Source organism: Pantoea phosphatilytica, assembly GCF_051025615.1.
Taxonomy (GTDB): Bacteria; Pseudomonadota; Gammaproteobacteria; order Enterobacterales; family Enterobacteriaceae; genus Pantoea.
In genome coordinates this window covers 166,471-273,520 of sequence record NZ_JBPFDF010000001.1, presented here as the reverse complement: position 1 = coordinate 273,520, position 107,050 = coordinate 166,471, and the positions used below count along the sequence as shown (strand labels likewise).

Sequence of the window (107,050 nt, the reverse complement as noted above, 5' to 3'; positions counted from 1 at the left end):
CATCAGATCGGGCTGCTTCGCCAGCACGCTCTCCAGGTTAACCTGCCCCTGATCGTTAAAGCCCATATCCACAATCGACGTCGCCTGTGGCCAGCGCTGCTTCAGCAGATCCCAGGTCTGGGTGTCCTGCTTTTTCGGCAGGTTGTTCCAGGCCACGACCCGCTGAAACGGGTTCTGCCGATCCAGCAACGCCAGCGCCATTACGTCGCGGCCATCCTGCAAAATCACATGCTGCGGCTCTTTCTGCAGCGTAATTTTCTGACCATCCATGTCGGTCACCGTGACCGGATAGGTGGTCGCGGCACAGGCGGCAGAGAGTAAAAGTGTGGTGGCAGCAACAATCCTGAGTTTCATGTTTCTCCTGTCCTTTAAAGAAATAATAACTATTCGCGTTTACTCTACCATGTGAACCGGTAACAGATGTAACTATTGCTAACCAGATGCGTCTGAAAGGCGTGCACGGCCAGTGATAATGGTCGTGAAGGGACAGATTGCAGGCAGGAAAAGGGAGAAAGGCAGCAGGCACACCTCCGCGCGGTGGGATGTGCCTGTTTTCGGGTTACTTCACCAGTGAATAGAAGATGGCGGAGATGGCTATCAGCCCAACCAGCACGACAAACAGGTTGCTGATTCTGCCGCTGTACTGCCGCATCGCCGGGACTTTCTGGATGGCGTACATCGGCATCAGGAACAGGATCATGGCGATAACCGGGCCGCCAAGCGTCTCAATCATGCCGAGAATATTCGGGTCCAGCGTCGCTACCAGCCAGGTGCTCAGCAGCATAAACAGAGAGGTCAGGCGATTCAGCCGGGCGGGCGCAAGGCTTTTGCCCCGGCTGCGCAGCGCCTTACTTACTATGCCGTTAAACCCTTCGCGCGCGCCCAGATAGTGACCCAGGAACGATTTGGTGATCGCCACGATAGCAATCAGCGGCCCAAGCCAGGCGATCATCGGCACCTGAAAATGGTTAGCCAGATAGGAGAGGATGGTGATGTTCTGCGCCTTGGCGGCATGCAGATCTTCCGGCGACAGGCTCAGCACGCAGCTGAAGACAAAGAACATCACCGTAACCACCATCATCAGGTGTGAGCAGGCCAGGATGCGCGAACATTTTTTCTCAGCGGCGTCGCCATACTCTTCGCGCTTTGCCAGCGCAAAAGAGGAGATGATTGGCGAATGGTTGAATGAAAAGACCATCACCGGGATCGCCAGCCACAGCGTCATCCACAGGCTGCTGCCAGCAGGCTGAACGCTCAGCGTGGAGAACGCAGCGCCGTGCCAGTGCGGGATCAGATAGCAGGCCATCAGCATCAGCACCGCCACGAAGGGATAAACCAGCACGCTCATCGCTTTGACGATCATCTTTTCGCCGAAGCGCACAATGGTCATCAGTCCGACAATCAGCAGCAGCGACAGCAGCGCGCGGGGCGGTGGCACCAGGCCGAGCTGATTGACCATCAGGCTCTCCACCGTGTTGGTAATCGCCACGCTGTACATCAGCAGGATCGGATAGATAGCAAAGAAGTAGAGCAGCGTAATGACTTTGCCCGCGCCGACGCCAAAATGCTCCTCGACCACCTCCGTGATATCGCCAGCGGGGTTTTTACCGGAGAGCACAAACCGTGTCAGGGCGCGATGCGCGTAAAAGGTCAGCGGAAAGGCCAGTATCGCCATGATAATCAACGGGATCAGCCCGCCGACGCCAGCATTGATGGGCAGGAACAGCACACCCGCGCCTATCGCGGTGCCATAGAGGCCCAGCATCCACATGGTGTCGGTTTTACGCCATCCTGTATCGACGTTCCTCTCAAGCGCGCCAAGCGTGCCAGTTTGCGTGGTTTTCATCAGATATTCCGTGTTAAAAGCCGCCAGTAACCTGAGCCGCCGGGCCGGTCCTCTCCCCTGCCCTGCGCCTCAGCTGCCGCAGGAGGGATCAGCGATTCTGCTGACCCGCCCCGTGGACAGGTAATCGTTTGCGTGCGCCACCTTTTACACTACCTGACGATAAAAGTTCAAGCCATGCCGACAAACACGCATAGATTGCTGAAAAAACCGTCAGGTTGTGCAACGCCATTGCGCGGCGATCATGCCATCTTTGCTGACGAATTACCGCCCTGAAAGGTGATCCCTGTAACGGATTAGCGCAACGGTCTACGCTTTAAGTGGCGGTATCGCGATAACGCTTACCGGTACTCAGGAGAAGAGAATGAAAATTGCCTGCCTTGGATGGGGATCGCTAATCTGGAAAGCTGGCGCACTGCCGGTAGCCAGCCAGTGGCACCATGATGGTCCTGCTGTACCGATTGAATTTGTGCGCATCGCAGACGGCGGCGAACTCTCAACAGCCATCTGCCTCAATGCCCGTCCGGTGCCGGTGCTCTGGGCGTGGCTGAATACCGCCTCGCTGGAGAGCGCCTGCCGCGCCCTGCGCATTCGCGAGGCGATTCCGGACCGCCGCGTCGACGGCATTGGCATGATGACCGTGACCGATAGCGACGCTGGGCCGCTGGCGGTGTGGGCTCAGGCAAAGGGCATTGAAGGTCTGATCTGGACCGGCCTGCCCGCCCGTGTGGGTAGCGTGGAAGGCCAGATCCCGTCGCTGGAGGAGGCCCGCCGCTATCTGCAGCAGCTCACGGGAGAGACACGGGCGCACGCGTATCACTATATCGAACAGGTTCCGGCTCAGATCGATACGGACTACCGTCGGGCGCTGGCCGACCTGATCCGCTGGCAGCCTGATGCCCGCACCGTGACGGCGACCTCCACCCGGCTGCATCCGCCCTGCCAGCCCGGCTGAAACCGCCCGGTCTGCTCTGCCGCTCTGCTTACTCCTCAAAGGGTTACTACACTTCAGGCAGGTTTCGATTTCAGGTTCCCTGAGTCTTCCCCGCCGGTTGTCAGCCTCTCCGGTCTGGCCGCCATTCCCCTATCAGCAGGAGATGAACAGATGAAAGCATTAACCTATCACGGTCCGCATAAAGTCAGCGTGGACAACGTGCCGGACCCGGGGCTGGAAGCCGCAGATGACATCATTCTGCGTGTGACGGCCACCGCGATTTGCGGCTCCGATCTGCACCTCTACCGTGGCAAGATCCCCGGAACCGGGCATGGCGATATCTTTGGTCATGAGTTTATGGGGGAAGTGGTCGAGACCGGCAGCGCCGTGACCGCCGTCGCCAAAGGCGATCGGGTGGTGATCCCGTTCGTTATCGCCTGTGGCGACTGCTTTTTCTGTCTGCTGAGCCAGTACGCTGCCTGTGAAAATACCAACAGCGGCCGGGGCGCTATCCTGAACCGTAAAAACATCACGCCCCCTGCGGCGCTGTTTGGCTTCAGTAAGCTTTATGGCGGCGTGCCCGGCGGCCAGGCGGAGTATGTGCGGGTGCCGAAGGCCAACACCGGCCCGTTTAAGGTGCCCTCGGTGCTGTCAGATGAGAAGGTACTGTTCCTGTCCGACATTCTGCCCACGGCCTGGCAGGCTGTGAAGAATGCCGAAGTAAAACCGGGCTCCAGCCTGGCGATTTTCGGGGCCGGGCCGGTGGGGCTGCTGAGTGCCGCTTGCGCCCGTCAGCAGGGCGCCGAGCAGATCTTCATGATTGACCACAATAACTATCGTCTGAACTTTGCCCGCGAACGCTACGGCGTCATCCCGATTAACTTCGACGATATCGACGATCCGGCTGGCTGGATTATCGAACACAGCACCGGGAACCGGGGTGTGGATGCGGTGATCGACGCCGTCGGCTTCGAGGCGAAAGGCAGCATGACGGAGACGGTGCTCACCAATCTCAAACTGGAGGGCAGCAGCGGTAAAGCGTTGCGTCAGTGTATTGCCGCGGTCCGTCGTGGCGGTATCGTCAGCGTGCCGGGCGTCTACGCCGGATTTATTCACGGCTTCCTGTTTGGTGATGCCTTCGACAAAGGGCTGACCTTTAAAATGGGACAGACGCATGTTCACGCCTATCTGCCTGATCTGCTGAAGCTGATCGAAGAGGGGCATCTGACGCCGGAAGAGATTGTCACCCACCATCTGCCGCTGGAAGATGCCGCACGCGGCTATGACATCTTCGCCAGACGCGAAGAGGAGTGCCGTAAGATCATTCTGGTTCCCGGCATGACAGCCACGCAGGCGACGATATAAATGTCACCGGCCCGGAGGGATTAACGCCGCCCCTGCGTTCCCGGCAGAGCTCTCTGCCGGGAACCGGGGTCAGGACGGCCTGCGTTGCAGGCTGCTCCGCCACTCCCGCCTTTCCAGCAGATGTTCATCCGGCGAATCCGCCGTATCCACCTGACTCCCCTGCTCCAGCCATCGCGCGCTGCGCGAGTGCGGATGACTTTCACCAATCACCTGTTGTGCAAACGCGCCACAGGAGAGAAATAAAAACAGTAATGCACTGGCCAGCCTGGCTTTCATAAGCACACCTCAGCAGAAACGGTGCGGTTATGCTGCCCGAAAGGTTTTCGTTTTCTGTCAGTAACAGGCAAAGTTATGTGGGGAGCAGCAACAGACTGCGACCGGTTTAGCGGCGATGAACCGGTCAGTGACGGGTCCTTAATGCAGACGGCGCACGGTGAGTGCCGCAGACCAGCGCTGCCGCTGACAGCGTGGACAGACGGCCTGCTGCTGCGCCTCAATCATCCGGGTCTGACCGCAATGGGTGCAGGCGTAGAGCGCACTGACTGGCACGCGGCTGTAATCCTGCCGGTGCGCAGGAGGCAGCACACTTAACCCGGCGCGCATCTCATCGTCGTCATAGAAATAGAGGCTGAGCTGACCATCGACCTCCACCAGCGCCAGCCGGATCTGACCCAGATGCTCAACGCCGCTCTGACGCAATTCCATATAAAACTCATCTTCAGAAATATTGAGCCGATCCAGACTCTCCAGCACATAGACCCCTTCCTGAATCAGAGTGATGACGTCGCCCTGAATAAGCCGGGAAAAGCGCGGGCTGTGTGCCGTCAGCCAGGTAGTCAGCCGATAGAGCGCCAGCAGCACCACAAACACCATGATGACCGGCAACACCGGCACATCGTCGTAAAACGTCACGTCACCGGATGCCGAACCCAGCGTCAGAATCACGACCAGTTCAAACAGCGACAGCTGACGCACACCGCGACGGCCTGACACTTTCAGAAAGGTAAAAACGACCAGATAAGCGATCAGGACCCGTGCCATCACCTCAAATAAAAAGGTGGCCGGTTGATCATTCAGTAAAAATCGGTGCCAGTCGAATGAGAACATAGTCTGCTAAACATCCTGTAGTAAGCGCCTCTTCACAGGCTTGCTGATAATCCGGCGATTCAGGCCAGTAATAAATCAATTCTGGCGTCAGCCGTGCAAAAGGCAAGCGAAGCAGCAGAGCGAAAGCCGGTAAGTCTGACCTGACCGCATGTAGAGGAAAAGGTTAACAAAGCTGAAAATAGCCGCCGGCCGGTTCACGCTGCGTTTATTTCGCTTTTTGGGAAAAAAGAAGCTGGATATAACTACATCCTGCTGGAATTCTTTTGCCGCTTCGCTTTTTTTCTTTTCTCTTCAACACCTTGCCATATATTCCTGCCAACCTATACTTTCCGGCAAGCGTTCCAGAAAACCGATTAACAGCCCGGAAATCCGCTTTTTCCTGCCGATAGCGCGACCCGTTAACACCTGCTATCTCACTCATGCATTTTCCACAGAACAGACTGTGGCTTATGGCAAGGATCGCCCGTCCGTTCAGAGCGGCTGCTCTGCTTTGCATACTCAACTCCCTGACCCGTTCAGCAACGGCTCGTCAGCGGGGATCGTGTTGGCTTTTTTCGGGAGATGTCATGACGCCCTTTTCCAGTTTCTGGCAGGCCGGTTACGAAGGTGCCGATCATATCAATCCGTCAGGCGTTGCGCTGTCGATGAACGATCTGAACCAGCACCAGGCGCGTGCAGCAGAGGATTATGCCGCCCTGGCCCCCTTCTCTTTTCGCACCGTGCGCGAAAGCGTGGGCTGGCGGTTGTGTGAGCGCGACGGCCACTACGATTTCTCCTCCGTCGCCGCCCGGATGCAGGCAGCCGAACAACAGGGCATCCAGCTGAGCTGGACGATCTGTCACTATGGCTGGCCCGCGGGCGTCACGCTGTTTGATCACGATTTTGTCAGTCGTTTCGCCACGTTCTGCGGTGCACTGGCCCGCTTTCTGGCTCCCTTATATCAGCAGCCTCCGGTCTATTCACCGATGAATGAGATCTCGTTTGTCAGCTGGGGGATCTCGGTCGGGCTGTTCGCCTGTGACGCCAGGCCGGGGCCGGATCCGGCGGATGCGGCCAAACAGCAGCTGGTACGCGCGACCCTTGCCGCCTGCGAAGCGATCTGGCAGGCCGATCCGCGCGCGCGTCTGCTGCACTGCGATCCCCTGATCCACATCGTGGCCGATCCCGCCGATCCTGCGGGCTCAGACGTGGCACGCGCGATGTGCGACACCCAGTTTCAGGCGTGGGATATGCTGAGCGGCCGACGCAATCCGGAACTGGGCGGTGCCCCGCGCTATCTCGATCTGGTGGGCGTCAACTATTACCACGACAACCAGTGGGAGCAGGGCTCAGGCCAGCGACTCCACTGGCATCTGGGCGACCGTCGCCGCCAGCCGCTGCATCGGATGCTGCAGCAGGTCTGGCAGCGTTACCAGCGCCCGCTGCTGCTGGCAGAAACCAGCCACGTCGGCAGCGGACGCGGGGCCTGGATCCAGGAGATCACCGCGCAGGTTGCGCAGGCCCAGCTGGCAGGCGTTGAGCTACTCGGCATCTGCCTCTATCCGATCCTTGATCGCCCCTTATGGGAGGAGACCACCTTCTGGACCCGCAGCGGATTATGGGATCTCGATCGGCTGGGGCCCGATCCTTACGCCCGCCAGTTGCAGCAGCCCTATGCCCAGGCACTCCGCCAGTCACAGCACTTTTTGCAGCACCTTCACGCCCAACAACATCAACGCCAGGAGCACACCATGAAGCCACCTGTTCTGCTTGTATTCAGCCATCTGCGCTGGGGATTTGTTTTCCAGCGTCCGCAGCAGCTACTGACACGTCTGGCGCAGCACTATCGCGTGGTGTTTGTCGAAGAGCCGGTCTGGCAGGCGGGACCGCCGGGCCTGCACCAGAGTTCGCCTGCCGCCAATATCACGGTGATCCAGCCGCATACGGACAGCGATGCACCCGGTTTTCACGACAGCCAGATCGCCCCGCTGCTGCCGTTGCTGACCCCGCTGCTGGAAGAGGATGAGCAGCCGCTGATCTGGTTCTACACGCCGATGGCGCTGCCGCTGCTGACGCCGTTTGATCCGGCGCTGGTGATATATGATTGCATGGATGAGCTTTCCGCCTTCCGGAATGCGCCGCGCCAGCTCCAGCAGCGTGAATCGGCACTGATGACCCGCGCCGATCTGGTCTTCACCGGCGGCACCAGCCTCTATGAAGCCAGACGCGACAAACATCCGCATGTCTGCTGCTTCCCCAGCAGCGTCGATGCGGTCCATTTTGAGCAGGCGCGCGATCGCAGCAATCGTCATCCGCTGCAGGATGCGATCCCGCCGCGGCGCCTGGGCTATTACGGCGTGCTGGATGAGCGCATCGACCTGCCCCTGATTGCGGCGCTGGCGGACACTCATCCTGACTGGCAGATTGTGATGGTCGGGCCGGTCGTAAAAATCGATCCCGCCAGCCTGCCACAGCGTGCCAATATCCACTGGATGGGTCAGCAGCCCTATCAGGCGCTGCCACAGTTTCTGGCGGGCTGGGATGTCTGCCTGATGCCGTTTGCGATTAATGCCTCAACCCGCTACATCTCACCCACCAAGGTGCTGGAGTATATGGCGGCGCAGCTGCCGATTGTCAGTACCGCCATTGTCGATGTGGCGCGCCACTACGCAGAGGAGGTGGCGGTAGCGGAGAACCACGCTGACTTTATCACCGCCTGTGAACAGGCAATGACGATGAGTGCCGCAGACCGGCTGGCCCTGACGGGACGGATGCAGGATAAAGTGGATGCCACCTCATGGGATCGCACGGCGGAGCAGATACATACGCTAATCCAGCAGGCGCTGACGCAGCGTCAGCCCGCAGCAGAGCCGGCAGATCGGGTCAGTGCTCAGGCGAACGTCATGCCCTTAACGCCCGCGATGCTGGAAAGTAAAGCGGTGCCCTGTCTGATCATCGGCGCAGGCCCGACCGGGCTGAGTGCCGGTTATCACTATGGCGAAGATGCAGTGGTGCTGAAGAAAAATAGCACACCCGGCGGCTGGTGCCGCTCCATCGACGATCGGGGTTTTACCTTCGATTATGCCGGGCACATCATGTTCTCGCAGGACCCGTATGTCCTGGCGCTTTATGAGATGCTGCTGGGCGACAATCTGCACTGGCAGGCCCGTGAAGCCTGGGTCTACAGCAACGGCGTCTATACCCGCTATCCTTTCCAGTCCGCGCTGCATGGCTTGCCGGTCGGAATAGTTAAAGAGTGTGTGCTGGGGGCGATTGAGGCGCGTTACGGCGAAACCACCCCTGTCGCCACACCGCTGGATCGGGCGCGGACGCGGCGGGACTGCTGTGCGGATGGTGCGATTCCCGATGAGGGCAGCAGCATGGGTGACGTGGCTGGCGATGAGGATTTCCAGCACTTCATTATGCGGACCTGGGGTAAAGGCATCGCGCGTCATTTTGCCCTGCCCTACAACCAGAAACTGTGGAAAGTGCCGCTGACCGACATGGAAACCTCATGGCTGGGTGGACGGGTTCCCCTGCCTGACCTGGCACAGATCATTGATGGGGCGCTGCAACCGCTGGCGAAACCTGTGGGTCCGAACGCGCGTTTTGGCTATCCGCTTCGCGGTGGCTTCCAGGCGCTGATGTCCGGCTTTTTACCCCATCTGAAATGTACTCTGGAAACAGACACCACCCTGACCCGCCTCTATCCCCAGGCGCACGTCGCGCTGCTGGCGGATGGCCGCCACTACCGCTATGAGCAGTTGATCAGCACCATGCCGCTGCCGGAGCTGATTAAACTGATGGGCGACGAGGTGCCGGAGAGTGTGCAACGGGCGGCAAAACAGCTTCAGTTTGTCTCCGTGCGCTGCGTGAATCTGGGGATTGGTCGTGCTGACCTGACGGAAAAGCACTGGATCTACTATCCCGGCGATACGCTGTTTCATCGCATTTTTGTGCAGGGCAACGCCAGCCCGCACTGCAATCCGCCGGGCGGTTTTGGCTTAACCTGCGAAATCACCTATAACGCTGCCCATCCGCTGCCGCTGACAGGCGATGCCCTGATCGAGCGCTGCCGCCAGGATTGCATCCGCGTCGGCATGATTACCGCAGAGGATCCCCTGCTCTGCGCCTCAGAGGTCGATATGCCTTACGCATACGTGGTCTACGACCATGCGCGCAGCGATAACGTCGCACTGATACGTCAGTGGCTCCTGACGCAGGATATTCATCTGTCGGGCCGCTACAGTGAGTGGGAGTACTACAATTCAGATCACGCCTTCCTGGCCGGCAAACGCGCGGCGGAGAGCGTCCGGCAGCAGCATCTCAGCGAACAGATGCCTGGCTGATCTGATGCAGTCTGCTATGAAAGCCGCTGGCTGCATTTCGCGGCTTTCAGCGACTGCAGCTGGTTCAGCCGCCGCTCCGCCTTCTGGCTGGCACTGTATTTCGCGATACCATTGCCCAGCCCGAAATCACCGACAAAACCGAGCACGGTCAGCGCATCAAACTGGCCGGTCTGCTCAATATCACTCTGCACGCTGTGCGCTTTAGCCAGCTCCTGATCCAGTGCGCTGCAATTCAGCATCGCTGACTCTTCCGGCGTGACCGCCGCCGCCTGCGGATAGTGCTTGGTGGCGCAGCCGGTGACGACCAGCGCCAGCAGCAGGATGATCCGTGGTGTGTTCATTTTTTGTTGCCTGTTTTTTGTCCGATTAACCGGGTTATCGGCAGCACCTGCAGAGATCATGAGGCGCTGAACTACCAATAATGGTCGAAACCGCTACGCTAATGTAGGATTCTGCGCTCGGCAGCCTGCCGCAGCCTGTTATCAGCCAAAAGTCACGCAGCGAACGCGCACGCCCCGTTCACGCTTTCTGCCTGAACTTTCAACCTGTTAGTCAGCACGACGCTGCAACCGGCAGCGTTTTTAGCGCTAAGCCTGAGCGATAAGCAATAAGATGGCAGCGGCGTAAGCCCGCTCAGACATCGATCATTCGCGCGTCAGGTTTATCAGAGCATGTTACAGATGAGGTTTTTCAATGCGTTTTAAAGGATTGAACATCGGGTTTTTCCTTTTGATTCTGGCGATCGCCACCATCGCTTTTTTTGATGTGCTTTCGCCCTATTTCTCGCCGATCCTGTGGGCGGCGATTCTGGCGGTCATTTTCCACCCGCTGAAAACGTACCTGCGGAACCGCATGGGCGACCGCAATGGCCTGGCCGCGCTGCTCACCCTGCTCTGTATCTGCCTGATTGTGTTCACGCCGCTGGCGATTATCGCCTCATCACTGGTCGTCGAAACCAATGCGGTCTATCACAAGCTGCAGACCAACTCGGCGCAGTTCCCGGCGGTCTTCGCCGAACTGTTGCAGCATCTGCCGCGCTGGGCGAAACATTATCTGGCCGATAACAATCTGGATAGCGCCGCAGAGATTCAGCAGAAGCTCTCCTCGTTTGCGCTGAAGGGCGGTCAGTATGTGGCGGGCAGCGCCTTTGTCATCGGTAAAGGGACCTTCAGCTTCACCATCGGCTTTGGTGTGATGCTCTATCTGCTGTTTTTCCTGCTGAAAGATGGCTCCTATCTGGTGCATCTGATCCTGGAAGCCCTGCCGCTTTCGACCTACGTGAAGCATCATCTGCTGGTGAAGTTTGCGGCTGTAGCGCGGGCAACGGTGAAAGGTACAGTGGTGGTCGGTATCGTTCAGGGTATTCTCGGCGGGCTGGCCTTCTGGTTCACCGGCATTGATGGCAGCCTGCTGTGGGGAGCCCTGATGGCGTTCCTCTCACTGATTCCGGCGGTCGGCTCTGCCATCATCTGGGTGCCGGCGGCGATCTTCTTCTTCGCCACCGGCGCACTCTGGAAGGGGCTCTTCCTGGTCGGTTTCTTCGTGGTGATTGTGGGGCTGGTGGATAACATTCTGCGTCCGCTGCTGGTGGGCAAAGACACCAAGATGCCTGACTATATGATCCTGATCGCCACGCTGGGCGGCATGGAGATCTACGGCATCAACGGCTTTGTGATTGGTCCGGTCATAGCGGCGCTGTTTATCGCCTGCTGGAATCTGCTCTCCGGCCGCGATAACCGCGAAAATATCGAAGTCATCGACGAAGAAGTGATCGAAGAGGGCAAGAAGCAGTCTGAAACCGCAGCGGAAGCGGCGGCTGAAGCGGCTTCCGCTGCGGCAGAAGCCGCTGCTGAAGCAGAAATCAAAGTCTCCGCGCTCGCGGCGGCAGAAAGAGAAGCCACAGAAAGAAAGGCAGCGGAAAACAAAGCCTGATCCGCTTCAGCCATAAAAAAACCCACCGTACGGTGGGTTTTTTCTCCTGAAAACAATCGCGAATCAGTTGGTCGCTTTGTTTTTCAGATCTTCTGCACCCTGCTTGGTTTTATCCCAGCCTTTCTCGGTGCCTTCTTTGGTTTTGTTCCAGCCTTTCTGCGCACCTTCGGTGATCTTGCTTCCGGTGGTGTGGCTTTTGCCTTCGGCAGCGTGCTCAGATTTCAGCTTCATCTCTTCGCCTTCATGCTGCGCCTTGTGCAGTTTTTCTTTTGCGGTATCGGCGCCTTTGTGCGCTTCCGCAACGGTGTTGTCTGTGGTGGTAGCAGCAAAAACTGGCGAAGCCAGTAAAATAGCAGACAGTGCAATAATTGATTTCTTCATAATTCCCTCTGTATTCATCGTTGCCGTGTAGGTTTTAATCCTGGCATAGCATTTCCAGGAAAGATTTAAGAATAAACCAGGAATGAAAAAGGGCCAGTTTTCACCAGAAAAAGCCGCTGGCCGTAGCGTTTTTGTCGATTACCACAGGGCGAGCTGCGGATCGTCGTCCGGTTTCGGTTTCCTGCGGCTGACGCGAGCGGGGGGTGCCGGTAGCTGCATCTGCTGATGGATCCACTGCAGCAACACCGCGACCACATAGGCCTGCTGCTCCGCGCTGAGCGGCTGATGCTGATCGATATGGTGCCATTTGCTCAGACAGCCGCGACAGCAGGTCGCCGTGGCGTGCTGCGCAATAAACACCGGATGGCCACGCATCGGCGTCTGCCTGCCATCCTTTTCCGGCTCGGCGGGAGCCAGGCGCTGTGCCACAAATTCGCTGGCGTGCTGGCGTAAAACCGACTCGCCTCTGCCGGACGCATACTCATATTCGGCGCGTCCCAGACGAAAACGCTGGCGAAACGGCGAGCGCGCCAGCCGGGTAAAAAGGTCGTCATACTCTGTCATGCTGAAAGCCAGTTACTCATATTTGCGCCCTGCCAGATAGCGAACCCCCCGGGGGCCGAACACCTCACGATGCAGCTCGTTCGGCTGCAGGTGAAAGGTGTCGCCTGCGTGATAGGTGGTTTCGCCCTGTTCAGTGCTGATGGTGATATCGCCATCCAGAATCAGTGCCAGCGCCTCAAAGGGGTGAACGTGATTGTCCAGCTCGGTTGCGGCTGCGCGCTCCACCAGCAGTGGCTGGTCAAAACCCTGTTCAGCTAACCATTTTCTGAAGTCGTGTTCTGTCATCGCTTCTCCTTAACATGGATCGCTCTTTTAGCAGTGTAGACGATCGGGTTAGCTGTTCGGGGAAGACAACAGGAGGGCTGACCGCCTGCATCACTGCTCCCTGCCCTCTGTTAACCGATTTTGACATCATGATGGCGCAAAAATTTGCTTTACCGGCCCGGAAGGATGTGGCTCTGGATCGGCAGGCTTTACCCGGCACCCCGCCTGCGGCAACCTGGTAGGGTCAAGCGTGCCATGATCAGGATCGGTCACAACGGCACGCTTAACGCTGCCGCACCGGAAGAGATGCAGGACAGACGATCACACGCCGATCAGATAACGGACGCCTCGCCACGCCGTCACTGCTTCGTGACGTTACTGGCTGCCTTTTCCGCACTGGCGATCTGTTCAGAGAGATGGCTGACCAGCGATTTGGCCATTTCGATCGTCAGGCCAAAAAAGCGCGTTTCCTGCATCGCCTGGTCATCCGGTGCATCCGGATCGACATAGCCGAGCTTCAGTACCAGCGCCTGATGATCGCTTAATGGCCCGATGTGCCAGCCGGTGACGGGATAGAAGGTAAAACGGTTGAATTCATTCACATAAACCTGACTATGAAGCATAACGCTGATTGAGTGTCAGGCCAGCTCAGATAATAATGCGTGGGTGAAGTGTTAAGCATGGCGCAATTCTGCAGAATTACAAGGAACAGGATGACAGCCGCGAGGTGATGGCCGCAGAGAGCCATCCGGAACGTGACTACGCCTCCGTGCGGGGAATAATCGAGATATGACCGTTGACCTCCAGCACGGCATATTTAATCTGGTCGAACCGCTCCAGTCCCGGACCGGAGCGCGCCGCTTCCAGTACATCGTCAGGACTGATGCCGCTCATCTTCATGCGATCGGTCAGCAGATTGCCATGATCCACCAGAATCACCGGGCCGCCATCAATAATCTGCTCTACCACCGGAAAACGGTTTTTCACTTTACCCAGCACGATATCGATGGTTACCAGCGTTATGATGGTCAGTGCTGCGCCGGTTACTGAAAAATCATCCCCCAGCAGTGCCTGCTGGGTCGCTTCGCTGATAATGAGCAGCAGAATCAGATCAAATGATGTCATCTGCAGCAGTGTGCGTCTGCCAGCAATTTTGAACACAACCATCAGCACCAGATAGATGGCCGCAGCCCGTAATACCGTTTCCATAACGCGCCTCTGTCAGGGATAGATCCATTGTGTAAAACGAATCGGCGATGCATCATCGCCGTAGATTGCAACGTGAATGCGGCCCGCACGGCGTGGCTGCAATCCGATCCAGACCGCATGATCGGGTCCGGTATCCGCAACAGCAAAGGTCAGCCGCAGATCGCTGCCGATTGCCTCCGCCTCGCGTGGCTGAGGCTGCAGCGTCTGGATCTCCAGACTATCCAGTGCCCCGCTGCCGATAGTGAGAGTAAAACGATCGCCTGCAGGAGCACGATAGCCTATCCGCATAGCCATATTGCTTTCGATCCGGCCAAACCGCTCATACGCCACCTCAAGGTTGCCATCCGGTGAGCGGACCCGGCTGTCACTCAGCCAACCTTTGGAGAAGAGTCCGCACGCCCCCAGCAGCACCAGCACAATTAACAGGTACTCTCCGGCACGCTGTATCCGCCATTCGCGACGTACCCACAGGATATTCTCTTTTACCGGGTAATCCCGATTCTCTGTGCGATCTTTTTTCATGTATTGATGATCTCTGATCGGGTCGCCTGACGCGACAAGCTGGTGGATTATTTTGCCCGGCGCTCAACCCAGAATGACCAGCTGTGGTAGAGCAACGTCAGCGGCATGGCAATCACGGCTCCCGTCAGGACAAAGCCCTGCGTCACGGGTGATGAGGCGCTGTTACTGAGCGTGAACTGATAGGGCACAAGCCAGGGATAAAGACCACAGAGCAATCCGGTAAATACTGCGCCGATCAGCAGTAAAGTCAGGATAAGCTGGCACAACGGCCGGGCCCGCCATAAAGCCAGTGGCAGGGCAATCCAGAGCAGCAGAATTGCCCCGATTGCGACCTTACCCAGGGGCCGCAGCCAGCTTTGCCGCCAGATATCTGCGTTGAAATAACACTCAGCAAGAAAAATTGTCAGCGCCAGCAGCCACCATAGCCCGCTCTGAGCCGCCGCCAGCGGCTGTACCCTGTCACCGATGCGCCAGCCGATCCAGCAACAGGCCAGCAGTGAATTGATCACCATCAGGCCCATACCGCTGATCAGCGGTATCAGGCTCAGCCCATCCGGCAGACCCGTATGCGGCTGTGCGCCGATTACCATCCCGGCGCACCAGCCCTGTATAAAGGTCGCCATTGCCGAACAGCCAGCCATGACGCGATCCAGCCAGGGACGCAGTCGCGTGGAGCTCTGGGCGCGATATTCCAGTGCCATCGCCCGCATCAGCAGCGCCAGCAGCATAACGAACAGCGGCACACTCAGCTCGCTCAGCAGAAGTGCATAGACCGGGGGAAACAGCGCCAGTAATCCGCCAGCCATCAGGACCAGCCAGGTCTCATTCGCATCCCAGACCGGCAGGATGCTGTGCGTCATCAACTCACGCTGTTCATCATCGTGAAACCAGCAGAACAGCATCCCCACCCCCAGATCCGTGCCATCCAGAAGCAAATAGAGCAGCAGAGAAAGACAGATAACGAATGCAGAGAGATCGGTCATTGCAGGCTCCTAATTCGGGGTTTTGAGCACTATCACCACCGGTTCTCCCGATGGCAGTGCGCCCTTAACCCGGCGCAGCAGATAGCGTAAGCCGAGAGCAAAAACCAGCCCATAGATCAGCAGCACCGCCACAAAGAGACTCAGCGTAGCCCCGAGCGACAGCGGAGAGACGCTCTGTGCGGTGCGAAGCAGACCATAGACCGTCCAGGGTTGTCGTCCGACTTCAGTAACGACCCAGCCGGACAGGAGCGCGATAAAGCCCGCAGGGGATAGCCAGACCAGCCCGTTCAGTAAGCGTCCTGACCTCATCAGTCGCCCACGCCAGCGCTGAACATTCGCGGCAATCGTGGTGAGTAATATGAGTACTCCCAGCCCCACCATCAGCCGAAAAGCGAAAAAGACCGGTAGCACCGGAGGGATGGCATCTGCCGGAAAGTCGCTGAGACTGTTGATATGCCCGGAGAGATTGTGCCGCAGATAGAGCGAGCCCAGATCGGGCAGGCTAAGCTCCAGATGGTTACGCTGCGCCTGCTGATCCGGTATGGCAAACAGGCGAAGCGGTTCCCCCTCGCCCTGCGCTGGTCGATGCCAGCTCCCTTCCATCGCAGCCAGCTTAGCGGGCTGATAATCGCGGGTATTTTCACCCTGCAGATCGCCAAGTACGATCTGCAGTGGCATGGCAACCAGCAGAAAGGTCAGTGCGCTGTTAAGCATCAACCGCGAAGCGGGCTCTCCGCTGAAACGGCGGAGTCGCCAGGCGGCTACGCCCATGATCAGCACCGCTACCGCAATCAGCGACCCCACAACCATGTGGCTGAAGCGCCAGGGAAAAGAGGGTGCCAGAAGAATCGATCGCCAGCTTTCGGCCAGGAAAACCCCCTGCGGATTGCGACTGAAACCCACCGGCGTCTGCATCCATGAATTGGCAGCCAGTATCCAGAACGCGCTGAATAACGCACCGATCGCGACCAGACAGGTCACCGCAAAATGGACGCCGGGCCGGATCTTATTAAAGCCAAACAGCATCACCCCTGTCAGGGCCGACTCAAGAAAGAAGGCGATCAGCACTTCATAAAACATCAAAGGGCCAATCACCCCGCCAACCTGATGTGAAAAGGGAGCCCAGTGCGTGCCAAACTGAAACTCCATCACCACCCCCGAGGCTGCACCAATCGCCACGGTCAGAGAAAAAAGTATCAGCCAGAAGTGAAGGGCATCGCGTGCAGCCTGCTGCTTTCCCCATAGCCAGCGCGCTTCAAACCAGACCAGAAACGGTGCCAGTCCCAGCGTCAGCGCCGCCAGCGTAATATGCATACCCATAGTCACGGCAAACTGGGCACGGGCGAGCATTAAAACCCAGTCACTGTCATTCATAGGTAATTTTCCCGGCAACACAGCGTGGACCGGGGCCATGCCTGCCCTGAACCGCTACGCAACCCTCAGCCATCTGGAGATCGCCGGTTAAAGAGAGGCTATGCCGGAGAGTCAGGTCTTTTTTCAGCATTCCGATTATTTCGTCAGGCAATAGCCTTTCAACAAGGTAATAGGATTATCGTAGTGAAAGAATAATCAGTCAGCCAGCAATCCGAAAAGAATAATAAGGCCGCAGCCGGAAATGCAGTTAATCAAAAAAAGGAAAGTGAGGGATAAAGAATGATTAACGCCAGCTTTATCCGCTGCGCTTAAATAAGGATAAATAAAATTAAGCGAGGCGCGAAATTAATTTCCTCCTCGCATTGAAAATATACGGGTTCGCTTACAGCCAGCCGGCGCGACGCAGCCTGGCCCAGAGTCCGCCACAGGCCACCAGCGTCAGTCCCACCGCCAGCGGATAGCCATACAGGGACTTCAGCTCCGGCATATGCTCGAAGTTCATGCCGTACATGCTGAACACCACCGTCGGGATCACCAGGATAGCGCCCCAGCCCGCCAGCTTTTTCACCACCTCATTCTGCTGCACCGTCACCAGCGCCAGATTGACCTGCATGGCGCTGGTCAGCATTTCGCGCATATCCTCGGCGTCCGTCACCACATGCCGGGCGTGATCCTGCACGTCGCGGATATAGGCGCGCAGCGGACGCGGGATCAGATCTTCATGCAGGTGGATCAGCTGATTACAGATCTCCTCCAGCGGCAGCGCGGCATTGCGCAGCGTCAGCAGATGGCGCCGCATGGTGTAGACCTGCTGCACCGACTGGCGGTCAAATTCGCTGGTAAAGAGTTCATTCTCCATCTGTCCGACCCGCTCATTCAGCGAGGTGGACAGCTCGGCATAGCGATCAACAATAAAATCGAGCAGACAGTAAAGCGGCCAGGCGGGGCCATATTTCAGCAGCGACGGATTTTCAGATGCCTGCTTTCGCACCGGCGTATAGCTTTCAGAGGCGCCGTGACGGATGCTGATCAGAAAGTTTTTTCCGACAAAGAAATGGGTTTCGCCCATTTCACAGTTGTTATCCTTAACACATACGGTCTTGACCACGATAAACAGCGACTCGCCATAATGTTCGATTTTCGGTCGCTGATGGGCATTCAGCGCGTCTTCAACCGCCAGTTCGTGCAGGCCGAACTCCTCTTTAATCTTCGCCATAAACTCCGCGTCGGGCTGCCATAGTCCAAGCCAGATAAACGCCTCCGGCTCTTTAATCACTTCGCTGATATCGTCAACCCCGACCTCTTCGCCCGCGCATCCCGGACGGTACACCCTGCTGCTTACGATCATCATCTGCATTCCCGTTTTATGACTACATGGAGCTTAGCCAATAGCGGGCCGGTAACCGGAGAAAAACCGTAAGGATTTGCTGCCGCGCTGTGCGATCAGCGGGTTACCATTTCAGCCCTAAGCCGGTGGAGAAGATGCCCTCGTTCAGGGTGTCCGGTATGCCACTGACCAGGTTGCGGTGATAGACCAGATGCAGAGTGGACCAGGAGGTGAGGCTGTAGCGCAGGCCGACTTCCGCATCCAGCATAAAGACGCCATCGTCATCCAGCGAATGCCCCACATCGCCGTTGCTGTAGAGCGTGACCGACTTGCCCAGCAGATAGCGCTGGTAGTTCCAGCGCAGCGAGCCGCCAAAGTGCCGCTCATCCCTGTCTTCGCTGTAGCCATATTCAAACGCACCGGCCAGCACGGAGAGCGAGAACGCACTAAGTTCGGTATCCCACAGCTGATAACCGGGCCCGGTGCCGATTAACGCCTGGCGCGAGAGATTTTCTACCCAGTCGCGCTTGTAGGTGGCGCGCGCCTGCCAGAAAAACTGCTCCCTGAAGAGATAGTCAACGGCGTAGCGCAGGCTATAGTTGTCCGTGTTGACGCTCTCATTTTCCTGCTCCCGATTGTAGGTCGCGCCGATATCCTGCCGCCATTTTCCCTGATTCAGTTTGGTGTTAAGCGCAAAACTGTAGTCGTCGGTTTTGGTCGAGGCTTTTTTGACTTTCACACCGGCATCCACGTTGCCGCTCCAGGCGAGCCGATCGCTGCGCACTCTGGCCTTCATAAACTCATCAATACGCTTGATCGAAACCTGCTGCTCCTGCTCATTACGCTCCACCCAGACATAGCCGGGGTCAGATGAGGAGAGCCGGACCTGATAGTGCTCGCCGGTCTGTTTGTTTTCGACATTCACCGGATTATCGCTGGCAAGTGTACTGACCGCTTTCCAGTCGAGCGTGACCGTGCCCGCATAGGCTGTCTCTATCGCCAGCCGGCCATCGCTGAGGTAACGGATAGTGCCCGACAGGCGGTCGCCATTATTCAGCCAGACGGTATCGGCTGCGGCCTGCTGCACTCCGGCAAAGCAACCGACCACCAGCAGCGAGGTAAACGAGGTAACAGAACGCATAGCTTTCCCTGTAAAAGCGCCGCCCGATGCGGGCAACGCAGCACGGCAGATTCGAAGCTGACAATTAAGCGGATTACGGGAGGATATGCAATCTGGCCGATGCTAGGAGAGGTCGTGCAGCGCTTTGCCCAGCGGCGGGCTCAGCCTGAAGTCGCTGAAGTGGATCGCCAGTCCCTCGCGCTCAGGTGAACAGCCCATCACGCCGACAAAACGTCGCCCCTGACCAGGCCATGAGCAGAGCCGTAACAGCGGCCAGGTCACGCCATCGGTGGAGTACTGAATTCTTAATGCAGAATCAATCAGCGTTGCGCGCAGCCAGAACTGGCGCGTATCGCCGGGAAACACCCCGGTTGACCAGTCGGAAAATTCACGCGTAACAACACAGCCGATGGCTGGCTGCTCATCGTTAAACTCAATACCCGCTTTTACCCAGTGTGTCTCGTTATCCTGAATAAACAGGCCCGCCTGATCGTAAAGCTGGCTGAAGTCCGCCCTCACCTGCACCTGAACGGTAAAATCACCCTCGACCTGGAAACCAAAGGCGTGGCCGCTGTGTCGTTCGAAGCCGTACCAGGTGCGCTGCCAGAAATCGCTGTTCTGGGCCGTTTCAAACTGCAGGACATCGCCCTCCAGACGGTAAACGGATGGCTGATTAATCCAGACACCGCCTTCAGACATGATTGAACTGACCATTGTTATCCACACTCCTTTAAGTGAACCAGGTCCTGCGCGTTCAGACAGCTCTGCCGCGAAGCGACCGATCTGATGATCATAGCGTTGATTGTGCAGAAAGCGTCAGACAACCGCGCTGACGCGGGTGAGCCGGGCAGATCAGCGCCCTGCCCCGCCGGGACATCAGAGGGGGAAATCGCTGTTTCAGGCGTTGCTGACTTTGCGTTGATCTTTCTGTCAGAAATAAATCTTTGCCGATCAGATCCGGCACACTCAGATATTTCATTTTGTTAATCGTCTGGCGGAAACTCCGTTTAACAACCAGGCTTGTTCTGTCTGAGAAATACAGCACTCACTAAATATAAGGATTAAGCCACCATGGTAGATAAATCAGAGATTTTAGATCACGCACAGGTTGTTGATGTGAATGGCGAACATGTCGGGATTGTTGACCATTTTGAAGGCGACGACAAAATTAAGCTGGCGAAAAGCGATCCTGAAGCGGGCGGTAAACACCACATTATTCCATTCAGCTGGGTGAAAGAAGTGGACGACAATAAAGTCATCCTTTCTAAAGCGAAAGCGGATGTTGAAAGCGAGTGGCAGTCTGCCTGATGTGAAAGCCGTGGCGCCTGCCACGGCTTATTTTTATCTGAAATCCCTACCCCGCATTAATCTGCCTGAGTTCACTGACGTTATTTTAAATAGCGCTCGCTCAACGTATCCCGGCGACCATTTATTGCAATTGGTCCTTTTCAGGCGCCGATATTTTCCGCCTGTGCAGAAGAATAGCAGTCAAAGACACCGTCAATCACTGGATAGTGTTCTGCGCCGGGCAGTTCAAAATGCCACCATTCGGTTGAGATGCTGGTAAAGCCGCCCCCCAGCATAATGGCATTCAGCATCAGACGGTTGCGCTGAGCTTTGAGGGCCACAGCAGGATGATAAGGATGAGAGTGCTCACTCATCTCATCGAAGCCGGTGCCCATATCCACAATCGCGCCATGCTCGTCGATCAGCGTAACGTCAATCGCCGTGCCACGACTGTGATTTGATCCGCGCGACAGCGGGACAACATAGTCCGGGTTCGGGCAGACCTCCCAGAGAACGGCCTGGGCGGACGGTGGCCGGTATGCGTCCAGGACCAGTAAGGTATAGCCAGCTACCCTGGCAATGCTGATACTTTTCGCCAGCGCATCAGCCGCTTCAGTGTGCAACAGACAACGCGCGTCGCGGTAGATCGGCCGGCCCGCAATGTTGTCGGCGGTGGCATATTTCAGATCGATGACCAGCTGCGGAAAGGCTTCCGCAATATCAACCAGATGTTTACTTTCCATGCGTCATGACGTCCTGTTTATAAGCTCCGGGGCGGGTTGGCCGGAGCGCGATGATGACAGAACCGCTATCATGGCATTGCGGCGAGAGGAAAAAAAGGTGTGACGATTTTCTGAGCCGGGAGGGTGTGGAATTTTGTTTATCCGGAATGATTGATCACAGTATTTATGCCTTCAGGGAGTGTGTGTCTGCGGTTAAGTGGCGCAGAGGAGAAAGGATGTCGCTTCTGATTGGGGAGCGGCAAATTAGATGATTTAATATTGCGGGTACCGGTGAACGGTGACTGCAGGATACGGGGTGTGGCAATATAAACGCAGCCAGACCGCTTTTCGAATCAGGGGTCGCAAGGGACATTTAAGCCGCCCGCCAGAAACAGCATAAATTGGCTGAGAATTGACAACGGGAGCATTTACAATGCAAATATGCATGATGGATTATGGCCGACTTTCCAGTGACGGAAAACGTGTAAAGCTAAACTGCTATGGTGTGGGCTCGTTCGATGTTTTGTCTGGCATTGAAAGATATATCAATAATCCAGATTGTTCGGACATTGAGAAGGCCGCAATTCCGCCAGGAACATACTGGATTGTAGACAGACCAGAAGGGAGCCTGCTGAACCGCGCCCGGGCAGAGTTGATAGATATGGCCCATATGTACCGAAATCATCACTCAGAGTAGTTTGGTTTATACAGTGCTAAAACCATGAGTGATTACGTTTTTGTTAATGGTGTAAAGCGCGGCAGCTTCAGGCTTCACCCACTTAATACCGACGGTTCTGGCGTATCATGGGGTTGCATCACTTTTTATCGCTCATCTGAATTCCAGACTTTACGCAATTCATTATTGCGGCGGAAAAAAGTCGTCGTACCGGGCAGTCATGGTTTATTAGCATATGGCCGCATTGATGTTCGTGGCATTCCTGATTTCACAAAGTGTGTTGCACGATGAAAATACTGATATTTATTATAATTCTATCCGCTTCCTGGATTTTTATTCCTGAAGGATTCATCAAATCGCTGGTCGAAGGCCATATCAGTGGTGATGGAGAAAGCGCTATGGATAGTTTCGAATTGACCGTGATTCTCCTCAAGGCAGTTTTTTCTCTACTGCTGGCCTTTATTGGTGTCTGGCTTTATCGCAAAGCTAATCAGAGATAACTAAGAGACATTAAAGCAGCTCATCACCGACAGGCATTCAGAGGTACCTTCCGGGTCTGAACCCGCGGTGCCTATGGTGCCGGTTGTCGCTAACTATAAGGTATTGGTGTTGGTCATTGAGCAGAAGACTCGTCTGGCTTGTGCTTTTCAAATGAGTGATAAGCAAGCGACAACGGCAAGCGTCGTCGATCTTAATACCGCGTGGTGCGCAGCACTAAAACGGCCAGGCATAGCGGATTTACGTTCTATCACCGTCGGCACATCTGGACGCTCTGGTTAGTTCAGATGGGCCATTCCACTGTGAGCGCTGCAGGAGACGGGCGTTCTCCTTCTGCCGCTTTATCTCAGAGAGTTCCACGCCGCCAGACTTCTTGCGCCCGGTGTAGAAAGTAACGGCTGAAATACCATGCTTACGGCAGAATTACCGGGCAGAAACCCCGACTGCGGCTACCCAGGAATCGCTTACTTAACGCATTCACAAGTTGCTGAAGTGTCTCTTCCTGATATTTATCCTTCTGCACAATGCTTTTTAGCTTGCGTATATCTTTCTGAGAAAAACCGCTGGCCAGAAGCTTTTCCTCAAAATCTGTCATCAGAGCATCCATCCATTAACATCAAAGCGCTTACCTGATAACGACATAATATCTTCAGTTAAAAGGAAAAACGCAAAACCGATAATCACGCATAATTCTCCGGACGGACAACCTGGCTAATATAAAACCAGATAAACCCGTAACAGGGAGAGATAATAATTAATGAAATTTTTAATATTATCAGCGTCCACTTTCTCGTGTAAACCTGAAGGCTTTCCAGGCAAGATTCATGGGTATCACGAAATAGACGATAACAGCGCCCATTATCAGGACAATAGCATAGGATATCAGGCTTTCAGTATGTCCCTTCGCCAGACCATAAATGAAAACAGCGCTTAAAAGTATCAGGCAAATGATGCCCGCCCAGAAACGTTTACTGAGTTCCTGAACAAGAGATTGCAGAGTATCGGATTGATTTTCATCTCTGGTAAGAATCGCTTTTAATTTCCCAACGTCTTTAGCTGAGAAACCAATCCTGAGAAGCCTTTGCTCATAATCGTTCATCTGATTCATCCTGAATGACGTTGCGACACGAGCGGAATATAGCACAGTGTAAGAGTCCCGTGCTAACCCGTCGCCGGACAGGCGAAAACGGATATAAACGGCCATTTTACAGCAGATAATTCATCTCAACAGCAAACCAGAATTTTACAGCGGGCGTCATCCCTCGCCTGATATGAACACCCGGATGTCGGTTAATCAGACGTTAATCTGACCGGGCCTCAGAAAAGTGCCTGAACAGCCGGATGGTTGAGTTGTCACATTATCTGGACGCGAAAATTCGTTGACACGTTCAGCAGAGAGGTCAGTCAGATCGTAATACGACAGAAAGTGAAAAATTCAGGGATGAAGAACAGAGAGAAGAGAATCTGGCACGCCCTACAGGATTCGAACCTGTGACCTACGGCTTAGAAGTTCCTAGAATGACCTTTTAACACAGTAACTTACCGCATCCTGCCGCGCTCACACGTCCCATGATGCGAAAACATGCAAAGGCCTGAAAAGAGCTTCAAACCTTTGTGTGTCTCAAATCTGTCCCATCAGATTGTCGGCCGGTAGGGCTCGTACAAAGCCAGAACCTCGGCCGTCACCTTCCCCAGCACGATGATCCCTTCCAGCCAGCCGCCGTCTTTTATCTCTCACTTTTAAAGCCGGGCGATCAAAACACCACCGGCAGATCAGAGAATCTTGTGGTATAAGCCGGTGAAAGCATTTCCCGCTTCATCGCCCAGGTGTTCTGAACACCCTGACCTGCGAACCACAAATTACCCTTCCCGCTCAGGTTTATGCCGTCCATCACGCGCATCAGCGCCTCGCTATTAGCCTGTGGTTTGTTCTCATCAAAAAGGTTCAGTTGTGATACACCCTGGCTGTAGAAGTCACCCAGCATTACGCCTGCCTTCATATAGCGGTGTCCGTCTACCCAGATACGGTCAAGCGCCTCTATAGCCACCCGGATAATATCGCGGGTGTCATTGGTCGGCGTCATCACCTTGCCGGTGGACTGGTTACCGTAAAATACTTCACCCACCGCGTGCGGGCTGGTCCTTACGAATACCGCTATCTGAGTGCAATACTGACGCTCTCCGCGCAGCTTACCTGCCGCCCGAGCGGCAAACGTGCACACAGCTTCGCGCATGTCGTCGTACTGCGTGATTCTGGAACCGAATGAGCGGGAGCAGACGATCTGCTGTTTGGTGGGCGCGAACTCTTCCAGCTGCAGGCACGGCTCACCGCGTAACTCCCTGACGGTTCGTTCCAGCACAACATTAAAGTGTTTGCGTATGGTGTAGGTGCTTTGCTCTGACAGGTCTTTGGCGGTCAGAATCCCCATCGCGTTGAGCTTCTTGCTGATGCGCCGACCAACGCCCCAGACATCCTCAACCGGCACCAGTGCCATGAGCTTACGCTGACGTTCAACATTCGAAAGGTCAACGACTCCTCCTGTCTGCTTCCATTTTTTTGCAGCATAGTTAGCCAGTTTGGCGAGCGTCTTGGTCTGGGCTATCCCCACGCCAACGGTCAGATGCGTATTACGCTTAACCGTTTCCCGCACCTCCCTGCCGAAGTTTTCAAGAACCATGCAATTGCGAACACCGCTCAGGTCCAGAAACGCCTCATCAATCGAGTAGACTTCCACGCTGGGTGCCATCTGCTCCAGCGTCGTCATTACCCGGTTACTCATATCGGCATAAAGCGCATAGTTACTGCTGAAAACCTGAACCCTGTGCCGGCGAAACTCGTTCTTCAGCTTGAAGTACGGTGCGCCCATAGGGATGCCAAGCGTTTTAGCCTCTGCTGAACGGGCAATGACGCATCCGTCATTGTTGCTAAGCACTACGACCGGTTTTCCCCGCAAATCGGGCCTGAATACTGTTTCGCAACTTGCATAAAACGAATTAACATCGACCAGGGCAAACATCACACAACACCATTCGGGTTGTACAACTGAAACAGGCGCTCTTCGCCGTCAGTGGTTGAGATGTCGCGGAATGCTGTGGTGTGCATCTCGATCCATTTGTTGGCCGCCTTTAGCGTGTAATGCCAGTTAATGCGGTCAAGCTCTCTGATGAAATCCAGTGTGCTGATGGTGTAGCGACCGGCAGTATCGCGCTTTATAGCCTGCCGGAAAGCGATCATGATTTCGTAGTCACGCGGCATGATAAATCCCATCCTGATAAATACTGTATGGATAAACAGTAATATCGATCGGTGGATCTGATCAAGTTGCGTGGCACTGAATTTTGTAAACCGCAATGCTGAGCAGTTAGTCACTAAATGTTTTTCAGAAAGGGACGATACTTAACGTGAGAGCCTATGAATACAAAAAAAAGGTACTCATTACCCAAACTTTGACCCGCGTTTAGCGGGCTTTTTTTATGGGAAATTTCCAAAAAAACCTGCCGCTTACGCTTGTTATCTGCTCGTCACTCTCTAACCTCAATGTGTTGTGAATGGCCTACGCTCCTACCGCAGGTCAAGGAGACGCCAGGCCGGCTCGCCTGACGCCTCGTCACAACATGAGATGCCTCGTAAGAGTGTCACTGGCTCCACCACAACTTATGCCTGCTACCCGCCTCGGGAGCAGGTGTTTTTTTCAGCGCTAAACTTTCTTCCCGCTGCTTACGACCCGTTGAGTCATTTCTTGCACAGGCATCACAACTACAATCAAAATCCGCTCTAAGCTTTTTCTGTCAGCTTTAGCTGATGATATGGATTTCCTGGTTGGCCTTACTTTATGCCCGTGTAACGCGGGCTTTTTTGTGCCTGCCGATTGGTTACCTCGCATGAAAAGATATAACCTGATGACACCCACCCTGTAGCCTGCTCAGAGAGGCGCGGTTGAGTCATTGCCCGGTCGCCGGGCTTTTTTATGACTACCCGCTGAAGAGATTGGTTGGTACTATCTTGCGCGAATCTAAATTTCTGGACTACACATGTTAAAAAGCATTCACTACACAAGAGGATTTGCGGCGCTACTGGTCGTGATGTTTCACTATTCTTTTATGTATATTGGTAAGGTAGAGCCTTTTAACAGAATTTTTCTGAACGGAGGATTCGGTGTTGATTTATTCTTTCTAATTAGCGGCTTTATTATAACTTACGTCACCGCTAAGAGCGGGCGGGTATCCAGTTTCTTCGTGAAAAGGTTTTTCAGGATATACCCGCTATTCCTTTTCATACTGATAATTTCTTCAATATTCCTGATCCGATACAGCGTCCATCCATTATGGTCAATGATTAAATCAGGCCTGTTTATCCTCCAGGATTATAACAGGCCAGCCCCAGCTTTCGATTATAATTTTATTGGCCCTGCGTGGACGCTTTCTTACGAGATATGGTTTTACTTCGTTTTCGGCATAGCGATGATACTCAATCATAAGCACAGGGTGCTCATAGCCTCATTCATTTTGTTAGCTCAGGTTTTTATGCTTCAGTTCACCATCACTGGCTCTGTATCGCTCAACTCTGGCTACGTAGCCTCTCTTGGAGATAGCTCATATACCGATCACGCTTTGAAATTCTTAAGCACATCCCTTCACCTAGAGTTCCTGCTTGGCATGTGGCTCTGTGAAGCTTTTATAAGAGGATGGATGAAGGTTAAGTATACCATCTCAGGCCCCATGATTATGCTATTATCCATGCTATCAGGATGGCTTTACTTTTCAAATGTATTTTATGGCTATGGATTTACTGAGTTCAACCTCATCGCTCTGCCATTATTCTTTGCAATAATTATGTATGAATCCAACTTCAAAATACCAAACTTGAGAATCCTGTCCTTTTTTGGCGACATCTCCTTTTCGATATATATCACGCATTTTTTCATCATGTATCTTCTTCTTGAGCACCCTCCTTATTTTTGGAGCGAAACTGCTAACCTAACTAAACTTGTGATATCAACATCTATAGCGATTACATTTGCATATTTAATGCACAAAGTGGTCGAATTACCATTTATTAAGATTGGAAGAAAGCTACACTACGATGATGTTAATTAAATTAACCTCAATATTAATTCAATTGGATTGATATGTGTTAAAGGCAGAGCACATGCCTCTGCGGCTTTTAAAATTATACAGCCACTGCGGTGACTTACCCATCCCAATAGTCTCTTGCATGCGCTATTCGTTGACCACCTCACCATCCAAAGCGGCAGCCCACAACTGAACTATTTTTCCAAAATGCAGATAGTCGCCGGGATTTTAACTATCGAGACAGTCTATTGCCTTCATTCTGGCCTTCAACTCTTCCAGTTCAGTCGCCTGGGTCTCAATAAAAGTCTGCTGCTCCTGAATGGCACCATAGGCATCTGCCAGCAACCCGATTATCTCGAGACCATACTGACCTTCCTCTGATCCATTCATAAGCATCGGGTCAACCTTCCCAACGCGCTGAGCAATGAATCCTCTCAACCGGTTTGAGCCACGCATTTTCTTATCAATCCACTCGTACTCCACCACTTCCTGAGATTTTACCCTGTCCACAAATCCAGATGCAGCAGGCTGAATTTTTGTTTTTAATCGCTCATCAGAGGTGATGAATTGCACCTGGCCCATATCTGTACTGTCAATGAATATGTGAGTGCCGCCACCAGATGTCCAGTCGATTGTGAAGACGGATGTGCGTGATGCAGAGTTTGCGCCGCCATGGCAAATCAGGCCAGCTGGAACATCCCACCTGAATGAGTTCGATACAACAATATTTTTGGGTGATTGCGTGACGGTGAAGTTAACAAATCTTGCGTCATTGCCGGCAGCAACCGTATTGGCCGCCGAGCCAACGCTTTTGGTTGCCGCATCTCCTAGTCCAAGGTTTGAGCGAGCTGTTGGCTTGTCGGCCACATCGTTAAGGTTCTGGCTTTTGTCCATCTTCCCGGAAACTGTAGATGAAATGCCATTCCAGGCTGGCCCAGTCCAGGAAGTTCCGTCTGACAGATTCACAGTTACATTGCCCGACCCGGTGAATATCTGCTGCCAATTAGCCTTATCGAGTATCATTCCTCGAAGAACTTTACTCATATCATTCAGAGATTGCTGTGTTACGGCAACCATCAGAGAAGCCGGAACCGCGTACCATGCCAGCCCGGATGTAGTTGGTCCATTAAATGGTACGCCTAACGCGAGCTGTGTGTTAGATGCGATTGAAGAGACCACGAGTGTGTACGGCGCCCCCCCAACAATTACTCCTACAAAATCTCCTACTTTAAGCTCCGTGGTAAAGCTGGTTCCAGTTCCTGTCACCGCGGCTGAATTGTTAGTTAGTGCGATAGTGCCTGCTGGCATAGCTTTCTCCGGGCAATAAAAAACCCGGCACGGTGGCCGGGTTGATTGATTTGAGTTATTTACTATTTCGGACAGGTGCTTTCAGTGAAGTTTGACTTTGATACCCACTTCCATCCAAAGGGATTGCCTGCGAAATATTTAGTCTGGTTCGCCTCAGTTTTTACATCGTAGATTGGCACATTGACATCCTGCCCGCCAATTCTGGCGATTGCGAAGCATTTTACAGGAGGGAGAGCCTGACATCCGGCCAGTGAGGTAAGAACCATCACCAATAAAATCTTTTTCATTTAATCATCCTTGTTTAGTTTGGTGTTTTATACCTTTAAAGGATGTATACATCAAACTTATTTATCAATCATCCTGATCGATAATCTCAATAACGCTGGACGTTAATGGCTGTAAGTCTGTTTCTGTAATTCGAAAGCGTCCCGGTAGCCCCACCTGAAGGTGAGTTGCCTATATATCCACTGGTTATTTGCGTAGTGCTGCCATTGAACCTTGCGCTGCTTGCGTATTGAGCAACAACAGGCATGGGTTGCCCCGCCTGATTGACCGTGCCAGCGAAATAACCCGTGTAAGCTGGTGCAACGGCCCACTCCCCCGAGAGAGAGAAGTTGGCGTTTAGCCCTGATCCTGAATCCGAACCCTCATCTCCTAGCTTCTGAACATCACGCAATACTTTGGTTTCGTTTGTCAGAATGCATCGACCCTGAGAGTCATTGATTTGAATCCCCCAGGCAGGAACAGGCTGAAACTGGTAGCCAAAAATATAAACATTTACTATTCTTGCCGCGCCAGCACAGCGTAAGCGCCATACTCCTCCGGATAACTCTAGGGCTTCACACGTGCCTGTTCCATTCCCCTGAGCGCCATTACTGTTAACAAATACAAACCTGACAATGCCGTCATTATTAAACAGATTTATGACGGTGCCACTTCCGGACACATCTGGCACACTAAGCACACGTTTTTCGATAAGTGTTAATGGCATTGTATCGCCAATGTAAAATGGTACCCCTGCTGAGTCTGTCAGCATTGCTCCATAGGACATATCACCTCACGAAAACTAAAATATTGCCCGGCACATTAGGGAAAGTACCCGCCGAGTAGTCTGAACCTGATACCTGACTAACGATCATGTTTGCGCCGCTCGTATAAATCTTCTTTCTGCCAGTGCCATTTCTGTCACCACTGGGCTGAAAGAGATAATCGAGGGAATAACCTGACGGCAATGAAAATGCCTGGTTGTAATTACTTGTGGCATCGATGGACAAAACTCCGAGCGCATTGACTTTTACAAGCCCGGTGTTGTTATCGACGCCATTAGCATCCCAAGTACCAAAACCATATGCCATCAGCTTAATTTCCCCATTTTCACGCGTAGTACGCCATTTCCGTCATAAACGCTAATCTGGTTGTTTGTCTGAACCATGCGTCCATTGCCAGGCTCATAACCATTGTTTTCAAAATTGCCACCTTTATCCAACCGCCATCCAGTTGTACCGGACACGTAATTATTCGATTGTATAAATGCACCGATTTTACCGTTGGTTATTGTTCCATCCTGAATGAATGCATCACTGATGAAAACCTGTCCGTTATAGACCGCAAAAGGTGAGTAAGGCGAGCCGTTCTGACCACTCATAATGACGAACTGATTTGCGTTGATGGCTACCCGCGTGTCGACCTGGTTACCATTAATGGTTACAGCAACTGACAGACCTGCATCATAGTTAATTCCGCCGTATTTCACACCAGTCTTAAGCGTGTAGATGGCCGAACCACCATTTGCGTCAGCGTAAGCTGTCATTTTTTCCTGAATGGCGGCTTCCTGCTGGGCAAAGCTGGCTACAACGTCGGTTTCAAGCTGCGCAACTGATCTCTCGGCATCTGCTGCCACCCTTTGCGCTTGCAGTACACCTGCCCGGTTTTCTCCATAATTGGCCCACTGTTGATTAACACTATCGTAAGAGGCGAGCATGCTTTGCAGCAGCGCTTCCGGGTTGGTCTGAACCTGAGCAATGAGAGCTTTACCATCTTCAGCTGTCAGGAACTGGTCAGCTATGTCGCCCAGATAATCATCAGCATTGTCGTTCGAATAGCCCCTTACCCATTCTGTCCATCCTGACTCGTTGCCCGTTTTATCGACCAGCTGCGCGCGGTAGAAAAATTCCTGCCCGGCCCGCAGCCCCATCTGAGTATATTCATGCTGCGGATATGCTACGTCAGTCAGTAGCATAGGGTTATCGCCCGCGGCCGTGGTGCTGTACTGCAGGACTGTTTTTAGAGAATCCTCTGCGCCCTCAGGAAAGCCCCATTTAATGACTATGCCCCAGTTAATGCCGGTAGCCGTAAGCCCGATAGGTTTTGGTGGGTTGCCAACTTTACCTGTAAGTGTCACCTCCTGAGAGTACCCCCAGTTGCTCGATATCTCTGCCGCGTTGATTGCTCTTACCCTCACCAGATAGCGCCCCGCATAGATGCCGGGAATTTCAAATGAGGTTGTTGAGCTACGCGGAACGTTTACCCAGTTGCCTTCGTTGCGGCGCCATTGCGCCTCATAGGAGATGGCATTGGCTGCAGCATCCCATGATGATCGAAGCGTCTGAATACTGATGCCCTGATTAATCATTGAGTAAGATTCAATGATGATGTTTGCAGGAGCAAGCTGGTTGCCAGGCGGGATAACACTGATTGGCCGCTCATCAATGATGGCGCCAGTATCAATGCGATCGTACTTGTCCGGGTCATGGTAAGCGGCGGAGATAGTGAAAGTATTGTCATTGTTATCCGCCACACTCAGCACCCGGTATTGCTGCGCGTAAAGCTCATCGGACTCAACAATCCACACGCTTTCCGCCTGCGGTGTTTCACCATAAGCCAGACTCACCGTTACCACTTTTCCAGACACCGACTGAATGGTGCGGCTCTGTGATGCGCCTGATGGAAGATTAAGGATTAGCCTGTCACCGGACACTGCATCCGGCACACGATCGAGCGTAATTGACCGGCCGCTTACCGCACTGATGCGCCCGCCTGTTACTTTGCCAGACAACATTTCATCCGCCACTGAGATGATAAATCCGGGCTGGGGAATCATGCCGTCTAGGCCGACATTGAAATTAATCACGCGGTCTTTGTTGTTGGTCAGAATTCCCCAGCGACCTTTCCTGTTCGCCTCCGACTGCCGTGTGCATCCGATTGCTGTCAGCTCCAGCTGATTAAAACCAAAGCGAGTCACCAAATCCTGCTCAAATACTGGCTCCATTGCGTCGGCATACGCATTCGCCGGATCAGACCATGATACAAGCGACGTGGTGTAACGGGTTTTTGTGGTGCTGCTGGAGTATGTGAAAAGTCCGTCAATAACATTAGCGCGGGTGTAGGAGTAATCGATATCCCGCGGCATGTCAGCCAGGGCAACAATCTTATTGCCACCCCAGTAGGTCATGCCCCGGAATATCGCCGCGAAGTCGCGCATAACTGTATAGGCATCGTTGCGGCTCTGTACGTATACATCGCATTTATACCGAGGCTCCGTACCGCTTCCGCCTTTTCCGTCAGGGACCAGTTGATCGCAATACTGGGCTACACGATAAAGTTCCCACTTGTCGATGTTCTCAGCTGTCAGGCGCTGACCCAGACCAAAGCGGTCTGTAACGACCAGGTCATAGAAAACCCATGCGGGGTTATCAGTCCACGCCCACTTAAAATTGCCCTGCCATGTGCCGTTATATGCTCGCGTTTCAGGGTCGTAAACGTCAGGAACGCGAATTACGCGGCCACGTGGCTCACATGAAATCTGCGGAATATTGCCGTTAAACTGGCTGGAGTCGAACTCGATATAAAGCAGCGCGGTGTTTGGATAGCGCAGCTTTGCGTCTATCACTTCCGTATAGCTCTGAATGGACATCACATCGCCTACCTTGGCGCTGTTGGCATCAGGCGTTATTTTTCGCACGCGCACTGTCCAGGACGTGCCAGCCTGCGGAAGGTTGATGCGGTGGCTGCGCTCGTAACCAGATGTGGTTTTACCGGTCACGGCCGTATTCAGTATGGTCTGGAAAGCGCCACCGTCTGTCTGCAGCTCGATAGAGTAGTTGACGTTGTTGCCAACCAGATCGCCGTCATCCTCCTGCCTGAAAAGTGAAGGCCACTTGAGGCGCACCCTGACGGCTGATAGCTGAGTATTGGTGAAGGTATGCGACCAGGCATTAGCGCTGTGAATCTCTGTGCCAACGCTAATCTCGTTCTCTGTGCCGGGCAAACCCTGAATATATGACTGCGCCTGCGTGCCGGCACGAAACTCCCACGACACACCAGTGAAGTTTGTGGAGCCATCACCATTAACCAGCGGCGTGCCGTCGAGGAAGATGTTCTGACCATTCAGGCCACCGCCAAACTCACCCTCACCGAGGGCGATCAACAGCTTTGCTTTGGCAATAGATTGCAGGTCATCAGGCTGTTCTACAGGCGTCCTGGAAGATGAGGAGCCACCCTTGTGGCCTTTTATTTCGGTAGCTTTTGCCATGTTGCGCCCATAAAAAAAGGCCGCCTGAGCGACCTGTTATTCTTTTGAAGTTTACTGCTGGTCTTCGACGTATATGCCAGCAGAGATAATGGCGCCGCCTATGCGCCGCTTGCCATAAAGGAGCGGCACCGGATAACCCTGCGCGGCAGTATTGGTAACGCCACCAAACGCATAGGAGGCCTGGTTGTCGGCATCCTGCTTACTGGCAAGGCCGCCCGCCTGCGGGGAAAGCATCTGGATGACGCCGCCCAGTATCATCGCTCCGCCCATCTGCATTAGCGGAATGCCGACTGAACCGCCGCCAAAGTACGTTGCCACAGCGCCCACAACAACGAGCGCCACGCCGATGATAGTCTGAAGAATTCCTGCCTTTTTGCTACCGATGATAAGCGGCATGATGCGTATGACTTCTCCGGTCACGGGGTAGTCAAGATCGTCTACGCCGATGTTCCGCTTGCCCTTATAAACGGCATAGGTAAGACCGCGTCTCTTGCTGCTAAGCATGAACTGCTCAAAGCCCTTCACGGTTACGGCCAGCGCCCGGCCTGCCTCATGCGTTGTTCTGACCATGCGGTAGTGAACCCTGCCAAACAGCTTACCCAGCTGACCTCCCAGCTCGATGCGCGTCATGACTTCCTGCATATCTCTGCTCCTTTCAAAGCAAATCTTTGTGCCTGACTATTTTGATTGTGCGCTCACGAAAGTAACCGCCGTAGGGAACGCGCTGGCTGAGTTTGCCGTAAAGATGATGAAGAAGCATATTGCCTTCCAGCAGCACGCCAGCATGGTTAGCCACCGGCGCCTGAACCTGCATGATCACCAGATCGCCGGGCTTCGGCTCGCCGGAAAACTCCCGGAAACCGCACTCATGCCAGTTATCCAGATAGCGGTTTTCATCGCCTGACTCCCACCAGGGATAATCTACCCGGTAATCATTAAGCTCAATTCCATGCTCCTGGCGGAAATAGCTCATCACCAGCCCCCAGCAGTCGGTGTGACCGAGCACAAAAGGCCTCTCCAGCAGTGGTAAATCGCCGCGTGGCTGAATGGTGCGTAAGTCGCCCTCAGGCCAACTGACGATATGCCAGGGCAACTGTGTTGCATCACACTGCGCCTTGTCCAGCTCGCTTGGCTGCGTCGTGGCGTCGGGATGGCTGTGAACGATGGCAATGATGCTGCCCCATTCCTCAGCCTCGGCGTAATCTTCCGGATTAAGGTGGAAGTCATCTTTCGGGTTTTTTGCCAGATTGGCACAGGGGAAATACTTTTCCACCCGGCTTTTCTGAGCGATAACACCGCAACACTCATGCGGATAGCATTCCTCCGCATGGGCCATGATTGCATTCTGGGTTTTAACTCGCATAGTCAGCTCTTAATCAGGGATGTGCCGGGGAAACCGCCGAAAGGCAGCTCGTTATTGGCGCCAAAGCGAGGCTTGCAGCCAGTATTGAGCGTTCCGTTACATACATCGCGCGACGGGTCATCTACCGGATTACCGTACTTGTCGAAGTAGCCGTTCTGGCCGGCATAGTCGCAACCGTCACCCGTTTTATACTTGCCGCGGATGCACCAGGTGCAGAGAGAGTGTAGTTGTCGGGTTGGTATCATCAGCCCCTGCAAGTCCATCGGGCTGCTCAGCGTGAACTCTACGGCAATGTTAGTCTCACTGCTTTTGCTATCGATATAGAACACCTGCAGCTTCTCCTGTGACGGATCTGCTGTTGGGTTGCCTGATGGAAAATTGCGAACATCAAGGTACTGCGCCAGCGTGTCATGAATGGTGACCTTTGCCTGGAGCATGTCGTCATACAGCAGGCACGCTGCCGTTATGGTGCCGCTGAGGTTGGCAACCGTGAGTCGAGGCTGAGCACTGGACCCGCCAGTGGCTGCCTCAATGCCTTCAATCTGAACGGGCCACGCGCCGTACTCTTTGCCCTGCCACCATATCGACTTAGCCGGTAGCTTTGACTCATCGCCGCCAGCGGCGGCTATCTCTTCTTCAGTGTGAGGGATGTTGTAGTTGTGGAATCGCAGAATGTCAGCATTTAATTTGCTGCCATCCACTTCAAAGAGCCTGACGCGGTTGCCCGGCTCCAGCTTTTGCAGATCGCTGTTAATCATGGCCTGAATGCCTGCTCAAAAGTTGCTGTCAGGGTGAAGTAGCTGCCGGGATTTTCCTTTGGCGTGTACTCTTCGCAAGTCCAAAGACCTATCGGGTAAAGCGGAGGCTTCCATTGGAAAGCACGCCTCCCTGCCATCCGGTCAAGGAAGGCGACTATCGCACTGATTTCAGCCTCCGTCCCGCAAAAGCTCAGGTTCCAGCTCTGCTCCCTGCTGTTCAGTCCGTCTCCGGCAACCTGCGCATACCCATCGCCAAACTGCGCCTTTCGGTTTCTCAGCTTCACGTTTGCATCAGCAGGCGCCAGCGCCTTCCATGTGAAAGTTTCGATAGCCATCAGCCCCTCCCTTTACTCATGTTCCAGATTGTTCCGCCTGGCTGAATGTCCCGCGCCAGCAATTTCTGATATTCGGCTTTCACCAGATTGGACAGGTTCTTGCCAAATTGCTCATATCCAGTCGTGGATTCAGTGGATGTTGAGCCATCGCTCTGGATATAGACGTTTACCTGTGGCGCAGCCGTGTTCGGGGCTGCGTTACCGCCCCCACCAACCATTCGCACCCCAAGCGAGCCATCCGACGACCGGGTAAGAGGCATAATTGCTTCAGGACCCGCCTCACCAAAAACCCCGGCACCTTTCGCGAACTTAAAGAACTGGGGAGAGTCGTAGACGCCATTGCGGTAGGCGCTAATGGTTGAGCCGCCCGGTACGCCGCCTTTGGCATAGGCATGGAAATCCGTACTCATTCCAATCCCGCCCGAAGACCCAGCAGCACCGGCTGCTGAACCAGCCGCCGCTCCGACACCGGCTGAGAAAAGTGAGCCAGCAAGACTTGTCCCTATCCCAACAAGAGCCTGCCTTGCGGCAATGCGAGCCAGATCGGAGAGAACAGACTTAGCAAAGTCTTTAAACGACGCCTTGCCGTTAACAACGAAGTTGACCAGCGAATCCTCCATCCCTGCAAATGCGTTGCTGAACAGCTGCTGAGACATCGCAGAAACGTTAGCTGCGCTATCCTGATACTCTTTCCATGCGCGAGTGGCGCCAGCAGTAAATGAACCGCGAGCGTCGTTCATACGCTGAATATGAGCGTCATAGTTGCTTAGCTCCGTTTGAAGAGCCTGCTGTTGCAACTGAATTTCCTGGTCGATTTCCTCGCGGGCAATCTCACTAGTAGCCTGAGCCCTGCTCTGGCGTAACTGGGTGATTTTGTCGTTGTAGGATTGCTCAAGGGAAAGGCGCTGAGAATATTGCTGTTGCTCGTTCTGGCTCAGTCCGCCTGAGGCGAACAGCTCGTCTGTAGCGTACTGATTCTGCCGGTTGGTGATGGTTCGCGTGATGTCGGCGCGAGCTTTATCAAGCGCCAGCAACTTCTCTCGCGTCTCAATCTGGCGTTCAAGCGCTGCGTTCTGCTGGAGTTGAGAGGTGATGAGGTCGGCACTCGCAAGCAGGGATTTTTGGTCAGCGGTAAGCGTCTGCTTGTTCTTGATATCTGCAAGTTGCTGCTCCCACTTAATCAGCGCCTGTTGCTGTGTGCCAATCTTCTCGCCAGTATCAGCCTGGCTCATCAGAACCTGCTGTTGCTGGCGTAGCTGGTCAAGCATCCGTGAGCCGGCGTCTTCTGTATAGGCTTTCCCTTTAGGCTGCTTAGGATCCTTGTACATGTCGTTTATGCGAGAAATGTTGTTCGCATATTGCTGTTGCGTGATAACGCCGGATTTCAAAAAATCGTTTTGCTGTCTGAGTGCTTTAGTCCGCCGATCTCCATTTGAGACATAAAGCTGATTAACTCTGTCAGCTTCTTGCTGCGTCTTAATCAGCTTTTGTTCGGCTGCATCATGGCTTGAGATGATACTGGTCAGCGTGCTTTCAGTAGATGCCTGTGCCTGAAGCTCATCACGCTGACGGATCATATCTTGCAGGTTTGTTCCATTGCTGTTTGCAACGAACCTGTTCCATATGCCGCCCTCGGTCTGCCTTTTTTGTGCGTCTGCTATATTTTCGTTCAGCGTGGCAAGCTTATCCTGAATAGTTTGCTCTCGACCTACACCGAGCATTGCATCCCAGGCTTTGCTTGCAGAACCTGTAAGGGAGTTCCACGCTGTTTCCAGACTGCCCAGGCTCGCCTTGATGTCATCAGACCTCTTTTCCATGGCTGATGAGTAGGCTTCACTGGCGACCCGAGCAGCATCTTGCTGGTTGCCTTCCTCCTGTAGCGCCCTGACCTGATTGTAGGTAGACAGCGTCAAAAAATGATACTTATCGTTCAGGCTGGAAATTGCAGCAACTGGATCTGCTGCTATTTTATTGAAGTCACCAACTAATTCGTCCGTGGCAATGCCGGTAGATTTGCTGGTCTGAACAATAGCGGCTGTAACTCGCTCAAGCTCTCCGCTAGCCACCTTGCCGGTGGATACAAGTTGATTAAGGACGGCTGAGGAAGCACCCGTTGTAGCGCCAGTTGCAGCAGAAACTCTGGACGCCATGCTACCCAGTTGGCCGGATGTCTGCCCGACCAGATTACCGGTAAGAATAAGAGATTTATTGAACTCATCCTGCTCCTCACTCCCTTGGTAGTAAGCTAATCCAAGCAGGCCAACCGCACCTGCAGCAAGTGTGAAGGGGTTGATGAGTCCGGATATATAGGTTCCAACAGCTTTTGTTGCCGGACCAATCCCGCCGAACATGTCTTTGAGCTGTCCACCCTGTTGGAGCAAGACCATAAACGGACTCTGTCCGCCTGCTAGGCTAACAGCTATGTCAGTCATTTGGGCTGGTATCATCCGCATCTGCCACGCGGCCTGCTTAGCAGATATCCCTGCCTTACCTGCAGTGTCAGCGAAACCAGTCAGGCGACCTCGAGCATCCTCAATTTTTTTCGAGTACTCGCTAAATGTGTCGGTGTCGATAAAGCCTTTAGTCTGAAACTTAGCCAGTTGATGCTGCTGATCATCCAGTCGATTTAGCGCCGCATTGACGGGGTCAATTCTATCCAGCAAGTCAGATAGGGCTTTAGACTCATCATTCGTAGCTTTAGATACCTTCCTGGCGCCTTCCGAAGCGTTCTGGCCCGCCTGTGTCATTTTATTCAATGCACCGGCAAGACCCTCTGCGTTTCTCTGTGCGCCGGTGCTATCGATAACTATTGCAAGGCGTGATTGTTGTTCGGCCATGATTTCTCCAGGCATAAAAAAACCCCGCCGAAGCGAGGTTTTATTCATTCACGAGATTTTTTATCTCGCTCATACTCGGAAGCTATGTGTTCATATGTGATTTTTGCATTTTTACATTGATTTGATTTGTCCCCATCACTTAGACACTCTCCATGATACCTGGAGATATTTGATGTCATGCTTATTGCGGAGATAAATTTTGACTCACATGCTTTATCACCATGACACGCCTCTGACTTGAGGCTATCCAGGATGCGAACTTCTTCAATCTGAGCAAAAGAAGAAAAACAAAAAAAAGATAGGAAAAATCCAAATATTAACTTTTGCACAACGCACACTCCACTGCTAGGCCTAGTAAAGATCTTAGGGCCGAGCAGATGCAATTGAAAGCAAAAAACGCCACCTTTGGACATTTTTTAATCCAACGTTGTTGGCCTGATGTCCATTACTCCATCATCTCCCGTGAATACCCGTGCGGCTTTATGTTCACCCGATTTAAGTGAGATGTATCTTTCCTGCCTCTCTCCAGAAAAGGCGCACAAACCATTGCCTTCAACATTTGCTCCAATCGCCCACTCACCAGTAGGAAGATAGAATGTTGCTTTCTCTTTAGGGTTTAACTTGGCCACTCGCTCGCCATTTATATAAACCGTTGCAAAGCAGCCAGCCCCAATCATGCCACTATCGCGAATGATTGTTAGGGCAGAGTCGCCGGCTGATGAAGACTGGTATTTAAAGACTCTATCATTTGGTGCTGTGATCGCTTCACCCGGAGGAACTACTGCTGTTGAGCAGCCGGTGAGTAGCAAAGCCGTTATCAGAATCGCTGATTTTTTCATTTAGCCGCCATTCGGTTTGCATGTAAACAAATCCTAATAGAGAACCGGCAGCGGCTGAAGCAATTCTACTGTGTCTTGGCCTGTTTTTTCTCCCACTCATCACGCGCAGCGTCATCCAGTGCGAAAATAGCCGCATCGAACTCATTGCGATCAATAAGCAGCGGCTCGTGACTGAGGTAAGAGTTGATGTCTTCTAATGAAAGCGGTAAAGGCGCTGCGGCCATACCTGCGTAACGCCGGCTGCGGCTGATTACTGCGTAAGCATTCAGTATCTCAGTGCAAACTCCGTCGATTTCTGGTTCAGGAATCGGTGGCAGACCCAGTCGCTCCCGGGTCCACCTGGCTTTTTCACCCTTTTCGCCGCCGTAAGTGCTGAGCCAGCTCTGAGCCGCTAGGACTTTCCCACGGTTTCATTCTTCTGCTCTTCCTTGCCTGCAGCGATGTCTGAAGCCGTTCCGAGGACGGCCCAGTAAAGCTCTGGATGCTGGAGCATCAGCGCCTTTCCCTTCTCTGGTGAATACTCAACTGCCGTCTCTTTGCCGCCTTCATCAGCTTCTCCCACGCCCTCCCAGTCAATCAGCAGATGCTTGGCGACCGAGTCAATCAGGAGATCATCGGAGATTTCAGTGACGTCAATCTCTGCTGGATTGAAGTCTGGCGTGCCGACCTTAAATCGGGCATCAAGCTTGTCGATGTGCCGGCGCACGATTGCGTTATGCGACCGGAATGCCGGGTTGCTAATAGATCCGACCTTTAACTTCAGGCCTTCCATAGGCGTAATCCAGCGCTCTGAATTGACATCCAGCTTAGGTGTTTTGAGGATAAGCATGATTATCTCTGTGAGAAGCCCGCCGCACCGGGCGGGCAAGCGTGTTATGAGGCTGTGACGGTGATTGCAGTGGTGGCCGTGTAGCTACGCACTTTAGCGGTGATGGTGGCTGAGCCTTCCTTCACTCGCGTAACCTGCGCCGTTTTCTGTCCGGTTGATGCAACGGTTGCCACTGAAGGGTCTGAGGATTCCCACGCAACGGTGTCCGTTGAGCCCGCAGGCGTCAGCGTAGCGGTGAGAGTCACATTAGAACCGACAGCGCCGGTAGAAGTGGCCGGAGCTACGCTCAACGCTGTTGCTGCCACTACAGCCGAACGCGTAATGGTTGGTGGCGTATCTGCTGCTGTGATGTTCAGCTGAACCTGTACGATGTCCGTGTTGCCACCGTCCGGCCAGTCTCCATCGACCTGCACAGCCGGGAAGTCAAAGACATATTTGCCCTCGTCGTTCTCCAGCGTGAAGCCGAACTGCATGGTCTCGCCTGACAGCGTTTTCTTCCAGGCGTTGTAGGCCTCTTTTGACCATGACAGTGTGATGCTACCGGACGGCGTGAACGTTGTCGGGATATTGGCGCCTGCAAATGGATTGCCGCTGCCGATACAGCGTTGAGTCTGCAGGTTGTTATCGAACTGGATGTTGAACGTATCTACACAGAAACCTTCACCACCGGTAACGCCATTCAGTGAGATGGCGGTAACCTGCTTGAACGTGTAGCGAAGCTCTCCTGCTGCGTCATTTGGGCTGGTGAAGTAGCTCGTGTCATCTGCTTTGGTATCAAAGCCGAGGCCGGCAAAGGTCACGGTAGCGGTAATGTCGCCATCGTTGGGGATTGCCAGCTGGAACGTACCAACCTGACAGCCGCGGGCGATGGAAGCAACGCCAATATCTTCCGCATAAGAAGCCACCGAGAATGCGATGCGGTCATTACCCATGGTAAGCACGTTGTTGACCCACTCCGCGCCAAAGCACGAAGCCAGGAAGTCATCATGCTGACCCCAGCGGAATTTAGTGCCGACATCGCCTCCCACATCAACCGTGCCGGTCGAACGCCCCTGCGCCATGCGCGAGCCGCCAATCTCGTCATTGTCGATCATGTTCTGCGATGGACCGAGACCGAAGCTGCTTCGCTTGAGCAGGTTCCACTGTCCGGTGCCGGGAGTCGTGCCGGGCGTAGTTTCGCGAATGTACGCGACGACGACCTTAGCGCCTGAGCTCATAGTGTTTCTCCAGATTTATGCGCCCTATACGGCGCGATAAGGTATTTGAATGTTCATTTGCGCCCAACTATCGGTTTCACCTGCATCAATGGCTGATACAGCGAAGTAATCCAGCCGGCCATCTGTCTGGAACTCGAAAAGCTCGCGCAATTTGTCTGCGGTCTGCGTGATGAGTAGCGAACCTGAGCCTGCAGGCACAAAGATTTGAATAACGGCAATGCCGGTACGCTGCACAACCGGGCCGGCGCCGATTTCGTTTGCCGCAGCCATGCCGGGGATATTGGTCAGCCGCGCCCAGATCGATTTGCCGGAAGGGTCGTACGTTGGCCCGTTCGGGTAGCTGACATCTTCTGAGGCAATAGCCGTCTGCGCCGCCATCCGGGAGATGATGGCTTTCCTGATTTCAGTGAGCGTCATTTGTAGGCCTGAGTTACACCGTGGAATGAGACGCCATAGACGCCCGCAGGGGCCTGCTGTGAATGGCCGTCTTCAAGCGCCTCAGCGTATGGCAGGTTGTTCTGGATATAGATGACCGAATAAGGCTTTCCGTTAGCGATAACTGCACTGCCGCGCTGTATTGCCTCGCTTCCCGACTGATCAACGCCTTCGAGTTCACTGTAATCTGCCGAGGCAAGACTGACGATGTTGTTGTTGCGAAAGCGCCCCGTATCGACAGGAGAACGCTGAACAATCTCTGTCAGCAACGCCATTGAGATGATGCGTAGGTTCTTGCCGACCTCTTCCTCGACCAGCCCAGCGAACAGCGATGGGTCGTTATCCCACCCTTTTGCCATTACTTTCTCCTTAGCTGCATGCGGTACGTCGCCCCAGCTGGATCAGGTGATAGCGTCACGATGCGGTAGGTCTGATGCAATCCTGTCGCAAGGTCTGGCGCCGTGATGGTGTGACTCTCACTGGGGATATCCGTAACTTCGTTAGCAAGCGCGGTAAGTCGCAGGTCGCCGTGAAGGATATTCACGCCATCGATACGACTCAGTTCATAGCGTGACAGGACGCCGCGGCCGGAATAGCTCCGAGTGGTCTCGCCGCCAGTCTCAGTTACCGGGTCCCATCCCGCCTGCACCTTATAGCTGCCTGTGAAATCATGCACCGCATCAGCCAGGTCAGTATAGAAGGCCTCAGCAATCTCAGCCTGTAGCTCGTCACGAATACCCATTATCGATACACCCTGAATGCGAGGGGATTGCTGCGCCACGGCTTGAGGAGCGCGAGAGCAAGCTGAACATCTTCCGGCAGTAATGAGTTGCTGGTTGATTGCGATGTGGCGTAGCTTTTCGTCACCCTTACCCCATCTGCATCGACCGTTTTACTGGTTAGTGCGCCCGATTCAAGCTGCTGCTTATAGAGCACACCAGCAGCCGAAGCAGAGGCGAGGAATGCACCGGCCTGCTTAACATCATCAGGAGTAACATCAGGGAGCCCTTGCAGGTTGAGCGCGGTAAGGTAGGCGTTAGCCTGCAACACTGCTCTCGCCTTCTTCTCTGGCTTCGTCCAGTCAGTACCCAGCAATTCATCCACGTCAGCGACGGTAATGTACGTTGTCATGTGCACTCCGTACTAAAAGGGGCCGAAGCCCCGATAATTACTTGGCTGTAGTGGTGGACTTGCTGGCCTTCTTAGCTTCCGAATTTTCACCGCCGCCGTTGTTCACCGCACCTTCGTCTTTTGGCTCATTGCGTGCATGGTCAACGCCGCCAGTTTCGCCAACAGTCTGCGAACCAATCTTAATTTCGCTATCTGAGCCAGAGAAGCCCCAGCGAGCCTTGTCGTTCGGATCTACATAATTGTCTTTTGCTACGGTCATGATGACCTCCAGATTAGGCCCCGGATGACCGGGGCGTTAATGTTTATGCCGCAACAGATGAGGTTACGAACGCCAGCGGAACCTGTTTACGGTCGAACTTGCGATCCCAGTTTGTCGCCAGAGCAAGGTCGCTCCAGTTGGCGGAGATTGGGCGAGTAGTGCCCGGCGTACCGGTGATGGTTGCGCTCAGGAATGAGTAGCCCAGCGGGTGCAGCACGAAGTTGCGGCGAGTCCACAGGGTTTCAGAGCCGCCACCGTTACCTCGCGCAGGCTCGCGATCGTATTCCATATCGTCCTCATCCTGCTCTTCGGCATAACCGATAGCGCCCGGGCCAAAGATGACGGACAGATACTTAGCGTCTGCACCGGTACCGATTACGGGCATGCTGTCATCCAAAACGACAATCATGTTCTGATAGCGGCCGAACTCTGGAACCTGATCCGCAATCGGCGTGAAGTCGATGAGGTTCAGGATTTGCAGTTCGGTGTAGACAGCGGTGTGCATTGCAATGGTGCTCAGCGCTTTAGTGCCTGACGGCGTGATGATTTGCGGGGTGTAGTCCCCCATCGTCGCTTTAGCGCGGATAATCGCGGCTGCGCTGATTGGACCGCCTGCATCGACAACCATATCGCCGCCATTGTCAGCAACGTTGTCATTGTACAGGCCAACTACTGTGGCAATCGTGCGTCGTTGAGCGACGCGCTGCCAGTAACTGGTCAAGCGGCCTGCAACAAATTCCAGCGGGTCCTGATTGGTGATGTTTTTCACCAGGCTCATCGCGTTCCATCCTTCGTTCAGGTATGCGGCGCGGGCCTGCATGCTGGCGGAGGTTACTGACAGCGGAACGGCGATATCTGTGTAGACGTCATTCGAGTAGCTACTCTCGATAGACGCATCCAGATCAACCCACCAAGGAATGGTGAAGGTGTTAGTGGGAGACGCCAGCAGAGCTGACATATCACGGTTATTGACCAGAATACCTGACTGGAAAAACGCGGTTTTTTCCGCGGTGTTAACCTGCATGTAGTCGCGCAGTTCGTCGCGGAAAACTACGTCAGAAAGAATAGTTGGCATTGCTTAAATCCTTATTGGGTCGCCTCATGAGCCTTCTTAAGTCGCTCATATTCGGCTGGGTTATTTTTGCGGAGCTCAACGCGCTCCATACCACGAAGTTCTTCCCATTTTTTGGCAACCCGGTCACCACTCTTAGGCGCGGCCCCGCCGCCACCTGCCTGACTACCGCGAACTAGGGATGCGTAACGCGGAGAGGTTTCGAACTCTTTCTGCAGGTCAGCTAGAGTGCTGACCGTGAGATTTCCTGACTCGTCAGTAATGCGTACCTGCCCTTCTGCCACCTTCAGGCGGCGGGCGATGAACTCGGTGAGGATTTCAGCGTTTGAGCCATCTGCAATGGCCGTAGCGACTCGGGTGGCCGCAAGGTTGATATCGCGCTGCTCAATTGAACGACGAAGCTCTGTGAGGCTGCTGCGTTCGCGCTCAAGCTCTGCCTGTGAGCTTTCGAACAGCTGTTGATAGTTCCCCTCGGCACGCGCACGCTCATCGGCTTCTCGCTGCGCCTGTTCTTCTGCTGCACGGCGACGTTCCTGCTCGGCTTTCTTCTCTGCCAAAAGCTCGTCACGCTGGCGTTTGAGTCCGCTGACGTCTTCCTGAGGGATGCCATCAACCTGAAGCTGATAAACCTCGCCCTGCTGCACATACAGCGCCTGCTTGGCTTCGTCGAGCTGAGCGAATTCCTCAGCGGTAAGCTGATACTTCAGAGTCATACATTCTCCTGAATGGATGTGTGCTGGCCCGGCCAGCAGACGAAAAAAAACCAGCGCGAGGCTGGTTTCGGTGTGTAGAGAAGGGATTAGGAAGTTAAAGATGATTCTTTAATGGAATTATACGCCTGAGCTGCTTCAGCTAAAGACAGATATGAGTTATCGAAAAGGACAACCTCACTTCCACCTTCCTTTCTTCCTGTCAATTTTACGTTAAAGCCAACTGCTCCAACTCCTTCTACAGGCGGGCATGACAGAGTCAGACTATATTGAGCAAGTAAGCTTTCACCCTGCTGCCACCTGCTCCACTGATGACCACTAAACTGATAACCATGAGCCATTGTTATTCTCCCTTTTAAATGAGCTATCACATTCGCTTATCAAATAAAATTAATCAATAACCTCGAATGCATGTGGCTCCAAATCCTTGAGTTGATCGAGAGTGTACTGCTTACCGTTATCGTCAACGAATCGGTCTATACTCAGGCCACCCTTGCTGAAAAGCTTGTAACGCGCCGGGCCCAGCACCTCTTTCTGAAATGCTGCAGGCTGTCTTGCCAGCCAGTCACCGTAACTGATGTTGCTGCTGACCGGCTCAACACCGTCCTCCCCTTTTGATGGTCGCGTGCCGCCGGGAATATCTCGCTGATACGCTGGCTTGAGAACCGGCACGATTGACGACCGGCAGCCCCAGTGTGCGGGAGGCTTTGGTCCATTCAGCGGGTAAACCTTCCTGTCACGCGCACGGCATACCGGCGTGGTTCTGCTGTCGAGCGTTGCTATCCAGCGATGCCCCTGCAGGATGTCGTCGTTCTGTTTCAGCGTCTCCGCCCGGGCAGACGAAGCGACATGATTGGTCATCGTCCTGACCAGCGAGCCGACCTGCTCTTCATGCGACACTCCGAGCGAGGTAAGGCGCCGGATGATTTGCCTCTGAGTCTCTCCAAGCGAGGAACCGATAGCGATTTCGCTGAGGATGTCCGCTGTCTTCTTGCTGCCGAACTGTGCCAGTGCGCCGGTGATGTCGATGACCTGTCTGCCTCGCCCTACAGTAAGCTCCAGCGGGTCTGCCAGTACAGCAGCGGCTACCATCTCTGCCGAAGGCTCAGCGAGGCGTACAGAGGCTTTAACTATTTGACCGAGCAGCTTGCTGTTGAAGGTGAATTCGTATTGCGCGAAATCACCAAGGTCGAGCTTCTGCTGCTGTGACAACTCGCCATAGATGGCGTTGAGGTCACTCCTGAGCGTTTCTATCTGCCGGTTATAGCGAGCAGTGGCGTACTGGCTCAGGCCTTCGTTAACAGCCTCTTTGGCGCGCTTAATAGCTTTGCGGACAAACTTAGCCGCCTTGCCTGCCAGCCCAGAACCAAATCGCTGTACGTAAACCTGATGGCGCGTGGCGGCGTCTGTCGTGTAACCGTCTGCGCTCATGGTTATTCCTCTGTGACTGGCTCAGGGTCGTCAGTGACCGTATCGCCTTCGATGGCTGGCTCTTCAGCACGCTCCGCATCAATGTCATCATCATTGCGATCAGCCTCAAGCCACCCTGTCTGGCGGAACTTGGTGCGAACGTCGCTCTTCGCGATGATGCCTTGTTGCCAGCTCTGGATGAGTGCCAGAACATCCTGCGAGGTGAGCGATGCGTCGAAGAATTCCTGATTCAGCCAGAACACAGTATTGGTTATGTCAGCCTTGCCGCTCATATACAGCTGCGCGTCCAGAATGGCACGCTTCAGAGCTTCACTGACGTTACCAGCTATCGTACCCAGCACGCTGTTGTCGCTGCTATAGCGGATTCGGGCTGCTTCTGCTGTCTCGTTCTGCCCTGACTGCTGCACAATGCGCGCACCAATCATAAGCATCTGGTTCTCTTTCTCCTGCATCAGCTTCAGCGCGAGCTGGCTTTCATTGGCCTGCACAAGAGTCGCTGTCCCGGCTTTACCCAGGCTGTACCCGCATGTCGATCCGATCTGAATGCCGTTCGGGTTCCACTGCTGAAATTCGTCCTGACTGATGTCGGTCGTGAAGAACAGCGTCGGCTGGCTGCTGATAAAGCCTGACTCTTCGACCGTGGCGCTGTTGCCGTAGTGGAGCACGTTGACCTCAGCCAGGTCTTCGAGCGGCGCCTTGTCTATCCGTGCGTCATTACTTTCAGCCCCGAAGAAGTAGAACGGGATATGATCGAACGTCTTGCCGCCGAAGTCAGTCGGGTACACGTCGAGCTGTGGCGTTTCGTACGGGTCTCCCTCGTGCCACATGCGATGTCGATACACACCATCTTCCAGCGTCAGCGCCCGGAACTGCTTGCGCACATCAAAGCTGAACTCGTCGGCCTCGGCCTTGTTGTAACTCTCGGCGAACACGACCAGCGTCAGCTTGCGCACTCCGTTAATCACGTCTTCACGCCAGTTGATGATGCTCAGTGCTTCGTATAGGTGGATGTGAGCAAATCGCCCAGCTGTCTGCGCGCGAGTCGGTCGTGTGCCTTCTGGCGCATCACTGGTCGGGTAGTCTACGAAGAAACCACCGCGTCCCGTGTCGAGGTCTTCGCCTACTGCCTCTTTGGACAGCTGCTCAAGGCTGGTGCCGTCACCGCTGGCGTTCTCAATGAGGTAATCTACCGAATCCGGTAAATCAACCTCAGCTGTTTTGCGAAACACAGCTCCAATCAGGCCCTGCCGTGTGCGTCCGGTGATGTTCAGGAACATCGCGCGCTTCAGCAGTGCTTCATATCGTGCCTTATTCTCTTCACTATCGTTTGTCGGGTCAGGCATTGGCAGGTAGAGAATGCCCCGGTCTTTAATCGCCCTGCTGCCAGCCACACAGTCTTTGACAAGCTGCCATGACTTTGCGGCATCGCTGTATTCTGCTCTTGCGTATGAAAAGTTAGCCATAGTCGCTTATCGTCTGAAGGTAACAGGAGCCGCTTTAAGGACGCTGCGTTTCTTCTGCGTCACGGCGAAATAACGGAATCCATCGGAACCGTGTGAAGTGTGATCGTGTAGAGGCTTATCTTTCCAGCAGCCGCGTTTGTCGTCCCACTCTTTGCGGTAGCCTTCAAGCGCGATGATGCCGTCAGCACACTTGTGCTCGTCAAAGGCGCACTTCGGCAGGATTTCACGCACCTGCTCAATGCCGTCATCAACTCCAAGTTTTGGCACTACCTGAAAGGTGATCGTGTATCTGACGCCGTCAATCTCATATCCCTCGCGAGCCAGTTCGCGGCGTGATTTCGCATCAGAGCCAAACTCACGGTTATCGATATCGTGCGGCGCCCAGTGATCGCCATATTCATAGCCGCGGTCTTTCAGCACCTTCATGTAGTGCCGGAGACCTTCGCCTGAGTTCTCGTAGTAATCGATGACGTGATATTCCTCGCCGACGATGCGCACAAACCAGATGGCCGTGGAGTCGCCTACGCCGATATCCCAGAACGTATGAACCGGCAGGTGTGAGTTGTCAGGCAGCGTGCCAATACGCTTCTGCTCGTAGAGCTTGCGGAACTGCTTGGCGTAGTAAGCACCCTCGACTGACTGCTGAAACGCCTCTGCCGGTATCGATGGATACTCGCGCTTCATGTCATCGCCGAGCGTTTTCTCTTTGGCGTAATACCACGCTCTCTGACGCTCGTTCGTCATAGCCCCATGCTTCTCCTCAATGTCAGCGAAATAATCGCTCAGACGCTGCGGTATTGGCTCTACGGGGTCGATTGCATACAGGGGGTTCTTCCACCAGGAGAAGAAAAAAAACTTCCAGTCTAACTGTGAGAGTTGCTTGCCCTGAATGAGCGCCTTTTCTGCTGACTGGCAGTAATCGAAGAAGTAACCAGCCCGGCCTTCTGCAGTGCTTTCAATCGTCGTGAAACAATCGCCTGATACTGCTTCAAAAGCACCGGTAACAATCTCGCGCGCCTTGTCCGGGAACTTAGCGCATATCTTGCCGAACTCGGAAACATGCAGGTAACGAAGTGTGCCACCACGGAAAGACGTGCTGATATAAAGCGAGCCGCCCTTGCTGAATACCAGCTCACCCGCCGCATCGTTGCTCGCAGGGTTAGCAGCCTTAATCTCGTCAGGAAGGCGGTCATAGGCATATTTAATCTTCTCGCGGAAAAGGCGCTTAGCGTCGTTCAGGGTATGAGCTATCAGTGCGCACTTGGCTGCCTCGAACAAAGCGGCGTCGAGCTGGATGATGCAGACCTCAGTCGTAAAACCCAGTTGGCGAGCTTTCAGGATGATGTTGCGGGTATGCATTCCTTCAAAGTATTCGAGCTGCTCAGGCGTCATCCGGAAGCGTACAGGCTTGCCTTCTTTGTCGGTTATCCAATAGAGGTGATTCAGTCGCCAGAGCTTATCCCGCAGAAGCTTGAGGTGTTCTGGCTTCATGCTCACCCCTTAGCGAGATCATCCATCAGGTCGGAAAGAGTGCCTACCACATCGTGCTCAGTTTTAACCTGCTCGCGGAATGCCTGCACGGCTACATGCTTACCGAGCAGCTCAAGATTTTTCACCTTATCCGGCCACTTAATCTTCTTGAGGATGTTTTCCATCGTTGTTTCGTCGAAATTGGTGACGGTGGTGAGTATGTCTAAGCCACTCAGCGTGGTGCGCCATACCTTCGGCCATTCGTGAACCATCTTCAGTCCGCCGTCATCTTTGAGAATATCGAGCACATCCATTTCGTCGATTTCAACAAGGCGACGCAGCACGTAATCTGCGTTTACCTCTACCCTTTCGTTGCGCTCTGATTTAAGGTCAATGATGCGTTGCGCAATGTCTGGTTTTGTGAGGTTCTCACTGCCAATCTTACGGGCGGTGTTATCGCTGTACCCCGCCCGAATTGCCGCTTGCGTGGCGTTCAAATCGATGAGGTACTCGCGACAGAACATTTCTTGTTTGTCGGTGAGTGCCATTTTAAATACCTGAGAGATAGCTGGTGAATTGAGATGAAAAATAAAAGCATTGAGGAAATTCTGGCCAGCAAGGCTGCAAAGATTTCCCCTAACAAAGAAAGAGAGTTATCTCACCATGATTATGAATTTCTACTTAAAGATTCTATGTCGCTTGCTTTATATCTGCGTCACTCAGATGAAGAAAAACTGAGGCTTGCTGCTCAAAAGTTACTCAACAACTTAAGTCGCCTATTTGTTGATGACAAATTAGCATATGAAGTAATTAGTGAAATTCGTGATGACGTGGATACCTCGGTCTTAAAAGACAAAAATACATCTGATTCAATTTGCCCACACAATCAGTTCAACTCTTTGTGGGATAAGGCTACCACTCACAACCAGTAATCTTTATTACGAACCCTGTTTTCTGCAAGTCATCCGGCGCAAGGTAAATCAAGCTCCATATTCACTCCAACAAAAAACCGCCCGGAGGCGGCTTAAATGATTTGAGAACACATCAGTAGGAGACATGCTCAGCTTTAGTTGGATCAAAGCTGTCCATGTAATCGAACAAACTTTTTCTTGCACCAGCTAAATCGGTAAAGTGTTTGTAAGGGTGCTGGTCGTCTGGCTGATTAACTTCCCAGTCCCAATGTTCCGTCCCATCAATGACAGCCTTGGTAATCCTTGCGTGTACTGGACTCCCAAGATGTTCGTAATAAAAAACATACTCTTCAACTACTAAGTAAGGTGTTGCCATTGCCATCTCCTTTTTTAGGTACGATAGCAATATCGGATTACTTCATGGATTCTTTAGTTTTACATCATCAGGCGCACTCGCAAATGCGCCTTGTGATGAAAGCCGTTGTGAAAGTGGCTCTCAATTTACTCAGCGAAACTTTTCGCTCAGTGGCTAGGCTGCCAGCGTGTGCTGCTCTTCAATCAGTGGCTGGCGATGATTGCGCTCGAACATGCCTTTCAGCACCTCTTTGCGCTGTTCAAAGTCCCACCCCATGCTGATGAATACCGTATTAGCTCGCTGCAGTTCTGTGATGCAGTGAATCTGCTCCGGCGTTAGGTAATCGCGGATGGCTTCTTTCTTCCCGATCTCGTGATACACACGGAACTTAGCTGCCGTCATTCCCAGCGCCAGGCGGTTAATCAGATCGGCTTCATTGCTGAAGTGATGCGGAGCTATCTGCTTACCTTGGGCTTCGCGCTCGTGTTTAATGGCGTCAGTCATGGGCCTGTATTCGAGTCGGGCAGAATTCCGGTCCATTCTCTGTGCGGCGAGAGTGCTGCGCATTTTGAAGAACTCAGCAACCAACCGCTTTTTAAATGCTCGCACCACATCGTTATTACGCATGTAGGTGATCAGCAGCGTGGTTTGCTGCTCATTCAGCAAGGCAATGCGTAATGGCTTGCCGCCAGACTTACGGATTTCAAATCCGACAGTTCCAAACTCTTCAAGGTCTGTTTTGTTACGGTCAACCAGCTTAATGATAGTATCATGATCTCGCCCCACCCCGTCCGCTATTGCTACGGTATTGGTGACCAGGTCTAGCCTCTTGATTTCTACTAATTGCATTTCGGATACCTTTTAGAAAGATGAGCCTGTTCGCACAGAAAAGCCGCCCCGAGAGGTCCGCACCTATACGGCATTTCTCAGGCTCAGCTTTCTGAAAGACTCGGGTTTGATATGCGCATGCGACTGCGCGGATAGGTTATGACAGACGTAAAAAAAAGCCGCACCATCTCTGGCACAGCTCTCATTTATTACAGCTTAAATTACTTTTTGCGGACCGCGTGAGCGCTACTTCAGGCACTGCTCTCTGACGTACTGCTGCAAACCCGCTATTTGCTTTCCGGCGACTTCGATTCGCTCTCTGAGGGTGAAATAATCCCGCTGAGCGGTGTCAGTAAGTCGGGCGCTGGCTGCATCATCCAGGCTGGCGGTACCGGAGGTGGATTGCTTCTCGCAGGTTGCGTTGAGCTGCAGCCTGCGCTTGCCAGTAGCAACATCATCATGCAACTGATCGATAGTCGCTTTAACATCGGCTAGCTCCTTCGTGTATTTCTCATCGAGTGCTGCCACGTCACGCTGGCGTGTCTGCATGTTGGTGATGGTGTCGTTTGCCTGCTTCAGACTGCTGGAAGCGGTGTCGCGCTGAGCCTTGTAGTCAATGGCATTGCCCCGGTAATACAGCGCAAACGCCGTCGAGGTGGCAATAGCGACGATAATCAGCAGCGCAAGCGCCAGTAGCAGCTTAGCCTTTAAGGTCATCGACACTCTCCGCCAGACACAATGAGCGCTCCATGTCTCGACGGTTCATCAGGCCCCGCCATTTCATGCCACCGGCATACACCCAGCGGCGGAGTTCTTCGCATGCACCATCAACATCACCTGAATTCAGGCGCTTCAACAGGGTTGATTTGGAGAACGCGCTGGAGCCAACGTTATAGGTGAAGCTGTAGAGCGCCGCCCGCTGATATTCCCCCAGCGGCACTTTGACCAGGCCGTCTACCGACTTCTTAACCGGCTGCAGGTCATTCCACAGGAGGCGATCACATTCGCGGTCGGTGTACTTTTTGCCTTTGATAATATCCGTGCCTGTGTGACCATCACAGACAGTCCAGACGCCAGCCACATCTTTATAAGGCTCGTATACCCTGCCCTCCACCCCATCCTTTCCGCCGAGGAATACCGTAGCGATAGCCATAGCTCCGCCACCCGCGACAGCAATAAGCTTATTGCGCAGGCTGTTTGACATAGCCATGGGTTAATCCTCGTTGATGTCTGGTGCAGTGGGCCAGCGTTGAAGAGCTTTGATTTGCGCCAGCGTTGCCTTGCGCTTGTAATACCAGTTGATGCCGAGTGTGAACAGCGCGACCAGAATACCGGCCAGCACGCCTACAGCACTCCATTCATCGGGACTTAGCCGGGTCAGCAGACCATTGGCAATCGTCCCGGCAGATGCGCCGTAAGCTGCGCCTGAAGCCAGTTTGCTCATATCAATACTCATAACACCTCCGTGATTACGGTCGGTGCTGCAGGTAGTCAGAAGAAAAGATCGCCCGATGCCACACAGGAAAGGGTGAGAGTCGAGGTTGATTGGCATGGGCGATAAACGGAAAAAAGGCCCACCGAGATGAGCCTTAAAATTTGTTCTGATAATCAGAGAATATAGGTTGACCTACCTTATAGGTTAACCTATAATTTATCCCATCAGCAAGACGCTGAAACGGGAAGGCCCCTACCGAAGCAGAGGCCAACGAGGAAAGGGTTATGATGAAATTAATCATCATCCTGATTGTTCTCTTAGTGATTAGCTCGCCAGCTTACTAAGACAGTCAGGAAGAGAGGGGGAAACCCCTCTCACCCCTACCCGATAATTTAGGATTTTGTTATGGCTCAGTCAATATCAGAAATACAGAAACGCAGTGACGAAAAGCGCGGCGTGAAAGTGAAGGGTATTAAGCTCCACACTGACACTATCGCGCTTCTGGAGTCTCTGGCTGCACAGACAGGTGAGTCTCAGTCAGCCGTAGTGACGAAGGCTTTGGCTATGTTCGCCGAAAGTATCAAACCTTAATCGCGACATCTCAGCAGTCAGGAGCATCTATCCCACGGAAGGGATATTTTCATGCTTATACCCTATCGCGGATAATAAAAAAGCCCCGCCGACTGGTGAGGTCGCGAGGCTTCTTGGCATCCACATTTATGCAACTGACCGGTAAAGCTGCGATCTGTTCGCTTCACTTCCCGATCATGCCGCTAATGTGCCTGGTTACTTGCCCTTTGTCTTTGTCATTTCGTGCTATTTAGTATATTTATGCGGCTATTTTAGGAATCTCCTTCTCCATTTCTCGCTTAATTGCGTAAAACATTTCTCCTTCAAGTATATCCATCGCCCATTCCATTCTGTTCCGGGCTTCCTTGGGTGAGATAGCGCAGTAATAAATCAGCGATGAGCCGATGTTTTGCACGCTCTTGCGTTTGCAGTAGCGTAATCTGGCTACATTGCGAAGCGGGTTATCTTTACCGAACGTCTTTACCATGACAGATTCAACAAAGGCGGCATCATCGGATTCTTTGGCGAGAGCGATGATGTTTGCCGTTGATGACTGAGGGATAAGCAGGTCACGCGCCTTGCGGAACAGCTCTTCACCACGCAACCCTTCACAATGCAGCTGTGACACGATTTTCTCTATCTGTCTGCCCTTCTGCTCACTCCATTCACAGCGCATCATTAACCGGCCAATCACGTTCACCTCTGCACGGTCATAATCTTCCCCGCCCAGGTGATCGCCCCACACTCCCAGCAGATGCCTTACCCATGCCTGCTGTGATTTGTTGATGGTCTTCCAGCCATTGCCGAATAACCGGCGCATATCGGCCGCGCTGCGGACTCCTGAAAGTCTGACGATTTGCTGATAGTCACGCTCAATGCGCATGCTTAACCCCCATCATTTTCGCCGTGTTTCGGATTATCCGGTAGTTGATCTCATACATGCCGCGCATCTTGATAATGCGTAGCCTGAGCCACTTCTCTCTGAGGTAATGGGTCATGCTGCACGCTCCTGCATGTATCTCTCAAACCAGAACACAATCGGGGACGCGGTTACCTTCACCTGCCCGAATCTTTCAGCAGTGCGAAAGTTGACGCTGTATTGCCTGGCTCGCTCAGCCTGCTCGGCAATCTGCTCCCTGAATACCTCCAGACTGAAAGTCGCCTTGAAAAGGTTGCAGGGTGCGCATGCGGGGAAGAGATTTTCCATGACGTCATTTTCTGGCCGCCAATGCTCTCCTGTGGCAATTGTCCGGCGCGTGCCATCCTGACGGCGCGGTCCGTATTCCCACTTGCGTAATGCTGCCTCTACGTGGTCTGCATGCCACCCTTTTTCAGGCAGTTCACAGCCGCAATATGCACACTGACCGCCAAACTTCATGCGTAGAATGCTTCGTTGTTTTGGTGTTAGCTTCATGCTGCCTCCCTCTTCTTAACCAATTCACGCAGAGCCGCCCTGTAACGCGCTCTGATGGCGTCCAGCTCTTCTCTCGTGTATCGGTGAGGTTTGTTGGTTGATTCGAGCGCCAGAACGCGCTGAAGGCCGATTTTGGTGATTAGATTGATGCGGTATGGACTGATGTTGCCTGACTGGTGCGTATTGCACGCACTGCACTGGCTGTGCACATTGTCCTCATTAAAACGTAACTGCGAAGCCGCTGCAGTTGTCCTGTAATGCCCTGCGTGATAGCTGACCGCCGTCGTGCTGCCACAGCTGATGCAGATATTCCCGTCCCGCGCCCGGATGTAGTCGTTGAAAGCCCGCTGGGTCATGTTCATCCAGTGGCTTAACGGCTTAACATCGGCTTTGCGTTTGTTCCATGCAGCGCGCTGCTCTTTCTCCAGGCGCTTTTGTTTGCGCACGGACATCTGGTTAGCGAGTTGGATGGCACATTTGGGAGAACAGACGGTCTGGAGGCTATTGCGGGGGATAAACTTTTCAGAACAGCTCTTGCACTTTTTCGGCTTCGGCGGCTTGATGCCTTTAGCCATGCGTCAGCCCCTTCAGTCGCTCGTCTTCGTGCTGGAAGTCGTCGCCGTCGATTGGCATGAGATACTTTCCGGGCATTAATGCGAAATCCAGCCTTTTCGCTTCTCCGGTAGTTCCGTCACGGATGACTAAATCACCCACAATTAGCCATGCATCACCCATCGGGACAGGTTCGGCATACACTTGCCCATTCCATGTAAATTGAGAGCCATTTGGCACAAACCCTGCTACCAATACCGACTTTCCATCATTGGTTCGGTAAAACCCGCCAATAATCACTGCCTGACAACCTGCTCTTAACTCAGCCATCATTCACCTCTCCGCACATCAGGTAATTGGGGTCCTGCATCAGGCTTATTTCGCAGCTTGTGCAGCAGTAAACTACTGACTCTGGCAGCGCCGCAGAACAGAAAGCGCACACAGAAGCAGATTGCTCGCCAGCGCCACCGGGCGGATTTGATGGGCTGATGCATTTCGGCCTGTTCGAACCGGTAATCTGTTTCACAGTTTTCACATGATGTTCCATACCAATACTTGTCTTCTGAGGTGAGGATGGTGTGGCAGCGGCAGCAGCGTTCTTTCATCGCGCCCTCCGGAGCCTGTCCCATTTAGCCTGCAGCAACCCGCCAACATAATCGAAGGTGTTTACCTGAGTAGCTGATGGGGTAGTTTTGGGTTTACTGCGGCGTGATTTAGTGTGATAGACGGCGTGGTTTTCCATTCGCTCCCAGAGGGATTTAGTGCGTCGCATGATTCTCCCTTGCGGCCTTAAGCAGCTCATTCAGGGTTGCCATCTGCTGACTGACGCCGAATCTGGCCTGCTCGTTTGCCAGCCTGTAGCGGCATGCTTTGTTTCTGGCGCCGGTGATGTGCTCCTTAACGACATGATGTCCGCCACAGAGAGTGTTCAGGGTATTAGACACGTTGGCCCGGTTGGTGCGGCAGGTTTTGCAAACCGTCTCAACCAGCTCTGATGTCGGATGCCATTTGCGATCGGACAGAATGCTCAGTAATGCTGATTTGATTTTGCTCATGCTGTACTCCCGAATCTTCCAGCCCACTCAGCCGCGCGCGCTGACTCGTCGCTAAACCTGACGTTCCGCTCGGCACCGAAGGCATGGATTAGTGTAATTAGGTCACGCATTTCACTGACGCGCATTTTGCTTGTTGACTGGCCCAGCACCACAAATCCGCCATTGATACCCGGCACGGTCTCCTGCCCTTTCAGGCTGGCGCTGAAAATATGCTTCCAGCTCTCTGAGTCGAGTTTCTTCCCGTACCAGACCACCTGGCTTGATACGTCATGCAGGCAGGCCCAAAGCATGCGGTTTTGCGCAAGGCTTCTGGTGTCTTCCTGGATGGTTACCTGCAGAGGTTTGTCGGGATTGACGGGGAGTTGCTGGATGGCGGTGATGCAGTTCTGTCGGATGTTGCTGTCACGCAACAGGTAACGTTGAGTCTCCATCGCGTTTGTCTCGCTTTAATTCATTTAGGTTTGATGAATGCTGCTCATCTTCCGCATCAACCATCAGGTCATGCGCTTCACGCGCCAGCATATCGATAGCATTCAGGTGCGCGCGGAACTGTTCCGGCTTCAGGTCGCGCTTCTTAGCCAGGTCGATGATTGCCAGCTGAATGCTGCGAGCCTGACGCATCAGCGGCGGTGTGATTACCAGTTGAGTTACCTGTGTCATGCTGCGCTCTCCCTTCCCTCAAGCCAGAAGAAAAACGCCCGGTCCACAACGGCATCCTGATAGCCAAGGTGTGATCGGGTCAGGTTGTGCTTGTCACCGTGAACGCTGCGATACAGTCGCTCAAAGCGGATGCGGTTCATTTCAGTCATGGCGTCCACCTTTCAGGCCAAAGCGGCGGCGAATGTCGGCAAGATGATCCAGTGCCTTTTCGTTACCGGTCGGGATGTGGAGTTGAGGAATCTGTTTGCGCGGCGGCGGGATGACCTCACCAGACTCAATGCGGCGGGACATCTTGCGCAGCTCATCGCACAGGCGTTTGCGACACTCAGAATCCGTCAGATTGAACGAGCGCATCTGGTTATAGACCGCTGTCACCATGTGGAAACATGCCGGGCTTTCCCACGGGAACTCTTCGCTGCTGTCGTACATGCCACGATCCCGGCAGTACAGGCGAAACATGTCGTACAGCTCTTCGTCTGCTGGCAGGCCAGCGGCGCGATGTTCGCCCTGCTTGCACCACTCAATAAACTGGCCGGGCGATGGCAGGAATGGCGAACCACTGGCGCGGGCCAGCTTCATGCCTGCTGACAGCTGCTGCTTGTTGTGAATGCCGTTCTCGGCGAAAGCGGCTATCCACTGGCGTTTCGCTGCTGCTTCGTCGTTCGGATTGCGCCATGCAGTGCTGACCGATGCCGGAAACACCTGCTTCAGGTTCGAAAACAGAGCATCGACAAGGCGCTCAACGTCTTCATGCACTCCACGCTCAACCGGGCGCGGGCCATCTCCTGCAATGCGAGCCAGTGCGCCTGCATCACGGTTCTGAATTGCTGATACGAGATTTCTCATAGGAATTCATTCTCCCAAGCTTCGCGGCTGTTCCAGTGCTGAGCGGGTTGCGGAGGCGCTGACTGCCGGTTACGCCCTGGCTGGCTCATCTGCGCCCGGAGTGTGTCCCATTTGGCGCGGAGTTTTGCAGGGCTTAGGATATTGGTCTGCCAGAAGTGATCGGCGTTGGCCCACTTGAAGGTTTCGCAGATATCGTGATGCGTTGCTTCAAGGGCGCCTCTCATCAGGCGGATGTCGTTAGCCCAGGCGGGCCAGTTTGGTTGTTGTGCAGTCGGGGTGACCATCTGCACTTTGCTGAATATCCACTCGGCGGCCTTCAGGTCATCAGCTGTTCCCCACTTGTCACCTTTCGGTGAATGCGTTGCTGCTTCAGGACGAATGACCGGTAGATTCTTCAGGGGTGTGTCGGAGGATTCGCGAGAATTCTCTGACGTATGTTTATTGTCTTTCTTGTCTTTTGTAATAGTGTCTTTTGTGTGTCCCTGTTTTGGTGACAACCCTGTCACCGTTTTGGTGACACTTTTTGTCACTGATTTGGTGACAGTAACACCATCTTGGTGACACTCTGGAATTTGCCAGTCTGTGAGGTTCTTATTCGGACCGATTAACATACCTTCCCGGACCAGAACACCCATCTGAATTAACTCGTTTTTTGCCTTGTTTACCTTCTGCCTTGGCAACCGGGTAATCTGGCTAATCTGGCTGTCAGCAATGCGATCCATCTTCTTGTTGAAGCCGTAGGTTTTCCGGCAAACAGCATGCGCAACCTTAGCCTGATTTCTGGTCAGGTTGGCCCCTATCAGCTCTTCGTACAGCTCGTTTGCCAGACGCGTGTATCCATCGTCTGTATCTGCCACACGTTGCTCCACGGCCCTGAGAGAGGACCTGATTGGTGAAACGTTGCTGTAAGCGAGATTACTCATAAAGCACCCCGCCACTGTTTACATATCCAGTTCTTCCTGGCATACTTTTCTCCAGTTATTTGTGTTCGCAAATATCTATCAGGCCGAGAATGAGTTACCGCTCATCTCGGTCTTTTCTTTGGTGAGAATGCTCGCCACCTGCCGGGCCAAATGAGCCATCTCGTCATCCACGACGCCCCACTCCAGCACTGCAAGCAGCATTGAAAACTTAGGGAGCCAGTCGCGTTTCCAGCGGCTTATCTGCGCCTTATCGACACCAACAGCTGCTGCCGTTTTCTCGGTGCCAATCAGTGAGATCTTGTTGAGTAAAGCGCTTTCGATTTTCAGCGCCTCGTTGCGTTTGTTTGCGTGATCCATTTCGTAGAATTCCTTTGAGTTAAGTAGTTACGTGACATTGCGGTGAGCAAGTCACTTGAGGTTGCTCCGACATTTCGGTGGGAGCGGGGTCAGAGTTTTAAAGAGCGGTGTTGCTTACTTCTTGATGCTCGGGAAAGGCTTTAACTCCTCACCCTTAACGGTTCCATCGGACTGAACGGTCACAAAAATCTGTCGCCCCGTCCGAATGGCCTTGCTGATTGCACATTGGATAACGCCAAAATCTTTGGCGGCTTTCGCCTGCCCATGAATTTTTGCGTAGTCCTCAAGTGTCATTCGGTTCATAGGCTCACTCCTTGAAGATACACAACAAAGAATACTACGGGTATTCATTAAAGTAAATATCCTAGGTATTTTGAGTGTGATTACTTGCGGTATTAGAATGAGTTGATGGAAAACAAAAAGTCACTGACGACAGAACAGCTTGCAGACGCTGCGCGCCTGAAGGCTTTGTATGAGTCGAAGAAAAAAGAATTAAAAATCACTCAGTACACAATCGCTGACTCTCTGGGGATTTCTCAGGGTGCGGTCGGCCATTACATGAATGGCCGCATTGCACTCAACGTCCCGGTAGTGACAGAGTTAGCGCGGCTCTTGCACGTCTCTGTTTCTGAAATCAGTCCAACCTTAGCCAAGGATGTTTCCCGCTACGCAAGCACAGTTGATGCGAACGTCTCTAACCCAAGAGACCATAAGCCGACTGCGCGCTACCCCGTTTTAAGCAAGGTTCAGGCTGGCGCATGGGATGAAGCCTGTGAACCCTATACGATTAAGGATGTCGATATGTGGCTTGAATCTGACGCACATACGCAAGGAGAGGCTTTCTGGTTGCAGGTAGAAGGCGATTCGATGACTGCGCCGATCGGGCTGAGCATCCCGGCAGGAACCTATGTACTGTTTGATACAGGACGTGAAGCGATCAATGGCAGCCTGGTCGTGGCAAAGTTGACCGATGACAACGAAGCTACGTTTAAGAAGCTAATCATTGATGGCAGCCAGAAGTACCTGAAGGGTCTGAATCCACAGTGGCCTATGGTGCCGGTTAACGGTAACTGCAAGGTGCTGGGTGTGGCGATCGAGACGAAGATGCGGCTGGTTTAAGGCTCAGTGGCCGGAATAAACGTTTGGGTGAGGTTTAATCAAGGAGTCGATATGGAAATTTTAAAGGCAATAGCCGGAGCAAATGACACCCCCCTTCAGCTGGGTGATAGCACGTTAGAGTGCTATGTCCTTGAAGATGGATCGCGAGTTTTTTCGGGTAATGGGCTTCAAAAAGCACTAAAATTCCCTGGTTCTGCAGGCGGCAGTGCATTGGTTAAAATGCTAAATGCAGGGAGGCTTTCAGAGAAGTTAACTATTGATATACTTGATAAAATCAATAACAGAAAGGAGTTTGTTCGGCCTGGTTCTGGAGGACGACTTTCTAAGACCTATGGCTATGATGCAACCCTGCTGATTGACATATGTAATCTTCTCATCGAATGCCGCGAGCAAGGAATTTTAACGCCTAAACAAGAAGAGTATGCTCAGACTGCAAGGGTCATTATCTCTAGCGTTGCAAAGGTTGGCATCATTGGACTTATCGATGAGGTTACCGGTTACCAGCACCAGCGTGAGAAAGATGAACTTCAGAAAATCCTTAAAGCTTATATATCTGAAGACCTTTTACCCTGGCAAAAACGCTTTCCTGACATCTTCTACCGTGAACTTTTTAGGCTCAATGGCTGGGATTACACCCTAGGTAGCATCAAAAAGAGACCAGGAGTAATTGGCACCTGGACCAATAAGCTGATTTATGAACAGCTTCCTCCTGGAGTACTGGACGAATTAAAAGAAAGAACCCCAAAAAGCTCCGCTGGAAATGCCACTGCTCGTTACCATCAGTCCCTAAGTGAAGATATTGGCGAGCCAAATTTATCGGCACAAATTAACAAAACCATCACTTTATTTCAGTTGTCAGACAATATGTCGCATATGTGGAAGCAGTTTAAAAAGCTTCAGGAAAGACAGGCTGGGCAGGAGCAGTTAGATATACCTTTTACGTTCGATGATGACGGTCACACCAAAGAAGAATCATAGCTTTTCCAAACCAGACACATTGATAGCCCGCCACCGAGCGGGCTTTTTTGTGCCTGCAGATCCGACTTCGCAAAAATAAATTACTCATCATTTCAATAGCATGGCTATTCAGAAACCAAAATAAATACTTTGAGTATTTACTTAATTAAATACTATGAGTATTCTTTACCCCATCAGCAGGACGCACTAACCAACAGGATGTTGGGTCGCTCTTTAACATTGATGGGGTTTGTCTCCGCCGAAATGCGGGGAACCAAAGTGAAGTTGGCTTTGGGATTGGATGAATGCGCAGGCTGATGCGCTGAAACGTCAAGATGATGATGCTCAAGCTGCCTGGGCACGGTTCGCAAAGTGGTGAGCGGCAGATTTACCTAGCGAGAAATCATCAATGCCGGGTGTAGTTCAGCACCGGCCATCCAATCACCTAAGCCAATTACCGGAGGTACACATGACAATCGTAATGACCATTCTGGCCTCTGATAACGCCAGAAATCGCCGCAGGGCAAAACGTGCAACTGAGCGTGAGCAGGTTGCAGGAAAGCAGCACATCAGCCGCATCGAGAAGGCTTGCTCTTCCCCTTCTCTGCGTGACAGGCATGAGAGCACATCACAGTGCTTACCGGAGATAGCTATTTTTGCAGCGGGCTATCGCAACTCAAAAGACATCGTAACGGCGAGAGGTTGAATATGAGCGACAAAGAGATGTTTAGGATTGCTTTCGAGCTATGCGAAGACCGCGCCATGGCAAGGCGAATGGTGGCACAAATGAAGCGACAAGCTTTGCAGCCCAGCATGAAAAAGAGCAAATCTAATGGTCGAGCATAGTTATCCTCTTTCTGGCACCAGAACTGAGCGCATCAATTTCATTCGTCATCTCAAGCGATCAGGCGACCATAAAGGTGCACTTAGATTCTGGCTGCTGAATCCAAAAGGGATTAGCAAAAAAACATTTACTGAAATATGAGGCTGCCTAACCCGCAGCCTTTTTCACATCTGGAGGCACCATGATAAGCGACAGAGACTGGTATTTCGGCTGGTTTGTGTTTGGCGTGCTGATGGTGCTGGGGTTTATAGCAGGAGGTTGAGATGGATGCAGAAGAGATTTTGAGCGTGGATTTGCAAGAGTGCGGCGGGGATATACACAGGCATGAGGAAGTAATCCGGCGCTGGCTAGAAATGGACGGAGCTCAAATTACAGAGAAGGAACGAAGCCACGCGATGCACGCAGCCTTTGGCATGTCATTCGAAGCCGACGAGGCTCTGAATCGCGTTCACGCAGATTTATTTGGCTCGATCATTCGGGATTAGGCATTGGGCCAGTAACCACTACAGGAGAGAGAGGAATGGAATGGATTAATTGCAGCGAGCAACTGCCGGAGGGATTTCCAAAGCAGGTTCAGGTTGCCTATGTATCAGATTCTAATGGAGAGCATTGCCTTGATGTTGGCCAGGGAATGCTCTTCCCTGACAGGATTTGGCGATGCGCTGCCTTATTTTATGACGCATCAAATAACGGCTTTCGCTACGGAGAATTTGCGCGTCAAGTAACCCACTGGAGGCCTATGCCTAGCCCACCCACTGAGTGACACCGTAAAGCTGTCTGCTTAGACGGCTTTAAGGTGCTACGCACCAACGCTGAGGTTTCAGCAGGATATATAACCAGAACGTTTCATCCTTATGGGGGCCGCAATGGCCCCTTCTTTTTACACCAACCCTATCGAATCAAGGAACCCACGATGAACTATGCCATCGCGGGCGGCGCCATCGTGGGCGCTGCTCAGCTAAACGAATCACTACTCGACACCATTACCCGCCGCCTGCGTGCCAGCCTGCGCAACCTTATCGACACACTGAACCAGAGAGGCCAGCCATGAAATCACGTTACTTCACGAAAGCTCAGGAGCTTTCAAGAGAGGCTCACCTGTTTGGTGATGGTGCCAAGTGGGCAATGGCAATGCGGTTACTGCGAAGGGCTATGCAATGAAGCTGAAAATTGAGTGCGGCGAACTGAAAACCCGCGCCGGCTATCGCCCCGGCATGATGATTATCGAAGCTGAAGAGGTTTCTCTGCTCGATTTCAGCGGCAAGCAGATGCTCAACCAGTTCGACATCAAAGATGTCATGGAGTGGCTTACAGAGCAGGGTTACACGATTCATCAGGAGATAGCAGCATGATTGACCCGGATATGTATTTCATCGAGATGATGAAAGCCATCTTAGAGCCAGTGCTGGAAGAGATGACACCACAGCAGGCTGCAATGGATGCGGCTGCTGATTACCGTACGGAGCAGCAGGCAGCGAGAATGGGAGTTAGCTATGAGTAAAGAGTTTTACGTCAGGCTGGCAGAGATACAGCGCACACTGGAAGCGCCGAAGGGCCAGTACAACAACTTTGGTAAGTATCACTACCGCAGCTGCGAAGACATCCTTGAGGGTGTGAAGCCACTGCTTAACGGCTTGTTCCTGTCCATCTCTGACGAAATCGTTCTGATTGGTGACCGGTATTACGTTAAAGCCACGGCGACGATCACCGATGGCGAAACCACCCACAGCGCCTCTGCAATGGCCCGTGAGGCTGTCGACAAGAAAGGCATGGATGACGCCCAGATTACCGGCGCGACCAGTTCCTATGCCCGTAAATACTGTCTGAATGGCCTGTTTGGCATCGATGACTCAAAGGATGCTGATACCAATGAGCATCGACAGCAGTCAGCCTCAGCGCCTCAGCAGCAGAAGCCAAAACCTAAACCAGCGGACATCCTGGCTGCCTTCTCTGAGGCCGCACTCAGCAAGACCACTCCGGAAGAGTTGAAGCAGGCATTTGCAAAAGCCTGGCAGATGCTGGATGGCACCCCGGAGCAGGCCAAGGCGAAGGAAGTCTACGACATGAAGAAATCAGAGCTTGAAGGAGCTACAGCATAATGCCAATCAACACGATCACAATCGCAGGTAATGTCGGCAAGGATGCCGTTCTGCGAGTTACCCCAAACGGAAAGCACATTACATCTTTCTCCCTGCCGGCCAAATCAGGAGTTGGTGACAATGAGAAAACGTCCTGGCTGCAATGCAAGATGTTCGGCGCTATGGCTGAGAAGCTGTCGGCATCAATATTGAAAGGCGCGAAGGTCACCGTTACCGGCGAGTTCGTTCTGGAAGAATGGGCAAAGGATGACGGCACCAAAGTTTCGACGCCAACCATTCTCGTGCGGGATATCGACCTGCCGCCAAAGCAGATTGGCCAGCAACAGAATCGACCGCAGCAGTCGCGTGGTCAATCTACCGAACCTGATTACGACACCTCGATTCCTTTCTGATCTAACCCACCAATAAGGCACCGACCATGAACCTCACCGAACCTTCGGCGGACTCTGCACGCCCTGATGAAACGCATTCACAGCGTCTGCATCGGTTGGCTATGCAGGACGCACAGCAGCAGATTGCCGCCCGGTACGGTGAGCGGTGCCGGATTGAATCACGCACAACGGAATCACTGGAGCAGCGGCGCAGGGAGCGCGCCACACGCGAATATGCTCGACAGGCAGCGTTCTATCCGCAGTTGCCACGCATCGTTATGACGAAGCCTGATGTCGTCTGGAATGACTTCCGTACTGAGCTGCGCGGCCGCTTTGGTGCCGTGGTGCAGGACTAACTATTTTCGCCGCGGCTTGAGCCTGACAGTGGAAGTCGAAGGCAATACGATTAAAGTTTTTAATGCGCGATCCGATGATATTCATTTGGCATATTACAAATCAAAAAGGATTTAGCTAATGAGTAGTAATGAAAGATTCATCGACTATAAGTCTACGTTCATAAACTATGAGGGAGAAGAGGTTAAAGGATTGCATATTATGCGTGCGCCTGGCCGCGCAGTGATGATTAGCCAAAGGATAAATTCTGAATCTCCTTCAGTAACAGAGCCATTTTACTTGCCTGATGACCCCAAAGGATTGAGGAAAATTGCAAAGGAGTTGGTGGAGATGGCTAAAAAACTAGAAGGAAAGTCATAGCTGCAACATCCTTTTCCTTGGCCTGAAGTAATACGTCTTATCTACAGTTTAATTTAAAGGCGATATACTCCCCACAGGAGGACATCGCCATGTCACACAACTTAGCAGCACGCAGCAGAGAAGAGCGCGACAGGATTAACGTGGATTTAGCCGCGTCAGGAGTCGCATACAAGGAGCGTATGAATCAGCCTGTTATCCCGCATGAAGTGGAGATGCTGCAGCCTGAAGCTATGAGGGAGTACTTCAGGGAGAGATTGCAGCATTACAGGAACGTTGCGCTGCAGTTCCCGCGCGGCACTGACCCGGTTTATTTTAAGGAGGATAAGGTTTGAGTTGGAACGCAGGGGAATGGTTAAACTTTGGCGTTGCTGCCTCTTCGGCTATTGCCTCAATTAGTGCAATGATAGCAGCATTCATGAGCAAAAACGTAGCCAGAAAGGCCTTGTTCTTACAGAAAAAAACCTCCGAATCCGAAAGAAAAAGAGCCCTAAGAGAAGCTTTGAAATTAAACGCAAGGAAGGCGAATGATTCGGTAGGTAACCTATGGCCAAAAGACTGGGATTACCGGCAAATAAGCGCAATTGCAAACGCTACAGTATCTGCAAAGCAAGATATTTTAGCGGAAATCGAAATATTGCCAGAAAATGAGATTGCTTATTACAAAAGCATCTATCTTACAAACTTGTCTGAAAACATCTATTGGGAATTGCAAAGCCAGTCAACCCCTAAATCAATCTATCTAGGAATAGAGGGGAATATAATGCCCCTAGTTGTCCTGCAGTCGAGGTGGACTGAGGGAAGAGATTTTTTCCACACAGCAGAAAGCTAATTTAAATGTAAGCCGCCCACCGAGGCGGCTTTTTTACGCCCAAATCCCGGAGGTGCCATGCACCTGTTCCTGATAATCATCATGTTCGAAACCGGCACCGTAACCTCCCTGCCGTTTGAAAACTCCGCCAGTTGTATCGAATCCGTTCAGACCATCAGCAAAAACATTCCAGCCAAATCAGGTTGCGTAACCTGCCTGGCAGATAAGGGGAAATGACTATGAAGATTCAAATCGGCGACAAATATCTGGTCACAGCAGACCAGTACAACTACATCCTTCAGGAAAGGAAGGTTGCCAAAGATGGCAAGAATGTCGGCAACGAATACCTGCAAACTGTCGGCTACTTCACCCGAATCAGCCAGCTTGTTACGACCCTGATTCAGCTTGAGGTGCGTCAGTCAGACATCGCCAGCCTGTCGGAAATGGATGCGCTAATCAAAGCAGTAGGCATCCAGTGTGAAGCAGCATTCAAAGCTGAAATGGTGGAGGTGTGACATACACGCAGATGAAATCGACAACGCAGCAGAACTGGAAGCGTTCAACCTTCAACTGGCATTAGCCAACCGTCCGCACCCGACCATGCGCTTCACCGGAGAGTGCCATTACTGTGAGGAGAAAGTATCGACCGGGTTCTTTTGCTGCAGCGAATGCAGGGAAGACCATGAGCGCATTGAGCGCGCTAAACAGCACCGCAAAGTGGCATGAGTCCGGCGCAGGAGAATGCGCTAAGGGCCGTAGCGCGTAAGTGCAGGAGCGAAATCATCAGCGCCATAGATGGCAGGCCCAAATTAGAGCACGACCACATCATCACCACACTTCTCGATAAACACGCCAAATCAATCACCGCACTGCCGCCGAATACCTTCTCAGCCAAGAGATGGCTGGGCTATTACGTGCGGCAGCTGGATAAGGAGAGAGCTTCTGCGAAGTGAAAACGACCATCGACACCTGCCCCGGCGAGTTCCTCATATGACTCGCCTTTTAATTTGCATCCTGTTGGCCCGATGCTGGCAGCATAAGGAGTAGATATGGAAACCTATGCCCTGTCTATGGATGAGGCATGTGCGTTCCTCGGAATTTCCCGCCCCACCTGTCAGCAGTGGATCAAGACCGGCAGGCTCATGGCAACGCGCAAAGACCCGTCAAAACCGAAGTCACCCTACCTCCTCACCCGTCAGGCCTGTATTGCCGCTCTCAATAATCCAATGCACACTGTCGCCGTGAGCGCGGCAGATGCACATGAGGAGAATAAATCATGTCGATCTTCCGCAGAGGTTCCGTCTGGTACGGGAGTTACACGACGCCAGGCGGGAAGCGCATTAAGGAATCTCTTGGCACAGAGGACCGAAAGCAAGCACAGGAGCTTCACGACCGGCGAAAGGCTGAGTTATGGCGAATAAAGCGGCTGGGTGATTTCCCCGACGTTACGTTCGAAGAAGCATGTCTGCGCTGGCTGGAAGAAAAGGCGCACAAGAAATCGCTCGATGCTGATAAGGGCCGGATCGGATTCTGGCTCATGCATTTTGAAGGGGTACTGCTGAAGGATATCAGTGAGGCGAAGATTTACGCCGCGGTCAGCAGGATGACCAACCGCAAAGCAAAGGAACGATGGGAGCAGCGCGCCATGTCGATGGCGAAGAAAGGACTGGATATCGGGGAGTACAAACCGGCTGCCGTGTCCACCTCTACCAAAGCTAAGCACCTGGCATTAATGAAGGCGCTGATGCGCGCAGCGGAGCGTGAGTGGAAATGGATCGAGAAGTCGCCGGTTATCAAAGTGCCTCAGGAAAGAAATAAGCGGGTGCGGTGGCTCGAACCCGCTGAGGCGAAGCGACTGATTGATGAGTGTCCTGAGCCCCTAAAGTCTACCGTAGAGTTCGCGCTTGCAACAGGATTGCGCCGCTCAAACATCGTCGACCTGAAGTGGCAGCAGATTGACCTGCAGAGAAAGGTGGCATGGATATACCCGGAAGAAAGCAAATCAGGCAGAGCTATTGGCGTAGCACTGAATGAAATGGCTGAGTCTGTCCTGAAACGACAGATTGGCCGGCATCACAACTGGGTATTTGTTCACACCGAATCGGTGAAGCGGAATGACGGAACGACTACGGCAAGCGTCCGGAAGATGCGGGTCGATTCAAACACTGCGTGGCGAGCAGCATTGAAACGGGCTGGCATCGAAGATTTCCGGTTCCATGACCTTCGGCATACGTGGGCGAGCTGGTTAATTCAGGCTGGCGTTCCGCTATCGGCGCTGCAGGAAATGGGAGGATGGGAAAGCATCGAAATGGTACAGCGATATGCTCACCTTGCACCTAACCACTTAACGGAGCATGCACGGCAAATTGATGCGATTTTTGGCAGTCGTGTCCCAAATCTGTCCCATGTGGAAAATCTGGTAGCTGGAGGAAGGGGGTAAGTCGTTGAATTTATTTGGCACGCCCTACAGGATTCGAACCTGTGACCTACGGCTTAGAAGGCCGGTGCTCTATCCAGCTGAGCTAAGGGCGCATGGAGATGGCACGGATTATACGTCCGGAAGCGGGTACGTCAACGTTTTTGCCGTTTCTGCGCAGCGAAGTGCTGCGGGATTAACCAATTCGCATCAATGACGCCTGCGCCATTCGCTGAGCGACACCACCTGGCGAGTCGCGGCAGATTCTCCTTCCAGCTCAATCCCTTGCGGTGTGAAACGCGCATTATACTGTTCGCGAAGCGCGTGCAGCTCCTGGCTGTCCGGCTCCAGCTGGCGCAGAAAGCCCAGCGCGAGCAGCAGTTGCTGGCGGCTGATCAGCGGTGAAAAACCGGCGCGACTGAGAATGCCATGCCAGCGCTGGCTGTTCTCCTCGCTGCCGTCCACAATCAGCACCTGCCAGATCAGCAACACCGCCGCACCGTTATGCAGATGCGTTTCATTATCGTGACTCAGATAGTCGGTAAACTCTTTCGCCGCCTCTTTGCCCATCATCGCGGTCATCGACTCCACCTGAACCGGTGGCAACTGCAGCCGCTTGCTGAGCCGCTGAACGGCATGACGTGAGCCTGCGGTGAGCAGCTGAAATCCGGCGACAAACACCACCGCCAGCGTGGCAAACATTATCCAGATCATGACATCTTCCCCTGATAGTTCTGCAGATATCATACGCATGCAGGCAGCCACTCGTCGCGATGAAAAGTCGGAAAGCGCGTATGCGGCTGAAACTGTGACTGACAGCAGCCCACGCTTCTGACAAAATAGCCCCCTTCCCCGATTCAACACAACACAGTGGATTTCCTCTCTGATGGCAGCAAAAATTATTGACGGTAAAACGATTGCGCAGCAGGTGCGCGTTGAGGTTGCGGAAAAAGTGAAGCAGCGTCTGGCGGCCGGAAAACGTGCGCCAGGCCTGGCTGTCGTTCTGGTAGGTGAAAACCCGGCCTCGCAAATCTACGTGGCCAGCAAACGCCGCGCCTGTGAAGAGGTGGGTTTCCATTCCCGCTCTTACGATCTGCCCGCCTCGACCCGCGAAGCTGAGCTGCTGGATCTGATTGATGCGCTCAATCAGGACGATGAGATCGATGGCATCCTGGTTCAGCTTCCGCTGCCCGCCGGTATCGATAACGTCAAAGTGCTGGAGCGCATCACGCCAGACAAAGATGTCGATGGATTCCACCCCTACAACGTTGGCCGTCTGTGTCAGCGTGCGCCGACTCTGCGTCCCTGCACGCCGCGCGGGATTGTCACGCTGCTGGAGCGTTACAACATCGACACCTACGGCCTGAACGCTGTGGTGGTCGGGGCATCGAATATCGTTGGTCGTCCGATGAGCATGGAGCTGCTGCTGGCAGGCTGCACCACCACCGTAACGCACCGCTTTACCAAAGATCTGCGCCATCACGTTGAGCACGCCGATCTGCTGGTGGTGGCGGTCGGTAAGCCGGGCTTTATTCCGGGTGAGTGGATCAAACCCGGTGCTATCGTCATCGACGTTGGCATTAACCGACTGGAGAGCGGCAAAGTCGTGGGCGATGTAGATTTCGACACTGCATCAGAGCGTGCATCCTATATTACCCCGGTGCCAGGCGGCGTTGGCCCGATGACGGTGGCTACCCTGATCCAGAACACGCTGCAGGCGTGTGAAGAGTTTCACGATAAAGAGGTTGTTTAAATGGCAAATTTTTCACTGGGAAAATTCCCGCATGTCGATCTGTGTGACCTGCTGAAGCTGGAAGGCTGGGTTCAGAGCGGTGCACAGGCTAAGATCGTGATTGCCGAGGGCGAAGTGAAGGTCGATGGCGCGGTCGAAACCCGTAAGCGCTGCAAAATCGTGGCCGGTCAGACCGTCGAGTTCTCCGGTTTCCGCACCACGGTCGTTGAGTGATGCGCTGGCGTCCCTGCGGGGACGCCGTTGCAGCATCCACGTCAGCCCTGCGCGTCTGCGCGGTATCAGCCCGCCAGTACGAAAAAGAGCGACCTGCCCGTTAGTCGCAAAAAAAGGGCGATTGCTCGCCCCTTCCGCCCTATTTCCGACGCCAGCTTGAGCCCTGTGGCCCATCTTCGACAATCACGCCCAGCGCGTTGAGTTTGTCGCGGGCGATATCTGCATCCGCCCAGTTTTTGGCGGCACGCGCATCGGCACGGGCTTTCACCCAGTGCTCAATCTCGGCAACCTCTTCGTCATTCACCTGCGCGCCACTCTGCAGGAACAGCTCAGGGTCCTGCTGCAGGATGCCCAGCACGTTGGCCATCTCACGCAGCTTCGACGCCAGGGCATCAGCCGAGGCACCCTCTTCGCTTTTCAGGCGGTTAACTTCACGCGCCATGTCGAACAGCACCGAGTAGGCTTCCGGGGTATTGAAATCGTCATCCATCGCCGCGCGGAATCGCGCTTCAAACGCTTCGCCACCGCTGGCCGGGACACTGCTGTCCGTGTGACGTAACGCCGTGTAGAGGCGCTCCAGCGCCGCACGCGCCTGATTCAGGTTATCTTCGCCATAGTTGAGCTGGCTGCGATAGTGACCGGACATCAGGAAGTAACGCACCGTCTCCGCATCATAATGCTGCAGCACGTCACGCACGGTGAAGAAGTTGCCAAGCGATTTGGACATCTTCTCGCGGTCGACCATCACCATCCCGGAGTGCATCCAGTAATTGACGTAAGGACCCTCATGCGCACAGCTCGACTGGGCGATTTCGTTTTCATGATGCGGGAACATCAGATCGGAGCCGCCGCCGTGAATATCGAAGTGGCTTCCCAGCTGTTTGCAGTTCATCGCCGAGCACTCAATATGCCAGCCCGGGCGACCATTGCCCCACGGTGATGGCCAGGCGGGCTCATCCGCTTTGGACATCTTCCACAGCACGAAGTCCATCGGATTCCGCTTCACGTCGGCCACTTCAACCCGCGCGCCCGCCTGCAGCTGTTCCAGATCCTGACGCGACAGCGCGCCATAGTCGGTGTCGCTGAGCACATCAAACATGACGTCACCATTTTCCGCGACATAGGCGTGCCCGCGTGCGATCAGCGTTTCAACCAGCGCAATGATCTCTGCGATATGGCGGGTCGCGCGTGGTTCCTGATCGGGTGGCAGAATACCCAGTGCGGCAAAATCGTTATGCATTTCGCCAATCATACGATTGGTCAGGGTTTCGATGCTTTCGCCATTTTCATTGGCACGTTTGATGATCTTGTCATCAATGTCCGTAATATTACGCACATAGTTAAGCTCATACCCGAGGTAGCGCAGATAGCGCGACACCACATCAAACGCCACGAACGTCCGCCCATGACCAATGTGACAGAGGTCATACACCGTGATGCCGCAAACATACATGCCGATTTTACCGGCATGAATGGGTTTGAATTCCTCTTTCTGTCGACTCAGGGTGTTATAAATCTTAAGCATTGAACGGTTCCGTTTTCGCGTGTGGTTGACACTTTTAAGTATCCAGACATTGTGCCGTATTTTATCGCTCGCGCGACGCAAAGCAAGCCAACTGCGCCGCGCTGCTGACGCGTCATCGGAATTTATGATATAAGAACCGTCGACTAAAAGGGGTACGCCAGTTAACAGAGCGACCTCAGCTACTGATCACAACCTTTACAGGACAACAAAAATGGTAACTTTCCAGACGAACCATGGCGATATCGTAATCAAAACGTTCGATGACAAAGCGCCGGCCACCGTACAGAACTTCCTGGATTACTGCCGTGAAGGTTTTTACGACAACACCATTTTCCACCGTGTCATCAACGGCTTTATGATCCAGGGCGGCGGTTTCGAACCCGGCATGAAGCAGAAAGAAACCAAAGCTGAAATCAAAAACGAAGCGAACAACGGCCTGAAAAACACCAAAGGGACGCTGGCTATGGCGCGTACCTCTGCGCCGCACTCTGCGACCGCACAGTTCTTCATCAACGTCGCTGACAACGACTTCCTGAACTTCCGTGATGAAAGCGTTCAGGGCTGGGGCTACTGCGTGTTTGCAGAAGTGGTTGAAGGCATGGATGTGGTAGAGAAGATCAAAGCCGTCTCTACCGGCCGCAGCGGTATGCACCAGGATGTGCCAAAAGATGACGTCGTTATCCAGAAAGTGACCGTCAGCGAGTAATGTCGCGCACGCTGTTTATCGCAGATCTCCATCTGTGTCAGGAAGAACCGGCGATTACCGCCGGTTTTCTGCATTTTTTAGCGCGCGAAGCTCCTCACTGCGACGCGCTCTATATTCTCGGCGATCTGTTTGAAGCCTGGATAGGCGATGACGATCCCAATCCGCTGCATCAGCAGGTTGCCGATGCCCTGCGCGCCCTGCCGGTGCCGGTTTACTTTATTCATGGCAACCGCGATTTCCTGCTGGGCCGCCGCTTTGCACGGGCCAGCAACATGACGCTGCTGCCGGAAGAGCAGGTCTTGACGCTCTATGGTCAGCGCGTACTGATCATGCATGGTGACACGCTCTGCACGGACGACGCGGGTTATCTGCGCTTTCGCGCCAGAGTGCATAATCCCTGGATCCAGCGGCTCTTTCTGGCGCTGCCTCTGCGGATCCGTAAGCGGATTGCCGCGCGGATGCGGGCCGACAGCAAGCAGGCTAACCAGCACAAATCTCAGAGCATCATGGATGTGAACCCGGATGCGGTCGTCGCCACCCTGCTGCGCCAGCAGGTGCCGCTGCTGATCCATGGTCACACTCACCGCCCGGCAATTCATACGCTGGCGGTGCAGGGCGAAACGGCACAGCGCGCGGTACTGGGTGCCTGGCACGAACGGGGTTCCATGATTCAGCTTGACGCCAGTGGCATTCAGCTCACTGAATTTGACTTCTGATCTGCCGTTAAACCGACGGCATTAAGCGCGACGCAACCGTTTTCCTTCCGCCTCTGTCATGCTATTCTCGGTGCCCTTCAAAACCTGTCCGCCCGGCCAGGTCTGTTTGTTCATCCACAGGAGTTGACCGCATGTCATCCAACGCCCCGGCTCGCATCGCCATTGTTATGGGTTCCAGAAGTGACTGGGCCACCATGCAGTTCGCCGCTGACATTCTTACCAGCCTGGACGTCCCTTTTCATGTTGAAGTGGTCTCTGCGCACCGCACCCCGGATAAACTGTTCAGCTTCGCCGAAACCGCGGCGGACAACGGTTTTCAGGTGATTATCGCGGGTGCAGGTGGCGCAGCCCATCTGCCGGGGATGCTGGCAGCCAAAACCCTGGTGCCGGTGCTGGGTGTACCGGTGCAGAGCGCGGCGCTGAGCGGCGTCGATAGCCTCTACTCGATCGTGCAGATGCCGCGCGGTATTCCGGTTGGCACGCTGGCGATCGGTAAAGCCGGTGCCGCCAATGCCGCCCTGCTGGCGGCGCAGATTCTGGCGCTGCATGACAGCGCGCTGGCCTCACGTCTCGACACCTGGCGTCAGAGCCAGACCGATGAGGTGCTTAACCACCCCGATCCGCGGGAGGAAGCATGAAGCCGGTTTGCGTACTGGGCAACGGCCAGTTAGGTCGTATGCTGCGCCAGGCGGGTGAACCTCTGGGCATCGCCGTTTATCCGGTAGGTCTGGACGCCGATCCTGCCGCCCTGCCGATCGCCGACAGCGTGATCACCGCCGAGATCGAACGCTGGCCTGAAACCGCGCTGACGCGCGAGCTGGCCAGCCATCCGGCCTTTGTTAACCGCGATATTTTTCCACGTCTGGCCGATCGTCTGACGCAGAAGCAGCTGCTGGACGAGCTTGGCCTGGCCACTGCGCCCTGGCAGTTGCTGTCGGACAACAGCGAATGGCCGGCGGTGTTTGACACCCTGGGCGAGCTGGCGATTGTGAAAAGCCGCACCGGCGGTTACGACGGACGCGGTCAGTGGCGTCTGCGCGCCGGTGATACGCACCAGCTGCCGGATGCCTGCTACGGCGAATGCATCGTTGAACAGGGCATTAACTTTTCCGGTGAAGTCTCGCTGGTGGGCGCGCGCGGCCACGATGGTAACGTCGTGTTCTATCCGCTGACGCATAACCTGCATCAGGAGGGCATTCTGCGCACCAGCGTCGCCCTGCCCCAGGCGGATCGGGCGCAGCAGCAGCAGGCCGAAGCGATGCTGAGTGCGATTATGCATGCGCTGAACTATGTTGGCGTGATGGCGATGGAGTGCTTTGTCACGCCTGACGGACTGCTGATTAACGAGCTGGCGCCGCGTGTCCATAACAGCGGCCACTGGACGCAGAACGGCGCCTCGATCAGCCAGTTTGAGCTGCATCTGCGCGCCATTCTCAGCCTGCCGCTGCCGCAGCCGGTGGTCTTTGCCCCGTCGGCGATGGTCAACCTGATTGGCACCGACGTAAACCTCAGCTGGCTGCAGCAGCCGCTGGTGCATCTGCACTGGTATGACAAAGAGGTGCGTCCGGGCCGTAAAGTGGGCCATCTCAATCTGACCGACAGCGACACGAAGCGGCTTAAGATGGCGCTGAACGCGCTGGTGCCCCAGTTGCCTGCAGAGTACGCCAGCGGTATTGCGTGGGCAGTTGAGAAGCTCTGATCGCCGCCACCGACAGTGCAGGGCGGCCTGATCGGGCCGCTCAGCATGATGGTGCCGTTCTCTCTCAGTCAGCAGCAGACATCGGGAAAAGATCGCAAAAACGCCCTTGCCCGCCCGTCACGCGTGATAACGCTCCTCATCCCTGAGGGGCGTCCGTTAGCGGATTGAATTCATCCTTCCTGCGTAACGCCTCACTCCGGTTTTCCGCCTGTTGATCTGCATAGCGGTAAAAACGGGCGGGATGCGGCCTGTCCTGCCCCGAATCTGACCGCTACGCCGCATCGAACTTCCTGAACAGAGCCTTTCCTTTCAGTAACCGGATACCCAGCCAGCCGCCGCAGAGAGATAACAGCAGCGCGCCGCACAACGGCAGCGCCAGCCAGAGCGTCCAGTCGGGCTGCCACGGGAAGTCAAAGATGCGGGTCTGTAATCCCCACAGCGCCGCTTCTGCCCCCATTGCTGCCGCAACACCGGAGACCACGCCAAGCAGAGCAAACTCATACCATAGCGTGGTGCGCAGCAGGCGCTTACCGGCCCCCAGCGTGCGATAGACGACCAGCTCCTGCCGACGCTGACGCATCCCGACCTGAATCTGCGCCAGCAGCAACAGCAGACCGCAGACGGTGACCAGCACCACCATGATCTCCAGCGCCTGGCTGACCTGCGTCAGCACCTGACCGATCTGCCGCATAATGCTGCCGATATCCAGCAGACTCAGCGTCGGAAAGGCGCGGTTCAGCTGGGCCAGCAGAACCGGATCGGCCGCCATACGGAAGCTGGTGAGCCAGGTCTGCGGCTGACTGTCCAGCGCCCCCGGCGGGAAAATAAAGAAGAAGTTCGGCTTCAGGCTCTCCCAGTCCACTTTACGCAGGCTGGAGATTCGGGCACTGAAGGTCTGCGTATCGCCTTCGAACGTCAGGGTGTCACCGAGCTTCACGCCCAGCCGCTCCGCCAGCTCCACCTCCATTGACACCTCTCCTGCCCCTGGCGGCCAGTGACCGGCCACCAGCGGATTGTGATCCGGACGCTCGGCCAGCGCCGTCAGGTTAAGTTCGCGGTTCAGGGCGTTATCCCGACCAGGATCCGCTGGCTTACCGTTAAGCTCACTGAGCCTTACCCGTGCAATCGGGTAGAAGATTTCGGGCTTAATCTGGTGCGCCTGCAGGAAATCCCGCACCTGCGGCACCTGCTCCGCACTGATGTTCAGCAGGAAGAAGTTCGGGCTGTCCGCCGGTAACTGCTGCTGCCAGCGATCCAGCAGATCGCCCCGCATCACCAGCAGCAGTGCCAGCAGCATAAACGAGAGCGAAAAGGCCGCGAGCTGACTCAGCGTCATGCCGGGCTGACGCAGCAGCCGGTTGATCGCCAGCCGCAGGGCCAGCCTGCGCACCACCAGCCGCCGAAGTAGCAGCAGCGTGCCCCAGCCGGTAATGGCCAGTAAGCCCGCCAGCACCACCACACCGGCCAGCAGCGCCCAGAGCATCTTACTGCCGCCCACCAGCAGGGCTAACAGCGTGATGACAACCGCGGCCATCACCGGGATGTAGAATTTCAGCGGCCAGAGGCTGGCTACCGCATCGCGCCGCAGCACCCGCAACGGCTGCGTCGCCAGCAGCAGACGATAGGGACGCAGCCCCACCAGTAGCGAAATCACAAACAGCGAGCCCACCGCCCATACCCACGGCCAGAGGCTGGCCGCCGGTAAGCTGGCTGGCAGCACCGGTTTCAGCATCGCCATCAGAATCGCTTCCACGCCCTGCCCGATCAGGCCACCGGCTATCGCCGCCAGCAGCAGCACCGCCAGCCACTGACCGATGATCAGACGCTGCAAGGCGCCGTGCGTGGCCCCCAGGGTTTTCAGCACCGCCACCAGATCGTAGCGGCTGCGGCAGTAGTGGCTCATGGCGACCGCCACGGCCGCAATTGCCAGCATCAGGGTCAGCAGGGCCGACAGCAGCAGAAACTGCTGCGCACGCTGCATCGAACGCCCCAGGGCATCCTCTGAGTTCTCAGTGCTGATCCAGCGCTGGTCCGCCCTGATCTGCGGCTCAATCCAGCGGTCGTAGCGGGCCAGCTGGTCGGGATTGCCGGCGAATTTGTAGCGCCAGGTGATTCGGCTGCCAGGCTGGATCGCCCCGGTTTTCGCGGCATCGGCCTGGTTGATCAGCAGACGCGGCGCCATCTCAAAGGGGTTAAAGCCACCATCCGGCTCCTGAATTACCACGCCGCTGATGCGCAGCCGGGTGTCTCCGACGTCCAGCACATCGCCCACGTTCAGATTCAGCAGCGCCATCAGGCGCGGCGCGGCCAGGGCGGTGCCCGCCTGCGGCCTCAGACCTGGCGGTTTAGTCTGCAGCGTGCCGAACATCGGGTAAGCGTCATCGACCGCCTTGACGGAGGCGAGCTGCGGCGACTGGCCGGCAAAGGTCATGGTCATAAAGGTCAGCTGACGGCTGACCGTCAGGCCGGTTTCACGCGCTTTCGCCAGCCAGGCTTCCGGCACCGCCGCGCTACTGCGCAGCGTACGGTCGCCCGCCATAAAGTCACGGCTCTGCTGATTCAGCCCCTTTTCCATGCGATCGCTGATCGATCCCAGCGCCAGGACGCAGGCGACCGCCAGCGTCAGGGCCAGCCAGACAATCAGCAGCGAGGGCGATCGCCACTCCCGCCAGAACCAGCGCCAGATCATTGCTCCTCCCACAGCTTGCCATCACGCAGCCGCAGGCGACGGTCGCAGCGCGCCGCCAGCTGCTCATCGTGCGTCACCAGAATCAGGGTCGTGGCGAAGTCGCGATTCAGGGAAAACAGCAGATCGGCGATGCGGTCACCGGTTTTACGATCGAGATTGCCGGTCGGTTCATCGGCAAACAGCAGGCCCGGACGGCCGCTGAAGGCGCGGGCCAGCGCGACCCGCTGCTGCTCCCCGCCTGAAAGCTGGGCGGGCAGATGGTGCAGACGTTCCCCCAGCCCAAGCAGCGTCAGCAGCTCGCGCGCCTGCTCCCGGCTCTGGCGATCGCTGTCACCGCGCAGCAGCGAAGGCAGCTGCACGTTCTCCTGCGCGTTCAGGGTCGGCACCAGCATAAACGACTGAAACACAAAACCGACCTGTTTAGCGCGCAGGGCCGCGCGCTGCTCCTCATTCATCCGGTGCAGCGGCTGCCCCAGCAGATGGACCTCCCCGCTGCTGCCGTCGTCCAGCCCGGCCAGAATCCCCAGCAGGGTAGATTTGCCGGAACCGGACTCGCCAATCAACGCAAGGGTCTCGGCTGGTTTGACAACCAACTCAACTCCGGTAAGGATGGTTAACTGATGCTCTCCCTGACCGACGGACTTAGTAAGATGATGAACTTCAACAATGTTTTCCGCTGGCATTATCCCTTCCTGTTATTGATGCTTCTGCTGGTGTCGCGTCTGGCGGCTGCCGATACGCTGATGGTGCTGGGCGACAGCCTGAGCGCAGGCTATCGCATGTCTGCCACTGCAGCCTGGCCCAGCCTGCTTGATAAACAGTGGCAGCAGAAACCGAAAGTGGTCAACGCCAGCATCAGCGGTGACACGGCCGCACAGGGGCTGGCCCGTCTGCCTGCGCTATTAAAACAGCATCAGCCCCAGTGGGTGTTAATCGAACTGGGCGGTAATGATGGTCTGCGCGGCTTTCCGCCTGATACCATTGCGCAGACGCTGAGCAAGGCCATTGACGCTATCAAGGCCGCCAGCGCGAAGCCGCTGCTGATGCAGATCCGCCTGCCTGCAAACTATGGCCGCCGCTATACCGAGGCGTTCAGCGGCATCTATCCCGGCTTAGCGCAGCAGCATAACATTCCTCTGGTGCCCTTCTTCATGGAGCAGGTCTACCTGAAACCCGAGTGGATGCAGCAGGATGGCATTCATCCCAATCCCGATGCCCAGCCGTTTATTGCCGGGTTGATGGCAAAAGAACTGGCTCCCTTAGTTAAGCAGCCGTAGCGCGCCTGGATGCGCGAAAAGGGTAAAGAAATGCAAAAAACCATTCTGATTACAGGTTGTTCCAGCGGTATTGGCCTGGTCGCCGCGCAGGATCTGCTGGCACGGGGTTACCGGGTCATCGCCGCCTGCCGCAAAGCGGACGATGTCCTGCGCATGAACACGCTGGGGTTTACGGGCGTACAGCTGGATCTCGACGACCCGCAGAGCGTGGATCAGGCGGCGGATGCCGTGCTCGCGCTCTGTGACAACCGTCTGGCGGCGCTGTTTAACAACGCCGGATTTGGCCTCTATGGTCCGCTGCGGACGCTGTCCCGTCAGCAGCTGGAACAGCAGTTCTCCAGCAATTTCTTTGGCGTTCATCAGCTGACCCTGCGCCTCCTGCCAGCCCTGCGGGCCAGCGGCGATGGCCGTATTATTAACACCAGCTCGGTGCTGGGAGTGATCTCGACGCCCGGCCGTGGCGCCTATGCCGCCAGTAAGTATGCGCTGGAGGCCTGGAGCGATGCGCTGCGGCTTGAGGTGCGCAGCAGCGGGATTCGGGTCAGCCTGATTGAACCCGGTCCGATTGAGACCCGCTTTACTGACAACGTGACCCAGGGCGAACAGCATAATCCGGTGCGCAATCCCGGCATCGCAGCGCGCTTTACCCTGCCACCGGAGGCTATTCTGCCTAAACTGCGTCACGCACTCGAGAGCCCTCATCCGCGTTTACGCTATCCGGTGACAGTGGTCGCACATGTCATGAGCCTGCTGAAACGGTTACTGCCCGGCTGGATGCTGGATCGCATTTTGCGCAGCCACTGATTCACCGGGCGCAATTACGCTTGAAGCCGGGCCAGTTGGCCCCATATCCTTAGAACACTTTTTGCAAAGAGACTTATTCATGTCACCACAAGCTTCGATCGTCGACATCAACGAATCTAACCTGCAGCAGACCCTTGAGCAGTCGATGCAGCTGCCGGTGCTGTTCTACTTCTGGTCTGAGCGCAGCCAGCACTGTCTGGAGCTGACGCCGGTGCTGGAGCGCCTGGCGCAGGAGTACGCGGGGCAGTTTATTCTTGCAAAACTGGATTGTGACAGAGAGCAGCGGGTAGCGGCGCAGTTTGGTCTGCGATCCATCCCGACCGTCTATCTGTTCCAGGATGGTCAGCCGGTTGACGGCTTCCAGGGGCCGCAGCCGGAAGAGGCGATCCGCGCCCTGCTGGAAAAAGTCCTGCCGCGTGAAGAGGAGCTGAAGGCGCAGCAGGCGATGCTGCTGATGCAGGAAGGCAAACCGCTGGAGGCGCTGCCGCTGCTGAAAGAGGCGTGGCAGCTGAGCAATCAGGCCAGCGAGATCGGTTTCCTGCTGGCTGAAGTGCTGATTACCCTGAGCCGCAGTGATGAAGCGGAAGCGGTGCTGAAGGTCGTACCGCTTCAGGATCAGGACACCCGCTATCAGAGCCTGATGGCGCAGATCGACCTGCTGAAGCAGGCCGCAGACACGCCAGAGATTCAGCAACTGCAATCGGAGCTGGATGCGGATCCGACTAACGCTGGACTGGCTGCTAAACTCTCGTTACAGCTGCATCAGGTTGGCCGGAACGAAGAAGCCCTGGAACTGCTGTTCAGCTTCCTCAAATCCGATCTCAATGCCGCTGATGGCCAGGCGCGTAAAATGCTGCAGGAGATTCTGGCGGCGCTGGGAACCGGCGATGCACTTGCCGCCCGTTATCGCCGTCAGCTCTACTCCCTGCTCTACTAACCGGCATCACCTCGGGCCGAAGCGACTCGGCCCGTCAATCTGACAATGTGGAGGTTATATGATTACAGTCATTCCCGCCCTGATTATTCTGGCGCTGGTGGCGGTATGGGCGACCGTCAAAATTGTGCCGCAGGGCTTTCAGTGGACGGTTGAGCGTTTTGGCCGTTACACCCGCACCCTGACGCCAGGACTGAGCCTGGTGATCCCGTTCATGGATCGTGTCGGTCGTAAGATCAACATGATGGAACAGGTGCTGGATATCCCCTCTCAGGAGATTATCTCCAAAGATAACGCCAATGTGACCATCGATGCCGTCTGCTTTATTCAGGTGGTTGATCCCGCACGCGCCGCCTATGAGGTCAGCAATCTTGAGCAGGCGATCCTGAACCTCACCATGACCAATATGCGCACCGTACTGGGCAGCATGGAGCTGGATGAGATGCTCTCTCAGCGCGACAGCATCAATACGCGCCTGCTGCATATCGTGGATGAGGCAACCAACCCGTGGGGCGTCAAGATCACCCGTATTGAGATCCGCGACGTGCGTCCGCCGCAGGAGCTGGTGGGGGCGATGAATGCACAGATGAAAGCGGAGCGCACCAAGCGCGCCGATATTCTGACGGCCGAGGGGGTGCGCCAGGCGGCGATCCTGCGAGCCGAAGGGGATAAGCAGTCGCAGATCCTCAAGGCCGAAGGTGAACGTACCTCGGCGTTCCTGCAGGCAGAAGCGCGTGAACGTCAGGCTGAGGCTGAAGCGAATGCCACGAAGATGGTTTCGGAAGCGATCGCGGCCGGTGATATTCAGGCCATTAACTACTTCGTGGCGCAGAAATATACCGATGCGCTGCAGAAAATCGGCGAGGCCAACAACAGTAAAGTGGTGATGATGCCGCTGGAGGCAAGCAGTCTGCTCGGTTCGATTGCGGGCATTGGTGAACTGCTGAAGGAATCACGCACTGAGTCGACACGCTGATGCTGGTCGGGATCATTGCGCATCCACACTGGTTCTGGCTGACGCTGGGCGGATTACTGCTGGCGGCGGAGATGCTGGGCACCAGCGGTTACCTCCTGTGGAGCGGGCTGGCCGCGCTGATCGTCGGCATCATTGAGTGGATCGTCCCGCTCAGCTGGACCACCCAGGGCTCGCTGTTTGCCGTACTGACGCTGGTCTGCGTTTTCCTGTGGTATCGCTGGATGCGCCAGCGTGAAGCGCATCAGCCGCCCACGGCCCTGAACGCGCGCGGCAGGCAGATGGTCGGTCTGCAACTGACGCTGGAGAGCGCGCTGCACAACCGGACCGGCCATGTGCGCATCGGAGACAGCAGCTGGCGGGTAGAGGCGGAGCAGGATCTGCCCGCAGGTACGCCGGTCGTGGTGGTGGGCATAGAGGGGATCACCCTGCGTATTCAGCCCCGCTGATGCGCGCATCCGGCCAGATTGTTGATGATGGGGCACTCCGCTCCCTCATCGCCCGGACAGGCCTCCGCCAGCGCCAGCAGTCGCGCCCGCATCATATGCAGTTCTTCAATATGCGCCGCGATTTCATCCGCTTTCTGTAGCGTGCGGGCTTTCACATCCGCGCTGTGACGTGACGGATTGTTAAACAGCGCCACCAGCTCACGGCACTCATCCAGCGTAAAGCCGACCTGCCGCGCCTGGCGCAGCAGGTTCAGCTCATCAAGATGATGCGCATTGTAGCGGCGGTAGCCATTTTCACTGCGTAACGGCGGGGTCACGACCCCCTTCTCTTCGTAAAAACGGATCGCCTTGCTGGTCAGTCCGGTCTTCTTCGCCACATCGCTGATGTTCATTCTGGTCCCCTTGACCTTCCCCTTGATGGAAGGTTTATGCTTAAGCATGAATCGAAACTGGCCTGCGGGTCAAATCTGTTAACCAGGGAGTTGATGATGTCACATACTCTTTCTCTGGCACTTGATGGCCTCTCCTGTGGTCACTGTGTCAAACGCGTCAAAGAGGCACTGGAACAGCGCGACGATGTTGATCACGCCGATGTCACCCAGCAGGAGGCGCATGTCTCCGGTCAGGCGGACGCCGCTGCGCTGATCGCCACCATCGAGCAGGCGGGTTATCACGCCACGCTGAAACCGGCGGCTTCCCCAAAGCCTGAACCGTTGACAGCATCGGAGCCGCCGCCGGAGGCGCTGACAACGGAGTCCGCTTCTCATCCGGCAGACAACACACAGTCCACCTATATGCTGCTGATTGAGGGCATGAGCTGCGCCAGCTGCGTCAGTCGCGTGGAAAAGGCGCTGCAGCAGGTTACAGGCGTCAGCCAGGCGCGGGTCAACCTCGGCGAACGCAGCGCGCTGGTGCTGGGGCACGCCGACCCGCAGCAGCTGGTGGCCGCCGTGGATGCCGCGGGCTATGGTGCAGAGGTGGTGGACAACGAACAGGATCGCCGCGAAAAGCAGCAGCACAGCGCCCGCAGCGCGATGCGCCGGTTCAGCTGGCAGGCTGGGGTCGCGCTGGCGTTCGGGGTGCCGCTGATGATCTGGGGCATGGTGGGCGATAACATGATGCTCACCGACAGCAATCAGGGCCTCTGGCGCGGACTGGGGATGCTGACCCTGCTGATCATGGTGCTCACCGGCAGCCACTTCTATCGCAGCGCCTGGCGCAGTCTGCGCAATGGCAGCGCCACCATGGATACGCTGGTGGCGTTGGGCACAGGCGCCGCCTGGATCTACTCATTCAGCGTGGTGCTGTGGCCCGACTTTTTCCCGCCTCAGGCGCGCCATCTCTACTTTGAAGCCAGCGTGATGATTCTGGGTCTGATCAATCTGGGGCACGCCCTTGAGCAGCGCGCACGTCAGCGATCGTCTGAGGCGCTGGAGCGGCTGCTGGACCTGACGCCCGCCCAGGCGCGTCTGGTTGATCCCGGGGGTGACCGGATGATCCCGGTCAGTGCCGTAACGTCCGGCATGACGCTGCGCCTGGTCACCGGCGATCGGGTACCGGTTGATGGTGAAATCAGCACCGGTGAAGCCTGGTTTGATGAGGCGATGCTGACCGGCGAAGCGGTGCCGCAGACCAAAGGTTCGGGTGCGGCGATCTTTGCCGGTACCCTGGTGCAGGATGGATCGGTCACCTTCGTCGCCCGGGCGACCGGCAACGATACCACCCTCTCGCGCATTATCCGGCTGGTACGTCAGGCGCAAAGCAGCAAACCGGATGTGGGGCGGCTGGCCGACCGCATCTCTGCCGTATTCGTGCCCGTTGTGGTGCTGATCGCCCTGCTGAGCGGCGCGGTCTGGTATCTGTTCGGGCCGCAGCCGCAGATCGCCTACATGCTGGTGATTGCCACAACCGTACTGATTATCGCCTGCCCCTGCGCGCTGGGCCTGGCGACTCCCATGTCAATTATTGCCGGTGTGGGCCGCGCGGCCGAGCTGGGCGTGCTGGTGCGCGATGCGGACGCCCTGCAGCGTGCCAGCGAGATCGACACCCTGGTCTTTGATAAAACCGGCACGCTGACGGCAGGCACACCGCAGGTCATGGAGGTGCTGACCTGGAACGGAGCCCGCCGCGAAGCCGTGCTGAACCGGGCGGCGGCGCTGGAGCTGACCTCGGGTCATCCGCTGGCGAAAGCCATCGTGGAGGCGGCGAAACTGCCCCGCTCTCCCGAATTAACGCAATTTCGTACAATACGCGGCAAAGGCGTCAGCGGTACGCTGGAAGGCAGAACGCTGCTGCTGGGCAACGCGGCGCTGCTGCAGGACAACGGCGTGGACTGCCGGATGGCAGAAGCAGAGATAGCGCGCCTGACGCAACAGGGTGCCACGCCGGTCTTACTGGCCGAACAGGGTCAGCTTACTGGTCTGATTGCATTACGTGATGCGCTGCGGCCGGAGAGCAGTGCGGCGCTGAAACGCCTGCATCAGCAGGGCTATCGCCTGATTATGCTGACCGGCGATCATGAGAAGACCGCGCGTGCCATTGCTGACGAAGCCGGAATTGATGAGGTGATTGCGGGGGTGCTGCCGGAAGGAAAAGCCGCGGCTATCGCGCAGTTACAGCAGCAGGGTCGCCGCGTCGCGATGGTGGGCGACGGCATCAACGATGCGCCTGCGCTGGCGCAGGCCGATGTGGGAATTGCGATGGGTGGCGGCAGTGATGTGGCGGTCGAAACCGCGGGCATTACGCTGATGCGCGCCGATCTCAACGGCGTGGCGGATGCATTAGCCCTCTCCTCTGCCACGCTGCGCAATATCCGGCAGAACCTGTTTGGCGCATTTATCTACAACAGTATCGGTATTCCGGTGGCGGCCGGAGTGCTTTATCCGCTGACCGGCACCCTGCTCAGCCCGATTGTAGCCGGCGCCGCGATGGCGCTCTCCTCCATCACCGTGGTCAGCAACGCCAACCGGCTGCTGCGCTACCGGCCGCCGCGTCCGTAATCCCGCTTCAGCGCTGTTTTTCAAGCGCTGAAGTCGCTAGCATGGGGTTTTGAATCGCTAAGGAACGGGAATGTCAGGCAACGTTTGGCGCTCACTGCGCGGCTTTATCAGCCAACTTTTTCCCGCCAGTTACCGCTGGCCTGCGATGGATGTCCGGCTTGGCGATTGTCATCTGCATCTGGTTGGCAGCATCCATATGGGCACGCGCGATATGCAACCGCTCCCCGCCCGTCTGCTGCGTCAGTTACAGCAGGCGGATGCGCTGATTGTGGAAGCCGATATAACCCAGGGGGGCTCACCCTTTGATCATCGCGGCGATCGTCCGGCTCTCTCTGCCCGCCTGGAGAGCCACGCGATGCAGACCCTGACGGCGCTGTGCCAGGAGATGAGCCTGGATTTGAGCCTGTTTGACCATCTGCCGGCCTGGCAGGTTGCGCTGATGCTGCAGGCTCAGCAGGCCCAGCGGCTGGGGTTGCGACCCGACTACGGCATCGATTATCAGCTTTTACAGGCGGCAAAGGGGCTGAACAAGCCGGTAATTGAGCTGGAAGGGGCCGATGCGCAGATCGCCCTGCTGACCGCGCTACCGGATGATGGCATGGCGCTGTTGCAGGATACGCTGCAGCACTGGCATACCAACGCGCGACTGCTGCAGATGATGGTGAGCTGGTGGCTGGATACGCCGCCACGCCAGCCCGAAATCACCCTGCCCGCCACCTTCAGCCAGGCACTGAACGAGACGCTGATCGGACAGCGCAATGCGCAGTGGTGTCAACGTCTGCAGACGCTGACGGCAGGAAACTATGTGGTGGCGGTCGGCGCCCTGCACCTCTATGGCGAAGACAATCTGCCGGAGATGCTGAAGCGGCCCTGAAAAAAGAGAGCCGATAACATTATCGGCCCGTCAAAGAGGAATGTGTTTATGATTCTGGTTATCGCTCAGCAATCGGATTGCTGGCGCGCGGCCAATTTTCACTCAAAGCACAAAATTTCGCCACCTTTTTCCCTGTTTATGCGCAATAAGATTTTTCTGAGTAAGGAACCTGTATGACGCCCGCCGTAAAACTACTGGAAAAACAGAAAGTCAGCTTCACGCTTCACCCTTATGAACATGACAGCAGCGAAACCCATTTTGGTGATGAAGCGGTCCGGAAACTCAATCTGGATGCACGTCAGGTGTTTAAAACGCTGCTGGTGGCGCTGAACGGTGAGGCGAAACAGTTAGCCGTTGCGGTGACGCCCGTGCCGACCCAGCTGGATCTGAAAAAGGTGGCTAAGGCCCTGGGCGCGAAAAAAGCAGAGATGGCCGATCCGCAGCTGGCACAGCGGGTGACTGGCTATCTGGTGGGCGGGATCAGCCCGCTCGGCCAGAAAAAACGGCTGCCGACGGTGATTGATCACTCCGCCCGCGCATTCAACGCCATGTTTATCTCCGGCGGCAAGCGCGGGCTGGATATCGAACTGGCACCTGACGATCTGGCTCGTCTGCTGGATGCGCCGTTTGCCGATATTGCCCGCCACGACTAAACCCGTGGCTGAGCGCAGAGCTGATCGATCATCCAGCGTCCCGCCGGGCCGGGTGGCGTGCGTCGTGACCAGACCACCTCCACCGCGATATGCTGTGGCCAGCCCGGCATCGACAGCTCCTTCAGGACGCCATGCCCGAACTGCTTCACCAGCCAGCGCGGCAGGATCGTCCAGCCAAATCCCTGCTCCGCCATCTCCAGCAGCAGCAGATAGGTCGGCGCTGACCAGATACGCCCCGTTGGTGCGGGTTCAGCGGCCTCTATCCAGGTGTTGAGTCGCAGATGCCGGACGCCTTCCAGCTCGCTTTCACTGAGGGTGTTATGCCGGGCCAGCGGATGATCGCGATGTAAAAAAACCGCCATCTGTGCCTCAACCTGCAGGCGTGCCACTGCGATATCCACCGGCAGAACAGGCTGCGCCCGCACCACCCCCAGGTGAACCCGCCCGGCCTGCAGCAGATCCAGCACATCGCCATCCTCAGCAATCATGACTTCCAGCTCAATCTCCGGGTAACGGGCATCAAACTGCCTGAGCAGCTGTTCGTGGTGATCGGTTTGCCAGAAATCGGACATGGCAAAACTGAGCCGTGGCTCGACGCCCTGCGACAGTCGTATTGCCAGCGCATCCAGCCGCTCACTCGCCGACAGGATCTGCTGGATCTGCGGGACGACACGGCGTCCCTGCTCGGTGAGCATCGGCTGGCGGCCCGCGCGGTCAAACAGCGCAAAGCCGAGATCGTCCTCCAGACTGGCGACCGCCGCGCTGATGGTGGACTGACTTTTACCCAGCGCGCGCGCCGCAGCGGAGAACGATCCGCTCGCCACGGTCTGCATAAACGCCTCAAGAGATTCCGGGGAGTAACGCATTTAATCCATCGCTTTTTCCGATAGGTAATCATTTTATCTTAGCATTCCGGCGTGTAAGAATGCGCCGCATTATGCAAGGAGATAGAGTTATGCGTACCCGCTCACTGAAAGAACGTATTCTGCACGCTGTCTGTTTTGAAACGCTGGCGATTCTGACCGTATCGCCCCTGGCGGCCTGGATTATGAATAAGCCCCTGTTTCAGATGGGATCACTGGCGATCATACTCTCGACCGTCGCGATGCTCTGGAACATGATCTATAACAGCGGATTTGATCGTCTCTACGCGCCAGGCCAGAAGCGCGGCACGGGCGTGCGCATACTGCATGCGCTGGGGTTTGAAGGCGGATTTATCCTGATTGGCCTGCCGATTGCGGCCGCGATGCTGCACATCTCCCTGTGGCAGGCGCTGCTGGTGGAAATCGTCTTTTTCCTCTTCTTCCTGCCCTACACGATGCTCTACAACTGGGTCTGGGACAAACTGCGCGAGCGCTGGATCAGACGTCACCCCTGCCGGGCGTCATAAAAACGGGAGGCGCAGGCGCCTCCCGGTGCGTTCAGTGCGAGGCGGCCGTTTCATTTCCCCACGGCCAGATCCACGCCAGAATCATTTTTGGATAGTTACGCTTACGCGCTTTTTCCGCCGCTTCATCCCTGGCCCGGATCTGTTCATCGGTCAGATGAACGATCTCTCCCCTGGGCTGATAGTCACTGGCTTTCACCGGCGAATGGGTCCTGATCCAGTCACGCAGGACCTGCGCATCGACGGCGCCGGTGTTAAGATAACCGGCATGATCGTCCAGTCGCGGATAGCCATCACCGCCCGCCGCATTGAAGCTGTTCGTCGCCATGCGATAGTGCTGCGCGTCGTCAATCGGCTTACCGTTAATTGTGACGTTGCTGACCCCTTTTCCATCGGCGGTCAGGCCGACGCCGGCAAACTGCGCATAACCGCCTGAGTCAGGCTGAATGTTCGCGACCACCGCCAGATAGCGTTTAATTTCCGCACCGGTGAGGCTGACCGACACCACCTGATTACCAAACGGCTGAACCTGCAGCAGATCGCGCCAGTTCAGCTTGCCCGACCTCAGCGAGGTGCGAATACCTCCGCCACTCATCACCCCGAAATCGGCTTTGGTGTGTGCCATCTGCGCCCGCAGGATCAGCTGGCCCAGACTGGTCTGCTGAAAGCGGACCTGCTCTTTTTCACCGCTGAAGCTGCCATCGGCGCTGCCGACGCTCTCGGTTAACTTCGCCTCGGCCCGTTTCTGGAACGGCATCAGCAGCTTCATCATGGCGGTATTCTTTGGGATCTCCTCCTGCCAGTTGAGCCAGGTTTCGCTGCCATCCGCATTCTTCACCGGATGCTTAAGGTTGACCGGCACCAGCTGATACGCCTCCAGCGTCACCTCACCGTTGCGGAACGTGAAATCGCCCCGTCCGACATATTTGCCCCACTTGTCGGCCTGCATGATCCAGATCCCGTTCTGCTTATCAGGCTGACACGGCTGGCCGGGCTGATAATTTTTTACGCTGACGTTCTCTTTTTCCATGCAGACCGCGTCATGTGAATGTCCGCCGACAATCAGATCGATCGTGCCGGCTGGCAGGCTGCGCGCCAGGGTAACATCATCAATACCGTTGCTGCCGTGCTGGCCATTGTCATAGTGGCCAAGATGGGTCAGCGCGACAATCACGTCTGGCTTCTCCGTCGCACGCAGCTGCTTCACCGCCTTCACCGCTTCGGCGACAGGATCGCGGAACTCGGTATCTTTAAGGCCCGCAGGATTGGCGAGTTTTGCGGTGTCCGGCGTGATCAGCCCGACAACCGCAATTTTCAGTCCGAGACGGTTGAAAACGGCCCACGGCTTAAACAGACGCTGGCCGCTGCTTTTCTGATAAACGTTGGCGGCCAGCAGCGGGAAGCGCGCCCACTTCTCCTGCTTGCGCAGAACCGCAATCGGTTTGTCGAACTCATGATTGCCCAGCGTCATGGCATCGTAGCCAATCAGGTTCATGGCGCGGAAATCGGGTTCGGCATCCAGCTCGTCAGATTCCGGCACGCCCGTGTTCACATCACCGGCAGAGAGGATCAGGGCGCCCCCGCCTCTGGCCTGCACATCGTAGCGCAGCGTATCCATCAGGGTTTTCTGCGCCGCGAGGCCATACTCGCCCTGCTCGTTAAACCAGAAATGTCCGTGCTCATCGTTAGTGTGCAGCAGGCTGAAGCGATAGGTGCGGTCGGCCACGGCGGCCTGTGACAACAGCGGCATCAGAGCCATCAGTAATGCCGCACCCGCCCCTGTCCATTTCGATAACAACACTGTGATTCTCCTTAATGACCGTCTGGCCCGATTTTCTGCCTCTTTGCCCCTCTGTGTCGCACATTCCCCCGGTGAACTCAAGGCCAACTCGCATTTGCGCTGCAGGAGAGGCGCCGCTTTTCATCGCTGGCCCGTTTTTTCTGCGTCTGGCCCTGTAAGTCAGGCCATTTTTCTCTGCGCCCGTTTCTGTAACGACTATCAGGGCGGGCTGGCATTTCTGATGTTAATCGTTTGTTTACGCCAGTAAAACGGCGGCTCACCCGCTTTATCCTTACGGCTGACGCATTTTCTGCTTAAACCGACCATCGGCAGGGAGTTTAACGGGGATAATTTTTGTTTGTCTGGGCCGGTTGAAACCGTCAAATCGGCCATCATTATGGATAATGCGCTAAAATGCCCTTTCAATTGCATATATCACTTTTTTTACGATTTTTTGCAGCTATTCCCGCAAATTAAACAGCGAAGGAATTGATTTTGCATTAAACTCGTTTGTTACAAGCGGATACATTTGCATACAAGGAGACAGGCATGCATCACACCACACCGTTGATCACCACCATTGTCGGGGCACTGGTTCTGGCGTTTCTCCTTGGGATGCTGGCGAATCGCCTGCGTATTTCGCCGCTGGTCGGCTACCTGATAGCGGGCGTACTGGCGGGGCCCTTTACCCCCGGCTTTGTCGCCGATACCAATCTGGCCCCTGAACTGGCAGAACTGGGCGTTATCCTGCTGATGTTCGGCGTCGGTCTGCACTTCTCGATGAAAGATCTGATGTCGGTAAAGTCGATCGCCATTCCCGGTGCCATTGCACAGATTGCGGTCGCGACGTTACTGGGAATGGGCCTGTCATGGACGCTGGGCTGGTCGTGGATGACCGGCCTGGTATTTGGTCTCTGTCTCTCCACCGCCAGTACCGTGGTATTGCTGCGCGCGTTAGAGGAGCGGCAGCTGATCGACAGCCAGCGCGGGCAGATTGCGATTGGCTGGCTGATTGTTGAAGATCTGGTGATGGTGCTGACGCTGGTGCTGCTGCCGGCGATTGCCGGCATGATGGAACAGGGCAACGCCAGCGCCGGACTGCTGGCCTGGGATCTGCTGTGGACCATCGGGAAGGTGGCGGCCTTTATGGTGCTGATGATGGTGGTGGGACGCCGTGCAGTGCCCTGGATCCTCGCCCGCAGCGCCGCCACCGGTTCGCGTGAGCTGTTTACGCTGGCGGTGCTGGCCCTGGCACTGGGCATCGCGTTCGGAGCGGTGGAGTTCTTCGATGTCTCCTTTGCGCTGGGCGCGTTCTTCGCCGGTATGGTGCTGAACGAGTCAGAGCTGAGCCATCGCGCCGCGCGCGACACCCTGCCCCTGCGCGACGCCTTTGCCGTGCTCTTCTTCGTTTCGGTCGGCATGCTGTTCGACCCGGCGATCCTGGTGACGCAGCCGCTGGCCGTGCTGGGCGCGCTGGTGATTATTGTGGTCGGTAAGTCGGTCGCCGCCTGGCTGCTGGTGTCGCTGCTCGGCCATTCACGCCGTACCGCCCTGACCATCTCGGTCAGCCTGGCGCAGATTGGTGAGTTCGCCTTTATCCTGGCCGGTCTGGGTATCTCGCTGGGGCTGCTGAGCGATGAGGGGCGCAACCTGGTGCTGGCCGCCGCCATCCTGTCAATTATGCTTAACCCGATCCTGTTTACCCTGCTGGAGCGTTTCCTGGCGAAAACGGAGAGCATGGAGGAGCAGACCCTGGAAGAGGCGATCGAAGAGGAGAAACAGATCCCGGTCGACTTCTGCAATCACGCCGTGATCGTGGGGTATGGCCGGGTGGGCAGCCTGATTGGTCAGAAACTGCTGGAGGCAAATGTCCCGCTGGTGGTGGTGGAAAATTCCCGCACCCGGGTCGAAGCCCTGCGCGAACGGGGTATCCGGGCGGTTCTGGGTAATGCCGCACGCGCGGAGACGATGGAGCTGGCACGGCTCGACTGCGCACGCTGGCTGCTGCTGACGATCCCGAATGGCTACGAAGCGGGTGAAGTGGTCACCGCCGCACGGGAAAAACATCCCGATATTGAGATTATCGCCCGGGCGCACTATGACGACGAGGTAGAGTACATCATGGAACGGGGCGCGACCCGCGTGGTGATGGGTGAGCGTGAGATTGCCAGCAGTATGCTGCAGATCCTGCAGGATGAGATGACACAGGGTGAAGATTTACAGCCCTGCGATGTGGTGCGCTGATCCCTGTTCAGTAAAACCTGGCAGGCTCCTGATGTTTTCCTCTGAGGCCCTTCTGTTGAGAAGGGCCTTTTTTATCGCCCCAAGGCCCGGCGTTACCGATCCCAGTAAGACTCTTCGAGGCTGTCTTCCCGCTCCGGCAGGCCGCGGGTTAAACGCGGCGAGTGCTGGTTCAGCACCTGATAGCTGACGCGATTGGCATACTTGCAGACCTGCGCCAGCGACGAGTAGGTCAGATAAGGACGGGCATGTTTGCTGGAGTTAGGCACGTTGAGGCTGTGATAGTTATTGGCAGTGATGTCATGCAGTAACGCTGCCAGCGCACCATCGCCGGCACCGTTGGTGTTCATGATCTTTTCCGGCCCGCCCATGTAAGGCGCGATGTGCGAGAAAACGCGCAGCGGCTGCTGGCAATCCTGCTGGCGCATCACCCGGCTGAACTCATACTGGTTGAACTCCGCAATCGCGCCAGGCAGCAGCGGATGGTTGGTTTTGCGTTTGAACTCATCCTCGGTGTAGCCCGCCATATAGAGTCCGATGGGGCCCGCGGTGCAGAGCACCAGATCCACCCAGTCGAGCGCCATGTTGGACGCGAGCAGCGGATCGGCTTCGCCGGTCAGCGCCAGCGCCTCCTCTTCATTCATCGCCACGATGCTGACGTGCTCACGCAGGAAGTCGCGCCAGAACTGAGGATTGTCAGCGATAACATGTTTAGTGCCCAGCGTCAGAACGACCGGCACGTTGTGACGTTTGGCGTACTCGATCGCCTTCAGCGTCGCCTGCGGCATCGGTTCCCCTTCGGCGCAGCGCACCAGGTAAGAGGTCAGCACCAGCGCAGAGGCACCGGCGATCACCGCTTCCGGCACGTTATCCGGATGCAGCTGATTCATCTGGCCGGGGCTGATTGCAAAGGTTCGCTCGCCATGTTCGCCAATCAGCGTAAAGCAGCGGCCAATGGCGCCATCGACACCCTGCAGATAGTTAAGATCGACCCGGCTGGAGGTGTTGCAGAGGTAGCGATAGGCGTAACCACCGATCTGGATGTTGTTGCACATCACGCCCAGCAGTACCGAGCGGTCATCGGCCAGCACTGAGAAGTTGTGCAGCGTGTTACCGATGGTGCCACCGGCAAACTGATGGGTAATCAGCGCGTCGCGCATCAGCTCACTGTACAACGCTTCCGCGACATCATTATCGATAACCAGCGAGTGCCCGGCGCTCAGGCCATAACGGGCGAGAAAAGCGTCATCGACTTTAGCTTCAATATCGACCAGCGTCTGATCGATACCCACCACCCAACTGCCCGCATCAACGTCATGCTGAATAGGCTGTAACAGGGGGTCGCGTGCGCTGACAGGAAAGTAATGTTTGGATTTGCGTTTGCCGGGAAATTTCATCGGGAGGTGCCGTCTGGAAAACAGGCGGAGAATGATACCACACTCTCCGCCCTGGCTTTAACGGCGAGCGTTAACCAGTTGTTCCATCATGTCGATATGCGCCTCATCGGCGTTCAGCGCAGGGATATACTCAAACTTCTCGCCCCCGGCGTGCATGAAGATTTCGCAGTTTTCACCGCTGATCTCTTCCAGCGTCTCCAGGCAGTCGGAGGAGAAGCCCGGACTCATCACCTGCACATGCTTTATCCCTTTACCCGGCAGACTCTCCATGGTTTTGTCGGTATAAGGCATCAGCCAGGGCTCACGGCCAAAGCGCGACTGGAAAGTCATCATATATTGATCGTCGCGCAGGCCCAGTGCTTTCACCAGGGCCGCCGTCGTATCGGCGCAGCGCTGCGGATAGTCATCGCCTTCGTTGGCAAACCGCTGTGGAATGCCGTGGAACGACAGAACCAGCAGGTCGGGCTGACCATGCTTTTCAAAGGATCGCTCTACCGTCGCTTTCAGCGCAGCGATATAGGCCGGATGTTCGGCGTAGTCACGGATGAACTGCACGTCGGGCAGCGAACGGTAGCCTCTGAAGACCGTTGTCAGACCATCCCACACGGCCGCCACAGTAGAGCAGGAGAATTGCGGATAGAGCGGCAGCACGATCAGGCGGGTAACCCCCTGCGCCATCAGCTTATCGACCGCGCTTTTCAGGCTCGGATTACCGTAGCTCATGCCCAGTTCGACGGGCATATCGACACGCGCCGCCAGGGCATCGCGCTGACGCTGGCTGTAGACCAGCAGCGGGGAGCCACCTTCCATCCAGACTGAAGCGTAGAGCTTCGACACGCGCGGCGAGCGAAACGGCAGAATCACAGCATTGAGCACCGGCCACCAGAGCCAGCGGGGCGCATCGACTACGCGCGGATCGCTTAAAAACTGTTTGAGATAACGTTTAACTGCAGGTGTGGTTGGGGCGTCTGGTGTACCTAAATTAACCAGTAACACGCCGGGCTTATCTTGCCTCATTTGAGTTCCTTGATGACTACGGGGATGCGTGAAAACAGGGAAATTGTAGCGGAATTAGTGGGAGGTAAAAGCAATTACTGCAAAAGGGGCCGGTAATCCCGGCCCCACTGCGCTTAGCCGAGGATCTTAGCCAGTTCGGCACTCACTTCGGTCACTTTACGGGTGCCGTCGATTTTGTGATAGGCGGTGTTGCCCGCTTCCGCTTCTTTGCTGTAGTAAGCAATCAGCGGCGCGGTCATCTGATGGTACTCCACCAGGCGTTTGCGCACGGTCTCTTCCTGATCGTCTTTACGGGTGGTCAGCTCTTCGCCGGTCACGTCATCTTTGCCTTCCACTTTCGGTGGATTAAAGGTGACGTGATAGACGCGGCCAGATGGCGTGTGAACGCGACGGCCCACGATACGCTCAACGATCAGTTCATCCGGAACAGCGAACTCCAGAACGTGATCAACGGTGATCCCGGCTTCTTTCATTGCATCCGCCTGAGGAATGGTGCGTGGGAAACCGTCCAGCAGGAAACCATTTTTGCAGTCTTCCTGGGTGATACGCTCTTTCACCAGCGCAATCACCAGCTCATCGGTCACCAGTTTGCCAGCATCCATAATGGCTTTCGCCTGGTTGCCCAGCTCGCTGCCTGCTTTTACCGCTGCACGCAACATGTCGCCGGTGGAGATTTGCGGAATGCCATACTTCTCCATGATGAATTGGGCCTGAGTCCCCTTACCTGCGCCCGGAGCTCCGAGCAGAATAATACGCATTGCGTAAATCCCCTTGCGAATCGCATTGATCTATCTTCGAAGCCGAAGAACATACCATTATGACCCGCGCATCACAAGGAAGCGCGCGGATTGCACCGGGCAACCTCACGGGATTCAGTGTCCTGAAGCGGGCCCGCCGGGCCTGCCTGCCATTTTTTCAGATTTACCGCCTGCACCGAGCAGGAACTGCAGCCGCCGGCTCAGCTGGTGCGTCATATTTACGCTTTTTTTACCGCTGCCGCGCACGTTCGCATTGAGTTGCAGCCGGGAGTGCTGTGGCCATTTCACTACATCGTCAGCGTCTGACAGCGTCGAAATCAGGGCAGGCGGCACGTTAAAGCTGGCAAAGGGCAGGCCGGGCTGATGACAGGAGTTCAGCGGCAGCGGGCTGGAGAGGGAGAGCGCATCGACGGTCGCGGCGTTGTAAGGCCGCCACTGCGGGTCGCGGAGGCGGCGAAGGGCGTCCTGGGTCGCGGTCAGGGTCAGTCCCTGTTCAAACAGGCGTAGTTCGCTGCGCACCAGGGTGCTGAAGTCGTGGGTGCGTAACGCCACCAGCACCAGATCGCTGCAGATCTCGGCGTGGCGATCCAGTCGGGTGACAAACAGATGCGCCTCATCGATCAGCTTCTGATGCAGCACGCTGGCGAAACTCTCGCTCGCCTCCGTCACCCCCTGATTCTGGCAGTCGCGCAGCGGACGCACCCGCCCGTTGGGCAGTTCAACATGCGGCACCAGCATAATGCTGCCCGCAATCAGCGGCACTGCGGGCAACGTCGTCAGTTCGGTTATCGGATAGCGCGAGGCGTAACGCTGCTGGTTGCGCGCCTGCTCCTGACGCAGAAACAGCTGAGAAAGCAGGACTTTCGCCACATGCAGCGAAGGGGCAAAGAAGAGATCGAACTGCTCCAGACTGTAAAAGCGTGAAAGCGCCAGACGTAACCGATGGCGCGCCTCTGCTGACGTTTCAGAGGGTGAAGAACCGTGTGCCATGGCTGTCTCGCTTTGGTCAGTGTGCGGCGTGAGCGCAGGTTAAGCGAGGCGGAATATCCGTGAAAAATCACAGATATAAGGCTGAGTCAACCCGCCAGAATTTGCCCTGTAGAGTAGGTCAATGCGGCTGGACTTTAAAATGATATAAACTGACAATCCCTGTTAGTTTTTTGCACAGGGGATAAGGATGAACGGTTTGCCGCCACTGAGGGCGCTGCACTATTTTCATCAGGCGGCCTTACACTGCAGTTTTAGCGTGGCGGCTGTCCATCTGCATGTCACACACAGCGCCATCAGTCATCAGATCCGTCAGCTCGAAAGCTGGATGGGCAAGCCGCTGTTTGTACGCAGTAATGGCCGCGTCAGGCTTACCTCACACGGCGATCGGCTGCTGCTGAGCTGTCAGCAGGCGTTCAGCGAACTGCGGACCAGCTGTGAGCACATCCGGACCGGCCTGCTGGAGCAGATCCGCATCTCCTGTCCCCCCAGCTTTTTATCGCAATGGCTGATCCCCCGTATCGCCACCTTTTATCAGCGCTATCCGGAGATCGACGTTCACTTTCAGCCGCTGGCAGAGGTTGCACAGCTGCACAGTGAACATGTGGATGTGCTGATCCTGAGCCAGAGTGAGCGCCCCGAAGCCGACATTGATGCGACCCTGATCAGCGAAGAGGAGATTGGCCCGCTCTGCGCCCCACACTTTGCCTCACAGCTGCGGGCGAGCAGGGATCTGGCAACGATGCCCCTGCTGCATGCAGATACCCGGCGGCACGCCTGGTCGGAGTGGGCAGAAAGAACGGGAAGCACGGGACAGTTTACCGGGGGGCAGCATTTTGAGACGCTGACGCTGGGGATTCAGGCTGCGCGAAGTGGTCTCGGGATCCTGATGGCGCCGCGTCTACTGGTGCGCCGGGAGCTGGAAGAGGGAACGCTGCTCGCCCCATTAGGTTTTGTGCGGGTGGAACGCGCCACCTGGATGATGACGAAGCAGAGCCGGCGTCACGACAGAGAGATCAGCCTGTTTCGCGCCTGGCTGCAGGATGCCGCGCAGCCATAAAAAAAAGCCGGTGAATCTCACCGGCTTTTAGCGTTATGCCGTCAGCAGCTGGTTCATGCGACGGATAAACTGGTTAGGATCGTCCAGGGTGCCGCGCTCTGCCAGCAGCGCCTGATCGAGCAGCAGCTCGATCCACTCGCCGAAGCGTGCTTCATCCTGGGTATCCGCAACGCGTTTCACCAGCGGGTGATCCGGGTTGAGTTCAAACAGATATTTCACCTCCGGCACCTCCTGTCCGGCCGCCGCAAACAGCTTCGCCATCTGGGTGGTCATCTCGTTGGCATCGGTGGTCACGATGGCAGGCGTATCGGTCAGACGATGCGTCAGACGCACCTCTTTCACGCGCTCGCCCAGCAGGTTTTTCACCCGCTCAACAAACGGCTCCAGCGCCTTTTCTGCTTCTTTCTGCTCTTCGGTCTCTTCGTCCGCCAGCTTGCTCAGTGATTCGTCCGCCTTGCTGACTGACTGGAACGCTTTGCCGTCGAACTCGGTGAGGTAGCTCATCATCCATTCGTCGATGCGATCGGAGAGCAGCAGCACTTCGATGCCTTTTTTGCGGAACAGCTCCAGATGCGGGCTGCTCTTCGCGGCGGCATAGCTGTCAGCGGTGATATAGTAGATCTTCTCCTGACCTTCCACCATGCGGCTGACGTAATCTTCCAGGGAAATGGTCTGCGCCGCGCCGTCGCTCTGCGTGGTCGCAAAACGCAGCAGCTTCGCAATCGCTTCCTGATTGGCGTGATCTTCTGCCGGGCCCTCTTTCAGCACCAGACCAAACTCTTTCCAGAAGGTCTGATATTTTTCGCTGTCATCTTTCGCCAGTTTTTCCAGCATCTGCAGGGTGCGCTTAGTCAGCGCGCCGCGCAGGCTCTGAGTCACCCGGCTGTCCTGCAGGATTTCACGGGAGACGTTCAGCGGCAGATCGTTGGAGTCAATCAGGCCACGCACGAAGCGCAGGTAGTTCGGCATAAACTGCTCGGCGTCATCCATGATAAAGACGCGCTGAACATAGAGCTTCAGGCCATGTTTATGATCGCGGTTCCACATATCGAACGGGGCACGCGCCGGAATGTAGAGCAGGCTGGTGTACTCCTGCTTGCCTTCCACCCGGTTGTGGCTCCAGGCGACCGGATCGCTGAAGTCGTGGGCGATATGCTTGTAGAACTCGTTGTACTCTTCGTCGCTGATGTCAGATTTATTGCGGGTCCACAGCGCCTGGGCTTTGTTGATTTTTTCCCAGTGCGTGCCCTCGCCCTCTTCATCTTTAGCTTCGATCTCCACCGGCAGCGCGATGTGATCGGAGTATTTGCTGATGATGTTGCGGACGCGCCAGATATCCAGGAACTCATCTTCGCCTTCGCGCAGATGCAGGGTGATCTCGGTACCGCGATCGGCCTTCTCGATCTCAGCCAGGGTATATTCGCCCTCGCCCGCCGACTCCCAGAATACCGCTTCATGCGCTGCTGCGCCCGCGGCACGGGTGCGCACGGTGACTTTGTCCGCCACGATAAAGGCAGAGTAGAAACCTACACCGAACTGACCGATCAGCTGGCTGTCTTTAGCCTGATCGGAGCCCAGGGATTCAAGGAAAGATTTAGTGCCCGATTTGGCGATAGTCCCGAGGTTCTCAATGACCTCGTCGCGACGCATACCGATACCGTTGTCGCTGAGCGTCAGGGTACGGTTGTCCTTATCAACAGAGAGACGAACGCGCAGCTCGCCATCACCTTCATAGAGGCTGGAGTCTGACAGCGCGCGGAACCGCAGCTTGTCTGCCGCATCCGAGGCGTTGGAGATCAGCTCACGCAGGAAAATCTCTTTGTTTGAATAGAGAGAATGGATCATCAGGTGCAGAAGTTGTTTTACTTCCGACTGAAAGCCACGGGTCTCTTGTCCTTTCATGGTCATTGCTACCTCAACAAAACAGGTTGAACAAACGTTGAGGTTGATGTGGGGATGACAGGGAGAATTTCAAGCCGGTGTCTGTCACAACACCGGCAAATGCTTAAAATCTGAACTTCTGGCGGCCCGCCAGTGAGTGGGATAGCGTGGTGCCGTCGACCATCTCCAGCTCACCGCCCACCGGCACGCCGTGCGCGATACGGCTGGCATCGACGCCATACTGGCCGCAAAGCTCCGCAATGTAGTTGGCGGTCGCCTCGCCTTCCACCGTCGGGTTGGTGGCGAGGATCACCTCCTGCAGCGGTTCGCTCTCCAGACGCTGCTCCAGACGGTCCAGACCGATATCGGCCGGACCGATGCCGTCGAGCGGCGAGAGGTGGCCCATCAGCACAAAGTAGCGTCCGCCAAACTGGCCGGTCTGCTCAATGGCGTGAATGTCCGCCGGACTTTCCACCACGCAGATCTGACCATTCTGCTGACGCCGTGGATTGGCGCAGATGGTGCAGATTTCCTGCTCGGTAAAGGTCCGGCAATCGGCGCAGTGACCAATCTCCGACATCGCCCGGGTCAGCGCCTGGGCCAGCCGCATGCCTCCGCTGCGATCGCGCTGCAGCAGCTGAAAAGCCATGCGCTGCGCCGACTTCGGCCCAACACCTGGCAGGCAGCGCAGCGACTCCATCAATGCTTCAAGCAGTGGGCTGGTTTGCATCAGAAGGGCATCTTAAAGCCTGGTGGCAGCTGCATGCCTGAGGAGACAGACGCCATTTTCTCTTTCTGGGTTTCATCAATGCGACGTGCCGCATCGTTGAACGCGGCCGCGATCAGATCTTCCAGCATATCTTTGTCATCTTCCAGAAGGCTCGGATCCACTTCCACGCGACGGCAGTTGTGCGCGCCGTTAATGGTCACTTTGACCAGGCCCGCACCCGATTCGCCGGTGACTTCGATTGCGGCGATCTCTTCCTGAGCTTTGGCCATTTTTTCCTGCATCTGCTGGGCCTGTTTCATCAGGTTGCCCAATCCGCCTTTACCACCAAACATAGTCTTCTCTCTCAGCTGAGGCTGCAGCGCTATCGTTGAGATAGCCGCAGCGTGTCTAAACAGGTCGGATACTCTCCTCATCCAGGTCAGCATCAAAAAAGCGCTGTAGCATCTGAATGTGGGTATCACAGGTGATCGACTGACGCGCCTGCGCCAGCTTCTCTTCGTAAATGGCCTGACGCCACTCCAGTGGCGTCAACACCGATGAATTATCGTCTTCAACTACCGAGAGTTCAACTCTCTGCCCGGCACGCTGACTCAGCGCCTCACTTAAGACCTGCTGCGCCGAGGGGGAGTTGAGGTGACGCTGACTGCTGCGCAGGTGCAGGCAGACGCCGGTTTCGGTGACCTCTTTCCAGGCATTCAGCGCCAGCTGCTGCACCAGTTTCGGCAGCGGCAGCGTGGGGATCTCTGCGGCCCACGGGTCGCGCGCCTGCGCCTCTTCCGCCAGTCGCGCCGCCAGCTCTGGGGTTTTCTCATGCTCCAGCGCAGAACGCAAGGCCTTTGGTGTCGCCACCGGCTCCGCCACTTCCACCGGCTGATTCACCGCTTTCCAGCGATAGGCCTCCTCTTTTACCGGGGCGGCCGGTTCGCGATCGCGGATACGCTGCTGGCTGCGCTCGGTGACCGAGGCCAGCCGCTCCAGCGCGGAGTTGGCCGGCCGCGCACCTGGCGCCGCCGGCTCACTCTTTTTTGGTTTGTTCGCTCCCTGACGCAACAACTGCGTGCGCGCCTGCAGGAGCTGACTGGTGGAACTGGAAAGTGCGGAATCGGAGGTTGTCTCGGGCGGCGGCGCGTCCGGTGGCGGTGCGCTGTGCGGCGCCGGATCGGGCGCGGCCATCTGCGGCTGAGCGGCGACCTGGCGCGGCGCGGGCTGAGGAGCGGCCTGCCGGGCCATCGGTGAGGCGGCCTGTGATGACGGCGTTGCGGCGCGCGCAGCCGGGGTCGATATTACCGGGGATGAGGCGGTTTCGGCCGCCGCGCCAGGCGCAACGGGTGACATCTGCTGGGTCAGCGCAGGACGCGCAATGGGTTCCGCCACCGCCGCTTTGGGATGAAACGCCAGCGCCCGCAGCAGCGTCATCTCGACACCCATGCGGCGATCGGGCGCAATCGGCAGATCCTTGCGGCCCATCAGCAGGGTCTGATAGTAGAGCTGCAGATCGGCTGGCGGCACGACGCGCGCCAGCTCACGCAGGCGAATCGCATTGCTCTCATCGTCGTCGTTGAGCGAGGTCGGTAACAGTTGCACCATCGCAATCTGGTGCAGCAGACGCAGCATCTCGATCAGCAGCGCCTCCCACTCCACGCCGCGTGACGCGGCCTGACTCAGCAGATTCATCACCTGCTGACCGTCGCCGTCCACCAGCGCCTCAAGCAGCCCCAGCGGCTGTTCATCATCCAGGGTGCCGAGCATGACGCTGACGGTGCTGCTGGTCACTGCGCCCTGCCCCATGGCAATCGCCTGGTCGGTCAGGCTCAGCGCATCGCGCATACTGCCATCTGCGGCGCGGGCCAGCTGCTGCAGCGCCCGTGTTTCGCTTTCGATCTCTTCCTGCTTCAGGACATGCTCAAGCTGCTGACGAATCTGGTCAACATCAAGGGCTTTAAGGTGAAACTGCAGGCAGCGCGAAAGAATGGTGACCGGCAGCTTCTGCGGATCGGTGGTCGCCAGCAGGAATTTGACGTGCGCAGGCGGCTCTTCCAGCGTCTTTAACAGCGCATTGAAGCTGTGACGCGAGAGCATGTGCACTTCATCGATCAGATAGACTTTGAAGCGGCCGCGCGCCGGGGCGTACTGCACGTTGTCGAGCAGATCGCGGGTATCTTCAACTTTGGTGCGCGACGCGGCATCGATCTCGATCAGATCGACAAAGCGGCCCTGCTCGATTTCCCGGCAGTTATCACATACGCCACAGGGGGTGGCGGTGATGCCCGTTTCGCAGTTTAGGCCTTTGGCCAGCAGACGCGCAATGGTGGTCTTCCCGACGCCACGGGTGCCGGAGAAGAGATAAGCATGATGGATGCGTCCCAGAGACAATCCATTCGCCAGCGCCGTCAGTACATGTTCCTGACCGACAACATCAGCAAAAGCCTGGGGACGCCATTTTCGCGCAAGTACCTGATAGCTCATGTGGATTCGACGAAGTTGGATGGAAAGATGAGCGCAGACGCTCTGCAACCCCTGTATAAGATTGCAGTAGTCTATCAGCTACGCTTTTGGCTGGCACTCGTTATCTTGACGCCGGGGCGTGACGGCCTTGCCGGGTCGCAAGGCCGAAAGAGTGGCTTAGTGGCCGGGGAATTTGACCAGGCTGTAGCTCTCGACGCCCAGCGCCTCAAGACGGGATTCACCGGTCAGGTCGAACAGGTTAATGATGAAAGCCGCATCCTTAACTTCACCGCCTGCGCGACGAATCAGTTTAACGGTCGCTTCGATCGTTCCACCGGTCGCCAGCAGGTCATCCACCACCAGCACCACGTCGCCGGGCTGGATGGCATCTTTGTGCAGTTCCAGCGTGTCGGTGCCATATTCCAGCTCATAGGATTCGCTGTAGACTGCACGAGGCAGTTTACCTGGCTTACGCACCGGCACAAAACCCACACCGAGTCCTAATGCTACCGGGGCACCAAACAGGAAACCGCGCGCTTCGGTTCCCACGACTTTGGTGATGCCTTTATTACGGTAGCGCTCAACCAGCAGCGAAATCGACGTGGCATAGGCGTGAGGATCTTCCAGCAGGCTGGTGACATCGCGGAACAGGATGCCTGGCTTAGGATAATCGGGGATACTTTTGATGCTGTTTTCAATCAATTCAAGCTGCTGCGCAGTGTCGGTCATAATGATACGCCTGGTAAAAAATTCTGTTTCGCGCAGCTTCAAAAGCGCTAATACCTGATAAAAGGTTCAGCGGAAGTTGATTCACAGAGGGAAGCCACGCATGAAGACGCCCAAATCTAAGCAAATGACCGGCTAATTGCAACTTTATCGCGGCGGTTGCGGTGCGTCCGCTGCTTCTGCCACCACCGGAATACGCCACATAAACAGCAGCAGCGCCGCCAGCATGATAAGCAGCATAATGCGTACCCAGAACTGATGAACCAGAAACAGGGAGAGGCTGAAGGTCGCGACGATCAGGCAGACCGCGCGCACTTTGGCGCCCGGCGGCATCGCGCGATGCTGCTGCCAGTGGCGCAGATAGCGGCCAAAGGGCGATTTCCACAGCAGCCAGTGGTGAAAACGCGGCGATGACCGGGCAAAACACCAGGCGGCCAGCAGCATGAATGGCGTGGTCGGTAATAAAGGTAATACAATGCCCAGCGTTCCCAGCACAATCGCCAGCCAGCCGAGGGTCAATAACAGAATGCGTTGCATAAATGCTGCCCAGCTCACCTCTCATCTGCTTACGTTAACACAACGGAGCGTTACGCTATGAGTGCGATTGTCACCCAGGCGCGCCTGGCGCAGCTCCTGACCGCGCTGCGTCAGGAGATCGCCCGCCATCCCGATGGCGCCTGCCGTCAGCCGCGTTTTGATGCGCAGCTGTTCCGCACCCGGGGCACGCGGCTGGCGGACTACCTGCAGGAGGTGGAGGAGAATGTCGCCCGGCTGCGCGACAGCAGCCACGATCTGGCCCGCAGCGCCTGGCTGGCGGAACGGCTGGTCGATCAGATTGCCGCCCTGCAGCGTGAGGCGACGACCCAGCAGCTGCGCCTCCGACGCGAACAGCCGCTGCGGGAACCGCGCACCTCAAAATATCAGGAGTATCGCGAATTCGAGCGCCGTCTGCTGGCGATGATCGCCCAGCGTGAGGCGCGCCTGGCGGCGGCTGAAACGCTGGCGATTCAGCAGCAGCTGAAACAGGACCTGGAGACGCTGGAGGGCCGGCTGGCCCGCTGCCGTCAGGCGATTCGCGCCGTTGAGTGGGCCGCCTCGCTGCGCGGCAGCGCCCGGGACGAATAAAACGCAGCGTGACAAAAGCGCTTCTATACTGGGTGTAATTCTGCGTGGAGAAGAACGATGGGTTTAGTGACCTGGCTGATAGCGGGGCTGCTGCTGGGCTGGCTGAAACGGCGGCTGATGCCGGGACGGCCCGGCGGTCTGGTGGCGACCCTGACACTGTCGATGATCGGCGCGCTGCTGGGCGGCTATATCGCCACCTACTTTGACCTGGGCAGCCTGGCAACACTGCACGCGGGCGCACTGGGCATGGCGATACTTGGCGCCCTGCTGATGCTGCTGGTGGTGGCCCGATTACGTATTTAGGAGAAAAGATGTCCCTGGAAAATGCCCCTGATGACGTCAAACTGGCCGTTGATCTGATTCAGCTTCTGGAAGAGCATCAGCTGCCGGTGGAAACCGTGCTCTCCGCGCTGGCGATGGTACAGCGCGATTTCGAGAACAAGCGCGATCACCCGTCGGCTTAGTGACGGGCGGTCAGCGTCGGACTGAGACGCAGCATATCGATAAAGGCGTTGACCAGCGTGGGCGCGTCTGCGGCCAGATCAAAGCTCTCTGGCGCAAACAGCCAGCTCTCCATCATGCCGTTAACATAACCGCGCAGGATTAGCGCAGCCTGACGCGTACTGAGAGTGCCCGGCAGTTGTCCTGCTTCAATACACTGGCGCAGGACATCTTCAATTTTGTCATAGCACTCCAGCAGTAAACTTTGTTGCATACTCTTCAGCGTTGACATTTCACCTACAAATTCGCATTTGTGGAAAATGATCTCCATCAGAGCACGGCGCTGCGGATCCTTTGCTGTCGCATCAAAGATATAGACCAGCATTGCGCGCAACACTGAGAGTGGATCCCCCGGGTATTTTGTCTGATACTCAAGTTCCACATCGTCCAGACCAGCATCACAACGAAGCCATATTTCGTGTAATACATCGGCTTTATTTTTAAAGTGCCAGTAAATTGCGCCTCGCGTGACGCTGGCCGCGGTTGCAATATCGGCCAGAGAAGTGGCTGAGACGCCCTGCTGTGAAAACAGAATGATGGCCGCATCGAGAATTTGATGCCGCGTTTCAAGTGCTTGCGCTTTGGTTTTTCGTGCCATAGGGGGCTTTTTTTACAAACAGGTAAGTTTACATACATTTGTGAATGTATGTACCATAGCATGACCTGCGACTTGACACAGCAATGGGTTTTCAGTTTGTGATCCATTGACCAATTGATATCGGACACTAGAGGTTTATTTATGAATAAAATCAGAGGGTTATCGCCTCTGGCGGCCGCCCTGATGCTCTCAGGCAGCTTTTTGTTAACAGGATGTGACAACAATAAATCCGAACAAGCCGCCCAGCAGCAACCGCCAGCCGTCGGTGTGGTGACACTGAAAACTGAACCCCTTAAGATTTCAACTGAATTACCCGGCCGCACCTCGGCATATCGTGTGGCTGAAGTCCGTCCGCAGGTGTCCGGTATCATTCTGAAGCGTAATTTCGTTGAAGGCAGCGATATCAAAGCCGGTCAGTCTCTCTATCAGATCGACCCTGCCACCTACCAGGCGGCTTACGACAGCGCGAAAGGCGACTTAACACAGGCGCAGGCGAATGCCCGTATCGCGCAACTGACCGTTAAGCGTTACAAGCCGCTGCTCGGCACGAAATATATCAGTCAGCAGGATTACGACACCGCCGTGGCGACCGCCGCGCAAAACGATGCCGCCGTTCAGGTTGCCAAAGCCAATGTGGAAACCGCCCGTATTAATCTGGCGTACACCCGCGTGACCTCCCCAATCAGTGGCCGTATCGGTAAATCGTCCGTGACCGAAGGTGCGCTGGTCCAGAGCGCACAGACCACCGCGCTGGCAACGGTTCAGCAGCTGGATCCGATGTATGTCGACGTTACGCAGTCGAGCGAAGACTTTATGCGCCTGCGTTCAGAGCTGGAGTCGGGTCAGCTGAAGCAGAACGATGGCAAAGCCAACGTCACCCTGCTGATGCAGGATGGCAGCAGCTACGCGCAGACGGGTACCCTGGAGTTTTCTGACGTGACCGTGGATGAAACCACCGGTTCCATCACGCTGCGCGCCATCGTACCGAACCCGAACCACACCCTGTTACCGGGGATGTTTGTGCGTGCGCGTCTGGATGAAGGCACCAATCCGAATGCGCTGCTGGTTCCTCAGCAGGCAGTCACCCGCACACCAACCGGTCAGGCGACGGTGATGGTGGTAGGTGCGGATAACAAAGTGGAATCCCGTACGGTCACCACCTCGCAGGCGATTGGCGACAAGTGGCTGGTCACCGGCGGAGTGAAAGCGGGCGAGCGCGTGATCAGCACCGGTCTCCAGCGTGCCAAACCTGGCGCACAGGTGACTCCACAAGAAGTCTCAGACGATGCGAAAGCGGCACCCGATGCAAAGCCGCAGTCTGACAAGTCATCGTCATAACAGGAGCCGTTGATTCATGGCTAAGTTCTTTATCGATCGCCCCATCTTTGCGTGGGTACTCGCCATCATCATCATGCTGGTCGG

134 protein-coding genes, 1 tRNA gene, 2 pseudogenes and 1 other annotated feature (2 of these 138 running past the window's edge) are annotated in these 107,050 nt (G+C 55.4%); of the genes and pseudogenes, 49 read left to right on the top strand and 88 right to left on the bottom strand.

The features are described 5' to 3' along the window. Both ACR6AS_RS01525 and ACR6AS_RS01520 read right to left on the bottom strand, forming a co-directional pair. Positions 1-354, bottom strand: partial view of an ABC transporter substrate-binding protein gene (locus ACR6AS_RS01525; protein ID WP_367396155.1) — the 5' portion only. 744 nt of this gene lie to the left of the window's left edge; 354 of the gene's 1,098 nt are visible here — the first part of the coding sequence; its start codon is at positions 352-354; its stop codon lies beyond the left edge, outside the window. A gap of 205 nt (positions 355-559) precedes the next feature. Then, positions 560-1,846, bottom strand: coding sequence for an HAAAP family serine/threonine permease (locus tag ACR6AS_RS01520; RefSeq protein ID WP_434160922.1), 1,287 nt, complete (start codon positions 1,844-1,846; stop codon positions 560-562). Between the two features lie 361 nt (positions 1,847-2,207). Between ACR6AS_RS01520 and ACR6AS_RS01515 the strand changes: the two genes are divergently transcribed. Both ACR6AS_RS01515 and ACR6AS_RS01510 read left to right on the top strand, forming a co-directional pair. After that, the gene (locus ACR6AS_RS01515) at positions 2,208-2,798 is read left to right on the top strand and encodes a hypothetical protein (RefSeq protein ID WP_293773607.1); all 591 of its coding nucleotides are present in this window, start codon (positions 2,208-2,210) and stop codon (positions 2,796-2,798) included. Positions 2,799-2,948: 150 nt separating this feature from the next. Next, positions 2,949-4,142, top strand: a complete 1,194-nt coding sequence (locus ACR6AS_RS01510; protein ID WP_111139009.1) for a zinc-dependent alcohol dehydrogenase — start codon at positions 2,949-2,951, stop codon at positions 4,140-4,142. A 69-nt stretch (positions 4,143-4,211) separates the two neighbouring features. Here the strand turns inward: ACR6AS_RS01510 and ACR6AS_RS01505 are convergent, their stop codons facing one another. From ACR6AS_RS01505 to ACR6AS_RS01495, 3 genes are all read right to left on the bottom strand, one after another. Then, the gene (locus tag ACR6AS_RS01505; protein WP_111139008.1) at positions 4,212-4,418 is read right to left on the bottom strand and encodes a hypothetical protein; all 207 of its coding nucleotides are present in this window, start codon (positions 4,416-4,418) and stop codon (positions 4,212-4,214) included. 138 nt (positions 4,419-4,556) lie between these two features. Then, positions 4,557-5,249 carry a DUF421 domain-containing protein gene (locus ACR6AS_RS01500; protein WP_111139007.1) on the bottom strand — a complete coding sequence of 231 codons (693 nt, stop codon included), beginning with the start codon at positions 5,247-5,249 and terminating at the stop codon, positions 4,557-4,559. 205 nt (positions 5,250-5,454) lie between these two features. After that, entirely contained in the window at positions 5,455-5,670 is a 216-nt protein-coding gene (locus ACR6AS_RS01495) for a hypothetical protein (protein ID WP_434160919.1), read from the bottom strand. A gap of 145 nt (positions 5,671-5,815) precedes the next feature. On the opposite strand from ACR6AS_RS01495, the gene ACR6AS_RS01490 reads away from it, so the two are divergent. Further along, positions 5,816-9,577 (top strand): NAD(P)-binding protein, encoded by a 3,762-nt coding sequence (locus tag ACR6AS_RS01490; protein ID WP_434160917.1) that lies wholly within the window; start codon positions 5,816-5,818, stop codon positions 9,575-9,577. A 14-nt stretch (positions 9,578-9,591) separates the two neighbouring features. Here ACR6AS_RS01490 and ACR6AS_RS01485 read toward each other — a convergent pair whose 3' ends face one another. Continuing rightward, entirely contained in the window at positions 9,592-9,918 is a 327-nt protein-coding gene (locus ACR6AS_RS01485) for a hypothetical protein (protein ID WP_111139005.1), read from the bottom strand. Between the two features lie 352 nt (positions 9,919-10,270). On the opposite strand from ACR6AS_RS01485, the gene ACR6AS_RS01480 reads away from it, so the two are divergent. Next, entirely contained in the window at positions 10,271-11,509 is a 1,239-nt protein-coding gene (locus ACR6AS_RS01480; RefSeq protein WP_293773599.1) for an AI-2E family transporter, read from the top strand. Between the two features lie 63 nt (positions 11,510-11,572). On the opposite strand, the gene ACR6AS_RS01475 is transcribed toward ACR6AS_RS01480, so the two are convergent. From ACR6AS_RS01475 to ACR6AS_RS01425, 11 genes are all read right to left on the bottom strand, one after another. After that, complete coding sequence (locus ACR6AS_RS01475) at positions 11,573-11,890, bottom strand: hypothetical protein (protein WP_111139003.1); 318 nt, start codon at positions 11,888-11,890, stop codon at positions 11,573-11,575. Positions 11,891-12,028: 138 nt separating this feature from the next. Further along, on the bottom strand, positions 12,029-12,454 hold the full coding sequence (locus ACR6AS_RS01470; protein ID WP_111139002.1) for a DUF4186 domain-containing protein: 426 nt from the start codon (positions 12,452-12,454) through the stop codon (positions 12,029-12,031). A 12-nt stretch (positions 12,455-12,466) separates the two neighbouring features. Beyond that, positions 12,467-12,739, bottom strand: a complete 273-nt coding sequence (locus tag ACR6AS_RS01465) for a cupin domain-containing protein (RefSeq protein ID WP_293770725.1) — start codon at positions 12,737-12,739, stop codon at positions 12,467-12,469. Between the two features lie 338 nt (positions 12,740-13,077). Next, complete coding sequence (locus ACR6AS_RS01460) at positions 13,078-13,320, bottom strand: hypothetical protein (protein WP_111139039.1); 243 nt, start codon at positions 13,318-13,320, stop codon at positions 13,078-13,080. 157 nt (positions 13,321-13,477) lie between these two features. Then, positions 13,478-13,927, bottom strand: coding sequence for a DUF421 domain-containing protein (locus ACR6AS_RS01455; protein ID WP_111139000.1), 450 nt, complete (start codon positions 13,925-13,927; stop codon positions 13,478-13,480). A 12-nt stretch (positions 13,928-13,939) separates the two neighbouring features. Then, entirely contained in the window at positions 13,940-14,449 is a 510-nt protein-coding gene (locus tag ACR6AS_RS01450) for a hypothetical protein (RefSeq protein ID WP_434160914.1), read from the bottom strand. A gap of 47 nt (positions 14,450-14,496) precedes the next feature. Next, positions 14,497-15,432 (bottom strand): cytochrome d ubiquinol oxidase subunit II, encoded by a 936-nt coding sequence (locus ACR6AS_RS01445; RefSeq protein ID WP_111138998.1) that lies wholly within the window; start codon positions 15,430-15,432, stop codon positions 14,497-14,499. A gap of 9 nt (positions 15,433-15,441) precedes the next feature. Then, positions 15,442-16,806, bottom strand: a complete 1,365-nt coding sequence (locus ACR6AS_RS01440) for a cytochrome ubiquinol oxidase subunit I (protein ID WP_434160912.1) — start codon at positions 16,804-16,806, stop codon at positions 15,442-15,444. A 382-nt stretch (positions 16,807-17,188) separates the two neighbouring features. After that, on the bottom strand, positions 17,189-18,154 hold the full coding sequence (locus tag ACR6AS_RS01435; protein ID WP_418797359.1) for a magnesium and cobalt transport protein CorA: 966 nt from the start codon (positions 18,152-18,154) through the stop codon (positions 17,189-17,191). Between the two features lie 103 nt (positions 18,155-18,257). Beyond that, positions 18,258-19,274 carry a DUF481 domain-containing protein gene (locus ACR6AS_RS01430; RefSeq protein WP_434160911.1) on the bottom strand — a complete coding sequence of 339 codons (1,017 nt, stop codon included), beginning with the start codon at positions 19,272-19,274 and terminating at the stop codon, positions 18,258-18,260. A gap of 102 nt (positions 19,275-19,376) precedes the next feature. Next, a complete protein-coding gene (locus tag ACR6AS_RS01425; RefSeq protein WP_293770735.1) occupies positions 19,377-19,967 on the bottom strand; it encodes a DUF1349 domain-containing protein in 591 nt (196 codons plus the stop codon). 357 nt (positions 19,968-20,324) lie between these two features. Here ACR6AS_RS01425 and ACR6AS_RS01420 point away from each other — a divergent pair, with 357 nt between their 5' ends. Further along, positions 20,325-20,561: a DUF2171 domain-containing protein gene (locus ACR6AS_RS01420; RefSeq protein WP_003854080.1), complete on the top strand. Its 237-nt coding sequence runs from the start codon at positions 20,325-20,327 to the stop codon at positions 20,559-20,561. Between the two features lie 140 nt (positions 20,562-20,701). Here the strand turns inward: ACR6AS_RS01420 and ddpX are convergent, their stop codons facing one another. Beyond that, positions 20,702-21,283 carry a D-alanyl-D-alanine dipeptidase gene (ddpX, locus tag ACR6AS_RS01415; protein WP_434160909.1) on the bottom strand — a complete coding sequence of 194 codons (582 nt, stop codon included), beginning with the start codon at positions 21,281-21,283 and terminating at the stop codon, positions 20,702-20,704. Positions 21,284-21,695: 412 nt separating this feature from the next. On the opposite strand from ddpX, the pseudogene ACR6AS_RS01410 reads away from it, so the two are divergent. Further along, positions 21,696-22,229 (top strand): annotated as a pseudogene (locus tag ACR6AS_RS01410) (DUF2778 domain-containing protein). After that, the gene (locus ACR6AS_RS01405) at positions 22,226-22,438 is read left to right on the top strand and encodes a hypothetical protein (protein WP_111138994.1); all 213 of its coding nucleotides are present in this window, start codon (positions 22,226-22,228) and stop codon (positions 22,436-22,438) included. Before ACR6AS_RS01410 ends, ACR6AS_RS01405 begins: the two are co-directional and overlap by 4 nt. A gap of 410 nt (positions 22,439-22,848) precedes the next feature. Here ACR6AS_RS01405 and ACR6AS_RS01400 read toward each other — a convergent pair whose 3' ends face one another. The 4 genes from ACR6AS_RS01400 to ACR6AS_RS01385 all read right to left on the bottom strand — a co-directional run bounded on the left by ACR6AS_RS01400 (position 22,849) and on the right by ACR6AS_RS01385 (position 25,692). Next, the gene (locus tag ACR6AS_RS01400) at positions 22,849-23,031 is read right to left on the bottom strand and encodes a hypothetical protein (RefSeq protein ID WP_146240828.1); all 183 of its coding nucleotides are present in this window, start codon (positions 23,029-23,031) and stop codon (positions 22,849-22,851) included. 180 nt (positions 23,032-23,211) lie between these two features. Further along, a complete protein-coding gene (locus tag ACR6AS_RS01395; protein WP_111138992.1) occupies positions 23,212-23,535 on the bottom strand; it encodes a hypothetical protein in 324 nt (107 codons plus the stop codon). A 655-nt stretch (positions 23,536-24,190) separates the two neighbouring features. After that, complete coding sequence (gene umuC, locus ACR6AS_RS01390) at positions 24,191-25,453, bottom strand: translesion error-prone DNA polymerase V subunit UmuC (protein WP_434160907.1); 1,263 nt, start codon at positions 25,451-25,453, stop codon at positions 24,191-24,193. Next, positions 25,453-25,692, bottom strand: a complete 240-nt coding sequence (locus tag ACR6AS_RS01385; protein WP_058957687.1) for a hypothetical protein — start codon at positions 25,690-25,692, stop codon at positions 25,453-25,455. The genes umuC and ACR6AS_RS01385 overlap by 1 nt, the downstream gene beginning before the upstream one ends. A gap of 776 nt (positions 25,693-26,468) precedes the next feature. Between ACR6AS_RS01385 and ACR6AS_RS01380 the strand changes: the two genes are divergently transcribed. Beyond that, on the top strand, positions 26,469-27,533 hold the full coding sequence (locus ACR6AS_RS01380; protein WP_434160905.1) for an acyltransferase family protein: 1,065 nt from the start codon (positions 26,469-26,471) through the stop codon (positions 27,531-27,533). Between the two features lie 204 nt (positions 27,534-27,737). Here the strand turns inward: ACR6AS_RS01380 and ACR6AS_RS01375 are convergent, their stop codons facing one another. The 27 genes from ACR6AS_RS01375 to ACR6AS_RS01245 all read right to left on the bottom strand — a co-directional run bounded on the left by ACR6AS_RS01375 (position 27,738) and on the right by ACR6AS_RS01245 (position 50,045). Then, entirely contained in the window at positions 27,738-28,817 is a 1,080-nt protein-coding gene (locus ACR6AS_RS01375; protein WP_434160903.1) for a tail fiber domain-containing protein, read from the bottom strand. A 62-nt stretch (positions 28,818-28,879) separates the two neighbouring features. Further along, positions 28,880-29,104 (bottom strand): phage exclusion lipoprotein Cor, encoded by a 225-nt coding sequence (gene cor / locus ACR6AS_RS01370; protein ID WP_434160902.1) that lies wholly within the window; start codon positions 29,102-29,104, stop codon positions 28,880-28,882. Positions 29,105-29,190: 86 nt separating this feature from the next. Further along, entirely contained in the window at positions 29,191-29,868 is a 678-nt protein-coding gene (locus ACR6AS_RS01365; RefSeq protein WP_434160900.1) for a hypothetical protein, read from the bottom strand. A 1-nt stretch (position 29,869) separates the two neighbouring features. Then, positions 29,870-30,172, bottom strand: a complete 303-nt coding sequence (locus tag ACR6AS_RS01360) for a hypothetical protein (RefSeq protein WP_434160899.1) — start codon at positions 30,170-30,172, stop codon at positions 29,870-29,872. After that, a complete protein-coding gene (locus ACR6AS_RS01355) occupies positions 30,172-33,348 on the bottom strand; it encodes a TipJ family phage tail tip protein (RefSeq protein WP_434160897.1) in 3,177 nt (1,058 codons plus the stop codon). Before ACR6AS_RS01355 ends, ACR6AS_RS01360 begins: the two co-directional genes overlap by 1 nt. 51 nt (positions 33,349-33,399) lie before the next feature. After that, complete coding sequence (locus tag ACR6AS_RS01350) at positions 33,400-33,990, bottom strand: tail assembly protein (RefSeq protein ID WP_434160896.1); 591 nt, start codon at positions 33,988-33,990, stop codon at positions 33,400-33,402. A gap of 13 nt (positions 33,991-34,003) precedes the next feature. Continuing rightward, complete coding sequence (locus tag ACR6AS_RS01345; RefSeq protein ID WP_434160894.1) at positions 34,004-34,711, bottom strand: C40 family peptidase; 708 nt, start codon at positions 34,709-34,711, stop codon at positions 34,004-34,006. A gap of 2 nt (positions 34,712-34,713) precedes the next feature. Beyond that, the gene (locus tag ACR6AS_RS01340) at positions 34,714-35,469 is read right to left on the bottom strand and encodes a phage minor tail protein L (protein WP_434160893.1); all 756 of its coding nucleotides are present in this window, start codon (positions 35,467-35,469) and stop codon (positions 34,714-34,716) included. Then, the gene (locus tag ACR6AS_RS01335; protein WP_434160892.1) at positions 35,466-35,804 is read right to left on the bottom strand and encodes a phage tail protein; all 339 of its coding nucleotides are present in this window, start codon (positions 35,802-35,804) and stop codon (positions 35,466-35,468) included. Before ACR6AS_RS01335 ends, ACR6AS_RS01340 begins: the two co-directional genes overlap by 4 nt. Then, on the bottom strand, positions 35,804-38,641 hold the full coding sequence (locus ACR6AS_RS01330) for a phage tail tape measure protein (RefSeq protein ID WP_434160891.1): 2,838 nt from the start codon (positions 38,639-38,641) through the stop codon (positions 35,804-35,806). Before ACR6AS_RS01330 ends, ACR6AS_RS01335 begins: the two co-directional genes overlap by 1 nt. A gap of 44 nt (positions 38,642-38,685) precedes the next feature. Next, positions 38,686-38,970 carry a hypothetical protein gene (locus ACR6AS_RS01325; RefSeq protein WP_434160889.1) on the bottom strand — a complete coding sequence of 95 codons (285 nt, stop codon included), beginning with the start codon at positions 38,968-38,970 and terminating at the stop codon, positions 38,686-38,688. 87 nt (positions 38,971-39,057) lie between these two features. Beyond that, the gene (locus tag ACR6AS_RS01320) at positions 39,058-39,480 is read right to left on the bottom strand and encodes a hypothetical protein (protein ID WP_434160888.1); all 423 of its coding nucleotides are present in this window, start codon (positions 39,478-39,480) and stop codon (positions 39,058-39,060) included. 65 nt (positions 39,481-39,545) lie between these two features. Next, positions 39,546-39,704: a hypothetical protein gene (locus ACR6AS_RS01315; RefSeq protein ID WP_434160886.1), complete on the bottom strand. Its 159-nt coding sequence runs from the start codon at positions 39,702-39,704 to the stop codon at positions 39,546-39,548. Between the two features lie 167 nt (positions 39,705-39,871). Beyond that, a complete protein-coding gene (locus tag ACR6AS_RS01310; RefSeq protein ID WP_434160884.1) occupies positions 39,872-40,309 on the bottom strand; it encodes a phage-derived protein YdaY family protein in 438 nt (145 codons plus the stop codon). Between the two features lie 44 nt (positions 40,310-40,353). Next, positions 40,354-41,526 (bottom strand): phage tail tube protein, encoded by a 1,173-nt coding sequence (locus tag ACR6AS_RS01305; RefSeq protein WP_434160882.1) that lies wholly within the window; start codon positions 41,524-41,526, stop codon positions 40,354-40,356. A gap of 24 nt (positions 41,527-41,550) precedes the next feature. Continuing rightward, the gene (locus tag ACR6AS_RS01300) at positions 41,551-41,943 is read right to left on the bottom strand and encodes a phage tail terminator-like protein (RefSeq protein ID WP_434160881.1); all 393 of its coding nucleotides are present in this window, start codon (positions 41,941-41,943) and stop codon (positions 41,551-41,553) included. Next, positions 41,940-42,320 (bottom strand): HK97 gp10 family phage protein, encoded by a 381-nt coding sequence (locus tag ACR6AS_RS01295; protein ID WP_434160879.1) that lies wholly within the window; start codon positions 42,318-42,320, stop codon positions 41,940-41,942. Before ACR6AS_RS01295 ends, ACR6AS_RS01300 begins: the two co-directional genes overlap by 4 nt. After that, positions 42,320-42,703 carry a glutamate 5-kinase gene (locus tag ACR6AS_RS01290; RefSeq protein ID WP_434160877.1) on the bottom strand — a complete coding sequence of 128 codons (384 nt, stop codon included), beginning with the start codon at positions 42,701-42,703 and terminating at the stop codon, positions 42,320-42,322. The genes ACR6AS_RS01295 and ACR6AS_RS01290 overlap by 1 nt, the downstream gene beginning before the upstream one ends. Next, positions 42,703-43,092, bottom strand: a complete 390-nt coding sequence (locus tag ACR6AS_RS01285) for a protein singed (protein WP_434160875.1) — start codon at positions 43,090-43,092, stop codon at positions 42,703-42,705. Before ACR6AS_RS01285 ends, ACR6AS_RS01290 begins: the two co-directional genes overlap by 1 nt. Positions 43,093-43,129: 37 nt before the next feature. Next, complete coding sequence (locus tag ACR6AS_RS01280) at positions 43,130-43,351, bottom strand: hypothetical protein (protein WP_434160873.1); 222 nt, start codon at positions 43,349-43,351, stop codon at positions 43,130-43,132. Between the two features lie 43 nt (positions 43,352-43,394). Further along, positions 43,395-44,426 carry a hypothetical protein gene (locus ACR6AS_RS01275; RefSeq protein ID WP_434160872.1) on the bottom strand — a complete coding sequence of 344 codons (1,032 nt, stop codon included), beginning with the start codon at positions 44,424-44,426 and terminating at the stop codon, positions 43,395-43,397. 11 nt (positions 44,427-44,437) lie between these two features. Next, positions 44,438-45,136, bottom strand: a complete 699-nt coding sequence (locus ACR6AS_RS01270; RefSeq protein ID WP_434160870.1) for a F0F1 ATP synthase subunit B family protein — start codon at positions 45,134-45,136, stop codon at positions 44,438-44,440. An 86-nt stretch (positions 45,137-45,222) separates the two neighbouring features. Next, positions 45,223-45,474: a hypothetical protein gene (locus ACR6AS_RS01265; RefSeq protein ID WP_434160868.1), complete on the bottom strand. Its 252-nt coding sequence runs from the start codon at positions 45,472-45,474 to the stop codon at positions 45,223-45,225. A gap of 49 nt (positions 45,475-45,523) precedes the next feature. Next, positions 45,524-46,564, bottom strand: a complete 1,041-nt coding sequence (locus ACR6AS_RS01260) for a minor capsid protein (protein ID WP_434160866.1) — start codon at positions 46,562-46,564, stop codon at positions 45,524-45,526. A gap of 2 nt (positions 46,565-46,566) precedes the next feature. Further along, positions 46,567-48,027, bottom strand: a complete 1,461-nt coding sequence (locus ACR6AS_RS01255) for a DUF4055 domain-containing protein (protein WP_434160865.1) — start codon at positions 48,025-48,027, stop codon at positions 46,567-46,569. A gap of 6 nt (positions 48,028-48,033) precedes the next feature. Next, positions 48,034-49,518: a terminase gene (locus ACR6AS_RS01250; RefSeq protein ID WP_434160863.1), complete on the bottom strand. Its 1,485-nt coding sequence runs from the start codon at positions 49,516-49,518 to the stop codon at positions 48,034-48,036. Positions 49,519-49,520: 2 nt separating this feature from the next. Then, a complete protein-coding gene (locus tag ACR6AS_RS01245; protein ID WP_434160861.1) occupies positions 49,521-50,045 on the bottom strand; it encodes a terminase small subunit in 525 nt (174 codons plus the stop codon). A gap of 33 nt (positions 50,046-50,078) precedes the next feature. Between ACR6AS_RS01245 and ACR6AS_RS01240 the strand changes: the two genes are divergently transcribed. Continuing rightward, the gene (locus tag ACR6AS_RS01240; RefSeq protein ID WP_434160860.1) at positions 50,079-50,429 is read left to right on the top strand and encodes a hypothetical protein; all 351 of its coding nucleotides are present in this window, start codon (positions 50,079-50,081) and stop codon (positions 50,427-50,429) included. A 112-nt stretch (positions 50,430-50,541) separates the two neighbouring features. Here the strand turns inward: ACR6AS_RS01240 and ACR6AS_RS01235 are convergent, their stop codons facing one another. The 5 genes from ACR6AS_RS01235 to ACR6AS_RS01215 all read right to left on the bottom strand — a co-directional run bounded on the left by ACR6AS_RS01235 (position 50,542) and on the right by ACR6AS_RS01215 (position 53,047). Next, a complete protein-coding gene (locus ACR6AS_RS01235; protein WP_434160859.1) occupies positions 50,542-50,784 on the bottom strand; it encodes a hypothetical protein in 243 nt (80 codons plus the stop codon). Between the two features lie 153 nt (positions 50,785-50,937). Continuing rightward, the gene (locus ACR6AS_RS01230) at positions 50,938-51,612 is read right to left on the bottom strand and encodes a Rha family transcriptional regulator (protein ID WP_434160857.1); all 675 of its coding nucleotides are present in this window, start codon (positions 51,610-51,612) and stop codon (positions 50,938-50,940) included. Between the two features lie 225 nt (positions 51,613-51,837). Next, on the bottom strand, positions 51,838-52,308 hold the full coding sequence (locus tag ACR6AS_RS01225) for a lysis protein (RefSeq protein WP_434160855.1): 471 nt from the start codon (positions 52,306-52,308) through the stop codon (positions 51,838-51,840). Then, positions 52,292-52,801 (bottom strand): lysozyme, encoded by a 510-nt coding sequence (locus ACR6AS_RS01220; protein ID WP_336792449.1) that lies wholly within the window; start codon positions 52,799-52,801, stop codon positions 52,292-52,294. Before ACR6AS_RS01220 ends, ACR6AS_RS01225 begins: the two co-directional genes overlap by 17 nt. A gap of 3 nt (positions 52,802-52,804) precedes the next feature. Beyond that, the gene (locus ACR6AS_RS01215; RefSeq protein ID WP_033772838.1) at positions 52,805-53,047 is read right to left on the bottom strand and encodes a phage holin; all 243 of its coding nucleotides are present in this window, start codon (positions 53,045-53,047) and stop codon (positions 52,805-52,807) included. 263 nt (positions 53,048-53,310) lie between these two features. On the opposite strand from ACR6AS_RS01215, the gene ACR6AS_RS01210 reads away from it, so the two are divergent. Beyond that, positions 53,311-53,370: a type I toxin-antitoxin system Ibs family toxin gene (locus tag ACR6AS_RS01210; RefSeq protein WP_112041632.1), complete on the top strand. Its 60-nt coding sequence runs from the start codon at positions 53,311-53,313 to the stop codon at positions 53,368-53,370. A gap of 485 nt (positions 53,371-53,855) precedes the next feature. Here the strand turns inward: ACR6AS_RS01210 and ACR6AS_RS01205 are convergent, their stop codons facing one another. The 14 genes from ACR6AS_RS01205 to ACR6AS_RS01145 form a co-directional block, all read right to left on the bottom strand. Next, positions 53,856-54,479: a hypothetical protein gene (locus ACR6AS_RS01205; RefSeq protein ID WP_033758116.1), complete on the bottom strand. Its 624-nt coding sequence runs from the start codon at positions 54,477-54,479 to the stop codon at positions 53,856-53,858. Continuing rightward, on the bottom strand, positions 54,469-54,594 hold the full coding sequence (locus ACR6AS_RS01200; protein WP_434160853.1) for a YlcG family protein: 126 nt from the start codon (positions 54,592-54,594) through the stop codon (positions 54,469-54,471). The genes ACR6AS_RS01205 and ACR6AS_RS01200 overlap by 11 nt, the downstream gene beginning before the upstream one ends. After that, a complete protein-coding gene (locus tag ACR6AS_RS01195) occupies positions 54,591-55,010 on the bottom strand; it encodes an HNH endonuclease (RefSeq protein ID WP_434160851.1) in 420 nt (139 codons plus the stop codon). The genes ACR6AS_RS01200 and ACR6AS_RS01195 overlap by 4 nt, the downstream gene beginning before the upstream one ends. Next, complete coding sequence (locus tag ACR6AS_RS01190; RefSeq protein ID WP_434160850.1) at positions 55,007-55,585, bottom strand: recombination protein NinG; 579 nt, start codon at positions 55,583-55,585, stop codon at positions 55,007-55,009. The genes ACR6AS_RS01195 and ACR6AS_RS01190 overlap by 4 nt, the downstream gene beginning before the upstream one ends. Further along, positions 55,578-55,895 carry a hypothetical protein gene (locus ACR6AS_RS01185; RefSeq protein WP_434160848.1) on the bottom strand — a complete coding sequence of 106 codons (318 nt, stop codon included), beginning with the start codon at positions 55,893-55,895 and terminating at the stop codon, positions 55,578-55,580. The genes ACR6AS_RS01190 and ACR6AS_RS01185 overlap by 8 nt, the downstream gene beginning before the upstream one ends. 268 nt (positions 55,896-56,163) lie before the next feature. Beyond that, positions 56,164-56,334, bottom strand: a complete 171-nt coding sequence (locus ACR6AS_RS20515) for a NinE family protein (RefSeq protein WP_491565900.1) — start codon at positions 56,332-56,334, stop codon at positions 56,164-56,166. Next, complete coding sequence (locus ACR6AS_RS01180) at positions 56,321-56,617, bottom strand: hypothetical protein (protein WP_434160846.1); 297 nt, start codon at positions 56,615-56,617, stop codon at positions 56,321-56,323. Before ACR6AS_RS01180 ends, ACR6AS_RS20515 begins: the two co-directional genes overlap by 14 nt. Beyond that, positions 56,614-57,048, bottom strand: a complete 435-nt coding sequence (locus tag ACR6AS_RS01175; RefSeq protein ID WP_434160845.1) for a recombination protein NinB — start codon at positions 57,046-57,048, stop codon at positions 56,614-56,616. The genes ACR6AS_RS01180 and ACR6AS_RS01175 overlap by 4 nt, the downstream gene beginning before the upstream one ends. Then, positions 57,020-57,277, bottom strand: a complete 258-nt coding sequence (locus ACR6AS_RS01170) for a hypothetical protein (protein ID WP_434160843.1) — start codon at positions 57,275-57,277, stop codon at positions 57,020-57,022. Before ACR6AS_RS01170 ends, ACR6AS_RS01175 begins: the two co-directional genes overlap by 29 nt. Further along, positions 57,274-57,426 (bottom strand): hypothetical protein, encoded by a 153-nt coding sequence (locus tag ACR6AS_RS01165; protein WP_158001807.1) that lies wholly within the window; start codon positions 57,424-57,426, stop codon positions 57,274-57,276. Before ACR6AS_RS01165 ends, ACR6AS_RS01170 begins: the two co-directional genes overlap by 4 nt. Beyond that, positions 57,419-58,123, bottom strand: a complete 705-nt coding sequence (locus ACR6AS_RS01160) for a replication protein P (RefSeq protein ID WP_434160841.1) — start codon at positions 58,121-58,123, stop codon at positions 57,419-57,421. Before ACR6AS_RS01160 ends, ACR6AS_RS01165 begins: the two co-directional genes overlap by 8 nt. Beyond that, positions 58,120-59,046, bottom strand: coding sequence for a replication protein (locus ACR6AS_RS01155; RefSeq protein WP_434160840.1), 927 nt, complete (start codon positions 59,044-59,046; stop codon positions 58,120-58,122). The genes ACR6AS_RS01160 and ACR6AS_RS01155 overlap by 4 nt, the downstream gene beginning before the upstream one ends. Positions 59,047-59,124: 78 nt before the next feature. Continuing rightward, a complete protein-coding gene (locus tag ACR6AS_RS01150) occupies positions 59,125-59,403 on the bottom strand; it encodes a CII family transcriptional regulator (protein WP_312055823.1) in 279 nt (92 codons plus the stop codon). A 114-nt stretch (positions 59,404-59,517) separates the two neighbouring features. Further along, entirely contained in the window at positions 59,518-59,706 is a 189-nt protein-coding gene (locus ACR6AS_RS01145; protein ID WP_078805206.1) for a Cro/CI family transcriptional regulator, read from the bottom strand. A gap of 105 nt (positions 59,707-59,811) precedes the next feature. On the opposite strand from ACR6AS_RS01145, the gene ACR6AS_RS01140 reads away from it, so the two are divergent. The 17 genes and pseudogenes from ACR6AS_RS01140 (at position 59,812) to ACR6AS_RS01060 (ending at position 68,755) form a co-directional block, all read left to right on the top strand. Further along, positions 59,812-60,522 carry a LexA family protein gene (locus ACR6AS_RS01140; RefSeq protein ID WP_434160838.1) on the top strand — a complete coding sequence of 237 codons (711 nt, stop codon included), beginning with the start codon at positions 59,812-59,814 and terminating at the stop codon, positions 60,520-60,522. 51 nt (positions 60,523-60,573) lie between these two features. Then, the gene (locus ACR6AS_RS01135) at positions 60,574-61,500 is read left to right on the top strand and encodes a P63C domain-containing protein (RefSeq protein WP_434160836.1); all 927 of its coding nucleotides are present in this window, start codon (positions 60,574-60,576) and stop codon (positions 61,498-61,500) included. A gap of 448 nt (positions 61,501-61,948) precedes the next feature. Next, entirely contained in the window at positions 61,949-62,185 is a 237-nt protein-coding gene (locus ACR6AS_RS01130; protein WP_434160834.1) for a transcriptional antitermination N peptide, read from the top strand. Between the two features lie 401 nt (positions 62,186-62,586). Next, on the top strand, positions 62,587-62,808 hold the full coding sequence (locus ACR6AS_RS01125; RefSeq protein ID WP_434160832.1) for a hypothetical protein: 222 nt from the start codon (positions 62,587-62,589) through the stop codon (positions 62,806-62,808). Between the two features lie 35 nt (positions 62,809-62,843). Beyond that, on the top strand, positions 62,844-63,086 hold the full coding sequence (locus ACR6AS_RS01120; RefSeq protein ID WP_434160830.1) for a DUF551 domain-containing protein: 243 nt from the start codon (positions 62,844-62,846) through the stop codon (positions 63,084-63,086). Positions 63,087-63,236: 150 nt separating this feature from the next. Then, complete coding sequence (locus tag ACR6AS_RS01115; RefSeq protein WP_434160828.1) at positions 63,237-63,374, top strand: protease FtsH-inhibitory lysogeny factor CIII; 138 nt, start codon at positions 63,237-63,239, stop codon at positions 63,372-63,374. Between the two features lie 106 nt (positions 63,375-63,480). Continuing rightward, positions 63,481-63,675, top strand: coding sequence for a hypothetical protein (locus ACR6AS_RS01110; protein WP_418802961.1), 195 nt, complete (start codon positions 63,481-63,483; stop codon positions 63,673-63,675). After that, positions 63,672-63,824, top strand: coding sequence for a hypothetical protein (locus ACR6AS_RS01105; protein WP_186806364.1), 153 nt, complete (start codon positions 63,672-63,674; stop codon positions 63,822-63,824). Before ACR6AS_RS01110 ends, ACR6AS_RS01105 begins: the two co-directional genes overlap by 4 nt. Next, positions 63,817-64,422, top strand: coding sequence for an ERF family protein (locus ACR6AS_RS01100; RefSeq protein ID WP_434160826.1), 606 nt, complete (start codon positions 63,817-63,819; stop codon positions 64,420-64,422). Before ACR6AS_RS01105 ends, ACR6AS_RS01100 begins: the two co-directional genes overlap by 8 nt. Next, the gene (locus ACR6AS_RS01095; protein WP_434160824.1) at positions 64,422-64,814 is read left to right on the top strand and encodes a single-stranded DNA-binding protein; all 393 of its coding nucleotides are present in this window, start codon (positions 64,422-64,424) and stop codon (positions 64,812-64,814) included. The genes ACR6AS_RS01100 and ACR6AS_RS01095 overlap by 1 nt, the downstream gene beginning before the upstream one ends. A gap of 26 nt (positions 64,815-64,840) precedes the next feature. Then, on the top strand, positions 64,841-65,149 hold the full coding sequence (locus ACR6AS_RS01090; protein ID WP_434160822.1) for a hypothetical protein: 309 nt from the start codon (positions 64,841-64,843) through the stop codon (positions 65,147-65,149). Positions 65,150-65,267: 118 nt separating this feature from the next. Continuing rightward, entirely contained in the window at positions 65,268-65,507 is a 240-nt protein-coding gene (locus ACR6AS_RS01085; protein ID WP_343463521.1) for a hypothetical protein, read from the top strand. Between the two features lie 89 nt (positions 65,508-65,596). After that, entirely contained in the window at positions 65,597-65,839 is a 243-nt protein-coding gene (locus tag ACR6AS_RS01080) for a DNA polymerase III subunit theta (RefSeq protein WP_434160820.1), read from the top strand. Next, complete coding sequence (locus ACR6AS_RS01075; RefSeq protein WP_434160818.1) at positions 65,836-66,336, top strand: hypothetical protein; 501 nt, start codon at positions 65,836-65,838, stop codon at positions 66,334-66,336. The genes ACR6AS_RS01080 and ACR6AS_RS01075 overlap by 4 nt, the downstream gene beginning before the upstream one ends. A gap of 218 nt (positions 66,337-66,554) precedes the next feature. Then, positions 66,555-66,830, top strand: a complete 276-nt coding sequence (locus tag ACR6AS_RS01070) for a DUF5405 family protein (protein ID WP_434160816.1) — start codon at positions 66,555-66,557, stop codon at positions 66,828-66,830. 534 nt (positions 66,831-67,364) lie between these two features. Then, positions 67,365-67,454: pseudogene (locus ACR6AS_RS01065) on the top strand (helix-turn-helix domain-containing protein); the annotation flags it as partial. A 137-nt stretch (positions 67,455-67,591) separates the two neighbouring features. Then, the gene (locus ACR6AS_RS01060) at positions 67,592-68,755 is read left to right on the top strand and encodes a tyrosine-type recombinase/integrase (RefSeq protein WP_434160814.1); all 1,164 of its coding nucleotides are present in this window, start codon (positions 67,592-67,594) and stop codon (positions 68,753-68,755) included. 15 nt (positions 68,756-68,770) lie between these two features. Here the strand turns inward: ACR6AS_RS01060 and ACR6AS_RS01055 are convergent. Beyond that, positions 68,771-68,847 (bottom strand) — tRNA-Arg (locus tag ACR6AS_RS01055). 94 nt (positions 68,848-68,941) lie between these two features. Continuing rightward, positions 68,942-69,445, bottom strand: a complete 504-nt coding sequence (locus tag ACR6AS_RS01050; RefSeq protein ID WP_111138991.1) for a DUF1198 family protein — start codon at positions 69,443-69,445, stop codon at positions 68,942-68,944. 172 nt (positions 69,446-69,617) lie between these two features. Between ACR6AS_RS01050 and folD the strand changes: the two genes are divergently transcribed. Both folD and ybcJ read left to right on the top strand, forming a co-directional pair. Further along, complete coding sequence (gene folD / locus ACR6AS_RS01045) at positions 69,618-70,484, top strand: bifunctional methylenetetrahydrofolate dehydrogenase/methenyltetrahydrofolate cyclohydrolase FolD (protein ID WP_293770799.1); 867 nt, start codon at positions 69,618-69,620, stop codon at positions 70,482-70,484. Further along, a complete protein-coding gene (gene ybcJ, locus ACR6AS_RS01040) occupies positions 70,485-70,697 on the top strand; it encodes a ribosome-associated protein YbcJ (protein ID WP_111138989.1) in 213 nt (70 codons plus the stop codon). It begins immediately after the preceding gene. Positions 70,698-70,836: 139 nt separating this feature from the next. Here the strand turns inward: ybcJ and cysS are convergent, their stop codons facing one another. Further along, complete coding sequence (gene cysS, locus ACR6AS_RS01035) at positions 70,837-72,222, bottom strand: cysteine--tRNA ligase (RefSeq protein WP_111138988.1); 1,386 nt, start codon at positions 72,220-72,222, stop codon at positions 70,837-70,839. 211 nt (positions 72,223-72,433) lie between these two features. Between cysS and ppiB the strand changes: the two genes are divergently transcribed. The 4 genes from ppiB (at position 72,434) to purK (ending at position 75,343) form a co-directional block, all read left to right on the top strand. Beyond that, positions 72,434-72,928 (top strand): peptidylprolyl isomerase B, encoded by a 495-nt coding sequence (gene ppiB / locus ACR6AS_RS01030; RefSeq protein WP_111138987.1) that lies wholly within the window; start codon positions 72,434-72,436, stop codon positions 72,926-72,928. Continuing rightward, positions 72,928-73,644 carry a UDP-2,3-diacylglucosamine diphosphatase gene (gene lpxH / locus ACR6AS_RS01025; protein ID WP_418797151.1) on the top strand — a complete coding sequence of 239 codons (717 nt, stop codon included), beginning with the start codon at positions 72,928-72,930 and terminating at the stop codon, positions 73,642-73,644. The genes ppiB and lpxH overlap by 1 nt, the downstream gene beginning before the upstream one ends. Before the next feature lie 131 nt (positions 73,645-73,775). Next, positions 73,776-74,282 (top strand): 5-(carboxyamino)imidazole ribonucleotide mutase, encoded by a 507-nt coding sequence (gene purE / locus ACR6AS_RS01020; RefSeq protein ID WP_111138985.1) that lies wholly within the window; start codon positions 73,776-73,778, stop codon positions 74,280-74,282. After that, positions 74,279-75,343, top strand: a complete 1,065-nt coding sequence (gene purK / locus ACR6AS_RS01015) for a 5-(carboxyamino)imidazole ribonucleotide synthase (RefSeq protein ID WP_111138984.1) — start codon at positions 74,279-74,281, stop codon at positions 75,341-75,343. The genes purE and purK overlap by 4 nt, the downstream gene beginning before the upstream one ends. Before the next feature lie 271 nt (positions 75,344-75,614). Here the strand turns inward: purK and ybbP are convergent, their stop codons facing one another. After that, a complete protein-coding gene (gene ybbP, locus ACR6AS_RS01010) occupies positions 75,615-78,032 on the bottom strand; it encodes a putative ABC transporter permease subunit YbbP (RefSeq protein ID WP_111138983.1) in 2,418 nt (805 codons plus the stop codon). Then, entirely contained in the window at positions 78,029-78,715 is a 687-nt protein-coding gene (gene ybbA / locus ACR6AS_RS01005; protein ID WP_111138982.1) for a putative ABC transporter ATP-binding protein YbbA, read from the bottom strand. Before ybbA ends, ybbP begins: the two co-directional genes overlap by 4 nt. Between ybbA and tesA the strand changes: the two genes are divergently transcribed. The 5 genes from tesA (at position 78,683) to ACR6AS_RS00980 (ending at position 82,469) form a co-directional block, all read left to right on the top strand. Further along, positions 78,683-79,309 (top strand): multifunctional acyl-CoA thioesterase I/protease I/lysophospholipase L1, encoded by a 627-nt coding sequence (tesA, locus tag ACR6AS_RS01000; RefSeq protein ID WP_434160809.1) that lies wholly within the window; start codon positions 78,683-78,685, stop codon positions 79,307-79,309. The two genes, ybbA and tesA, sit on opposite strands and share 33 nt — an antisense overlap. A 30-nt stretch (positions 79,310-79,339) precedes the next feature. Then, complete coding sequence (locus tag ACR6AS_RS00995) at positions 79,340-80,113, top strand: SDR family oxidoreductase (protein ID WP_434160807.1); 774 nt, start codon at positions 79,340-79,342, stop codon at positions 80,111-80,113. A gap of 79 nt (positions 80,114-80,192) precedes the next feature. Continuing rightward, positions 80,193-81,050 carry a co-chaperone YbbN gene (locus tag ACR6AS_RS00990; RefSeq protein WP_111138980.1) on the top strand — a complete coding sequence of 286 codons (858 nt, stop codon included), beginning with the start codon at positions 80,193-80,195 and terminating at the stop codon, positions 81,048-81,050. A 58-nt stretch (positions 81,051-81,108) separates the two neighbouring features. Then, positions 81,109-82,023, top strand: a complete 915-nt coding sequence (locus ACR6AS_RS00985; RefSeq protein WP_111138979.1) for an SPFH domain-containing protein — start codon at positions 81,109-81,111, stop codon at positions 82,021-82,023. After that, on the top strand, positions 82,023-82,469 hold the full coding sequence (locus ACR6AS_RS00980; RefSeq protein WP_111138978.1) for an NfeD family protein: 447 nt from the start codon (positions 82,023-82,025) through the stop codon (positions 82,467-82,469). The genes ACR6AS_RS00985 and ACR6AS_RS00980 overlap by 1 nt, the downstream gene beginning before the upstream one ends. Here the strand turns inward: ACR6AS_RS00980 and cueR are convergent. Continuing rightward, positions 82,457-82,861: a Cu(I)-responsive transcriptional regulator gene (gene cueR / locus ACR6AS_RS00975; protein WP_293770819.1), complete on the bottom strand. Its 405-nt coding sequence runs from the start codon at positions 82,859-82,861 to the stop codon at positions 82,457-82,459. The two genes, ACR6AS_RS00980 and cueR, sit on opposite strands and share 13 nt — an antisense overlap. Positions 82,862-82,957: 96 nt before the next feature. Between cueR and copA the strand changes: the two genes are divergently transcribed. The 3 genes from copA (at position 82,958) to ybaK (ending at position 86,995) form a co-directional block, all read left to right on the top strand. Further along, complete coding sequence (copA, locus tag ACR6AS_RS00970; protein ID WP_418797358.1) at positions 82,958-85,468, top strand: copper-exporting P-type ATPase CopA; 2,511 nt, start codon at positions 82,958-82,960, stop codon at positions 85,466-85,468. 70 nt (positions 85,469-85,538) lie between these two features. Continuing rightward, positions 85,539-86,342, top strand: coding sequence for a TraB/GumN family protein (locus tag ACR6AS_RS00965; RefSeq protein WP_434160804.1), 804 nt, complete (start codon positions 85,539-85,541; stop codon positions 86,340-86,342). 173 nt (positions 86,343-86,515) lie between these two features. After that, positions 86,516-86,995: a Cys-tRNA(Pro)/Cys-tRNA(Cys) deacylase YbaK gene (ybaK, locus tag ACR6AS_RS00960; protein WP_111140323.1), complete on the top strand. Its 480-nt coding sequence runs from the start codon at positions 86,516-86,518 to the stop codon at positions 86,993-86,995. On the opposite strand, the gene ACR6AS_RS00955 is transcribed toward ybaK, so the two are convergent. Next, positions 86,992-87,861 (bottom strand): LysR family transcriptional regulator, encoded by an 870-nt coding sequence (locus ACR6AS_RS00955; RefSeq protein WP_111140322.1) that lies wholly within the window; start codon positions 87,859-87,861, stop codon positions 86,992-86,994. The genes ybaK and ACR6AS_RS00955 overlap by 4 nt on opposite strands. An 89-nt stretch (positions 87,862-87,950) precedes the next feature. Here ACR6AS_RS00955 and ACR6AS_RS00950 point away from each other — a divergent pair, with 89 nt between their 5' ends. Beyond that, positions 87,951-88,385, top strand: coding sequence for a multidrug/biocide efflux PACE transporter (locus ACR6AS_RS00950; RefSeq protein WP_111140321.1), 435 nt, complete (start codon positions 87,951-87,953; stop codon positions 88,383-88,385). Between the two features lie 31 nt (positions 88,386-88,416). Here ACR6AS_RS00950 and ushA read toward each other — a convergent pair whose 3' ends face one another. Further along, positions 88,417-90,183 carry a bifunctional UDP-sugar hydrolase/5'-nucleotidase UshA gene (gene ushA, locus ACR6AS_RS00945; RefSeq protein WP_367396144.1) on the bottom strand — a complete coding sequence of 589 codons (1,767 nt, stop codon included), beginning with the start codon at positions 90,181-90,183 and terminating at the stop codon, positions 88,417-88,419. Positions 90,184-90,381: 198 nt separating this feature from the next. After that, positions 90,382-90,594 (bottom strand): hypothetical protein, encoded by a 213-nt coding sequence (locus ACR6AS_RS00940; RefSeq protein ID WP_367396143.1) that lies wholly within the window; start codon positions 90,592-90,594, stop codon positions 90,382-90,384. A gap of 117 nt (positions 90,595-90,711) precedes the next feature. Here ACR6AS_RS00940 and ybaL point away from each other — a divergent pair, with 117 nt between their 5' ends. Further along, positions 90,712-92,406, top strand: a complete 1,695-nt coding sequence (gene ybaL / locus ACR6AS_RS00935) for a YbaL family putative K(+) efflux transporter (RefSeq protein ID WP_111140319.1) — start codon at positions 90,712-90,714, stop codon at positions 92,404-92,406. A 92-nt stretch (positions 92,407-92,498) separates the two neighbouring features. On the opposite strand, the gene ACR6AS_RS00930 is transcribed toward ybaL, so the two are convergent. The 4 genes from ACR6AS_RS00930 to ACR6AS_RS00915 all read right to left on the bottom strand — a co-directional run bounded on the left by ACR6AS_RS00930 (position 92,499) and on the right by ACR6AS_RS00915 (position 96,565). Continuing rightward, positions 92,499-93,800, bottom strand: a complete 1,302-nt coding sequence (locus ACR6AS_RS00930; RefSeq protein ID WP_111140318.1) for an inosine/guanosine kinase — start codon at positions 93,798-93,800, stop codon at positions 92,499-92,501. A gap of 57 nt (positions 93,801-93,857) precedes the next feature. After that, on the bottom strand, positions 93,858-94,817 hold the full coding sequence (gene hemH / locus ACR6AS_RS00925) for a ferrochelatase (RefSeq protein WP_111140317.1): 960 nt from the start codon (positions 94,815-94,817) through the stop codon (positions 93,858-93,860). 113 nt (positions 94,818-94,930) lie between these two features. After that, positions 94,931-95,575 carry an adenylate kinase gene (gene adk, locus ACR6AS_RS00920; protein ID WP_111140316.1) on the bottom strand — a complete coding sequence of 215 codons (645 nt, stop codon included), beginning with the start codon at positions 95,573-95,575 and terminating at the stop codon, positions 94,931-94,933. A gap of 114 nt (positions 95,576-95,689) precedes the next feature. Beyond that, on the bottom strand, positions 95,690-96,565 hold the full coding sequence (locus ACR6AS_RS00915) for a DUF6024 family protein (protein WP_293770829.1): 876 nt from the start codon (positions 96,563-96,565) through the stop codon (positions 95,690-95,692). 187 nt (positions 96,566-96,752) lie between these two features. Here ACR6AS_RS00915 and ACR6AS_RS00910 point away from each other — a divergent pair, with 187 nt between their 5' ends. Further along, positions 96,753-97,622, top strand: coding sequence for a LysR substrate-binding domain-containing protein (locus ACR6AS_RS00910; RefSeq protein WP_111140314.1), 870 nt, complete (start codon positions 96,753-96,755; stop codon positions 97,620-97,622). Between the two features lie 33 nt (positions 97,623-97,655). On the opposite strand, the gene htpG is transcribed toward ACR6AS_RS00910, so the two are convergent. From htpG to ACR6AS_RS00880, 6 genes are all read right to left on the bottom strand, one after another. Beyond that, the gene (gene htpG, locus ACR6AS_RS00905; protein WP_111140313.1) at positions 97,656-99,530 is read right to left on the bottom strand and encodes a molecular chaperone HtpG; all 1,875 of its coding nucleotides are present in this window, start codon (positions 99,528-99,530) and stop codon (positions 97,656-97,658) included. 97 nt (positions 99,531-99,627) lie between these two features. Then, complete coding sequence (gene recR / locus ACR6AS_RS00900) at positions 99,628-100,233, bottom strand: recombination mediator RecR (RefSeq protein WP_111140312.1); 606 nt, start codon at positions 100,231-100,233, stop codon at positions 99,628-99,630. Continuing rightward, positions 100,233-100,565, bottom strand: coding sequence for a YbaB/EbfC family nucleoid-associated protein (locus tag ACR6AS_RS00895; protein WP_111140311.1), 333 nt, complete (start codon positions 100,563-100,565; stop codon positions 100,233-100,235). Before ACR6AS_RS00895 ends, recR begins: the two co-directional genes overlap by 1 nt. A gap of 55 nt (positions 100,566-100,620) precedes the next feature. After that, positions 100,621-102,699 carry a DNA polymerase III subunit gamma/tau gene (gene dnaX, locus ACR6AS_RS00890; protein WP_111140310.1) on the bottom strand — a complete coding sequence of 693 codons (2,079 nt, stop codon included), beginning with the start codon at positions 102,697-102,699 and terminating at the stop codon, positions 100,621-100,623. After that, positions 101,218-101,279: a sequence feature (DnaX frameshifting element), on the bottom strand. It overlaps the preceding gene by 62 nt. 156 nt (positions 102,700-102,855) lie before the next feature. Beyond that, positions 102,856-103,407 (bottom strand): adenine phosphoribosyltransferase, encoded by a 552-nt coding sequence (gene apt, locus ACR6AS_RS00885; RefSeq protein ID WP_111140326.1) that lies wholly within the window; start codon positions 103,405-103,407, stop codon positions 102,856-102,858. A 144-nt stretch (positions 103,408-103,551) separates the two neighbouring features. Then, a complete protein-coding gene (locus ACR6AS_RS00880) occupies positions 103,552-103,941 on the bottom strand; it encodes a DUF454 family protein (protein WP_111140325.1) in 390 nt (129 codons plus the stop codon). Positions 103,942-103,998: 57 nt separating this feature from the next. Between ACR6AS_RS00880 and priC the strand changes: the two genes are divergently transcribed. The 3 genes from priC to rsmS are packed head-to-tail and all read left to right on the top strand — an operon-like array spanning position 103,999 to position 104,993. After that, complete coding sequence (gene priC, locus ACR6AS_RS00875; RefSeq protein ID WP_111140309.1) at positions 103,999-104,529, top strand: primosomal replication protein PriC; 531 nt, start codon at positions 103,999-104,001, stop codon at positions 104,527-104,529. A 57-nt stretch (positions 104,530-104,586) separates the two neighbouring features. After that, positions 104,587-104,832, top strand: coding sequence for a GlsB/YeaQ/YmgE family stress response membrane protein (locus tag ACR6AS_RS00870; protein ID WP_111140308.1), 246 nt, complete (start codon positions 104,587-104,589; stop codon positions 104,830-104,832). Between the two features lie 8 nt (positions 104,833-104,840). Next, positions 104,841-104,993, top strand: a complete 153-nt coding sequence (rsmS, locus tag ACR6AS_RS00865) for a pleiotropic regulatory protein RsmS (RefSeq protein ID WP_111140307.1) — start codon at positions 104,841-104,843, stop codon at positions 104,991-104,993. On the opposite strand, the gene acrR is transcribed toward rsmS, so the two are convergent. Then, a complete protein-coding gene (gene acrR / locus ACR6AS_RS00860; RefSeq protein WP_111140306.1) occupies positions 104,990-105,628 on the bottom strand; it encodes a multidrug efflux transporter transcriptional repressor AcrR in 639 nt (212 codons plus the stop codon). The genes rsmS and acrR overlap by 4 nt on opposite strands. Before the next feature lie 141 nt (positions 105,629-105,769). On the opposite strand from acrR, the gene ACR6AS_RS00855 reads away from it, so the two are divergent. Beyond that, entirely contained in the window at positions 105,770-106,966 is a 1,197-nt protein-coding gene (locus tag ACR6AS_RS00855) for an efflux RND transporter periplasmic adaptor subunit (protein ID WP_111140305.1), read from the top strand. 16 nt (positions 106,967-106,982) lie between these two features. Next, positions 106,983-107,050 carry the 5' portion of an efflux RND transporter permease subunit gene (locus ACR6AS_RS00850; protein WP_367396141.1) on the top strand. Its footprint extends 3,088 nt past the window's final position, so the window shows 68 of its 3,156 coding nt (coding positions 1-68); the start codon lies at positions 106,983-106,985; its stop codon lies beyond the right edge, outside the window.

Bases quoted from the DNA above. Each gene is read 5' to 3' on its own strand.
- ACR6AS_RS01520 (WP_434160922.1), bottom strand. From the start codon at position 1,846: ATGAAAACCACGCAAACTGGCACGCTTGGCGCGCTTGAGAGGAACGTC.
- ACR6AS_RS01515 (WP_293773607.1), top strand. From the start codon at position 2,208: ATGAAAATTGCCTGCCTTGGATGGGGATCGCTAATCTGGAAAGCTGGC.
- ACR6AS_RS01510 (WP_111139009.1), top strand. From the start codon at position 2,949: ATGAAAGCATTAACCTATCACGGTCCGCATAAAGTCAGCGTGGACAAC.
- ACR6AS_RS01505 (WP_111139008.1), bottom strand. From the start codon at position 4,418: ATGAAAGCCAGGCTGGCCAGTGCATTACTGTTTTTATTTCTCTCCTGT.
- ACR6AS_RS01500 (WP_111139007.1), bottom strand. From the start codon at position 5,249: ATGTTCTCATTCGACTGGCACCGATTTTTACTGAATGATCAACCGGCC.
- ACR6AS_RS01495 (WP_434160919.1), bottom strand. From the start codon at position 5,670: ATGAGTGAGATAGCAGGTGTTAACGGGTCGCGCTATCGGCAGGAAAAA.
- ACR6AS_RS01490 (WP_434160917.1), top strand. From the start codon at position 5,816: ATGACGCCCTTTTCCAGTTTCTGGCAGGCCGGTTACGAAGGTGCCGAT.
- ACR6AS_RS01485 (WP_111139005.1), bottom strand. From the start codon at position 9,918: ATGAACACACCACGGATCATCCTGCTGCTGGCGCTGGTCGTCACCGGC.
- ACR6AS_RS01480 (WP_293773599.1), top strand. From the start codon at position 10,271: ATGCGTTTTAAAGGATTGAACATCGGGTTTTTCCTTTTGATTCTGGCG.
- ACR6AS_RS01475 (WP_111139003.1), bottom strand. From the start codon at position 11,890: ATGAAGAAATCAATTATTGCACTGTCTGCTATTTTACTGGCTTCGCCA.
- ACR6AS_RS01470 (WP_111139002.1), bottom strand. From the start codon at position 12,454: ATGACAGAGTATGACGACCTTTTTACCCGGCTGGCGCGCTCGCCGTTT.
- ACR6AS_RS01465 (WP_293770725.1), bottom strand. From the start codon at position 12,739: ATGACAGAACACGACTTCAGAAAATGGTTAGCTGAACAGGGTTTTGAC.
- ACR6AS_RS01455 (WP_111139000.1), bottom strand. From the start codon at position 13,927: ATGGAAACGGTATTACGGGCTGCGGCCATCTATCTGGTGCTGATGGTT.
- ACR6AS_RS01450 (WP_434160914.1), bottom strand. From the start codon at position 14,449: ATGAAAAAAGATCGCACAGAGAATCGGGATTACCCGGTAAAAGAGAAT.
- ACR6AS_RS01445 (WP_111138998.1), bottom strand. From the start codon at position 15,432: ATGACCGATCTCTCTGCATTCGTTATCTGTCTTTCTCTGCTGCTCTAT.
- ACR6AS_RS01440 (WP_434160912.1), bottom strand. From the start codon at position 16,806: ATGAATGACAGTGACTGGGTTTTAATGCTCGCCCGTGCCCAGTTTGCC.
- ACR6AS_RS01435 (WP_418797359.1), bottom strand. From the start codon at position 18,154: ATGATCGTAAGCAGCAGGGTGTACCGTCCGGGATGCGCGGGCGAAGAG.
- ACR6AS_RS01430 (WP_434160911.1), bottom strand. From the start codon at position 19,274: ATGCGTTCTGTTACCTCGTTTACCTCGCTGCTGGTGGTCGGTTGCTTT.
- ACR6AS_RS01425 (WP_293770735.1), bottom strand. From the start codon at position 19,967: ATGGTCAGTTCAATCATGTCTGAAGGCGGTGTCTGGATTAATCAGCCA.
- ACR6AS_RS01420 (WP_003854080.1), top strand. From the start codon at position 20,325: ATGGTAGATAAATCAGAGATTTTAGATCACGCACAGGTTGTTGATGTG.
- ddpX (WP_434160909.1), bottom strand. From the start codon at position 21,283: ATGGAAAGTAAACATCTGGTTGATATTGCGGAAGCCTTTCCGCAGCTG.
- ACR6AS_RS01405 (WP_111138994.1), top strand. From the start codon at position 22,226: ATGAAAATACTGATATTTATTATAATTCTATCCGCTTCCTGGATTTTT.
- ACR6AS_RS01400 (WP_146240828.1), bottom strand. From the start codon at position 23,031: ATGACAGATTTTGAGGAAAAGCTTCTGGCCAGCGGTTTTTCTCAGAAA.
- ACR6AS_RS01395 (WP_111138992.1), bottom strand. From the start codon at position 23,535: ATGAACGATTATGAGCAAAGGCTTCTCAGGATTGGTTTCTCAGCTAAA.
- umuC (WP_434160907.1), bottom strand. From the start codon at position 25,453: ATGTTTGCCCTGGTCGATGTTAATTCGTTTTATGCAAGTTGCGAAACA.
- ACR6AS_RS01385 (WP_058957687.1), bottom strand. From the start codon at position 25,692: ATGCCGCGTGACTACGAAATCATGATCGCTTTCCGGCAGGCTATAAAG.
- ACR6AS_RS01380 (WP_434160905.1), top strand. From the start codon at position 26,469: ATGTTAAAAAGCATTCACTACACAAGAGGATTTGCGGCGCTACTGGTC.
- ACR6AS_RS01375 (WP_434160903.1), bottom strand. From the start codon at position 28,817: ATGCCAGCAGGCACTATCGCACTAACTAACAATTCAGCCGCGGTGACA.
- cor (WP_434160902.1), bottom strand. From the start codon at position 29,104: ATGAAAAAGATTTTATTGGTGATGGTTCTTACCTCACTGGCCGGATGT.
- ACR6AS_RS01365 (WP_434160900.1), bottom strand. From the start codon at position 29,868: ATGTCCTATGGAGCAATGCTGACAGACTCAGCAGGGGTACCATTTTAC.
- ACR6AS_RS01360 (WP_434160899.1), bottom strand. From the start codon at position 30,172: ATGGCATATGGTTTTGGTACTTGGGATGCTAATGGCGTCGATAACAAC.
- ACR6AS_RS01355 (WP_434160897.1), bottom strand. From the start codon at position 33,348: ATGGCAAAAGCTACCGAAATAAAAGGCCACAAGGGTGGCTCCTCATCT.
- ACR6AS_RS01350 (WP_434160896.1), bottom strand. From the start codon at position 33,990: ATGCAGGAAGTCATGACGCGCATCGAGCTGGGAGGTCAGCTGGGTAAG.
- ACR6AS_RS01345 (WP_434160894.1), bottom strand. From the start codon at position 34,711: ATGCGAGTTAAAACCCAGAATGCAATCATGGCCCATGCGGAGGAATGC.
- ACR6AS_RS01340 (WP_434160893.1), bottom strand. From the start codon at position 35,469: ATGATTAACAGCGATCTGCAAAAGCTGGAGCCGGGCAACCGCGTCAGG.
- ACR6AS_RS01335 (WP_434160892.1), bottom strand. From the start codon at position 35,804: ATGGCTATCGAAACTTTCACATGGAAGGCGCTGGCGCCTGCTGATGCA.
- ACR6AS_RS01330 (WP_434160891.1), bottom strand. From the start codon at position 38,641: ATGGCCGAACAACAATCACGCCTTGCAATAGTTATCGATAGCACCGGC.
- ACR6AS_RS01320 (WP_434160888.1), bottom strand. From the start codon at position 39,480: ATGAAAAAATCAGCGATTCTGATAACGGCTTTGCTACTCACCGGCTGC.
- ACR6AS_RS01315 (WP_434160886.1), bottom strand. From the start codon at position 39,704: ATGGCCGCAGCGCCTTTACCGCTTTCATTAGAAGACATCAACTCTTAC.
- ACR6AS_RS01310 (WP_434160884.1), bottom strand. From the start codon at position 40,309: ATGCTTATCCTCAAAACACCTAAGCTGGATGTCAATTCAGAGCGCTGG.
- ACR6AS_RS01305 (WP_434160882.1), bottom strand. From the start codon at position 41,526: ATGAGCTCAGGCGCTAAGGTCGTCGTCGCGTACATTCGCGAAACTACG.
- ACR6AS_RS01300 (WP_434160881.1), bottom strand. From the start codon at position 41,943: ATGACGCTCACTGAAATCAGGAAAGCCATCATCTCCCGGATGGCGGCG.
- ACR6AS_RS01295 (WP_434160879.1), bottom strand. From the start codon at position 42,320: ATGGCAAAAGGGTGGGATAACGACCCATCGCTGTTCGCTGGGCTGGTC.
- ACR6AS_RS01290 (WP_434160877.1), bottom strand. From the start codon at position 42,703: ATGGGTATTCGTGACGAGCTACAGGCTGAGATTGCTGAGGCCTTCTAT.
- ACR6AS_RS01285 (WP_434160875.1), bottom strand. From the start codon at position 43,092: ATGACAACGTACATTACCGTCGCTGACGTGGATGAATTGCTGGGTACT.
- ACR6AS_RS01280 (WP_434160873.1), bottom strand. From the start codon at position 43,351: ATGACCGTAGCAAAAGACAATTATGTAGATCCGAACGACAAGGCTCGC.
- ACR6AS_RS01275 (WP_434160872.1), bottom strand. From the start codon at position 44,426: ATGCCAACTATTCTTTCTGACGTAGTTTTCCGCGACGAACTGCGCGAC.
- ACR6AS_RS01270 (WP_434160870.1), bottom strand. From the start codon at position 45,136: ATGACTCTGAAGTATCAGCTTACCGCTGAGGAATTCGCTCAGCTCGAC.
- ACR6AS_RS01265 (WP_434160868.1), bottom strand. From the start codon at position 45,474: ATGGCTCATGGTTATCAGTTTAGTGGTCATCAGTGGAGCAGGTGGCAG.
- ACR6AS_RS01260 (WP_434160866.1), bottom strand. From the start codon at position 46,564: ATGAGCGCAGACGGTTACACGACAGACGCCGCCACGCGCCATCAGGTT.
- ACR6AS_RS01255 (WP_434160865.1), bottom strand. From the start codon at position 48,027: ATGGCTAACTTTTCATACGCAAGAGCAGAATACAGCGATGCCGCAAAG.
- ACR6AS_RS01250 (WP_434160863.1), bottom strand. From the start codon at position 49,518: ATGAAGCCAGAACACCTCAAGCTTCTGCGGGATAAGCTCTGGCGACTG.
- ACR6AS_RS01245 (WP_434160861.1), bottom strand. From the start codon at position 50,045: ATGGCACTCACCGACAAACAAGAAATGTTCTGTCGCGAGTACCTCATC.
- ACR6AS_RS01240 (WP_434160860.1), top strand. From the start codon at position 50,079: ATGAAAAATAAAAGCATTGAGGAAATTCTGGCCAGCAAGGCTGCAAAG.
- ACR6AS_RS01235 (WP_434160859.1), bottom strand. From the start codon at position 50,784: ATGGCAACACCTTACTTAGTAGTTGAAGAGTATGTTTTTTATTACGAA.
- ACR6AS_RS01230 (WP_434160857.1), bottom strand. From the start codon at position 51,612: ATGCAATTAGTAGAAATCAAGAGGCTAGACCTGGTCACCAATACCGTA.
- ACR6AS_RS01225 (WP_434160855.1), bottom strand. From the start codon at position 52,308: ATGACCTTAAAGGCTAAGCTGCTACTGGCGCTTGCGCTGCTGATTATC.
- ACR6AS_RS01220 (WP_336792449.1), bottom strand. From the start codon at position 52,801: ATGGCTATGTCAAACAGCCTGCGCAATAAGCTTATTGCTGTCGCGGGT.
- ACR6AS_RS01215 (WP_033772838.1), bottom strand. From the start codon at position 53,047: ATGAGTATTGATATGAGCAAACTGGCTTCAGGCGCAGCTTACGGCGCA.
- ACR6AS_RS01205 (WP_033758116.1), bottom strand. From the start codon at position 54,479: ATGCGCATTGAGCGTGACTATCAGCAAATCGTCAGACTTTCAGGAGTC.
- ACR6AS_RS01200 (WP_434160853.1), bottom strand. From the start codon at position 54,594: ATGACCCATTACCTCAGAGAGAAGTGGCTCAGGCTACGCATTATCAAG.
- ACR6AS_RS01195 (WP_434160851.1), bottom strand. From the start codon at position 55,010: ATGAAGCTAACACCAAAACAACGAAGCATTCTACGCATGAAGTTTGGC.
- ACR6AS_RS01190 (WP_434160850.1), bottom strand. From the start codon at position 55,585: ATGGCTAAAGGCATCAAGCCGCCGAAGCCGAAAAAGTGCAAGAGCTGT.
- ACR6AS_RS01185 (WP_434160848.1), bottom strand. From the start codon at position 55,895: ATGATGGCTGAGTTAAGAGCAGGTTGTCAGGCAGTGATTATTGGCGGG.
- ACR6AS_RS20515 (WP_491565900.1), bottom strand. From the start codon at position 56,334: ATGCGACGCACTAAATCCCTCTGGGAGCGAATGGAAAACCACGCCGTC.
- ACR6AS_RS01180 (WP_434160846.1), bottom strand. From the start codon at position 56,617: ATGAGCAAAATCAAATCAGCATTACTGAGCATTCTGTCCGATCGCAAA.
- ACR6AS_RS01175 (WP_434160845.1), bottom strand. From the start codon at position 57,048: ATGGAGACTCAACGTTACCTGTTGCGTGACAGCAACATCCGACAGAAC.
- ACR6AS_RS01170 (WP_434160843.1), bottom strand. From the start codon at position 57,277: ATGACACAGGTAACTCAACTGGTAATCACACCGCCGCTGATGCGTCAG.
- ACR6AS_RS01165 (WP_158001807.1), bottom strand. From the start codon at position 57,426: ATGACTGAAATGAACCGCATCCGCTTTGAGCGACTGTATCGCAGCGTT.
- ACR6AS_RS01160 (WP_434160841.1), bottom strand. From the start codon at position 58,123: ATGAGAAATCTCGTATCAGCAATTCAGAACCGTGATGCAGGCGCACTG.
- ACR6AS_RS01155 (WP_434160840.1), bottom strand. From the start codon at position 59,046: ATGAGTAATCTCGCTTACAGCAACGTTTCACCAATCAGGTCCTCTCTC.
- ACR6AS_RS01150 (WP_312055823.1), bottom strand. From the start codon at position 59,403: ATGGATCACGCAAACAAACGCAACGAGGCGCTGAAAATCGAAAGCGCT.
- ACR6AS_RS01145 (WP_078805206.1), bottom strand. From the start codon at position 59,706: ATGAACCGAATGACACTTGAGGACTACGCAAAAATTCATGGGCAGGCG.
- ACR6AS_RS01140 (WP_434160838.1), top strand. From the start codon at position 59,812: ATGGAAAACAAAAAGTCACTGACGACAGAACAGCTTGCAGACGCTGCG.
- ACR6AS_RS01135 (WP_434160836.1), top strand. From the start codon at position 60,574: ATGGAAATTTTAAAGGCAATAGCCGGAGCAAATGACACCCCCCTTCAG.
- ACR6AS_RS01130 (WP_434160834.1), top strand. From the start codon at position 61,949: ATGACAATCGTAATGACCATTCTGGCCTCTGATAACGCCAGAAATCGC.
- ACR6AS_RS01125 (WP_434160832.1), top strand. From the start codon at position 62,587: ATGGATGCAGAAGAGATTTTGAGCGTGGATTTGCAAGAGTGCGGCGGG.
- ACR6AS_RS01120 (WP_434160830.1), top strand. From the start codon at position 62,844: ATGGAATGGATTAATTGCAGCGAGCAACTGCCGGAGGGATTTCCAAAG.
- ACR6AS_RS01115 (WP_434160828.1), top strand. From the start codon at position 63,237: ATGAACTATGCCATCGCGGGCGGCGCCATCGTGGGCGCTGCTCAGCTA.
- ACR6AS_RS01110 (WP_418802961.1), top strand. From the start codon at position 63,481: ATGAAGCTGAAAATTGAGTGCGGCGAACTGAAAACCCGCGCCGGCTAT.
- ACR6AS_RS01105 (WP_186806364.1), top strand. From the start codon at position 63,672: ATGATTGACCCGGATATGTATTTCATCGAGATGATGAAAGCCATCTTA.
- ACR6AS_RS01100 (WP_434160826.1), top strand. From the start codon at position 63,817: ATGAGTAAAGAGTTTTACGTCAGGCTGGCAGAGATACAGCGCACACTG.
- ACR6AS_RS01095 (WP_434160824.1), top strand. From the start codon at position 64,422: ATGCCAATCAACACGATCACAATCGCAGGTAATGTCGGCAAGGATGCC.
- ACR6AS_RS01090 (WP_434160822.1), top strand. From the start codon at position 64,841: ATGAACCTCACCGAACCTTCGGCGGACTCTGCACGCCCTGATGAAACG.
- ACR6AS_RS01085 (WP_343463521.1), top strand. From the start codon at position 65,268: ATGAGTAGTAATGAAAGATTCATCGACTATAAGTCTACGTTCATAAAC.
- ACR6AS_RS01080 (WP_434160820.1), top strand. From the start codon at position 65,597: ATGTCACACAACTTAGCAGCACGCAGCAGAGAAGAGCGCGACAGGATT.
- ACR6AS_RS01070 (WP_434160816.1), top strand. From the start codon at position 66,555: ATGAAGATTCAAATCGGCGACAAATATCTGGTCACAGCAGACCAGTAC.
- ACR6AS_RS01060 (WP_434160814.1), top strand. From the start codon at position 67,592: ATGTCGATCTTCCGCAGAGGTTCCGTCTGGTACGGGAGTTACACGACG.
- ACR6AS_RS01050 (WP_111138991.1), bottom strand. From the start codon at position 69,445: ATGATCTGGATAATGTTTGCCACGCTGGCGGTGGTGTTTGTCGCCGGA.
- folD (WP_293770799.1), top strand. From the start codon at position 69,618: ATGGCAGCAAAAATTATTGACGGTAAAACGATTGCGCAGCAGGTGCGC.
- ybcJ (WP_111138989.1), top strand. From the start codon at position 70,485: ATGGCAAATTTTTCACTGGGAAAATTCCCGCATGTCGATCTGTGTGAC.
- cysS (WP_111138988.1), bottom strand. From the start codon at position 72,222: ATGCTTAAGATTTATAACACCCTGAGTCGACAGAAAGAGGAATTCAAA.
- ppiB (WP_111138987.1), top strand. From the start codon at position 72,434: ATGGTAACTTTCCAGACGAACCATGGCGATATCGTAATCAAAACGTTC.
- lpxH (WP_418797151.1), top strand. From the start codon at position 72,928: ATGTCGCGCACGCTGTTTATCGCAGATCTCCATCTGTGTCAGGAAGAA.
- purE (WP_111138985.1), top strand. From the start codon at position 73,776: ATGTCATCCAACGCCCCGGCTCGCATCGCCATTGTTATGGGTTCCAGA.
- purK (WP_111138984.1), top strand. From the start codon at position 74,279: ATGAAGCCGGTTTGCGTACTGGGCAACGGCCAGTTAGGTCGTATGCTG.
- ybbP (WP_111138983.1), bottom strand. From the start codon at position 78,032: ATGATCTGGCGCTGGTTCTGGCGGGAGTGGCGATCGCCCTCGCTGCTG.
- tesA (WP_434160809.1), top strand. From the start codon at position 78,683: ATGATGAACTTCAACAATGTTTTCCGCTGGCATTATCCCTTCCTGTTA.
- ybbA (WP_111138982.1), bottom strand. From the start codon at position 78,715: ATGCCAGCGGAAAACATTGTTGAAGTTCATCATCTTACTAAGTCCGTC.
- ACR6AS_RS00995 (WP_434160807.1), top strand. From the start codon at position 79,340: ATGCAAAAAACCATTCTGATTACAGGTTGTTCCAGCGGTATTGGCCTG.
- ACR6AS_RS00990 (WP_111138980.1), top strand. From the start codon at position 80,193: ATGTCACCACAAGCTTCGATCGTCGACATCAACGAATCTAACCTGCAG.
- ACR6AS_RS00985 (WP_111138979.1), top strand. From the start codon at position 81,109: ATGATTACAGTCATTCCCGCCCTGATTATTCTGGCGCTGGTGGCGGTA.
- ACR6AS_RS00980 (WP_111138978.1), top strand. From the start codon at position 82,023: ATGCTGGTCGGGATCATTGCGCATCCACACTGGTTCTGGCTGACGCTG.
- cueR (WP_293770819.1), bottom strand. From the start codon at position 82,861: ATGAACATCAGCGATGTGGCGAAGAAGACCGGACTGACCAGCAAGGCG.
- copA (WP_418797358.1), top strand. From the start codon at position 82,958: ATGTCACATACTCTTTCTCTGGCACTTGATGGCCTCTCCTGTGGTCAC.
- ACR6AS_RS00965 (WP_434160804.1), top strand. From the start codon at position 85,539: ATGTCAGGCAACGTTTGGCGCTCACTGCGCGGCTTTATCAGCCAACTT.
- ybaK (WP_111140323.1), top strand. From the start codon at position 86,516: ATGACGCCCGCCGTAAAACTACTGGAAAAACAGAAAGTCAGCTTCACG.
- ACR6AS_RS00955 (WP_111140322.1), bottom strand. From the start codon at position 87,861: ATGCGTTACTCCCCGGAATCTCTTGAGGCGTTTATGCAGACCGTGGCG.
- ACR6AS_RS00950 (WP_111140321.1), top strand. From the start codon at position 87,951: ATGCGTACCCGCTCACTGAAAGAACGTATTCTGCACGCTGTCTGTTTT.
- ACR6AS_RS00940 (WP_367396143.1), bottom strand. From the start codon at position 90,594: ATGCAATTGAAAGGGCATTTTAGCGCATTATCCATAATGATGGCCGAT.
- ybaL (WP_111140319.1), top strand. From the start codon at position 90,712: ATGCATCACACCACACCGTTGATCACCACCATTGTCGGGGCACTGGTT.
- ACR6AS_RS00930 (WP_111140318.1), bottom strand. From the start codon at position 93,800: ATGAAATTTCCCGGCAAACGCAAATCCAAACATTACTTTCCTGTCAGC.
- hemH (WP_111140317.1), bottom strand. From the start codon at position 94,817: ATGAGGCAAGATAAGCCCGGCGTGTTACTGGTTAATTTAGGTACACCA.
- adk (WP_111140316.1), bottom strand. From the start codon at position 95,575: ATGCGTATTATTCTGCTCGGAGCTCCGGGCGCAGGTAAGGGGACTCAG.
- ACR6AS_RS00915 (WP_293770829.1), bottom strand. From the start codon at position 96,565: ATGGCACACGGTTCTTCACCCTCTGAAACGTCAGCAGAGGCGCGCCAT.
- ACR6AS_RS00910 (WP_111140314.1), top strand. From the start codon at position 96,753: ATGAACGGTTTGCCGCCACTGAGGGCGCTGCACTATTTTCATCAGGCG.
- htpG (WP_111140313.1), bottom strand. From the start codon at position 99,530: ATGACCATGAAAGGACAAGAGACCCGTGGCTTTCAGTCGGAAGTAAAA.
- recR (WP_111140312.1), bottom strand. From the start codon at position 100,233: ATGCAAACCAGCCCACTGCTTGAAGCATTGATGGAGTCGCTGCGCTGC.
- ACR6AS_RS00895 (WP_111140311.1), bottom strand. From the start codon at position 100,565: ATGTTTGGTGGTAAAGGCGGATTGGGCAACCTGATGAAACAGGCCCAG.
- dnaX (WP_111140310.1), bottom strand. From the start codon at position 102,699: ATGAGCTATCAGGTACTTGCGCGAAAATGGCGTCCCCAGGCTTTTGCT.
- apt (WP_111140326.1), bottom strand. From the start codon at position 103,407: ATGACCGACACTGCGCAGCAGCTTGAATTGATTGAAAACAGCATCAAA.
- ACR6AS_RS00880 (WP_111140325.1), bottom strand. From the start codon at position 103,941: ATGCAACGCATTCTGTTATTGACCCTCGGCTGGCTGGCGATTGTGCTG.
- priC (WP_111140309.1), top strand. From the start codon at position 103,999: ATGAGTGCGATTGTCACCCAGGCGCGCCTGGCGCAGCTCCTGACCGCG.
- ACR6AS_RS00870 (WP_111140308.1), top strand. From the start codon at position 104,587: ATGGGTTTAGTGACCTGGCTGATAGCGGGGCTGCTGCTGGGCTGGCTG.
- rsmS (WP_111140307.1), top strand. From the start codon at position 104,841: ATGTCCCTGGAAAATGCCCCTGATGACGTCAAACTGGCCGTTGATCTG.
- acrR (WP_111140306.1), bottom strand. From the start codon at position 105,628: ATGGCACGAAAAACCAAAGCGCAAGCACTTGAAACGCGGCATCAAATT.
- ACR6AS_RS00855 (WP_111140305.1), top strand. From the start codon at position 105,770: ATGAATAAAATCAGAGGGTTATCGCCTCTGGCGGCCGCCCTGATGCTC.